General features: G+C 70.7%; 107 protein-coding genes, 1 tRNA gene and 2 pseudogenes (1 of these 110 running past the window's edge). 66 read left to right on the top strand and 44 right to left on the bottom strand.

What is annotated here, in order from left to right; all coding sequences use genetic code 11:
- The 7 genes from ABZW30_RS13195 to ABZW30_RS13165 form a co-directional block, all read left to right on the top strand.
- On the top strand, positions 1–31 hold the end of the coding sequence (locus ABZW30_RS13195) for a hypothetical protein (RefSeq protein ID WP_355671176.1). It extends 383 nt beyond the left edge of the window; 31 of the gene's 414 nt are visible here — the last part of the coding sequence; its start codon lies off the left edge, out of view; its stop codon occupies positions 29–31.
- 3 nt (positions 32–34) lie between these two features.
- On the top strand, positions 35–919 hold the full coding sequence (locus ABZW30_RS13190) for a hypothetical protein (RefSeq protein WP_355671175.1): 885 nt from the start codon (positions 35–37) through the stop codon (positions 917–919).
- Between the two features lie 2 nt (positions 920–921).
- The gene (locus ABZW30_RS13185) at positions 922–1,275 is read left to right on the top strand and encodes a hypothetical protein (protein WP_355671174.1); all 354 of its coding nucleotides are present in this window, start codon (positions 922–924) and stop codon (positions 1,273–1,275) included.
- A 32-nt stretch (positions 1,276–1,307) separates the two neighbouring features.
- Positions 1,308–1,697 carry an ATP-binding protein gene (locus tag ABZW30_RS13180; protein WP_355671173.1) on the top strand — a complete coding sequence of 130 codons (390 nt, stop codon included), beginning with the start codon at positions 1,308–1,310 and terminating at the stop codon, positions 1,695–1,697.
- A gap of 329 nt (positions 1,698–2,026) precedes the next feature.
- Positions 2,027–2,962 carry a tyrosine-type recombinase/integrase gene (locus ABZW30_RS13175; RefSeq protein WP_355671172.1) on the top strand — a complete coding sequence of 312 codons (936 nt, stop codon included), beginning with the start codon at positions 2,027–2,029 and terminating at the stop codon, positions 2,960–2,962.
- The gene (locus ABZW30_RS13170) at positions 2,959–5,445 is read left to right on the top strand and encodes a hypothetical protein (RefSeq protein ID WP_355671171.1); all 2,487 of its coding nucleotides are present in this window, start codon (positions 2,959–2,961) and stop codon (positions 5,443–5,445) included. The genes ABZW30_RS13175 and ABZW30_RS13170 overlap by 4 nt, the downstream gene beginning before the upstream one ends.
- Positions 5,442–5,963 carry a DUF6262 family protein gene (locus ABZW30_RS13165; RefSeq protein WP_355671170.1) on the top strand — a complete coding sequence of 174 codons (522 nt, stop codon included), beginning with the start codon at positions 5,442–5,444 and terminating at the stop codon, positions 5,961–5,963. Before ABZW30_RS13170 ends, ABZW30_RS13165 begins: the two co-directional genes overlap by 4 nt.
- Here ABZW30_RS13165 and ABZW30_RS13160 read toward each other — a convergent pair.
- From ABZW30_RS13160 to ABZW30_RS13150, 3 genes are all read right to left on the bottom strand, one after another.
- Positions 5,947–6,474 (bottom strand): hypothetical protein, encoded by a 528-nt coding sequence (locus ABZW30_RS13160; RefSeq protein ID WP_355671169.1) that lies wholly within the window; start codon positions 6,472–6,474, stop codon positions 5,947–5,949. The two genes, ABZW30_RS13165 and ABZW30_RS13160, sit on opposite strands and share 17 nt — an antisense overlap.
- A 5-nt stretch (positions 6,475–6,479) precedes the next feature.
- Positions 6,480–7,223 carry a hypothetical protein gene (locus ABZW30_RS13155; protein ID WP_355671168.1) on the bottom strand — a complete coding sequence of 248 codons (744 nt, stop codon included), beginning with the start codon at positions 7,221–7,223 and terminating at the stop codon, positions 6,480–6,482.
- 218 nt (positions 7,224–7,441) lie between these two features.
- Positions 7,442–8,203, bottom strand: a complete 762-nt coding sequence (locus tag ABZW30_RS13150; protein ID WP_355671167.1) for a hypothetical protein — start codon at positions 8,201–8,203, stop codon at positions 7,442–7,444.
- 566 nt (positions 8,204–8,769) lie between these two features.
- Between ABZW30_RS13150 and ABZW30_RS13145 the strand changes: the two genes are divergently transcribed.
- Together ABZW30_RS13145 and ABZW30_RS13140 are read left to right on the top strand one after the other, a co-directional pair.
- On the top strand, positions 8,770–9,519 hold the full coding sequence (locus ABZW30_RS13145; RefSeq protein ID WP_355671166.1) for a hypothetical protein: 750 nt from the start codon (positions 8,770–8,772) through the stop codon (positions 9,517–9,519).
- Positions 9,520–9,655: 136 nt separating this feature from the next.
- Complete coding sequence (locus ABZW30_RS13140; protein WP_355671165.1) at positions 9,656–9,958, top strand: hypothetical protein; 303 nt, start codon at positions 9,656–9,658, stop codon at positions 9,956–9,958.
- Positions 9,959–10,145: 187 nt separating this feature from the next.
- On the opposite strand, the gene ABZW30_RS13135 is transcribed toward ABZW30_RS13140, so the two are convergent.
- Both ABZW30_RS13135 and ABZW30_RS13130 read right to left on the bottom strand, forming a co-directional pair.
- Positions 10,146–13,151: a tetratricopeptide repeat protein gene (locus ABZW30_RS13135; RefSeq protein ID WP_355671164.1), complete on the bottom strand. Its 3,006-nt coding sequence runs from the start codon at positions 13,149–13,151 to the stop codon at positions 10,146–10,148.
- Between the two features lie 32 nt (positions 13,152–13,183).
- Positions 13,184–13,516, bottom strand: coding sequence for a trypco2 family protein (locus tag ABZW30_RS13130; RefSeq protein WP_355671163.1), 333 nt, complete (start codon positions 13,514–13,516; stop codon positions 13,184–13,186).
- Between ABZW30_RS13130 and ABZW30_RS13125 the strand changes: the two genes are divergently transcribed.
- The 6 genes from ABZW30_RS13125 (at position 13,439) to ABZW30_RS13100 (ending at position 20,622) form a co-directional block, all read left to right on the top strand.
- Entirely contained in the window at positions 13,439–14,197 is a 759-nt protein-coding gene (locus ABZW30_RS13125) for a Pycsar system effector family protein (protein WP_355671162.1), read from the top strand. The two genes, ABZW30_RS13130 and ABZW30_RS13125, sit on opposite strands and share 78 nt — an antisense overlap.
- Before the next feature lie 281 nt (positions 14,198–14,478).
- A complete protein-coding gene (locus ABZW30_RS13120; RefSeq protein WP_355671161.1) occupies positions 14,479–15,633 on the top strand; it encodes a ParA family protein in 1,155 nt (384 codons plus the stop codon).
- Positions 15,630–16,745, top strand: a complete 1,116-nt coding sequence (locus ABZW30_RS13115; RefSeq protein ID WP_355671160.1) for a ParB/RepB/Spo0J family partition protein — start codon at positions 15,630–15,632, stop codon at positions 16,743–16,745. Before ABZW30_RS13120 ends, ABZW30_RS13115 begins: the two co-directional genes overlap by 4 nt.
- A 1,223-nt stretch (positions 16,746–17,968) precedes the next feature.
- A complete protein-coding gene (locus ABZW30_RS13110) occupies positions 17,969–18,406 on the top strand; it encodes a hypothetical protein (protein WP_355671159.1) in 438 nt (145 codons plus the stop codon).
- 76 nt (positions 18,407–18,482) lie between these two features.
- On the top strand, positions 18,483–19,055 hold the full coding sequence (locus ABZW30_RS13105; protein WP_355671158.1) for a hypothetical protein: 573 nt from the start codon (positions 18,483–18,485) through the stop codon (positions 19,053–19,055).
- Between the two features lie 58 nt (positions 19,056–19,113).
- Entirely contained in the window at positions 19,114–20,622 is a 1,509-nt protein-coding gene (locus tag ABZW30_RS13100; RefSeq protein ID WP_355671157.1) for a hypothetical protein, read from the top strand.
- Between the two features lie 158 nt (positions 20,623–20,780).
- Here the strand turns inward: ABZW30_RS13100 and ABZW30_RS13095 are convergent, their stop codons facing one another.
- The gene (locus ABZW30_RS13095) at positions 20,781–20,975 is read right to left on the bottom strand and encodes a hypothetical protein (RefSeq protein WP_355671156.1); all 195 of its coding nucleotides are present in this window, start codon (positions 20,973–20,975) and stop codon (positions 20,781–20,783) included.
- Positions 20,976–21,325: 350 nt separating this feature from the next.
- Between ABZW30_RS13095 and ABZW30_RS13090 the strand changes: the two genes are divergently transcribed.
- Positions 21,326–22,018: a hypothetical protein gene (locus ABZW30_RS13090; RefSeq protein WP_355671155.1), complete on the top strand. Its 693-nt coding sequence runs from the start codon at positions 21,326–21,328 to the stop codon at positions 22,016–22,018.
- A 66-nt stretch (positions 22,019–22,084) separates the two neighbouring features.
- Here the strand turns inward: ABZW30_RS13090 and ABZW30_RS13085 are convergent, their stop codons facing one another.
- A complete protein-coding gene (locus tag ABZW30_RS13085; RefSeq protein ID WP_355671154.1) occupies positions 22,085–23,425 on the bottom strand; it encodes a hypothetical protein in 1,341 nt (446 codons plus the stop codon).
- A 710-nt stretch (positions 23,426–24,135) separates the two neighbouring features.
- Here ABZW30_RS13085 and ABZW30_RS13080 point away from each other — a divergent pair.
- The 9 genes from ABZW30_RS13080 (at position 24,136) to ABZW30_RS13040 (ending at position 34,416) form a co-directional block, all read left to right on the top strand.
- The gene (locus tag ABZW30_RS13080) at positions 24,136–24,300 is read left to right on the top strand and encodes an FxLD family lanthipeptide (protein WP_355671153.1); all 165 of its coding nucleotides are present in this window, start codon (positions 24,136–24,138) and stop codon (positions 24,298–24,300) included.
- 83 nt (positions 24,301–24,383) lie between these two features.
- A complete protein-coding gene (locus ABZW30_RS13075) occupies positions 24,384–27,395 on the top strand; it encodes a lantibiotic dehydratase (RefSeq protein WP_355671152.1) in 3,012 nt (1,003 codons plus the stop codon).
- Positions 27,392–28,573 (top strand): lanthionine synthetase C family protein, encoded by a 1,182-nt coding sequence (locus tag ABZW30_RS13070; protein ID WP_355671151.1) that lies wholly within the window; start codon positions 27,392–27,394, stop codon positions 28,571–28,573. Before ABZW30_RS13075 ends, ABZW30_RS13070 begins: the two co-directional genes overlap by 4 nt.
- Before the next feature lie 36 nt (positions 28,574–28,609).
- Positions 28,610–29,815: a methyltransferase, FxLD system gene (gene fxlM / locus ABZW30_RS13065; RefSeq protein ID WP_355671150.1), complete on the top strand. Its 1,206-nt coding sequence runs from the start codon at positions 28,610–28,612 to the stop codon at positions 29,813–29,815.
- Positions 29,816–30,148: 333 nt separating this feature from the next.
- Complete coding sequence (locus ABZW30_RS13060; RefSeq protein WP_355671149.1) at positions 30,149–31,894, top strand: protein kinase; 1,746 nt, start codon at positions 30,149–30,151, stop codon at positions 31,892–31,894.
- A 416-nt stretch (positions 31,895–32,310) separates the two neighbouring features.
- On the top strand, positions 32,311–32,487 hold the full coding sequence (locus tag ABZW30_RS13055; protein WP_355671148.1) for a hypothetical protein: 177 nt from the start codon (positions 32,311–32,313) through the stop codon (positions 32,485–32,487).
- Positions 32,484–33,113: a sigma-70 family RNA polymerase sigma factor gene (locus ABZW30_RS13050; RefSeq protein ID WP_355671147.1), complete on the top strand. Its 630-nt coding sequence runs from the start codon at positions 32,484–32,486 to the stop codon at positions 33,111–33,113. Before ABZW30_RS13055 ends, ABZW30_RS13050 begins: the two co-directional genes overlap by 4 nt.
- 5 nt (positions 33,114–33,118) lie before the next feature.
- Entirely contained in the window at positions 33,119–33,934 is an 816-nt protein-coding gene (locus tag ABZW30_RS13045) for a hypothetical protein (protein ID WP_355671146.1), read from the top strand.
- A gap of 302 nt (positions 33,935–34,236) precedes the next feature.
- Positions 34,237–34,416 (top strand): hypothetical protein, encoded by a 180-nt coding sequence (locus ABZW30_RS13040; protein WP_355671145.1) that lies wholly within the window; start codon positions 34,237–34,239, stop codon positions 34,414–34,416.
- A gap of 115 nt (positions 34,417–34,531) precedes the next feature.
- Here ABZW30_RS13040 and ABZW30_RS13035 read toward each other — a convergent pair whose 3' ends face one another.
- Positions 34,532–34,807: an HU family DNA-binding protein gene (locus ABZW30_RS13035; protein WP_355671144.1), complete on the bottom strand. Its 276-nt coding sequence runs from the start codon at positions 34,805–34,807 to the stop codon at positions 34,532–34,534.
- Between the two features lie 185 nt (positions 34,808–34,992).
- Positions 34,993–35,850, bottom strand: a complete 858-nt coding sequence (locus tag ABZW30_RS13030) for a hypothetical protein (protein WP_355671143.1) — start codon at positions 35,848–35,850, stop codon at positions 34,993–34,995.
- 679 nt (positions 35,851–36,529) lie between these two features.
- Between ABZW30_RS13030 and ABZW30_RS13025 the strand changes: the two genes are divergently transcribed.
- Positions 36,530–37,036: a hypothetical protein gene (locus ABZW30_RS13025; protein ID WP_355671142.1), complete on the top strand. Its 507-nt coding sequence runs from the start codon at positions 36,530–36,532 to the stop codon at positions 37,034–37,036.
- Here ABZW30_RS13025 and ABZW30_RS13020 read toward each other — a convergent pair.
- Positions 37,033–37,656, bottom strand: a complete 624-nt coding sequence (locus ABZW30_RS13020) for a hypothetical protein (protein WP_355671141.1) — start codon at positions 37,654–37,656, stop codon at positions 37,033–37,035. The two genes, ABZW30_RS13025 and ABZW30_RS13020, sit on opposite strands and share 4 nt — an antisense overlap.
- A 562-nt stretch (positions 37,657–38,218) precedes the next feature.
- Here ABZW30_RS13020 and ABZW30_RS13015 point away from each other — a divergent pair.
- The 6 genes from ABZW30_RS13015 to ABZW30_RS12990 all read left to right on the top strand — a co-directional run bounded on the left by ABZW30_RS13015 (position 38,219) and on the right by ABZW30_RS12990 (position 43,459).
- Positions 38,219–39,856, top strand: a complete 1,638-nt coding sequence (locus tag ABZW30_RS13015) for a hypothetical protein (RefSeq protein WP_355671140.1) — start codon at positions 38,219–38,221, stop codon at positions 39,854–39,856.
- A 127-nt stretch (positions 39,857–39,983) separates the two neighbouring features.
- Positions 39,984–40,772 (top strand): hypothetical protein, encoded by a 789-nt coding sequence (locus ABZW30_RS13010; protein WP_355671139.1) that lies wholly within the window; start codon positions 39,984–39,986, stop codon positions 40,770–40,772.
- A 159-nt stretch (positions 40,773–40,931) separates the two neighbouring features.
- A complete protein-coding gene (locus ABZW30_RS13005; protein WP_355671138.1) occupies positions 40,932–41,474 on the top strand; it encodes a hypothetical protein in 543 nt (180 codons plus the stop codon).
- A gap of 258 nt (positions 41,475–41,732) precedes the next feature.
- Positions 41,733–42,482, top strand: coding sequence for a DUF1524 domain-containing protein (locus ABZW30_RS13000; protein WP_355671137.1), 750 nt, complete (start codon positions 41,733–41,735; stop codon positions 42,480–42,482).
- On the top strand, positions 42,479–42,790 hold the full coding sequence (locus ABZW30_RS12995; protein ID WP_355671136.1) for a hypothetical protein: 312 nt from the start codon (positions 42,479–42,481) through the stop codon (positions 42,788–42,790). Before ABZW30_RS13000 ends, ABZW30_RS12995 begins: the two co-directional genes overlap by 4 nt.
- A 312-nt stretch (positions 42,791–43,102) precedes the next feature.
- On the top strand, positions 43,103–43,459 hold the full coding sequence (locus ABZW30_RS12990; RefSeq protein WP_355671252.1) for a transposase: 357 nt from the start codon (positions 43,103–43,105) through the stop codon (positions 43,457–43,459).
- A gap of 97 nt (positions 43,460–43,556) precedes the next feature.
- Here the strand turns inward: ABZW30_RS12990 and ABZW30_RS12985 are convergent, their stop codons facing one another.
- Positions 43,557–44,249, bottom strand: coding sequence for an HAD-IA family hydrolase (locus tag ABZW30_RS12985; protein WP_355671135.1), 693 nt, complete (start codon positions 44,247–44,249; stop codon positions 43,557–43,559).
- Positions 44,250–44,341: 92 nt separating this feature from the next.
- The gene (locus ABZW30_RS12980; RefSeq protein WP_355671134.1) at positions 44,342–44,893 is read right to left on the bottom strand and encodes a hypothetical protein; all 552 of its coding nucleotides are present in this window, start codon (positions 44,891–44,893) and stop codon (positions 44,342–44,344) included.
- A 925-nt stretch (positions 44,894–45,818) separates the two neighbouring features.
- On the opposite strand from ABZW30_RS12980, the gene ABZW30_RS12975 reads away from it, so the two are divergent.
- On the top strand, positions 45,819–47,258 hold the full coding sequence (locus ABZW30_RS12975; protein ID WP_355671133.1) for a hypothetical protein: 1,440 nt from the start codon (positions 45,819–45,821) through the stop codon (positions 47,256–47,258).
- A gap of 437 nt (positions 47,259–47,695) precedes the next feature.
- Positions 47,696–48,166 (top strand): hypothetical protein, encoded by a 471-nt coding sequence (locus tag ABZW30_RS12970; protein WP_355671251.1) that lies wholly within the window; start codon positions 47,696–47,698, stop codon positions 48,164–48,166.
- Between the two features lie 401 nt (positions 48,167–48,567).
- On the opposite strand, the gene ABZW30_RS12965 is transcribed toward ABZW30_RS12970, so the two are convergent.
- The 5 genes from ABZW30_RS12965 to ABZW30_RS12945 form a co-directional block, all read right to left on the bottom strand.
- Positions 48,568–49,134, bottom strand: a complete 567-nt coding sequence (locus ABZW30_RS12965) for a transposase (RefSeq protein ID WP_355671250.1) — start codon at positions 49,132–49,134, stop codon at positions 48,568–48,570.
- The gene (locus tag ABZW30_RS12960; RefSeq protein WP_355671249.1) at positions 49,050–49,622 is read right to left on the bottom strand and encodes a winged helix-turn-helix domain-containing protein; all 573 of its coding nucleotides are present in this window, start codon (positions 49,620–49,622) and stop codon (positions 49,050–49,052) included. Before ABZW30_RS12960 ends, ABZW30_RS12965 begins: the two co-directional genes overlap by 85 nt.
- 95 nt (positions 49,623–49,717) lie before the next feature.
- Complete coding sequence (locus ABZW30_RS12955; protein WP_355671132.1) at positions 49,718–50,971, bottom strand: ISL3 family transposase; 1,254 nt, start codon at positions 50,969–50,971, stop codon at positions 49,718–49,720.
- A gap of 81 nt (positions 50,972–51,052) precedes the next feature.
- Entirely contained in the window at positions 51,053–51,511 is a 459-nt protein-coding gene (locus ABZW30_RS12950) for a hypothetical protein (protein ID WP_355671131.1), read from the bottom strand.
- Positions 51,512–52,110: 599 nt separating this feature from the next.
- Complete coding sequence (locus ABZW30_RS12945; RefSeq protein WP_355671130.1) at positions 52,111–52,287, bottom strand: hypothetical protein; 177 nt, start codon at positions 52,285–52,287, stop codon at positions 52,111–52,113.
- Here ABZW30_RS12945 and ABZW30_RS12940 point away from each other — a divergent pair.
- Complete coding sequence (locus ABZW30_RS12940; protein ID WP_355671129.1) at positions 52,280–52,456, top strand: hypothetical protein; 177 nt, start codon at positions 52,280–52,282, stop codon at positions 52,454–52,456. The genes ABZW30_RS12945 and ABZW30_RS12940 overlap by 8 nt on opposite strands.
- A 511-nt stretch (positions 52,457–52,967) precedes the next feature.
- Here ABZW30_RS12940 and ABZW30_RS12935 read toward each other — a convergent pair.
- Positions 52,968–53,879: a DNA-3-methyladenine glycosylase 2 family protein gene (locus tag ABZW30_RS12935; protein ID WP_355671128.1), complete on the bottom strand. Its 912-nt coding sequence runs from the start codon at positions 53,877–53,879 to the stop codon at positions 52,968–52,970.
- A gap of 161 nt (positions 53,880–54,040) precedes the next feature.
- Here ABZW30_RS12935 and ABZW30_RS12930 point away from each other — a divergent pair, with 161 nt between their 5' ends.
- The 5 genes from ABZW30_RS12930 to ABZW30_RS12910 all read left to right on the top strand — a co-directional run bounded on the left by ABZW30_RS12930 (position 54,041) and on the right by ABZW30_RS12910 (position 61,162).
- Positions 54,041–54,727, top strand: coding sequence for a hypothetical protein (locus tag ABZW30_RS12930; protein ID WP_355671127.1), 687 nt, complete (start codon positions 54,041–54,043; stop codon positions 54,725–54,727).
- A gap of 1 nt (position 54,728) precedes the next feature.
- Complete coding sequence (locus tag ABZW30_RS12925; protein ID WP_355671126.1) at positions 54,729–56,267, top strand: DNA polymerase Y family protein; 1,539 nt, start codon at positions 54,729–54,731, stop codon at positions 56,265–56,267.
- 49 nt (positions 56,268–56,316) lie between these two features.
- Positions 56,317–59,595, top strand: a complete 3,279-nt coding sequence (locus ABZW30_RS12920) for an error-prone DNA polymerase (RefSeq protein ID WP_355671125.1) — start codon at positions 56,317–56,319, stop codon at positions 59,593–59,595.
- A 113-nt stretch (positions 59,596–59,708) separates the two neighbouring features.
- Entirely contained in the window at positions 59,709–60,395 is a 687-nt protein-coding gene (gene lexA / locus ABZW30_RS12915) for a transcriptional repressor LexA (RefSeq protein WP_355671124.1), read from the top strand.
- Between the two features lie 17 nt (positions 60,396–60,412).
- A complete protein-coding gene (locus ABZW30_RS12910; RefSeq protein ID WP_355671123.1) occupies positions 60,413–61,162 on the top strand; it encodes a hypothetical protein in 750 nt (249 codons plus the stop codon).
- A 186-nt stretch (positions 61,163–61,348) separates the two neighbouring features.
- On the opposite strand, the gene ABZW30_RS12905 is transcribed toward ABZW30_RS12910, so the two are convergent.
- On the bottom strand, positions 61,349–61,651 hold the full coding sequence (locus ABZW30_RS12905) for a hypothetical protein (protein WP_355671122.1): 303 nt from the start codon (positions 61,649–61,651) through the stop codon (positions 61,349–61,351).
- 165 nt (positions 61,652–61,816) lie between these two features.
- On the opposite strand from ABZW30_RS12905, the gene ABZW30_RS12900 reads away from it, so the two are divergent.
- Positions 61,817–62,527 (top strand): MarR family transcriptional regulator, encoded by a 711-nt coding sequence (locus tag ABZW30_RS12900; protein WP_355671121.1) that lies wholly within the window; start codon positions 61,817–61,819, stop codon positions 62,525–62,527.
- A gap of 19 nt (positions 62,528–62,546) precedes the next feature.
- On the opposite strand, the gene ABZW30_RS12895 is transcribed toward ABZW30_RS12900, so the two are convergent.
- Positions 62,547–62,987, bottom strand: coding sequence for an SMI1/KNR4 family protein (locus ABZW30_RS12895; protein ID WP_355671120.1), 441 nt, complete (start codon positions 62,985–62,987; stop codon positions 62,547–62,549).
- Positions 62,988–63,000: 13 nt separating this feature from the next.
- On the opposite strand from ABZW30_RS12895, the gene ABZW30_RS12890 reads away from it, so the two are divergent.
- Positions 63,001–63,315, top strand: a complete 315-nt coding sequence (locus ABZW30_RS12890; RefSeq protein WP_355671119.1) for a hypothetical protein — start codon at positions 63,001–63,003, stop codon at positions 63,313–63,315.
- Positions 63,316–63,333: 18 nt separating this feature from the next.
- Here the strand turns inward: ABZW30_RS12890 and ABZW30_RS12885 are convergent, their stop codons facing one another.
- The 5 genes from ABZW30_RS12885 to ABZW30_RS12865 all read right to left on the bottom strand — a co-directional run bounded on the left by ABZW30_RS12885 (position 63,334) and on the right by ABZW30_RS12865 (position 67,967).
- Positions 63,334–63,525 carry a hypothetical protein gene (locus tag ABZW30_RS12885; RefSeq protein WP_355671118.1) on the bottom strand — a complete coding sequence of 64 codons (192 nt, stop codon included), beginning with the start codon at positions 63,523–63,525 and terminating at the stop codon, positions 63,334–63,336.
- Positions 63,526–64,009: 484 nt separating this feature from the next.
- Positions 64,010–64,684 carry a hypothetical protein gene (locus tag ABZW30_RS12880; protein ID WP_355671117.1) on the bottom strand — a complete coding sequence of 225 codons (675 nt, stop codon included), beginning with the start codon at positions 64,682–64,684 and terminating at the stop codon, positions 64,010–64,012.
- A gap of 536 nt (positions 64,685–65,220) precedes the next feature.
- On the bottom strand, positions 65,221–66,168 hold the full coding sequence (locus tag ABZW30_RS12875) for a hypothetical protein (RefSeq protein ID WP_355671116.1): 948 nt from the start codon (positions 66,166–66,168) through the stop codon (positions 65,221–65,223).
- Between the two features lie 452 nt (positions 66,169–66,620).
- Positions 66,621–66,815, bottom strand: a complete 195-nt coding sequence (locus tag ABZW30_RS12870; protein ID WP_355671115.1) for a hypothetical protein — start codon at positions 66,813–66,815, stop codon at positions 66,621–66,623.
- 879 nt (positions 66,816–67,694) lie between these two features.
- The gene (locus tag ABZW30_RS12865) at positions 67,695–67,967 is read right to left on the bottom strand and encodes a hypothetical protein (RefSeq protein ID WP_355671114.1); all 273 of its coding nucleotides are present in this window, start codon (positions 67,965–67,967) and stop codon (positions 67,695–67,697) included.
- A 128-nt stretch (positions 67,968–68,095) separates the two neighbouring features.
- Here ABZW30_RS12865 and ABZW30_RS12860 point away from each other — a divergent pair, with 128 nt between their 5' ends.
- Entirely contained in the window at positions 68,096–68,326 is a 231-nt protein-coding gene (locus tag ABZW30_RS12860; protein WP_355671113.1) for a hypothetical protein, read from the top strand.
- 14 nt (positions 68,327–68,340) lie between these two features.
- Positions 68,341–68,414: transfer RNA gene (locus ABZW30_RS12855), tRNA-Met, on the top strand.
- A gap of 699 nt (positions 68,415–69,113) precedes the next feature.
- Here ABZW30_RS12855 and ABZW30_RS12850 read toward each other — a convergent pair.
- Entirely contained in the window at positions 69,114–70,274 is a 1,161-nt protein-coding gene (locus ABZW30_RS12850) for an ADP-ribosylglycohydrolase family protein (protein ID WP_355671112.1), read from the bottom strand.
- A 571-nt stretch (positions 70,275–70,845) separates the two neighbouring features.
- The gene (locus ABZW30_RS12845) at positions 70,846–71,670 is read right to left on the bottom strand and encodes a hypothetical protein (RefSeq protein ID WP_355671111.1); all 825 of its coding nucleotides are present in this window, start codon (positions 71,668–71,670) and stop codon (positions 70,846–70,848) included.
- A 357-nt stretch (positions 71,671–72,027) separates the two neighbouring features.
- On the opposite strand from ABZW30_RS12845, the gene ABZW30_RS12840 reads away from it, so the two are divergent.
- From ABZW30_RS12840 to ABZW30_RS12830, 3 genes are all read left to right on the top strand, one after another.
- A complete protein-coding gene (locus ABZW30_RS12840; protein WP_355671110.1) occupies positions 72,028–72,525 on the top strand; it encodes a hypothetical protein in 498 nt (165 codons plus the stop codon).
- 402 nt (positions 72,526–72,927) lie between these two features.
- Positions 72,928–73,266, top strand: a complete 339-nt coding sequence (locus tag ABZW30_RS12835; RefSeq protein ID WP_355671109.1) for a cyclic-phosphate processing receiver domain-containing protein — start codon at positions 72,928–72,930, stop codon at positions 73,264–73,266.
- Positions 73,267–73,861: 595 nt separating this feature from the next.
- The gene (locus ABZW30_RS12830; protein ID WP_355671108.1) at positions 73,862–74,521 is read left to right on the top strand and encodes a hypothetical protein; all 660 of its coding nucleotides are present in this window, start codon (positions 73,862–73,864) and stop codon (positions 74,519–74,521) included.
- Between the two features lie 297 nt (positions 74,522–74,818).
- On the opposite strand, the gene ABZW30_RS12825 is transcribed toward ABZW30_RS12830, so the two are convergent.
- The 5 genes from ABZW30_RS12825 to ABZW30_RS12805 all read right to left on the bottom strand — a co-directional run bounded on the left by ABZW30_RS12825 (position 74,819) and on the right by ABZW30_RS12805 (position 79,668).
- Complete coding sequence (locus tag ABZW30_RS12825) at positions 74,819–75,646, bottom strand: hypothetical protein (protein WP_355671107.1); 828 nt, start codon at positions 75,644–75,646, stop codon at positions 74,819–74,821.
- 704 nt (positions 75,647–76,350) lie between these two features.
- Positions 76,351–76,926: a hypothetical protein gene (locus ABZW30_RS12820; RefSeq protein WP_355671106.1), complete on the bottom strand. Its 576-nt coding sequence runs from the start codon at positions 76,924–76,926 to the stop codon at positions 76,351–76,353.
- 679 nt (positions 76,927–77,605) lie between these two features.
- Positions 77,606–77,962, bottom strand: a complete 357-nt coding sequence (locus tag ABZW30_RS12815) for a VOC family protein (RefSeq protein WP_355671105.1) — start codon at positions 77,960–77,962, stop codon at positions 77,606–77,608.
- 300 nt (positions 77,963–78,262) lie between these two features.
- A complete protein-coding gene (locus ABZW30_RS12810) occupies positions 78,263–78,550 on the bottom strand; it encodes a hypothetical protein (RefSeq protein WP_355671104.1) in 288 nt (95 codons plus the stop codon).
- 200 nt (positions 78,551–78,750) lie between these two features.
- Positions 78,751–79,668 (bottom strand): NADP-dependent oxidoreductase, encoded by a 918-nt coding sequence (locus tag ABZW30_RS12805; RefSeq protein ID WP_355671248.1) that lies wholly within the window; start codon positions 79,666–79,668, stop codon positions 78,751–78,753.
- Between the two features lie 75 nt (positions 79,669–79,743).
- Here ABZW30_RS12805 and ABZW30_RS12800 point away from each other — a divergent pair, with 75 nt between their 5' ends.
- A complete protein-coding gene (locus tag ABZW30_RS12800) occupies positions 79,744–80,001 on the top strand; it encodes a hypothetical protein (RefSeq protein ID WP_355671103.1) in 258 nt (85 codons plus the stop codon).
- Positions 80,002–80,332: 331 nt separating this feature from the next.
- Here the strand turns inward: ABZW30_RS12800 and ABZW30_RS12795 are convergent, their stop codons facing one another.
- Positions 80,333–80,821, bottom strand: a complete 489-nt coding sequence (locus ABZW30_RS12795; protein ID WP_355671102.1) for a hypothetical protein — start codon at positions 80,819–80,821, stop codon at positions 80,333–80,335.
- A 338-nt stretch (positions 80,822–81,159) separates the two neighbouring features.
- On the opposite strand from ABZW30_RS12795, the gene ABZW30_RS12790 reads away from it, so the two are divergent.
- The 5 genes from ABZW30_RS12790 to ABZW30_RS12770 all read left to right on the top strand — a co-directional run bounded on the left by ABZW30_RS12790 (position 81,160) and on the right by ABZW30_RS12770 (position 84,942).
- Positions 81,160–81,759: a hypothetical protein gene (locus tag ABZW30_RS12790; protein WP_355671101.1), complete on the top strand. Its 600-nt coding sequence runs from the start codon at positions 81,160–81,162 to the stop codon at positions 81,757–81,759.
- A gap of 331 nt (positions 81,760–82,090) precedes the next feature.
- Positions 82,091–82,969: an ABC transporter substrate-binding protein gene (locus tag ABZW30_RS12785; protein WP_355671100.1), complete on the top strand. Its 879-nt coding sequence runs from the start codon at positions 82,091–82,093 to the stop codon at positions 82,967–82,969.
- 11 nt (positions 82,970–82,980) lie between these two features.
- Positions 82,981–83,274: a muconolactone Delta-isomerase family protein gene (locus ABZW30_RS12780; protein ID WP_355671099.1), complete on the top strand. Its 294-nt coding sequence runs from the start codon at positions 82,981–82,983 to the stop codon at positions 83,272–83,274.
- Between the two features lie 376 nt (positions 83,275–83,650).
- Positions 83,651–84,541 carry an NAD(P)H-binding protein gene (locus tag ABZW30_RS12775; RefSeq protein ID WP_355671098.1) on the top strand — a complete coding sequence of 297 codons (891 nt, stop codon included), beginning with the start codon at positions 83,651–83,653 and terminating at the stop codon, positions 84,539–84,541.
- The gene (locus ABZW30_RS12770) at positions 84,541–84,942 is read left to right on the top strand and encodes a hypothetical protein (RefSeq protein ID WP_355671097.1); all 402 of its coding nucleotides are present in this window, start codon (positions 84,541–84,543) and stop codon (positions 84,940–84,942) included. Before ABZW30_RS12775 ends, ABZW30_RS12770 begins: the two co-directional genes overlap by 1 nt.
- Before the next feature lie 180 nt (positions 84,943–85,122).
- Here the strand turns inward: ABZW30_RS12770 and ABZW30_RS12765 are convergent, their stop codons facing one another.
- Positions 85,123–86,343, bottom strand: a complete 1,221-nt coding sequence (locus tag ABZW30_RS12765; RefSeq protein ID WP_355671096.1) for a helicase associated domain-containing protein — start codon at positions 86,341–86,343, stop codon at positions 85,123–85,125.
- Between the two features lie 67 nt (positions 86,344–86,410).
- Complete coding sequence (locus ABZW30_RS12760; RefSeq protein WP_355671095.1) at positions 86,411–87,256, bottom strand: IS5 family transposase; 846 nt, start codon at positions 87,254–87,256, stop codon at positions 86,411–86,413.
- Positions 87,257–87,444: 188 nt separating this feature from the next.
- On the opposite strand from ABZW30_RS12760, the gene ABZW30_RS12755 reads away from it, so the two are divergent.
- From ABZW30_RS12755 to ABZW30_RS12735, 5 genes are all read left to right on the top strand, one after another.
- Positions 87,445–88,194, top strand: a complete 750-nt coding sequence (locus tag ABZW30_RS12755; RefSeq protein ID WP_355671094.1) for a hypothetical protein — start codon at positions 87,445–87,447, stop codon at positions 88,192–88,194.
- Positions 88,195–88,325: 131 nt separating this feature from the next.
- Positions 88,326–89,153: a transposase gene (locus ABZW30_RS12750; RefSeq protein WP_355671093.1), complete on the top strand. Its 828-nt coding sequence runs from the start codon at positions 88,326–88,328 to the stop codon at positions 89,151–89,153.
- 6 nt (positions 89,154–89,159) lie between these two features.
- Entirely contained in the window at positions 89,160–89,645 is a 486-nt protein-coding gene (locus ABZW30_RS12745) for a hypothetical protein (protein ID WP_355671092.1), read from the top strand.
- A gap of 282 nt (positions 89,646–89,927) precedes the next feature.
- On the top strand, positions 89,928–90,782 hold the full coding sequence (locus tag ABZW30_RS12740) for an IS5 family transposase (protein ID WP_355671091.1): 855 nt from the start codon (positions 89,928–89,930) through the stop codon (positions 90,780–90,782).
- Positions 90,779–91,177 carry a hypothetical protein gene (locus ABZW30_RS12735; protein WP_355671090.1) on the top strand — a complete coding sequence of 133 codons (399 nt, stop codon included), beginning with the start codon at positions 90,779–90,781 and terminating at the stop codon, positions 91,175–91,177. The genes ABZW30_RS12740 and ABZW30_RS12735 overlap by 4 nt, the downstream gene beginning before the upstream one ends.
- Before the next feature lie 207 nt (positions 91,178–91,384).
- Here ABZW30_RS12735 and ABZW30_RS12730 read toward each other — a convergent pair whose 3' ends face one another.
- A complete protein-coding gene (locus ABZW30_RS12730; RefSeq protein WP_355671089.1) occupies positions 91,385–92,143 on the bottom strand; it encodes a DeoR/GlpR family DNA-binding transcription regulator in 759 nt (252 codons plus the stop codon).
- A gap of 78 nt (positions 92,144–92,221) precedes the next feature.
- On the opposite strand from ABZW30_RS12730, the gene ABZW30_RS12725 reads away from it, so the two are divergent.
- Positions 92,222–92,590 carry a DUF4406 domain-containing protein gene (locus ABZW30_RS12725; protein WP_355671247.1) on the top strand — a complete coding sequence of 123 codons (369 nt, stop codon included), beginning with the start codon at positions 92,222–92,224 and terminating at the stop codon, positions 92,588–92,590.
- The gene (locus ABZW30_RS12720) at positions 92,587–93,264 is read left to right on the top strand and encodes an NUDIX domain-containing protein (RefSeq protein ID WP_355671088.1); all 678 of its coding nucleotides are present in this window, start codon (positions 92,587–92,589) and stop codon (positions 93,262–93,264) included. Before ABZW30_RS12725 ends, ABZW30_RS12720 begins: the two co-directional genes overlap by 4 nt.
- 80 nt (positions 93,265–93,344) lie before the next feature.
- Here the strand turns inward: ABZW30_RS12720 and ABZW30_RS12715 are convergent.
- Positions 93,345–93,542 (bottom strand): annotated as a pseudogene (locus tag ABZW30_RS12715) (IS256 family transposase); the annotation flags it as partial.
- On the opposite strand from ABZW30_RS12715, the gene ABZW30_RS12710 reads away from it, so the two are divergent.
- Positions 93,520–94,023 carry a barstar family protein gene (locus ABZW30_RS12710; RefSeq protein WP_355671246.1) on the top strand — a complete coding sequence of 168 codons (504 nt, stop codon included), beginning with the start codon at positions 93,520–93,522 and terminating at the stop codon, positions 94,021–94,023. The pseudogene ABZW30_RS12715 and the gene ABZW30_RS12710 overlap by 23 nt on opposite strands.
- On the opposite strand, the gene ABZW30_RS12705 is transcribed toward ABZW30_RS12710, so the two are convergent.
- Positions 93,935–94,354 (bottom strand): RidA family protein, encoded by a 420-nt coding sequence (locus ABZW30_RS12705; protein ID WP_063352399.1) that lies wholly within the window; start codon positions 94,352–94,354, stop codon positions 93,935–93,937. The two genes, ABZW30_RS12710 and ABZW30_RS12705, sit on opposite strands and share 89 nt — an antisense overlap.
- Before the next feature lie 44 nt (positions 94,355–94,398).
- Positions 94,399–94,905 carry a cupin domain-containing protein gene (locus ABZW30_RS12700; protein ID WP_355671087.1) on the bottom strand — a complete coding sequence of 169 codons (507 nt, stop codon included), beginning with the start codon at positions 94,903–94,905 and terminating at the stop codon, positions 94,399–94,401.
- A gap of 85 nt (positions 94,906–94,990) precedes the next feature.
- Here ABZW30_RS12700 and ABZW30_RS12695 point away from each other — a divergent pair, with 85 nt between their 5' ends.
- Positions 94,991–95,494, top strand: a complete 504-nt coding sequence (locus ABZW30_RS12695) for a MarR family transcriptional regulator (RefSeq protein ID WP_355671086.1) — start codon at positions 94,991–94,993, stop codon at positions 95,492–95,494.
- Between the two features lie 125 nt (positions 95,495–95,619).
- On the opposite strand, the pseudogene ABZW30_RS12690 reads toward ABZW30_RS12695, so the two are convergent.
- A pseudogene (locus ABZW30_RS12690) lies at positions 95,620–96,235 on the bottom strand (amino acid adenylation protein); the annotation flags it as partial.
- 128 nt (positions 96,236–96,363) lie between these two features.
- Between ABZW30_RS12690 and ABZW30_RS12685 the strand changes: the two are divergent.
- Positions 96,364–97,431: an integrase core domain-containing protein gene (locus ABZW30_RS12685; protein WP_355671085.1), complete on the top strand. Its 1,068-nt coding sequence runs from the start codon at positions 96,364–96,366 to the stop codon at positions 97,429–97,431.
- A 138-nt stretch (positions 97,432–97,569) separates the two neighbouring features.
- Here the strand turns inward: ABZW30_RS12685 and ABZW30_RS12680 are convergent, their stop codons facing one another.
- Positions 97,570–98,109, bottom strand: coding sequence for a hypothetical protein (locus tag ABZW30_RS12680; protein WP_355671084.1), 540 nt, complete (start codon positions 98,107–98,109; stop codon positions 97,570–97,572).
- 345 nt (positions 98,110–98,454) lie between these two features.
- On the opposite strand from ABZW30_RS12680, the gene ABZW30_RS12675 reads away from it, so the two are divergent.
- The 3 genes from ABZW30_RS12675 (at position 98,455) to ABZW30_RS12665 (ending at position 112,528) form a co-directional block, all read left to right on the top strand.
- Positions 98,455–110,070, top strand: coding sequence for a LamG-like jellyroll fold domain-containing protein (locus ABZW30_RS12675; protein WP_355671083.1), 11,616 nt, complete (start codon positions 98,455–98,457; stop codon positions 110,068–110,070).
- Between the two features lie 35 nt (positions 110,071–110,105).
- Positions 110,106–110,720 carry a hypothetical protein gene (locus ABZW30_RS12670; RefSeq protein ID WP_355671082.1) on the top strand — a complete coding sequence of 205 codons (615 nt, stop codon included), beginning with the start codon at positions 110,106–110,108 and terminating at the stop codon, positions 110,718–110,720.
- A gap of 1,121 nt (positions 110,721–111,841) precedes the next feature.
- Positions 111,842–112,528 (top strand): DUF402 domain-containing protein, encoded by a 687-nt coding sequence (locus ABZW30_RS12665; RefSeq protein WP_355671081.1) that lies wholly within the window; start codon positions 111,842–111,844, stop codon positions 112,526–112,528.
- A gap of 67 nt (positions 112,529–112,595) precedes the next feature.
- Here ABZW30_RS12665 and ABZW30_RS12660 read toward each other — a convergent pair whose 3' ends face one another.
- The 3 genes from ABZW30_RS12660 to ABZW30_RS12650 all read right to left on the bottom strand — a co-directional run bounded on the left by ABZW30_RS12660 (position 112,596) and on the right by ABZW30_RS12650 (position 114,813).
- Complete coding sequence (locus tag ABZW30_RS12660) at positions 112,596–113,399, bottom strand: helix-turn-helix domain-containing protein (protein WP_355671080.1); 804 nt, start codon at positions 113,397–113,399, stop codon at positions 112,596–112,598.
- Between the two features lie 8 nt (positions 113,400–113,407).
- Positions 113,408–113,671: a hypothetical protein gene (locus tag ABZW30_RS12655; RefSeq protein WP_355671079.1), complete on the bottom strand. Its 264-nt coding sequence runs from the start codon at positions 113,669–113,671 to the stop codon at positions 113,408–113,410.
- A 290-nt stretch (positions 113,672–113,961) separates the two neighbouring features.
- Positions 113,962–114,813: a replication-relaxation family protein gene (locus tag ABZW30_RS12650; RefSeq protein WP_355671078.1), complete on the bottom strand. Its 852-nt coding sequence runs from the start codon at positions 114,811–114,813 to the stop codon at positions 113,962–113,964.
- Positions 114,814–115,343: the final 530 nt, after the last annotated feature.

Raw genomic sequence — 115,343 nt, 5'->3', positions numbered from 1 at the left:
CCTTGCCGCGCCGACCACCGCCGTCGGCTGACCGATGCCCACTGACACCGCCAACCCGGCCACCGTTCTGATCGCCGCCGAGAGCATCGATCTAGCCCCCACCGCGCCCCGGCAGGACGCCGACGCCGCCGTGCGCACCGCCCGGAGCGCCCGCGACGAGGAGGACCTGGTCCTGCTGCTCGACGCCCTCGGCCTGCCCCGCGGCGAGGACGACCTCGCCCGGCTCGCACCGCACCTCGCCACTCCGGCCGGTACCACCACCACCGGCCGTCCCGACCACCACGACGGAGGCACCACCGTGTCCGACACCTTCACCGCCACCGAGCCGGCCGAGCAGGGCGACGTCCTGGCGACCCTGGACCCGATGACCCGCGAGGTCGCCCTGTCCATGCGCTACCGGGGCGACAGCCCGCTGAAGATCCTGGCCGCCACCGGCCTGGACGAGAGCGACCTGCAGCGCCTCATCGCCCAGCACCCGGACGCCGCCGAGCAGGCCTCGCCCTACGGCAGCGCCGTGGACGACCTCCTCGCCTGGGGTGAGCAGCACGCGCAGGCGAAGGTCCAGCGCCTGGCCGAGCAGGCCCGCCAGTCCCTCGGCAAGCTCCTCGCCCAGCGCGCCAGCGACCAGGCCGTCGCCGCCCACGAGAGCAGGGTCGCCACCCTCAAGGCCCAGTTGCAGCGCGCCGAGCAGGCCCTGCGCGACGCGAAGGCCGGCAAGCCGACGGCCGCCCCAGCCCGGTCGGCCGGACCGGCGGCGGGAGCGGACCTGGCACAGCCGGCCGACAAGGCCGTCCGCAACGCGATCCGCGCCTGGGGCGCCGAGCACGGACACACCGTCGCCGACCGCGGCGTCATCCCCCAGACGGTGCTGCGTGCCTGGTACGACGCCCACCCCGACACGCTCGCCCAGGCCGGCTGACCGTGTCCGCCCGCCCGAGCACCACGCCGGGCCACATCGTCGGCGCGGGCAGGGTCACCCTGTCCCGCCCCGACGGCGGCGCCGGGCCCGACTGGGGCGCCTACGCGCTGCTCTCGGTCCTGGTCGTCATGCCCAAGCTCGACCCCACCCGCAGCAACGGCTTCTCCCGCTGGGCCCGCTGCACCGACCCGGACGCGATCCGCCAGGCCCTGGCCGACGACGTCCGCCCCGCCCGCCTCCACGCCCTCAGCGTGCTATGCGAGCGCAAGATGTGTTTCCTCCAGTGGGCGGCCCGCCTCGCACTCGTTGCCGTCCTCGCCATCTCCGCCGCAGCGCTCCTGTCCGCCGCCGTCTGACCACCCACCACCCCACCCCGGAGGCACCCGCCGTGACCACCACCCTCCCCACCACCCGGCCCTGCGCCCTCGGCCCCGTCAAACCCGGCGACGTCGTCGTCATGATCGGCGCCAGCGGCTCCGGTAAGTCCACGCTGCTGCTCACCGTGCCGCCGCACCAGATCGTCAGCCTCGACCAGCTGCGCGCCGTCGTCTCCGAACCCGGCGACCAGGCCAGCACCCCGGACGCCGTGCTCCTCCAGCACCAGATCCTGAGCATGCGGCTGCGCCGGGGCCTGACGACGTACATCGACAACGTGAGCTGCGAGAGCCACCACCGCCTCCAGCTGGTCGACCTCGCCCACGCCCACGGGCGGCGCACGGTCGCGGTCCTCGTAGACGCCCCGCTCGACTTCTCGGGGGGTCCCGGCCCTGTGGCGTGACGTTGGGTTAGAGCGCTTCGTTGGGAGTCGGGAGCCGGTTCTCGGGGGGTGTTGCTCTGTGGCTGGTCGTTGTGAGTTCACAGAGCCTGAGGTGAGAAGTGCGAGCGTTTCCGATTCGAATGCCGTCCGGGGTGCGGTACTGGACAGTTGTCGATGACCGCTTGGAGGTTGTACGTCCGGCTGACCGTTGGCTTCGCCATCTGCGTTTCGGGCAGAACCGGGCGGAGCTAACGACCAAGGGCTACGCCGGTGATGCCGCCCTGTACCTCACCTGGTGCTTGCGGACGGGGCGGCAGTGGCCGGAGGCGGCACAGGACCTGGGCTTGTTCATGGTGTGGCTGCAGTACACCCCGATCGAGCCGGACGGCAGCATCGGCACGGTGCGGATGGGGCCTGGAGCCGAGCTGGTGCGAGGTGAGCGCCGGGTCAACCGAATCCTGACCGGGGTCCGGGGGTTCCTCACTCACGCGATCCGCGACGGCGCGGCGCCGAAGTGGGTGCTGGGCGTGCTCTACGAGCTTGCCGACACGCGAGGCCTGCCGGAGGAGGCGCGGGGCGAGGGGACCGGGCTGGCCTACCGGCTGAAGGCTCGGCACCGACTCCAGGAGCCGGTGTCGGCGGTTGACCGCACCAGCGATGAGCAGGTGGTGGCGATGTTCCGGGAGTGCCGCAACGCCCGGGACCGCCTGATCGTGCTGTTGCTCTCCCGGGTCGGGCTGCGCCGGGGGCAGGTGGCGGGGCTGCGCAGGGAGGACTGCCACCTCCTGATGGATTCGCGGGCGTTGGGCTGCGCGTCGGAGGGGGCCCATCTGCACGTGGTGCGCCGGGAGAACTCGAACGGGGCGTGGTCGAAGTCGCGGCGCCGGTGGGTTCAGCCGGTGGACTTCCTGGTGGTGCAGGCCTTCGACCAGTACGTCGCCGAACGCCACGAGCGGCTCGGCGCCGACGGCAGCGACTTCCTGCTGGTGAACCTGTTCCGCGCACCGCTGGGATCACCGGTCACCCCGGACGCGATCGGCGACCTTATCGAGGCCCTGGCCGCCCGGGCCGGCCTGGAAGGGCCGGTGGCGCCGCATCGGATGCGGCACGGGTTCGCGAGCAACGTCGCGGACGCCGGCGGCACGCTCGATGAGATCCAGGCCTTGCTTGGCCAGAACCATCCGGCCTCTGCCCAGCCGTACCTGCACCCGGCACCCACCCGCTTGCGGGAAGCGGTCGAACGGGTCGCCAGCCCGCGCGAGCTGACCGCCGAGGGCACCCGGTGACCGCCGCTGTGCCGGCCCAGACCGGCGCCGGAAGCAGCGATCCGGTCGTCGCCGCGCTGTGGGCGGCGGTCGACAAGGACTTCTTGGACCTGCTGGGCTGGGATCCGCAGGTTCGCGTGCTCCACTTCCCCAGCGAGCACCCCCAGCTCGGTACCCGCGCCTGCATCCACCCCGGGTGCGACAGGGCCAGTACCTATGCGTGCGGCCTGTGTTCGGGCTGCCGGCCCCGTTGGAAGCGAAGCGGTCTTCCCGTCGAGGAGTACCTGGCGACGGCCCAGGCCAGGCGGGTCCGTTACGCCGGCGACGGGCAGTGCGTCGTGCCGGACTGCCCGCGGGCGTGGCGGTCGTCGGCGAAGCTGTTGTGCGCCGCTCACCACTACCGGCGGATCACCGTACTGAAGTTGTCGCTGGAGGACTTCCTCGCCCATCCCGAGACCGGGCCGCTGCCGTCGTTCGGGCTGTGCGAGACCGTTGCGTGTGTGCGGCAGCGGACCGGAGAAAGGTCGCTGTACTGCATGGCTCACGACTGCCGGCTGCGGGAGTTGCGGCGGCGGTACGGCACCATCGACGAGGAGCACTGGCGACGCACCGCCGCACCCATCGACGTGGGCCGGGAAGTCAACCTGCGGGGACTGTCGGAGCGGGTCGTCGCCGAGGTCGTCCTCGGCCTGCAGCAGCGCGTGCGCGACGGCGCGCGCACCTGCTACTACAAGCTCCGCCCGTTCTGCGACCTCCTGCGCGAGCGCCAGGCCACCGCGGTCGAGGACCTGCCTGTCGAAGGCCTGAGCAGCCTGAACCGCCAGCTGCGCACCACGATCGTCAGGGACTGCGAGCGGGCCCGCATGTCCCCGGAGAGCGAGCGTCACAAGGACGTCTGGGACCTGCTGGCCTTCGGGCAGACCGGCTGGCTGTACTTCACCAAGATCAGCCAGCCCTGGCTGCGCGAGGCAGCCAAGCAGTGGGCGCTGGACGACATGCCGCGCCGCCGCGGCAGTAGCGTCGGCACCGCCGTCCAGTCCCATATCCGCGCGCTCAACCGTCTGTCGGAGAGCCTGCGACTGCAACGCCCCGACCGGGGAGATCACCTTGCCGTCCTGGGCCGCGACGACATCATCGCCTACCTGAACCGCATGGCCTACCTCGAACAGCAGGGGGAGGTCACGCTCAAGACGCGACGGGAGTACTGCGTCAACCTGCGTCGAATGCTGGCGCGGATGCGGGCGATGGGCCTGACCCGCCCAGGCCGGATCCTGCACGGGCTGGCGGACGACTTCGCGCTGGGAGTGGACGACGTCCCGGCCGTTCCGGACGAGGACGAAGTCGGGCACGACCTGCCGGTCGAGGTCATGCAGGCCCTGTGCGCGCACCTGCCGTGGCTGGAGCAGGGCCACGAGCGCGAGATCCGGCTCGCTGTCGAGCTGGTCATCGACACCGGGCGCCGCCCGGTGGAGATCTGCCGACTGGCCTTCGACTGCCTGGAGCGCGACGGGGCAGGCAAGCCAGTGCTGGTCTACGACAACTTCAAGTCCCACCGCTACGGGCGGCGCCTGCCGATCGCCGAAGCGACCGCCGGGCTGATCACCGCCCAGCAGGACCGGCTGCGCGCCAAGTACCCGGACACACCGCCCGGCCGCCTCAAACTCCTGCCGACGTCCTACCGCTGCCTGGACGGCACCCGCCCCATCAGCGTCGCGCGCCTGCAGGCCCTGCACCGGGCCTGGGTCGAGAGCCTGCCGCAACTGCGGGTACCGACCAAGGTCGAAGTCGACGGGCAGCCCGTCACGCACCTGCTGGCCTTCGACAAGAGCAAGATCTTCCTCTACGCCTACCGCCACACCTACGCCCAGCGCCACGCCGACGCCGGCGTTCCCCCGGACGTCCTGCAACAGCTCATGGACCACGAGCAGGCCGTCACCACCCAGCAGTACTACCGGGTCGGTGAACAGCGGCGCCGCGAGGCCGTCGAACGGGTCACCGCCATGCAGTTCGACCGCCACGGCAACCGGGTCTGGCGCACCGTCAAGGCCCTGCTGGACACCGAGCGCCTGCGCCGGGCCGTGGGCGAGGTCGCCGTCCCCTACGGACTGTGCAGCGAACCGTCCAACGTCGCCGCGGGCGGCCACGACTGCCCGGTCCGTTTCCGCTGCGTGGGCTGCGGCCACTTCAGCACCGATGTGTCCTACCTTCCCGACCTGGAGGCGTACCTCGCCGACCTCCTCCGCAGCCGTGAACGCCTGGCGGCCGTGATCGACGCAGACGCCTGGGCGAAAACCGAGGCGACGCCCTCCGACGAGGAGATCCGCCGCGTCCGCCGCCTGATCGGCCGGGTGAAGCACTCCGTCAACGAGCTCTCCGAGCAGGAGCGCACCGAGATCGAGCAGGCCACCGCCCTGGTGCGACGCGCCCGCAACAACGTCGTCCACCTTGGTCTGCCAGCCGTCCGCCAGCCACTCGTCGACTTCCGACCAGACAGGACCCTGTGACCACCACATCCATGGCCGACGGCCGCCGGGCGGACTCCGCCCGGCGTCGCCAGCGCGTCATCAAGGCTGTCGCCGCCGCCGTCAAAGCCGGCACACCCATCACCGTCTCCGGTATCGCCCGCCAGGCCGGTGTCGACCGCGCCTTCCTCTACCGCCACAAGGACCTGCTCGCCCAGGTCCACGCCGCCGATTCCGAGCCGAGGGCCGACAGCACCGGCCCCCTCGTCACCCGCGCCTCACTCCAAGCCGACCTGGCCAACGCCCAAGAACGCGCCGGCCGTCTCGTCGCAAGGATTCGGACCCTGGAGGGCAAGCTCTCCGAGCTCCTCGGCGAGCAGGCGTGGAGAGACTCCGGACTCGGCGGACCCGACGACATCGACCAGCTCAAGCGCCGCATCACCGCCCTTGAACAGCAAGCGGTCGATCTCACCGGTCAGCTGGAAGAGCGCAACGAAGAACTCCAGGCCGCCCGAGCTGCCAACCGCCAGCTGATCAGTCGGCTCAACACGGGCCACTGACCTCGGACGCGGGGGCGGTGGGACAGTGATCACTTGCCACCGCCCCCGCAACGACGAGCTGGAACGCCTGCATGCCATCCATCGGGGTGCCATCGGGATGCAGCCCGAGTGCGGCCGCAAGAACCACGGGGAGATCCGCCTCGGGGACAGCGACGCGCAGCTCCGCGAGGACGTCGGGAAAGTCGACGTCATCGATGGCGCCCAGATACTCCTGGCGCAAGCGGTGGATGACCTCCACCAGCTCGGGCCTCAGCCGCATCCAGGCGCGGGACGTCCGGATCTCATCCGCGACCTGATCCATGAACCAGCGCATGACCTCGTACGGGATGTCCAGGTGCCGTCCTTGGGGATCGAAGCACACCGTCGGCTCGCGCGCCGGGTCCTCGTCGGGGATGACCGCGGTCACCACGGCCCGTTGCTCCCGGACGAGGTCCAGCTCCAGGTACCAGGCGTCGTCGGGCACGGAGTACATCGCGGTGATCGCGTAGTCGCGGCTGGGGTGCGTGACCATCGTTCTCAGGCCTTCGGGTCGATCGGCGGTGTGGTGTGGACCTCGGCGTCCGGGGCCAGCCGCAGACCGGCTGTGGCGAGGAAATCGGTGAGTTTGATCCAGCCGCCGTTGGTTCCGTCGTCCCAGCTGGTCCAGAGCCTCGACTCCTCGCCGTCCCAGGTGTCGACGTCCTCACTCGGATGCTGCTCGACAGTCCCCTCACCGTGCCGGTATCGCAGGTACAGGTACTGACCCGTGGTCGTCCAGGCGTCCCACTGCGACGGGCAGCCCCCGGAGGTCTGCACCACCCGAGCGAGGGTCACATCCTCGTGCAGGTGGGCCTCGACAGCGCCCAGATGCTGGTCGTGGGCGATGAGGAGGTCGTCCACGAGACCGAGCAGGCGGACGCTTCCGCCGGGGAACTGGAGCGTGAGACCGGCCGTGAAGCTGACACGGCCGTCGTTGTAGTCGATCTGCCGAACCGACCGGATCGTCTGCCCGACAAACCGGGTCACCGGAACATCCGGCGAATCGTCGATCACGGAGACGCTTCCGTACTCCTCCATCGAGTACGGACCATGCGGCTGGTCGGCCCGCAGAGACACGCCGGTCGAGGGCGTATGGAACAGAACCGGGCCCAGGCCCTCCAGGTGAAGCCACAGGTGCACCAGCGACGGATCGTCGTCAGCGTAGTGATGCCAAGCCGTGGTCACCTTCAGCAGTCGCCTCCCGATCAGGTCGGCGGCAAACAGCTCCTCATCGTCGATCACCCGCCGATGCTCGCACGGCCTCACTCAGAGGACACGCGAATTCCTGACCGGCTGCCGCCGCCAGGACCCGTCTGTCAGCGGTCACGCTCTTCCCCACGATCTACATGATCAGCTTCACGTAATTCCTCACCCGCACCGTCACGCTTCCCCATGGGGATGGCGGTTACGAGTAGATGCCCATCGGCAGGGGAAGGCCCATCCCCGCCTCTCCCTGCCATTCACATGAGCAACGGGTCGACCGGCGGCCATGGGTAGCCCAGTTGCTCGGCATCATGCGAACCTCCCCAGACCTCGGCGGTGGTACGGGGATCGTCTGCAGTCAGCCGCGCTTCAAGGCGCTCGGCCTGGTCCGATGGGGCGTCCGCGGAGATTGGGAGAGTCATCCCGAACTGCAGCCAGGGCAGATCTGTATCGGCCCGGTCAGGGGGATGCCTCAGGACGACGTGGATTCGATCGGGTTCCTTGCGGGAGGCCCAGACGCCTTCCAACTCGCACTCCCACCGAACGAGCCAGTCCCCGCGTTCTCTCAGTCCCGCCTCAAGCAGCCGCGCAACCGCTCCCGCCGGCCACTCCCAACTGCGGTCCTCTTCGGCTCGCAGGACCTCGGCCTCGTACTGACCTGCGGTGAACCGAAGCTCCGGCAGGTCGAAGTCCTGATTGGCCAGGTCGCGCCATCCCGCCCAGACAACAAGCTCCCCGTCACGCCTGACGGTCACGTACAGGGCACCACAGCACTCCTCCACGCCGCACCCGGACCAAGCGAGACGAACCTCATGAGCCGTCGCCGCGGCATGCAACGGCCCGTCCTGGCCCAACAGATACCGAGGGCCTACTCCCAGATACCGGGAGCCTCCCACGCCACCGGGGACCACCTCGGCCAGAAGATCCCGGCCATTGACGATCGGGCGGACCTCCACACCGCCCTCGTCGGGCGGTGGGCACACGATGCTCAGACTCAGAAGGTCCGGTCCCATGGTCATCGACCCATGATCGCGGAGCCGACTCGCAACTGTCATGTGAATTCGCTTGGCCTCCACTCAGGGGAGTAGTTCGGGCCACCTCCAGGCACGCTGGCCCCTGGACACGGACGGGACGACAGCTTGGGGAATTGCGTGGCCGTCCACACCTCCCGCCGACGTTGCTGGCGACCACTGACGAGTGAAGCCGGCCGATATCCCTTGCGCCACACATGTTGTGATTACTACGGTGCCGACTCATAGCCACTGAGCTGCGAAGACTCCGTCGTGAGTCCGCCTCAGGATCGGCGACCTCCTGAGAACTCGACCTCTGCCTCGCACGGAACTCGGCCAGGCCCGACCACCAGCGGGTACCGGAGGACGAGCTGCGCTACCAGCACCGCATGGCCCGCTCCGCCCGCGAACTCCTCCTCCACGAGGGCTTCGACGAGATCCGCCACCACCGCACCGGGCACTGACGCTGCCCACCACCGCGCCCGCCGCCCCCGCCACCCAGGCCGGGACGGCGGGCGCGGTGGTGCGCGGCGCGGCCGCCCGGCCGGCACCCGACCCGTCTCCCGGAGGCACTCGTGACCGACACCCTGCGCACCCGCCTGGCCCGCACCGCCCTGGACGCCGCCGACAGCGTCGCCACCGTCACTGCCGCGGCCGCCGCCGGCCTCACCGCCTACCGCGCCCTCACTCACCGCCCGGCCGAAGCCCGCGTCACCCTCGCCCTCGCCACCGGCGCCCTCGCCGCCCTGATCACCGACCAGACCGCCTACAAGGCCCTCGCCCCGCTGCGCCGCCGTCTCGGTGCCGAGCACCACGGCCCGGCCCGCGAGGCGGTCCCGGCGCCGACCCGGGAGCAGCTGGCCGCCGACGTCTGCGCCGACGCCGCAGCCCGCGCCGCGTTCAGCGCGGGGCGGATCGACTACAGCCACGGCGCGCTCACCAAGGCGGAGAACTGGACCGGCGCGGAAGACGGCAGCGCGACGTGCGAGATCACCTCCACCGCGCGCCTGCTGGCCGTTCCGCGCCCGACCGACCACGACGGCTACACCAGCCGCACCTACCTGCTCGCCCGGGACGGCGAGCAGCCGGTGCCGATCCACACCATCGCGGACCTGGCCGCGCTCCTGGACGCCCCCGCCGCCGACACGACGCAGCCCACCGACGGCGAGGCCGAGGACGGCGGCCCGTGGGCCGCGCTCGGCGAGCACCTCGCGATCGCCGAACTCTGCCCCGCCCCGGCCGCCGACGACGAGGACCAGGCCGACGAGGACGAGGGCGAGGACGTCGACCAGGAGGCGGAGGCCCACGCCGCCGGCCTGCTGTAGCCGACCACGCCCAACAGCGGGCCGTCCCTCCCTCGAGGACCGGCCCGCCGCCACCGCACCTGACCACCAGCCACCAACCCGGCCCCGGCCCGCACACCAGCAGGCCGGGGCCGACCCGTCGAAGGAGACACCACAGATGACCACCACCGCCCTGCCCCAGGCCGACGAACCCCAGCCGGTGTCCGCGGACGTGACGCCCGCGACGACGGTCTGTCCGGGGCAGGAGGCCCTGTTCATCATGCGCCGCAGCTGGGGGCCGGTGCTGGCCCGACTTCGGAGCCGGCCACTGGGCGAGCTGCCGCTGACCGGCGCCGCCACCGCTCTGGTGGAGGACTTCGCCGAGCTTCGTCGCCGCCTACCCCGAGTGCACCGCGAAGCTGCCAAGGTAGCGGGCCGGCCCCTAACGTCTGCGAGAGGAGAGCGCCAGTTCGCTAGCTGATCGGCCCGCGGTCTCGTGCAGGATCAACCGCCTGAACGCCGACGCTCGGCAGTAACGAGGAACGACAGGCATGCCGTCCGCCACTACGCGACGGCGCTGGTCGCTGCCATCAACGAGAGGTGTACGAGGCATGGCTTGGTCGACAGGAAGGTGGCCGACAGCGCATGGGCGAGTATGCGCAACACCCTCAGGGGTGCAGAGTACGCATCCAGCCCACCATGACCACGGGCGGCGGCGAACTCCACTCCTGTTGGGTTTTGAAGAGCTTGGGGTATGTCCGGCGGATGTGTAGGGCTTCCTGGAACGGGTGCAGGGCCTCCTCGCTCCGCCCCAGCGCCATCAACCGCTCCGAGAGGTTGATCAGGGCACCGGCGAGGTCGGGCAGGTAGGCGTCCGGGTTCACTTCCGCCAGCGCACGGCGGATTCGCACGGCTTCCTGGGCCGCAGCCAGGCCCTCCTCCCGCCGCCCCACACTCCCCAACCGAATAGACAGGTTATGCAGGGAGTGAGCGAGACCCGACCGAAAGGCGTCCGGGTTTGCCTCGACCAGCGAGCGGTAGAGGTCAGCGGCTTCCTGGGCCACGGCCAGGCCCTCCTCCCACCGCCCCATCTCCCCCAGCCGGATGGAGAGGTTGTTCAGGGCACCGGCGAGGTCGGGCAGGTAGGCGTCCGGGTTCAGCTTGGCCAGCGCACGGTAGTGGTTGGCGGCTTCCCGGATCGCGTCCAGGCCCTTCTGCTGCCGCCCCATCTCCCCCAGCCGGATGGAGAGGTTGTTCAGGGACGTGGCGAGGTCGGGCAGGTAGGCATCGGGGTTGACCTTGGCCAGGGCACGGCGGATGCGCACGGCTGCTTGGATCGCGGCCAAGCCCTGCTCATACCGCCCCATCTCCCCCAATCGGATGGAGAGGTTGTTCAGGGACGTGGCGAGGTCGGGCAGGTAGGCATCCGGGTCCGTCTCGGCCAGCATGTTGCGGATGCGCACGGCTTGCTGGATCACGGCCAGGCCCTCCTCCCACCGCCCCACCTCCCCCAACCGGTTCGAGAGGTTGTTCAGGGACGTGGCGAGGTCGGGCAGGTAGGCGTCTGGGTTGACCTTGGCCAGCGCGCGGTAGTGGCTGGTGATGGTCTGGGTGAGACGGACCGCCGATTCGGCGAGGCGCCGACTGGAGCGCGGGAGCCAGCCGTTCAGGGTGGTGAGGTCGTCGAGCGTGACGGTGGGGTCGGCGGTAATGGCGTCGAGGGCGGTGATGAGGGGGGCTGGGTGGTTGGTCTGGACAGCGGTGGTGATGATCTGGCCGGCGAGTTGGCGGTGGTTGCGTGTACACAGGCGGGTCAGGTGCGCATCGAGGCGCCTCTGGAAGACGGAGTGGGCGGCGGCGCGGCTGTAGATGGTCAGCAGCTGGCCCGTCTGAGCGTGGTCCGCGTCGTTGAGGAGGTGGTCGGCGAGAGCGGGATCGGCGTCGAGGATGCGCCCGGTGTGGCGTTCGGCGAGGCGGTCGGGCTGGAGGCTCTCCCAGGGCCGGCCTTCGAAGGTTGCGGGATAGAGCGCGGCGATCCAGGCGGTGACCGCGTCACGGCGGTCCCGGGTCTGGTCGGCCAGCGCTGGGAGGCTGCGCCAGGTCTGGTCGGCTTGTTCGCGGTCGGCGGCGCCGACCAGGTGGGCCGCGGCCAGCGCCGTCTTGAGGGTGTCGAAGGTCAGCCTGGGCACAAGGCCGCGGGCTGTGGCGGTCTGCTCCCAGTAGCGGTACTCGTGGCCGAGCAGCCGGTCCTCGACCCCCTCCGCTGCTTGCCGCACCGCACCACCCCCGGTCGGTGCGGCCGGCACGGCGGTGTCGAGGAGGTCGGCGAGGGCGGTCATGTGGAGGGTGAGCGCGTTGCCGTACGCGTCCAAGTCGAGCCGGGGGACGGTCAGGGTGTCGGCCATGGCCGGCCAGTCGTGCTCGGCGTATCCGTGGACGTGGGGAAGAGCCGTGGCGAGGGCACGGACGGCTTGGCGGTAGGCCTCGCGCCGGTTGGACGGGTTGGCCTCCAACGGGAGCAGCAGGTGGATGCGGGCGGCGTCGAGGTAGTCCTGGGTGAGGCTGGTGATGTTCTTCGCGTGGGTCCACCAGTCGCCGGCGGTGCGGGCGAGTAGGAGGATCTTGAGCGGCGTGGTGCCGGGGTGGTCGGCGATGGCCTCGATCAGGGCGGTGAGTTGCTCGGCGCGGATTTCTGCGTAGTCGAGGACGATCAGCATCGGCCTGGCTGTGTGCCGGATCTCCCGCAGCTCAGCCGAGGTGGCGTCCGGGTGCGGCCACAGGACAGCCCACCGGTCGGCGGCCAGCAGGTCGGCGAGGTGGTGAGCGAGGCGGGTCTTGCCTTGCCCACCGGGCCCGTGCAGCAGCCATGCCCCGAAGCCCCCCAGTGCACACCATGCCCGCATCCGCTCGATCAGGTCTTCGCGGCCGTGGAAGGGGACGGTCTGCCGTCCGGCCTGCAGCAGCGCCGCGGGCGAGCGCAGTCCGCCCCAGGGGGTGCCGGGCGCTGGGTCTGCGAGGTGCTGGAACTCCACCGCTTCCAGGCCGCTTGCGGCGCCGGCATGCTCGGCGAGGGCGGTGCGGAACGCCGGGTCATGCTGGAGGACGTAGGCAGGCACGACGTTGAGCTGCCCGTGGCCGGAGTACGCACGGTCGGAGGCGACGACGCCGGTGAGCAGGCGACCACAGAACACTGCGGCCCCTGACAGACCACCCCACGGTGAGGAGCCAGCCAGTGACCCCTGCGGGGGGTGCTGGAGCAGATCCATCACGTACTGGTTGCCAACGAACCCGCTGCCCGGGTTCACCACCCCCGTCAACTGGACGGCCTCCACCGCGGCCCCGGACCGCTGGGCCACCTCCGGCACACCCCAGCCCTCGCACACAGTGCCGGGCCGGTCCGTCACCAGGCGCCCCCAGCGCACCACCCCCGCCAGTGGTTGCCACCACGGGCCTTCGTCGACAAGAACCAGCGCGGCGTCATCCCGACCGCCCGGCGTGCCGCACCACACCACCACCCCGCCCACCGCGTGGTCGCCGCCGGGGCGGAACACCTCCACCCGCTCATCCGTCCGGGCGACGACGTGCGCCGAGGTCAGCACCAGCCGCCCGCCCACCGCATACCCCGACCCCGGGCCACCGGGCCCGGTCACTCCCATCAGACGCGCCCGCTCCACCCCAGTCTCCCTAGACGTGAGTTATGCGCAGTTCAGTCCGTGATGCGGCGCGAAGTGTCCCCGGGGCCGGACGGCCGCTCGGGCGTGCCGCTGACCAGCAGGTCACCGCCGTGGACGTTCCTCGGCGTAAGCGTGAACGACACCCGGTGTGTGCGGCCGCGCGAGACCCCGGCCTCCGTTTCCGCGCCCACCGCCCACAATTTGAACCCGGCCTTCGCCTTCGCGTCCGCCCGCAGCTCGACCTCGAACTCCATCTCCACGGGCCCCACCGCGAACACCACATCCGGATGGTCTCCGCCCAGCGCCGCCGCCGCGATCAACTCATCCCGCACCGCCGCCACCGCATCCACCAGCGGAATATCCACCGAGCCCACCCCAATCCGACGCGCCGTCATATCAACACGGACACGGTAGAACCGCCATCGCGCCGCCCGCAGCCAAACCCGCCGACACCCGGCCCCAGGCCGTACCCCGTCAACATCTGGCACCCATCCCCGGGCACTCGGCCAAGCAGCGACCCACCATGCCGCAGCGACAACCATCAGGCCTCCAACAGTGGCTCTCAAACTCATCGCCGAACTGGCACCCAAACCACGACCAACCACTTACTGACGTGCAGGTTCCGGCCTCTCAGCGCTCAGGATTCTGGGAACCCGCGCGCTTCCGCCCGAACCGACAGCAAAGCCGGCTTACTCCTCGGCCTGGACGGTGTCCTCACGGCGGCCGTCGCCATCCTCGCCCAGGCGAACGGTGCCAGCCTCCCCGTCATCACCCCGGCCGCCGCCATCCTGCTCGCCGCCACCCTGCTCGCCGTGCTCGTCGTACGCCCCCGCATCACCCCGCACGACCGCAGCTCCTACGCCCACTGGGCAGACTGCACCCCCACCAAGCTGCGCGCCGAACTCATCCCCGACCGCCGCATGGACCGGCTGCGCGTCCTATCCGCCCTCTGCCACCGCAAGATGCTGCTGCTCCGGTGGGCCTCGGACACCACGATCGCCGCCCTAGTTGCACTCTCTGCAGCCGCCCTCATCGCCGCCGCCTGACAGCCAGCCCGGCAACCACGAAGGCCCACACCCGACCGGTCGGGTGTGGGCCTTCGTCGTTCGGGCTACGCGGAGATGCGTACCAGCAGCTTCTCCGCGACCGTGTGAAGCGCGTCCGGCTCCAGGTGGTCGCGAAGGCGTTGGTGAGAAGGAGAGAAGTGTCAGCGAGGCGGATCTGGTGGAAACGCCGTTTCCACCCACCCGGCACCCAAGCGGATTCTGATGTGCCGACACGCTGCCTCAGTTCGTGTCTGATCGTCTCGCGTCAGTATGCTGACGTCATGGCATCCCCGTACTCGGGAGGTGAGCGGGAAAAGCTAACGTCGAAGCTGCCCGCGTCCCTCCGTCAAGACCTCAAGGTTCGCGCCGCTCAGCTGGGCATCGACCTCCAGGACGCCGTTACCGACGGCGTGATCGCCTGGCAGGCCCACACCACCCCTCTACCGACGATCGACACCGCCGGTGCCGATTCCTTCGGAACCTGGCTTCCCGAAGGCCTCTACGACGCCTTCAAGGGCGACTGCCTGCAACGCGGGGTGTCCTACATCCAAGGGCTCGCTCAAGCAGTCCGGCTCTGGCTTGACCAGCACGCTGCCGACGAGGCGCAGTCCGTACAGCAGCCGGTCCGGCGGATCGTCATGGCCAACCAGAAGGGGGGCGTCGGCAAGACCGCCCTCAGCGCCGGCGTCGCGCAGGCCTTCGCGGAGGACGGCCAGCGGGTCCTTCTCATCGACTACGACCCGCAAGGACATCTCAGCCACCAACTGGACATCCCCGCCATCGACGCAGGCGAAGAAAGCCTTGTCACCCACATGCTTGAGCGCGAGAAGGCCCGCAAGCTCATCCAGGACCTGGCCGTCGTCATTCCCGGCGAGCGGTTCGGGGGCAGGCTCCACGTCCTGCCGGCAGCCTTCGACGCCTTCCTCCTCGATGCAGGCCTGGCCATGTTCCGCGGACCCCGGCACGCCGTCCTCGAGCGCGCTCTCAGCGCGGCCGAGGCCGACTACGACGTCATCGTCATCGACTCCCCGCCCAGCCTTGGCCTGGCCATGGACGCCGCCCTCTACTACGGCCGACAGCGCGACGAGGAACAGGACGGACGTTCCGGCGTCGTGATCCCGGTGGAGGCGGAGGACAGTTCCGCGAAGGCCTACGGGATGCTCGTCAAGCAGATCAACGCCCTCATGGCCGACTACGACCTGAACCTTGAACAGCTCGGGCTCGTCGTCAACAAGTACGACTCCCGCCGGGGCTTCATCGCCACCTCCTCCCTTGAGAAGTGGCAAAGCCTCGGAACCCCCCGAGTCCTGGCCGTCAACAAGGACCTTCGAGAGCAGCGCGAGGCAGTCCGCGTCACCCAGCCACTGCTCGCCTACGCCCCCGACAGCGAGCAGGCTCACACCATGCGTCAGATCGTCAGGGAGCTTTCCTCGTGAGCAGTCGCAGCAAGGCCGCCATGCTCGGCGGCTCCAGCACCTTCGATGCTGTCGCACCGCAACCCGTCAGTGCCCGCGGCCGCGCGTTGGCCGCCCTCGACGGCAAGCCCGTCGTCGCTGAGCCAGCAGCGCCCGCAGCCACCCGGAACGAGGTCAGCCTCGGCCGGCTCGCGCACAACCCGTTCAATCCGCGCGAGACCCTCACCGAGATCAAGGAGATGGCCGACAGCCTCGAGGCCCGCGGCATCGTCCAGGTACTGACGGTGGTGACCCGCGCCGCCTTCGCAGCCGCCCACCCCGGCCACGAAGACAAGATCGGCGCCGCCGACTACGTCGTCCTCGACGGCAACCGCCGCCTCGCCGGCGCCCGCCTGGCCGGACTGGACAAGCTGCCCGTCCACATCGACGACACCCTGGCACACACTGCGGACGACATGCTCGAGTCGGCGCTCGTTGCCGCGGTCCAGCACGTTGAAATCGAACCGCTCGACCAAGCCAAGGCACTGGAGCGGCTCGTCGCCGTCCACGGCTCACAGCGAGAGGTCGCCAAGCGACTGGGCAAGAGCCACGTCTGGGTCTCCCAGCGGCTTTCCCTGCTCAACCTGACTCCTGAACTGCAAGAAGCCGTCGAGACCAAGCAACTGCCGGTCGAGATCGCCCGCTCGGCAGGCCGACTCCCGCAGGACCAGCAGAAGGCTGCAGTCGAAAAGGCGATCGAGGAACGCGCAACGCCCAAGCGCCCGCGCAGCGGCACGCGTGGAAACGCCGTTTCCACACCCGAAGCAGGTAACCCCGCGCTGCCAGTAGCAGCGGCCAGTGGAAACGGCGTTTCCACACCGGCCCTGCCGGACCAGCGCGAAGCCAGCGGTGACGAGAGTGCTCGAGCGGAGTTGTCTGCGGAAGACTCCTCAGCAGACCTGGTCGAGCAGTCGCGGCAGGTCGGCAGAACGGCCACCCAGAACGGCGGGACTGGTGTTCCCGACTGGCGTGACCTCGATGGAGTGGCGTCCTGGCTCTGCCGTTTTCTCCAGCCTAGCGAGTTGAGGGTCGTCGCCACCAAGGTGCTGGACCGGCTTGAGGAGTACGCGCCGGACCGAACGGCCAACGGCTGATCAGCGGGAGGGCCTTCAACCGGCGGCCCGGCACCCTCGGGTGCCGGGCCGTTCTGCTGCCCATAGGGGGAGCCATGCCACATCCGCCGCACCGTAGGCGTCGTGGTGGGTGGGCCAGTCGATCATCTGGCGATTCAGGCACGCTGCCGGACGGCCGCCGTGGGATCGGCGACTTGTCCGGTGACGGGGAGCTTCCGGCGCAGTGGGGGACAGGCGGCTGCTGATGGGATTGACGTGACATCAAGCGTGCTTGAGGGGAGGCCACTGCGTCAGCTCGGCCGCAACCGCCCTGGTGCTGACAGGGAAGCCGGTTTCGTCGGCGTGTCGGACGTCGCCAGGGGTCGGGCCGGCGCGGCAGCGGACGTGCCCAATTTGATCGCTTCCTGGACCGGCCGGCCAGAAATTGCATGTCCATGGCGGAAAATTGACCAACAGAAAGGCCCCTTGAGGCGCCTTTCAGGATGCGGCCGGTACGTCGGGCTTGTCGATCGGCCAACAGGCCGCCAGAAGGCTCTTCTAGAGATTTCGATCATGGTGGCGATCGCTCTGCTGGCGAAAACCTCCCCTCGAGACGTGCCCCAGGCGACCGGACGGCCGTCAGGTGGGTGGCTGGCTCCCGCTAAGCGGGTTCTTCGCGAGGATCTGCGGGCCGCGGAGCAGGCGGTGATCTCCCACCACGCGGCGGAGGGCAACCTCATGAACCACCCTTACGCCAGATAGAAGGCAGCGGTCCTCGGCGCGGAGTGGGATGGTCTGTTGACTGGCCCTGACGCAGCGGCTCGCGTGGAAACGCCGTTTCCACCCCTGAAGCAGGTGACCCCGTATTGCCAATAGCAGCGGCCAGTGGAAACGGCGTTTCCACACCGACCCTGCCGGACCAGCGGGAAGCCCACACCAACGAGGCGCCGATGGTCGTGGTCCGGCTGGTTCCATCCGATCCTAGAGGAACCGCGCAACTGGTCCTCGATACGACGGACCACCGACAGGCTGTCCAGGTGGCGTCTGAACTGCTCGAGCTCCTGAAGCGCAAGGCCGAACCCCAGGTTTGATGAGCGCTCTGGCGTCCAACCCCTGCTCAAAATGTGCGACGCCCGGTCCCCCGCCCAGGCGTCGCACGCGTTTCCGACGAACGACGGCGTGGTGCCCGCCAGCGGCCCGGATACCGGCACCTCCCAGAGGGCATAGGTCCCCTCGGACCCACCTGGGGCGAGGGGAGCAGTGCGGTGTCGTGGAGAGATGCGGTTCAGCCCGCCCTACGGGTCCTGCTCCAGGGCGACAGCTACACGGACCCGCACCTGGAACTGCTGCGCCTCGGGGTGGAGCATCCGGAAATCGCCGCCGAGACCATCGTCGTGACGTTGGCGGTGGACGGTGCGCTCGTCACGGGGACCATGGTGTCGGCGGCGGCATGGGAAGACCTGCACGTCCGCCAGCTTGGCGAGGCCGACTACTACGGCCTGCGGAAGGTCGTCCGGGAGGCGCTCGGGCACCTAGACCAGGCTGCCGAGGACGGCCGGCGCCGCCGCGAGGTGGACCGGCGCTTCCTCCACCTGCGGGACGTCACCTACCGCGCCGGACGCACTGTCCGCGCGTTGCCACTGTGGCGTGGCCCGATCACGGCCGTCAGCGGGTGGACGCTCGGGACGCCCGACCCGGACTGATCCGCCAGCTGGAGAAGCGGCCCAACTGTGCGCATTCCCACCCGGGTTGCTCACCGTAATCGGTAGGGTACAGAGCATGATGATCCTCACCGATGGCGGGCAGGACGCCACCACCGAGAGCCTCAAGTTCTGGCGCGACAACCGCCACCAGCTCGGCACGTTCATCGAGGCGCGTGCCTACCTCTCCGAGGACGACGTCATCGTCGACGGCCGCCGGTTCGCCAACACCGGCCACGGCTCGCAGAACGCCTGGCCACAGTCGCCGAAGCTCGTGCTGATCGACGAGGACGCCAACGAACTGTGGCTGACCGCGTGCTGCGCCGGCTATGGCGGCACCGGCCCCGGCGGGACGCAGGACATCCTCGTCGAGGAAGGCTTCGGCACGTCGGAAGAGATCGGCCGTCTGGTCACCGACCACCTGGTCCTCGTTCTCCGCAAGGGCCTTGCCCAGCCTGTCGAGGCTGTCCCCTCCGTGCTGCGCGGCAACGACCGTGACCGGCGGAACCTGGACCGCTGGCTCACGCGCCTGTGGCACGAACCGCGCATCCACACCGACAAGGCACTGCGCACCGCGAGCCGTTGGCTGCGCAAGAGCGACCCGCTGGACGGCGCACCCGACGGCGTCCACGGCACCGAGGACGCCGCCTGACCCAACCGGGCACAGCCCCGCGCCCCGCATTCGAATCCGCGCAGACAGGGAGAGTCGCATGGGAATCAGCAGCACCTACCTCAGCAAGGCGGAAGTCCAGGACCTGCTCGGGGTGAGCTCGTTCGGGATGTGGCGCCTGCCCAGGCAGCACAAGGACTTCCCCGCCCCTGAGAAGGACCACTACCGCGGCCCCTTCGCCCCGGAGCCCGACGGGCCGGTCTGGGACGGCACCAAAATGTACGAGTGGGCCGCCGCCACCCCGGAGTTCCAGCACCGCGGTGCCTTCCTGGAGCGGCCCCTGCCCGGCCAGCGCCAACCCGGACGCTGCCTCGGCTACCGGGACACCGCACACGGGCCCGCCACCGACTGGCAGACCAGCATCGGCGTCATCCGCATGCTCCACACCACCGAGCGCGGAGCCGCCTCAGCCATGGCAGTCGACCTCGTGGCCGTGCACAACCGGGAGATCGTCACCGTGTGTGCCCTGTTTGGCGACATTGGCCACACCGGGCCCGCCCTGATCGCCGCCGACACCGCGCAGCCGGGCATCGAGTACGAGGCCCGGTGGGGCCGCGTCGCGGACCTTGCTGGACAGTCCCTGCCTTGGTGGCCCGACCTGCTGCGTCGGCCCGAGGTCATCCGCCTGTGGGAGCCCGGCTCCCCGGCCGTCGTGGCGGACGTCCTCGCCGACGACCGGGAACAGGTCCTGCGCCGGGCTGCCCGTAACACGGCCTTCAGCGAGCCTGCCCGCAGCGCGCTGAACGCCATGGCCGACGCGATCCGCAATCAGCGCGTCGAGGGCGTCGCAACGGACATTCAGATCTTCGGCGGCCACAGCGACCGGATGCAGACCCGTCTGGTCATCGCGGCGCAGCATGACGAGACCATCCACCCCATCGACGTCGAAGAGGACGAGGAACTCCTTGAGGCGGGCTGGAGGGAGATCGTGGCTAGCAGTCAGCCGGACGCGGTCGCGGCAGCCGACGTCGCACTGGGCTACCACCCGGAGCTGCTGCCGTACGGGCGGTTCACCGATGTCCGGGCCAAGGAGGGAACCGTCGCCGAGCGATGGGCCCGCAGGCTCACGGTGTGCGACCCGACCGCCGGCCACGCCACCCTGGCCGAGGGCAAGGAGGTGGAGGCGTTCTTCGTCGACCCCCTCACCGACATGCCGGTCGTCCGCACCAAGGACGACGGCGACAAGGGGCCCAAGTGGCTCTTCTACGCCCCGCTCGCCCTGCCCGCCGGCCGCGGTGAACTGGCCTCCGCCGTCCTGTACGGCACCGTGTGGATCACCACCACCGACGGACAGGTTCACCCCGCCCCCTGCACCCCGGGAGACCACCTGTGGTGGGGCGACGGCTGGGGCGACCGGCCCACCGAAGCCGCCTACGTCGTCAACCAGCTCCTCGACAACCTCGCCACCCCCATCAGCCTCCGCGACCACTGGTCGAAGGCCCCGGCCGGACTCACCGCCCTGTTCAACGAGAAACACAAGCAGGGCACCGAACTCACCCGCGCCACGCTGCTGCACGCGCGGATGACCCCGCCGCCCCCGCGGCGCTGACCGCGAACGCAGTGGGCCGGGACAAGGCGCCCGGCCCGGAATCCACTCCGCCGAGGCACACAGCGAGGTAGAAACCGGAAGGCCGTCACCCGTTGGTGACGGCCTTCCAGCGCTTTCTCAGGCCCCGGCAGCCCACCGCCGGGTGAACGGCACGATGGTCAGCGGTTGGGGTGTTGGCGGACGGTGACCAGGGCCCGCCACCTGGTGCGGACCGTCTCTTCGGCGTCGAGCCATTGTGTGGTGGACGGTGCGGGCAGCGGCCGGCCGGCCTGCGGATCACCGACGGCGACGAGAACACCGCGCCCGTGGTAGAGGTCCTGCCGCCCGGCAAGGGCGACGAGGCCGCGCGGCACGACCCGCAGTGGGCCAAGGCCATGGAGGCCGCCCGGGACAAACTCGCGAAGCAGGTCGACGACCTGTCCGGGCAGGTGAAGACCCTGGACGACACCGTGACCGCAGCACTGGGGCGGCTCGACAACACCTACCAGAGCACCGGGGACTTCACCCCAGAGCGGATCGCCGACGTCCAGAAGGACATCAACTACCTGGACAGGGACACCAACCTGCTGATCGGGCCGCTGCCGGGCGGACCCCCGGCAGCACCCGGAAGTGGTGGGACTCGCTGCCCGAGTCCACGCGCCAGCAGCTCCTCCAGGACCACCCCGGCCAGGTCGGGGCCCTGGCGGGGCTGCCCGCGCAGACAGTGGACCAGGCCAACCGGCTCTACCTGCCCCAGCTGCGCGCCCAGATCGCGCAGGGCCTCGCCGACCCGGACACCTATGTTCACGCGACCCAGACCGACCTGGACGCCCTCAACGTCCTCCAGAAGCAGATCGACACCCCCTCGAACCCGCCCCAGCTCCTGCTCCGGATCGACAACCCGCTGACCCAGCCCGGCCCGCCGGCCGTCGTCATCGCCTACGGGAACCCGGACACCGCCACCAACATCGCCGCCTACGTCCCGCCCAACCCGTCAGCGGGAACCATGGCCGCCGACGCGGCCACCGCCCGGGCCCTGGCCGTGGCCGCGGGGAAGGCCGACCCCACGAAAACCACGGCGAGCCTGGTCGCCACGAGCCTGGGCCCCCCTGGTGAGCCGGTCCTGACCCCCAGCTCGGTGCCGGGGCGCCCGCTGCGCGAGTCCCCCATCGCCCTGGGCGCGTACTCCAGCCTGGCGGTCTCCCATCAGGGCAAGGGCGCCACCGTGAGCGAGGTCTCCGCCACCCCGGACGGGTCCGGCCCCGGGTACGCCGTCGCCCGCATGCCCCTGGACAACTACTGGCAGGGCGTCACGGCCCCCTGTACACCCGATGCCGTCGTGGCCAGGACACCAGGCGGCCCCGAGGATCCGTCCTCCCGCCACACCCTCGTCAACGCGATCGTCGGGCGCAGGTAACGCTTGCCCCATAGGGCACGACGGCGGCAGAGAGGCTGCTCAGCCCCGAGCCCGGCGCGGCGCCGATCAGGCCCGGAGGACCTCGCGGAGGTCGGCAACGGCACGCTCATGGCCGCGGTTGGGCGGAATCACCCGCAGGAGATCGGCCGCCCGCGATCGCACGAGCCCGGTGCGTTGGTCGGCGGGAAGCTCGATCAGCGCTTCTACAGCCCGTTTGCAGCCCTGGAGAGTGTCGCCGGCGTGGTGGTCGCAGAGCGCCGCGTCCATGTGCATCAGGGCTCGCGACTGAAAGCTGCTGGGCCCGGACAGCTGCAGGGCGCGGGCCTGCGCGGCCCGGGCCGGCTTGATGTCCCCGAGTCGGGTGTAGGCGTGCGACAGGTGGATCTGGAGTTTCTGCTCCGGCAGTCCGAGCCAGGTATCGGCGCTGTTCACGGAGTCGAGCTGCTCGGCGATCGTCTGGGCCTGGGCCAGGGCCTCCCGGGCGGCCTCCGTGTTGCCGGAGACGGCGTGGGCTCGGGCGGACACCGCCGCGGCCAGGGCTGCTGCTGCGGATGGGGAGTTGCCCGCTGCGGCCAGGGCCTTGTCGGCGAGGCGCACCGCTTCCCGGGGCACGCCGTAGGTCAGTGGCGTCATCGCCTCGCGGGCATAGAGCCATGCGAGGACTTTCCGGTCCCCGGACTCCTTTGCGGCCAGCCGAGCGGAGTGGAACCAACCCCTCGCTTCCTGTGCCTCGCCGAGGTCGTGGAGGACGATCGCCGTCATGCCGGAGAGCTGGCCGACCGTTCGGCACAGCCGGCCGCGGTTCATCGTGGTCTGCGGCTGGCCCAGGAGGGGCTGCAGCTCGACGACGTCGGAGGTGATCTCGGCGAGACGCGCGGTGGGAGGCTGGCCGCCGTAGCCGAGGGCGTACGTGTCGGCGACCTGCTCCCAGTAGTCGAGGTCGGTGGGTGTGGAGTGGCCGGCCAGGGCGGCGTCCAGGGTGTGGCGCGCGTCGGCGAGATGGCCGAGTGCGACGGTGGACAACCCGCTGGCGATGAGGGCCTTGAGGGCCATGCGCCGCTTCACGGGGTCAACTGCCGAGGGCTCATGGGGCTGCTCCGTAGAACCAGTTGGGGCGGGCTTCTCCCAGCGTCGCGGAGCCAGGCCGAGAAATCTACCCGGAATCCCGAGGCCGTCCGCGATCCTCTCGATGGCCTCGAACGAGGTGACTGTGGCATCTCCTCGGGCTACGAGTGATACCCGCTCAGCCTTCATGGAACACGCCTCGGCGATGTGGTTGTAGCTGACGCCTGCGGCCTTGGCGGCCGCGAACACAGTGGCGAAGTTCCGGGTTTGCAGTGCTGCCACCACGTTCGGGTCGTCGAGGAACCCGGCGGGCAGTACGAGCGCTCCTGGGCGGTCACTCACGTCAGATTCCCCCAACGGTTGCGTACGGCCAGTGAGTGCGCCCCCTTCGTGGGGCCCCCATGACGGGGTTACATCGCGCCTGGCTGTCCGGCTTGAATCACTTCACGCTGGTACGCGGCGTCCTGGGCATCCGAAGGCTCGGGGCGTCATTGCATACGCGGCCGTACTCGCTCAGCGTACCGACTCCATGACGGTCGGTCAGAGAGGTGTGCCGCAAGTCGTCTGCTTCTCAAGTCGACTGGGGAGCCGCCGAGTTCCGCTTCGCGCGCAGCCGGTCCCGCACGTCCCGGCTGCCCCGTTATATCCGTCGGGCATCTTCGCCTGGAGAGATGGAGGCATTCATGGCTCCACACCCGTCCGGCCTGCTGGCCGGCACCCTCACCCCCCCGTGCTGGAGGTCGCCGTCCCGGACCGCGACTTCCGCCACGTCGAGGTCTCGGCCGAGACCTCGGGGGACAGCATCGCGACCCGGTCGGAGCCGCGCTGAAGACCCTGGTGGTGTTCGGCCACCTCGCCGTGCTCGGCCTGCTTGTCAGCAACCGGCAGGACCAGCACCAGCCCCTGGCCACGGCCGCGACGTCGGACCCCTAGCCGCAGGCCTGACCCTCACCCCGCGCAGGCCGAGCCAGAGGCAGGCCGCGCCCTTGAACTCCTCCCCTACAGCGGGGAGGTGGCACCGAAACCCGTACCGACCCAGAAGGAGTACCGACATGGCGAACATCACCGTGGTCGCGCCGGAGGCCCTGGAGGCCGACCCGTTCGACCTCGACGTGACGGTCACCACCGAGTTTGGCGGCGACCGCATGCCGAAGGCGTGCGGCACCTCGGACGGATGCGCCGGGACCTGCGCGTCCTCCTGCGCCAGCGCCGTCTGATCCACAACACCGCTGGGGCCGGGGACTTCGTCTCCCCGGCTCCAGCGCCCACCCCCTTCCCGTCCCCGACAGCGGAGGCATGGATGAACGCCCGATCGCTCTACCAGCACTCCGGTACGGCCCTCCTGCGGGCTGCCGCCGCCCCGCTGACCAGCGTCCCCGGCCGGTGGCCGGACCCGGCCGATGCGGCGGCGTGCCGAGCGTGGCTGGAGGAGATCTGGTCGGACGCCGGCTTCGCCGCCGCGATCTGCGAGGCCAGCACCAGCCTGGCCGAGCGCATCGGCACCATCGCGGCTGGCCAGCCGGTGAAGCCCAAGCAGATTCGCCGGGCCGCCGTCGCCGTTGCCCGCTACCTCTTGCGGGCCACCGGACGGCCCACCCCGTTCGGCCTGTTCGCCGGAGTCGCCCACGCCGTCACCGGGCCAGCCCCGGACCTGCGGTGGGGCGCCGGGCACCGGCCCGTCGCCCGCGTCGACACCGAATGGTTGGCGTCCGTCACCAACGCCCTGGAGGCCGACCGCGACCTGCTGGACCGCCTCGACGTGGTGTTCAACAACCTCGCCGTCCAACGCGGCGGCCGTCTGCAGATCACCCAGGGCGGCCCGAACCGGGTGAGTATCCGTCGCACCAGCGTGATCCGCTTCGTGCAGGACGCCGCAGCCACCCCCGTGTACTTCGCCGCCGTCGCCGACAAGCTCGCCAGCACCGCCGGCGTAGAGCTGAGCAAGGCCGTCGGCCTGCTGGTCGAGCTCGTCCGGCAAGGCTTCCTGATCACCAATCTCCGCGCTCCGCTGACTGTCACCGACCCGCTCGCGCACCTCCTCGACCGGCTCCATCGGGCCGACGCCGCGACGCTTCCGGCCACCGCGCCGGTCCTGGTCGACCTCGCCGCGATCCACGACGACCTGCACCGGCACAACCACGCCGGCCCCGGCAGCGATCTGGCCGGTGAGCGCGAGGCGATCCGGCAGCGGATGCGCCACCTCGCGGCGGACGGACGGACGCCTCTGGCTCTCGACCTGGTCCTCGACTGCGACGCCCGGCTGCCCACCGCCGTGGCTGGGGAGTTGGAGCGGGCCGCCGACGCCCTGCTCCGGCTGACCCGGCAGCCGACCGGCGACGCGGTCTGGCGGAACTACCACTCCGCGTTCTGGGAGCGCTACAGCACCGGCACCCTGGTTTCGCTGGCCGAACTCCTCGACCCCGCCACCGGGCTCGGCTACCCGGCCGAGTACCCCGGCAGCACGATGACTCCTCCCACCCGGGGCCCGAACGAGCGCGACGAGCGGCTGCTCGCGCTCGCCTGGCAGGCTCTCGCCGACGGCAGCCGGGAGATCGTCCTCACCGACGAGATGATCGACACCGTGGCCGGTGACCTGCGCTTCGACGCCCGGTACATCGCGCCGCACGTCGAGATCTCCGCCCGCGTCCACGCCGCCGACCTCGACGCCCTCCGCTGCGGCGACTACCGGCTCACGGTGTCCCCGGCCCGCGCGGCCGGGACGCTGACCTCGCGGTTCTCCGTCACCGCCACCGGAGCCGGCCTCGCCGAGGTCTACCGGGCAGTGCCCACCCTGGTGGAGGGGGCCCTGCCCGCGCAGTTGTCCTTCCCGCCGCTGTTCCCGCACTCGGAGAACGTCACCCGCATCCCCGCCTACCTGCCGCACGTCATCGCGCTCGGCGAGCACCGGCCCATGGATGACGGGGTGGAGGTCATCGCGGTGGACGACCTCGCGGTCACCGCGACCCGCGACCGTCTGTACCTGGTCAGCGTCTCCCGGCGCCGAATCGTGGAGCCGCAGGTGTTCCACGCGCTGGCGCTGGACAAGCAGACGCCGCCGATCGCCCGGTTCCTCGCCCACCTCACCCGCGCGTTCTCTCCATCCTGGACCGGCTTCGACTGGGGCCCGCACGCCCGTGCCCTGCCCTACCTTCCCCGCGTCCGCTACGGCCGGACCGTCCTGGCCCCGGCCCGCTGGCTCCTCACCCCGGCCGACCTGACCGACCTGGCCGGGTGGCGGCGGCGCTGGCAGTGCCCGGCCGTGGTGGAACTGCGCGACGACGACCGCACCCTGCGGCTCACCCTGGACGAGCCGCTGCACGTCGCCATCCTCACCGCCCACCTGGAGCAGGCCGGGCCGGCGTTCCTCACCGAGACCGCCACCGCCGAGGACTTCGGCTGGCTCGGCGGGCACGCGCACGAGATCGCCGTCCCCCTCGCACGCTCGGGGCCCGGCACTCCGTCGCCGCTGACCGGGCCGCTGCCCAGGCTCGACACCCGCACCCACGGCACCCTGCCCGGTGTCGCGGCCAGCCGCTGGCTGAACGCGAAGATCCCCTCCCACCCCGACTACTTCACCGAGATCATCACCGCCCACCTGCCCCAGCTCCTCGCCTCCCTCGACCAGCCGACGTGCTGGTTCGTGCGCTACCGCAGCCCCAACGAGAGCGACCACCTCCGCCTGCGACTGCGCGTCCCGGGCGGCGGCCACGACCGGGTCGTGGAAGCGGTCGGCCGGTGGGGACAGCGGCTCCGCGACGGCGGCCTGGCCGGCGGCCTCGCCTTCGACACGTACGGCCCGGAGACCGGCCGCTACGGGACCGGCCGCGCGCTGGAGGCCGCCGAGACGGTGTTCGCTGCGGACTCCCGCCTGGTGACCGCCCAGCTGAGGTGCCTGCCAACGACCACCGTCCACCCGAGCGCACTGGCCGCGCTGAACATGGTGCACATCGCCGAAGCCTTCCTCCCGCCCGGCACCGGCACCGGCCACCTGGCCGCCCGGCCCGTCGCACCAGCCGTTGCGGACCGGGCCGTCGCCGATCAGGTCGTCCCACTGGTCCGGTCCGGCTCCCACACCGATCTGCCCGGCTGGACGGCCGAGGTCGCCACCGCCTGGCACGCCCGGGCGCAGTCCCTGGCCGCCTACCGGCGGAGCCTGCCCGACACCGCCGACACGGACGCCGTGCTGGAGTCCCTGCTGCACATGCACCACAACCGGGCCATCGGCCTCGACCCCGACGGCGAGAAGATCTGCCGACACCTGGCCCGGCAGGCCGCCCGCGCCCGCCACGCCGCGATCGGCGGCGAACGGTGAAGGCCGCCCAGCAACCGCCTACGGTCGAACCGGAACCAGGCTGGGGCCAGGCCCTGGCCGACGGAGCCCCCGGTACCGCGCTGGAACACATCGAGTACGCCCGCTCCGGCACCATCGCCTGGCCGGACGCCCACCGTTGGGCGGCGGCGATGACTTGCCAGCCGGTCACCGCACTGCCCGACGACGGCCTGTTCCGCGGTGCCCCGGCCGTCGCGTTCGTCCTCAACACCGCCCAGCACCCCTCCTACGGGCGGGCCCTAGCCGCCCTGGATCCGCACATCGACCAGGTCACCCGCACCCGCCTGGAGCGCGCCCACGCCCGCATCGACGCCGGGCTGCTGCCCGAACTGCGGGAGTGGGACCTGATCAGCGGCCTGACCGGCCTCGGCGCCTACCAGCTGGCCCGCCACGGCGACACCGCCCTACTGCCGGACGTCCTGACCTACTTGGTCCGCCTCACCGACCCGGTCACCGCCGACGGCACCCCACTGCCGGGCTGGTGGTGCGCGAACGGCCCGGCCGACCTGCCGTCCCGGCACTGGCCCGGCGGTCACGCCAACCTCGGCCTGGCCCACGGCATTTGTGGGCCCCTGGCACTACTGTCGACCGCGATGAGACACGGCATCAGCGTGCCCGGCCAGGCCGACACGATCGCCTGGATCTGCACCTGGCTGGACCAGCACCGACAGGGAACCCGGGAGCGATCCTGGTGGCCTGGCATGCTCTCCCTCGCCGAGTGGAAAACCGGGGAGGCCAGCCAGCGCGGCCCGCAGCGGCCGTCCTGGTGCTATGGCACCCCCGGCCAGGCCCGCGCCCAGCAACTCGCCGGCCTCGCCCTCGACGACACCGACCGGCAGCAGCTCGCCGAAGACGCCCTCGCCGGATGCGTCAGCGACCCGGCCCAGCTGTTCGACCTCACCGACGCCACACTGTGCCACGGCTGGGCCGGGCTCCTGCTGACCACCTGGCGGGCCGCAGCCGACGCCCGCGACGACCGGCTCACCCGCCAACTGCCCCGGCTGCGAGCCCTGATGGACCGCTACCTGAACAGCGGCGGCCAACCGGAGGCCGCCGGACTGCTCGAAGGCACAGCCGGGCTCCGCCTCGCCCAGCACACCACCACAGTGACCACGCCACCCGCCTCTCGTTGGGACGCCTGCCTGCTTCTGGCCGGCTGACCGCGAACCGCCCTGCTACGGAAGGACACCACCCTGATGAGCACCGCCACCCCCGCCTCGCCCAAGACACTGCGGGACCAGATGGTCGACAGCATCGCGGCCACCCACCCCCTCACCCCGGCGGTCGAGGACGCCCTACGGGCAGTTCCCCGACACGAGTTCGTGCCCGACGCCACCGCCGAGCAGGCATACGCCGACCAGAGCGTCACCATCAAGCCCAACCCAGCCGGCGGCCTGCCGCTCAGCTGCGCCTCCGTGCCGTCGCTGGTCGCCGACATGCTGGTATGGCTACGGCCCCAGCCCGGCGACACCGTCGTGGAGATCGGCGCCGGCACCGGCTACAACGCCGCCCTGCTGGCCCACCTGGTCGGCCCGGAGGGCAAGGTCGTCACCATCGACATCGACGAGGACGTGACCACGCACGCCCGCCAGATGCTGGAGGCCACCGGCAACACCGCCGTCACCGTGCTCACCCGCGACGGCGCCCTCGCCGCCCCGGAGTACGGCCACCCCGACCGGATGATCGTCACCGTCGGCGCCTGGGACATCCCCACCGCCTGGTGGGACCAGCTGGAACCCGGCGCCCGCCTCGTTGTCCCGCTCAGCTGGCGCGGCCAGGCCCGCTGCCTCGGCCTCGACCGCCAGGCCGACAGGATGGTCTCCGACGTGGTCGAGCTGTGTGGCTTCGTCCCCATGCTCGGCCAGGACGGCGAACGCACCGCCGCCATCGACGCCGACGGCCTGGTCACCCTGCACTACGACACCGACCAGCCGATCGACCCCGCCGCCCTGCACGGCGTCCTCGACCAGCAGAAGACCGCGGTGGCCTCCGGCGTGACCATCCGTGGCGACGAGTCCTTCGACGGCGTCTGGCTGCGGCTGACCGCCACCGACCCAGCCACCTGCCGCATCGCCGCCGACCGCGCCGCCATCGACAACGGCCTGTTCAAGCCCGCCATCCCCAGCCGCAGCCCCGCCCTGGCCGAGGGCAACTCCCTCGCCTACCTCACCCTGACCCGCCGCGAGATCGAAGGCTCCATCCGCTTCGAGCTCGGCGCCACCGGCCACGGCCCGGCCGGCCAGCACCTCGCCGACCGCATGTGCGACCAGATCCGCCTGTGGGACAAGGCACGGGACGCCCGGCCCACCATCACCCTCCACCCCGCCGGGACGCCCGACGACCGGACCGGCGTCGGGTACGTCATCGACAAGCCTGGGGCCCGCGTGGTCATCACCTACTGACGGGCGCTGCCGCTAGGCGTCCACTCCGCTGACGCGTCACCCAGCTCAGATGTGACAGATGACCCCCATCACCGGTTTGCTCGAAAGAGCGATTCGGTGATGGGGGTCGGTCTTGGCGATCGGCGACAAGCTGCTGGCTGTGACGGGCCCCAGCCTGGAAGTCAGTGTTGTGCGCGCACACCCCGCACCGGGAACGGCGGGAACGTCTCACCCCTGAGCTCCTCCACGCGCTGACCGTAGCTCACCGCCGGGCCCGGGCAGCGCCGCCAGGTCGGTAGCATCGTCCTTGATCATCGACGGTGATCCGACGATGCCGGGGGAGCGGGAGCAGCGGTGACCAGTCAGGACCACACGGGCATGCCGCCGTTGCGGCCGGGCGACCCGTGCGACGTCGCGGGGTACCCGCTGCTGCGCCGGATCGGCGAGGGCGGCATGGGGGCCGTGTACCTGTCCCGGACGCGCGGCGGCCAGCCCGTCGCGATCAAGGTGATCCGCGAGGAGTTCGCCCGCGACGAGGAGTTCCGCCGCCGGTTCCACCAGGAGGTCCGCGCGGCCCGGACGGTGCAGGGCTACCACGTGGTGCCCGTCGTCGACCACGACACCGGCGGCACCACGCCCTGGCTGGCCTGCCGGTACGTTCCCGGCCTTGCGCTGGACCAGGCCCTCGACCGGTTCGGGCCGCTGCCCCTGACCACCGTGTTCCAGGTGGCCGGCTGCGTCGCGGAGGCGCTGCGCGCGGTGCACGCGGCCGGGATCGTCCACCGCGACCTCAAGCCCAGCAACGTCCTGCTCGCCACCGACGGCCCGTGGGTCATCGACTTCGGCATCGCCCGGGCCGAGGACGGCACCCGGCTGACCGTCAGCGGCGCGATGATCGGCACCCCCCACTTCATGTCCCCGGAGCAGGCGCTCGGGGAGCCGGTGACCCTGGCCGCCGACGTCTTCGCCCTCGGCCTGATCGCCGCCGTCGCCGCCACCGGGCGGCACCCGTACGGGGAGGGCAGCGCGATCACCCTCGCCACGCGCATCGCCAACACCGAGCACCGGCCCCCGGACCTCTCTGGCTACCAGCCCGAGCTGCGCGCGCTGCTCGCCCGCTGCCTCCACGCCGACCCGGCGGCCAGGGCCACCCCCGAGGAGCTGGCGGACCTCTGCAACCGCGTCCTTCCCCGGCCTCTTCGGGCCTTCGAACACTGGCTGCCGGAGCCTCTGGCCGGGGAGATCCGGCGCCGCGAGACGGCCGTCCGCCGGCTCCTGGACGGGGACGCGCCGGTCGACGGGCCGCCGACGGAGGAGAGCCCGGCCGGACCCGCGGTGGCAGAAGACGTCCCGGCCGAACCCGCCGTGGCGGAGCACGCCCCGGCCGAGCGCACCCCCGCCCACGGCCCTGCGGAGGTGTACACGCCCACCTACGTGCCCACCGCCCCCGCCACTGCCCCCGCCGTACTGCCCCGGCCGCAGCCGCCCGCGCCCACCCGCGTGCTGGACCCGGGCTTCCCGGCGGCCGTCGCTCCTCAGGCCCCCGCTCCGCCCGCCTACGCCCCGCAGGCCCCCGCCCCGCCCAGCCGCGCCGCACCCCGGCGACGACGACGTCTGGTGGCCGTGTCGTTCCTGGTCGTCGGCCTCTACATCGCCTACCTCTCGTTCACGGCGCTGGACGTCCCCGACGCCCAGTCCACCGCTCCCGTCAAGTACGGACCGGTCGATGTCACCGTCGACTCCGCCCAGGCCGCCTCCATCGACCTCGACGCGGACCGGCCGGTGGTCGGTGCGGATCCTTCCGATCTGGCGGTGCGGTGGAACGCGGCCGGCGCGCCGAGCCTGGGGGTCGAGCAGGCGCGGCCGGCCCTGGCGGAGGCCGCCCACGCCTTCGACGGCGACTACAGTCCGACCTCCGGCGAGTGCAAGGTCCAGATCAAACAGAACGGCGCCGCCGACAGCGGCCCCCTGGTCACGGGCAAACAGTTCTGCTACCGGACCCGCAAGGGCCGTACGGTCCTCCTGAAGATCAGGGCCGTCCCCTCGGGTGTCGGATCCCTCCAGTTCACCGTCACCGTCTGGGACACCGCGCCGAAGTGACGCAGGTGCCGAGCGCGCCTCAGCCCGGGATCAGCGCGTCCCACTCCGCGCGGGTCGGGCCGTCGTGGGTCGGGGTGAAGTCGGGACGGTCGGCCAGCCAGGCGGTGACGTGGCGCCCCGTGGCGGGCTGTCAGCAGTCTTGTTGTCAAGAAGTAAACAATCCATAGAGCGTGCCGTCTTCACTCGGTTGACTCTTGAAGTGGGTTGTCGCGGGAGGCCCGAGAGGGCGGGAGCGCATCGTGCTCTCGGAGGACGTAGCTGCTCGCCAAAATGGAACGTTTAGATCCGTAATTCTTTACCCTTGCGCCGTGAACGTTCGCTGGGTGCGACCGAAATGCTGATCTCAACGCTCCGGGCACCCCGCACTGATCCGCCGTCACGGAGCGAGCAGCCATCGAGTAGTGAAGGACCCGTACGTGACCACCCCACTCCCTGTCAGGCCGTTGACCGGCGCCCCCGTCCGACAGCCCGAGCTGCGCCCCGCCCCGGCCCGGACTGTCCTGCACACGGTGTCCGCGCCGGCGCCGACGGCCCGCCGACGCCGCACGGCCCCGCGCGGCGCGGTCCCGGACCCGGCCTGGGGGGACCAGTGAGCGACATCCAGCCCGCGGACGCGGCCGACGCCGCCAGTACCCGCATTCCACCGCCCGAGCCGGTGGTGCTGCCCATAGCGTTCACCGCCTTCCACGCCTGCTACGCCCAGAGGTACACCGACTACGCCTTCGCCCATCTCGGCGACGAGCACACCGTTCGCGACCTGGTCGACGACGTCTTCGTCGCCCTGGCCGAGCGCTGGGACCGCGTCCTGACCCAACGCAGCCCCGCCGCTTACGCCTGGGCCCTGCTGCGCCGGGTGGTCGAGGCCGAGTGCGCGCGCCGCGACGAGCACCTCGCGCTGATCGAGGAGGCGGCCTTCGCCTACGCGCTGATCGAGAGGGCCAACCGGGTTCTGGTGGCCGTGGACGAGAGCCTGGTCGACGCGCTGGGGGACGGCATCAGCGTCGCCCGCGCGATCCAGGACCTGCCCGGCCGTCAGCACGACGTCGTGGTCCTGCGCTTCCTCGGCTGCTACGAGCCCTCCCAGATTGCCGAGGTCATGGGAATCGAGGAGGCGACCGTGCGCTCCCTGATCTCCCAGGCCAGAACGCGCCTGCAGACCCGTCTGGCGCCGCGTCGAGCGCTCGACGGGACCGCCGGTCGCCCCACCGACGAGGAGTGATTACCGTGCACCTGCTCGACACACTGCTGGCCGGCGGCGGCATCCGTGCCACCAGCCCGGTCTACGACCACGTGGCCGGCCGCCGGCGCATCGCCGAGAAGCTCGCCGCCCGCCGCAACACCCCGGCTCCGGAGGAGCACACCGGCGCTGAGGCCTCCTGCTGCCGACCGGCACCCCCCGCACCGCAGTCGCTCGCCGCGTGGGCGGACCCGGATGACCTCGCGAGCCCCGGGCCCCCGGGGACCTGCGCGCAAAGCCCGCTGCCGGTCGACGCCCAGGGGCTGACCTTCCACGACCACGCAGACCGCGACCTACGCACCCTCGCCAGCATGGTCATCGGTGAGGAGGGTGCCGCGGCCGCGCTCCACCGGCTCCACCAGGGGACCGTGGAGCCCCGGGGCGCCCTGGTGTTCGCGTGCCTGCTCCACCTCGTCTCCCGTTACCAGGAGGCCCAGTTCTGGTGGCAGCTCGCCGGCGGAGCCGAAGACGCCACGGCATGCCTGTGCCTCTACCTGCACCACCTGCGCCTGGGCGAACTCAAGCCCGCAGAGCACTGGTTCTCGGAAGCCGCCCGCCTGGAGGAACCCGTGCCGCCCGGCAGGCCCACCGTGCCTCCGGCGGTACCGCCGATCCCGGACTACTACCTCGCCTGCCTGCCCATGGTCGGCGAGTACCTGAAGACGCTCGGCGCCATCCCCCAGCCACCGGATACCGCCCTGCGCGAGGCCCTGGACGAGCTCGACACCGTGCGCGACGCCGAGTACGGGCCGATCAGCCTGCCCAGCGACGAACTCGCCGACCAGCTTGCCACCATGAGCTGACCCGGGCATCCCGGCCCGCCACCGGCTCCTGACAACCGGCGGGCCGGGAAAGCCGCGACCGGGTATTCCCCGGAGCGCAGACGAGGCCAGAACGCCGATAGGGGCGCAAACCTGACCCGGTACCGGAAACAGACACCCCCGGTACCCCGGAACTCGCCGCGACCCCGGCCGCACCACAGGGCCGATCGACGCTGAGTCCAGTTCACACCGACCGCGTCGGCGCGCCGGGATGAAACCGCCCGCCGCCAGACGACGGCGGAACCAGACGCCAGGGCCCAAGCCCCGGGGGACAGGAGGACAGCATGACTCGGAAGCACGCCAGCGGCAGGGGAACCGACACACCACCCGGCAAAGGCACGCAACAGCGGACCCGCAGGCACGCAGCCACCGACGCCAGCAGCACCCACCCGGCGCGGACCGCCGACACAGCATGCCGCTACCTCCTGCTGCTTCTGCGGGTCATCGAACTGCTCATCAGCTGACTCGGAGAAGCAGCGGGCGTCCTGGGCGGAAGTCATTTGCGATCCCCGTCTGAACGACGGGGGCGCCCACCGCTGCGGTCGGCGCCCCGTCGTGAGTCATCGATCCATAGTGGGCCTACTTCACGGCGTCCTTGAGCTTGGAGCCGGCGCTGACCTTGACGCTGAAGCCAGCCGGAATCTCGATCGGGTCCCCGGTCTGCGGGTTGCGGGCCGTACGGGCCGCACGGTGCGTGCGCTCCAGAGTCAGGAAACCCGGGATCGTCAGCTTCTCGGCACCCTTCTGGACGACCTCCCCGGCGATCTCGGAGAACACCGTGAGGACGGCGTCGGCGTCCTTCTTGGGGAGCTCGGCCCGCTCGGAGATGGCTGCGACGAGTTCGGTGCGGTTCATTTCCCTGCCTTCGATCACGGAAAACGGCTTCCACCGCATGCTGTCAGATGCGCCAGACAGGCCGGTGTACATGGCGAATCGGCACACCGGGCGTGGCGAACAGGCCGTCAGACAGCGTCAGGGGATGCAGGTCGTGCGTCCGGCGGCGATCAGCGCGTTGCCGGTGCGCCCGGGCCCGGCGCGGATCACGGCATCCGGTCTCTCGCCAGCAGAGGGTAGTTGTCCACGATGTCGAGGACCAGAGCCTCCACGGCGTCGTCGTAGTACTCCCGACCGAACACCGGCCTCTCGTCGGCCAGGCGCAGCGTCGCCAGTACGGAGCGTTCCAGCTCCAGCGCGGTGCCGTCGGGCAGGTCGGCGAGTCGGCGGACGGTGCGGGTGAATCCCGCCCGGGCGTGGGTGTTGAGGCGGTGAGCAGGGTCGCCAGAGGTGACGCCGAACTTGATCCACCCGCGGTTGTCATCGGCCACGACGTAGAAGACGTCCCAGGTCTTGCCGGCGCAGAGGCGGCACATACCGGAGCCGTTGAGTACGCTGCCGGGCCGCGGGGTGACCTGGTGACCGGCGGGGCAGAGGATGCGGTGGGGAGTGTCCCGGCCGAGCCAGACGGGTTCCAGGACGGTTCCGCCGAACTGCGCCACGCGCGCCCGGAAGGCCTGTTCGCAGGAGGCGGGATCGTTGCCCGCGCAGACCCGGCACAGGCCCTGGCCCTGTTGGACGGCGGCGGGCCGGGGCGTGCATGCGTGGCCGGAGCGGCAGACCACCCGGTGGGGGTGGTTGTTGCCGAGCCAGACGGGTTCGACGACGGTGCCGCCGAGCTCCTGCACGCGGGCCCGGAAGGCCTGTTCGGCGGTGGCCTTCATGCGGGCGATGCGCGCGGTGTTGCCGGGGTGGTCGTTTCGGCAGGCCATGCACAGGCCGCGGCCCTGTTGGACGTCGCCTGGACGCGGGCTACAGGGGTGGCCGGCCGCGCACAGGGCCCGGTGCGGCGTCAGCGCGCCGAGCCACGTGGGTTCCAGGACGGTGCCGGCGAGATCTCGCACCCGCGCCCGGAAGGCCGACCAGGCTTGTCCGGGGTCGCGTCCGCCGCAGGCGCGGCAGATGCCCGAGCCTTTGCCGGCGACGTCGTGTGGCCTCGGCGCCCCTTCATGTCCCTTGGCGCAGCGGATCCGGTGCGGTTTCATGGCGCCGAGCCACGTGGGTTCCAGGACGGTTCCGCCGAGTTCCGCAATGCGTGCCCGGAAGGCTCGTTCGGCAGCTCTGGGATCGGTGCCCGAGCAGGTCCGGCAGATGCCGCCGCCCTGCTTCACGTCGGAGGGGCGGGGTGCGGCGTCGTGTCCGGCCCGGCACCGCACCGCGTGTCGTCGGTCGGTGCCGAGCCACGTGGGTTCCAGGACGGTTCCGCCGAGTTCGGCGACCCGCGCCCGGAACGCGCTCTCGGCCCGCAGCGACGCCCGAGTCCTCGGCCGGGCCTTGACGCGGTCCCCCTCCGACGCCTTGGGTCTGGCAGGCAGGGCTTCGCGGGCGGCTTCGTCGCCGACGACCGCCCCAAAAGCGGGATCACCTCTTGTTTCAGTCATATCAGACACATAATCAGGTGGGTCCGACAGGCGGTCGGTGCCGCAGGTGGATCCTCCCGGGCACCCGCAGGCGCGTACCGGCCGTCGCTCACCCGGCTCAGTCCTCCGCGCGACGCCCGGAGCCCAGGCGGACACTCGACGTGTGCCCGCCGACCTGCTCAGCCGCCACGACCGCGCTCTCCTCGACGCCGTCGCGGCCCTGGCCGCAGCTGGCTCCCCGGCCGCCCGCGTCGTCCTCGCCCAGGGACGCCTGCTCACCCCCGCACCCTGGCCGCGCTCCGGCGCCCCGCGCCGCGGCGCTGCGGGAGGGTGCCACGGCAACGCGCTGCGTGTCGCCCGGCTCCTGCCGGGCGCCTACGCCGAGGGGTACGCCCTCGCGGCCGACGGTACGGCGCTGGCGCACGCGTGGTGTGCGGCCGCTGATGGCACCGTGCTCGACCCCACGCGGCCCGAGGACCCCGCACTTGCCTACCTCGGGGTGCCCATGGACCCGGACTTCATCCTCGCCGTTCAACGGCGCACCCTGACAAAAACGAGGTTCCGGGGGGTTCTCGACGTGGGAGTGCAGGCCCGCGACGCCGGAAGGATCTTCCAGGCCGGGGTACCGCTCCACGGGATGCTCGATGTCGGCCGGACTGGTGCCTATTAGTCCCGGTCGGAGGCGGGCGTGAACAGTAAGCCGGCCACACCAGCGGTGACCATCTCCTCGACCAGGATGCGGAGCACCTCCCGCGCCATGGCGGGCATGACGTCGCCCTTGCAGTCGAGTTGGACCCGCGGGTCGGTGCCGCCGTCGTCGATCACGCTTACGCAGTTGGGCGAGTAGAAGTCGACCGAGTCGAGAGCCGCCGCATACTCCTCCTCGCTGTACTCGCGGCCAGCGTCGGTCACGCGGGACAGGCGCGGCTTGGCCGCGATGAGTGCGGCGACGGCGCGGTGCCGGTCGTCGGCCCGAACCGCGACCTCCCAGCGCTGGTCGACGGCGACGCAGAGGCCGACGTCGAAGGAGTTGGTGCGGATGGGCAGAGTGCCGGAATCGATGTCGATTCCGCTCGTCTGCGGTGTGCCCGAGATCGCGCGCCGCTGCCACTCCGCAGCACGAGCATCAGCGTCCCCCGCCCACAGCTCGGCCACCCGCCACGCCACCTCGGGCCCGCCAGCGCGCGAGGCGCTCCTGAACAACGCCTCGGCCGCATCGCGGTCGCCCGCAGACAGCTGCTGGCGCCCCAGTTCCAGCATCTCTTCGGGGCCGTTCTGGTTATGGACCACGGCTCTGCCTACCACGCGGCTCTGTCACCGAGACATTCCCGCCTCCACCGAGCTGAGACGGTGAACCAGGCCTGGACCGAAGCTCGCCCAGCCCGCGAATTGGTCGGCACCGCAGCCCCCCGGCGTTCGGACGACAGTACCGGAGGTTCGCCGCCGCCCCGTTCGCACTGATCAGCCACCACGCAACGACTTACACCATGCTGCGCCTGCTCGACGCCGTCCTCGCCGGTCCTGCCGGTACGACGCCCTCCACGCGGCCTCGGCCGCCCTGGCCGCCCGCGCAACCTGGCGCGGCACGCCACAGGAGGCGCTCCCCCTCTGACCGCCCAGTGCCTGCGTGCGGCGGAACCGCCGAGCGCGCATGGGCAGTGTCGGCGGGCGCCGATACAGTGGCGGTATACGGCAAGCCGCGCACGCCGTCCGTTGCCGTCACCAGCGCCCACGCCGCCGGTGACACCGCCGACCAAGGTCTCCCGGGGCCCGCGCAGTTCTCCTCTGCCCGGCCACTGTGCGAGCTGCGCCGGCGGGACGCGTGGGACCGCCGGGACGGGAGCCGTGCATCATGCCGAAGAAGCAGCCCACCGCCAGCCGCAAGGCCCGGACCGACGCCCGGGCCGGCGCGAAGTTCACCACCGCGCTGCGCCGCCACGAGAACCAGCGCCCCGGACCAGCGGAGCTGTCGGCGCTCGGGGTGGCCGACGCCGAGCGGTACGCCGCCTCGTTCGCCGCCGACGACCACGGCTGGGAGGCCAACCAGGCCCGAGGCAAGCTGTGGGACGTCCAGCAGTGGGAGCAGCGCCGAGCCGGGCGCGCGGTGCGCCTGTGGAACGCGGTGATCGAGGTCCGGACGGCCGCCCTGGACGCGGACGACGCCTGGAGGCGCCTGAGCCTCTACATGCGCCGCCCGGTCCACCGCACCGAGGGGCCGCCCTGCTGGACCTGGGAGATCGGCTCGCCGAACTCGTCCGAGGAGCACCACCGCGAGGTCGCCCCGCTCGATGCGGCCGACCTCGACGCGCAGGAGATCCGCCGCCTGGAGGCGGACTACCCGCGTGTGTTCGAGCACATCGACACCCGCGAGGTCCTCTACGGGCCGTGGGAGCAGGCTCGCGTCGCCGACTACGTGGCGGCGCTCGGGAACGCCTGCGACATGATCCTGAACGGGCGGGGGATGACCGACAAGGACCTGCAACGGTGGGTCGCCGAGGTCGACGCCCAGCGCGGCCCGCTGCCCGACGGGGTGAAGCTGGGCTTCTGGCGGGGCCACTGGCGGGTCGAGTTCCTGGCCGGCCACAACGAGGCCTCCGCCCGGGAACGCGCCGAGGAACTGGCGGCCAGCGTCGTGAACTACGCAGGCCTGCCAGCCGGACGGGTCGTCGACGGATCGCTGCAGCCCGACGACGGCTTCCGCCACAACAAGGACGGCCGCTGGATCCACCCGGCCGCGTTCACCTCCGGCGGCCAGACCTGCCAGGACCTGTTCGACGACTACGACCACGTCGAACGCCGCCGCAGCATCGGCGACGACGTCGGCAGCCGCTCCATCCTGCTCGACCTCTACCTGCACGAGCGCCAGCACCTGCGCGAGCAGTACGCCAGGTCCACCAGCAACCACGCCGCCCACGAAGCCAAACTCCACACCCAGCCCGACGGCACCCGCACCTACACCAGCCCCGGCATGATGCGCATGGTCACCGCCAACGCCCGCACCAAGGCCCGTGGCAAAACACCAGCCGAGCTGCGCGCCATGGCCGAGCACGCCGACTACATGGCCACCCGCGTCTACGGCAAGGTCGCCGAGAGCGATGACGACGTCCACCGGATCGAAGCCACCGAGCACCGGGCCAAGGTCTGGGCCGCCCTCGCCGACGAGATCGAGACGGTCACCTCCCTCGCCGGGAGGGCCGCCGCCGACTGGCCGCTGCTCGGCATTGCCTGCCGCCCCGTCGACAGCGCCACCGGCCCGGTCCTGGAGATCCTCGCCGAAGCCAGGGACGGCGAGCACGACCTGGTCGGCCTCTGGCCCCTCGACGGCGCCGGCAAGCCCACCGGCCCCTACCAGGTCGTCCTGCGGCTGCGCCCGGACGGCACCGCGCACACCGTGCCCGCCCCGGACGGAACGGCACCCCGGTATCCCGCTGACACCGCTGCGACCGAGCGCGCGCGATGGCTCGGCGTCTCGCCAGACTCACTGCGGTAGGCGCTGCCCGGTCCCGCGCTGACAACCGGGGGAGTTGGGGACGGCGCGGGCCGCTGGTCCGGCTGGCCGGGCGGAGCGTACGTATCGTCGACGGCCAGCCGTGCGCCGCCTTCACTGCGCTGAGCGCGTGACTTCCACCGCGGCCGCGCGTCGGCCCATCACCGAGCTGCCCCACGACCCGTCCTACGTTCAGGTGAACTACGGGCTGGAGACGTCGTTGGGCGGCGATCCCCACGAGAGCACGATCGAGCGCTGGAGCGTCTCGGCCGGCGTCGGCGAGGACTTCGACCTGGACCACATCCCGGCCTGTGCCGCCTGCCTCGACCGCTGGGCCCGTGTGGAGAAGACCAGCGGGTTCGTCGACGAGGAGGACGACTGCCCGCACCGGCTCCACGTTGGCGAGTTCGTGTTCTACAAGGTCCGCTGGGACGGCGGCATGAACCCCTTCTGGGCGATGGAGGAGGAGACCCAGGAGCTCTACGAGATCGCCGAGGCCGTCTTCAACGACGAGCGCAACGACTTCAACGAGGAGTTCAACGAAATCGTCGAGATGCACCTGGGCGGCAGCGACCTCCTGGTCCTCGACCGCGCCCAGCTCGCCCCTTTGTGGCGCGGGTTCAACCTCGGGCCGATCCTGGCCGCCGAGGCGATCCGCCGCCTCGCCGGGGGCTGCGGCGCCGTCCTCGTCCACCCCGCTCCGGCCGAAGCCGAGGACCTGACCTCCGACCAGTGGAAGCACGCCCGCGAGCGGCTGCGCGACACCTGGGCGAAGGTCGGCTTCGTTCCCTACTCCGACACCCCCTACATGGTCCTCTCAACCTGCTGGGCCGACCCCGAGCAGCGCCACGCTGAACTGCAGAAGGAGCTCAAGCTCCTCAGCGCCCAGTGGCAGGCCGCCCGGCGCGCAGGATCCTGACAACCTCCGCAGCGCATACCGGGAACGGCAGGGCGGGAACGGCACTCGAAACCCCCGGCTCGCGCCGCTCTTTCGGGAGATCCCCCGCAGCACTCACCTGCCGCTCGCTACGGTGGCACGGAGCCGGCCGGGCGCCGGGAGACCGAGAAGGGAACAACCGTGGGGCGATCCGTGCTCATGACGGCCGCGCAGGCGCGCCGGACGATCGGCGAAGCCGTCAGCACCAGGATCACGGAGCTGTTCGAGGCGGACCTAGCCGCGATGCGCAAGGACGGCATCGTGGAGGCGTACGCGCGCAGCTACCGGGGCTCCGCCCTACCAGGGCGCAATCCGCGCGCCGTCCCGCCAGTTCCCCTCACCCAGGTCGTAATCGGGAAGGGCCGGTCCGATCCCGGCGTCGTCTTCACCTGGAAGTCCGAGTACGGCGACGCACCCTACTTCCAGATCTACACACCTGCAGGGTGGATGACCCAGGTGGTCCACACCGGGTTCGCGGTGATCGACGGCCTGCCGGTGACCGCGGTCCTGGACTGGGACGGCCAGCACCGGCCGACGCAGGTGCTGACGGTCGAACTGACCGGATACTTCGACGCAAGTTTGCACGGCTGGCGGGCCTGGTCCCGGGACGTCGTCCGCGCCGTCGACTGGTCCGACCCCCACCGACCGAAGCTGCTCACACCGGCGGCCGCCGCCAACGCGTAGACAGGCAGTCAGGCTGCGCCGTCGTCCCAGACACTGTCCGGATCGCTCCGCCTCTCCTCGTGACCGCGAGAGCCACGACAACGGCAGATCGCTTCAGGCGACGCCTGATCCCTCCCGGAGGTCAGGCCGCCGGACAACGACAGCCCCACGGACCAACCGGCGCGCCTCGCCGCTGGTTCGCCAAGATCACCCAGACAGTCCACCGCCGGGGCCTTCGCGGACGCCCCACCATCGCCTGCCAGAGCATCACCGGACGGCGTGGCGCACATGGTGACCGCAGCAAGGACGGGCAGGCTGCTGCCCATGCCCACCATGCGACCCGCCCGATCGGCCGGCGCAGCGCTCCTCACGGTCATGCTCCTCGGCGCCTGCGCGAAGCCCACGGCCGTCGACCTGTCCGCCTCAAACGCTGCGCCGCCGCCCTTCTCCTCCTCCGCCGCCGGGTGGCCGGGGCCGCAGCCCTCGGACGCCACCACGGCCCGCGCGCAGTTGGCCGCATTGACGGTCGCCCCGGTGCGCCCGATGACCGGCTACTCCCGGGACCGCTTCCCGCACTGGATTTCCCAAGGGGCGGCGTGCGATACGCGAGAGCGCGTCTTGAAGAGAGACGGACAGTCGGTGGTGACGGACGCCCAGTGCCGGGCCACCTCGGGTACCTGGACCTCCCCGTACGACGGCCTGCAGTTCACCGACGCATCCAAGATGGACATCGACCATCTGGTGCCCCTTGCAGCAAGTTGGCGGGCTGGAGCGGACACCTGGTCGGATGAGCAGCGCAAGGCGTTCGCGAACGACGTGGTGCGGCCCCAACTTTTGGCTGTGTCAGCGGCCTCCAACCGCGCGAAGGGCGACCAGACGCCCGACCAGTGGAAGCCGCCGTCCCATGCGGCCTGGTGCCGCTACGCCGAGGCCTGGACGAACGTGAAGTCCCACTACCAGCTCACCGTCACCGAGCCGGAGAAGTCGGCGCTCGGCCAGATGCTCGACACCTGCCCGGCCGGATCGTGACCACCCCCGCAACCTCGACCCCCGGCCCCGACACCGGGCCGATCGTGACCACCGGCATCCCGGCCGGGCCAGGCGGCGTGATGACCGTCGAGGTCGGGGTCGTCACCGGCGACCTCACCCTGCGCACCACCTGGGACGGCCGACAGGCGCTGCTCGCCGTCACGTACGACGGCGCTGAGGAGTGGTACACCGTCGAGGGCGCCCCGGTGCCCGCCGCGACCAGGGCCGCCGCCCAGGCCGCCCACCAGGCGATGGCCGACGCTGTTCGGCGCGGCGGCGCGGCCACCACCGACGGGCTCAGTGGTTGAAGCGCAGCTCGACCTCGACCTGGTCGCTGAGCGGGGACCGCAGGAGAAACCGGCACCGGGTCCACGGCCCCTCGTGCGGGCACCGGCAACTGCGCTCCACCCACGGGTCGGAGCGAAACCAGAGCACCTCGTTCTCCGCGAGGAACTCGCGGCTGCGTCCCGAACTTCGCGGGTCGTTCACTGCGCGCGGTACACCCACCTCATCCGGGACGGCGCGGGCCTGTGGCCTGCGCTTGAGTACGGGTACTCAGGCGCTTGTCCGGCCTCGCTCCTACGGTGGTGGGACGGAGTAGGACGGAGGGGCTGGCCGTGATGGTCACCGCGGCGAACGTGACGGACCGGGACGCCGCGATGCCGCTGCTGGAACGTGTCCGGGCCCGCTATCGCAGGATCGTCCTGGTGTGGGCCGACGGCGGCTACGCGGGTCGGCTGGTCGGCTGGGCGAAGCAGCAACTGGGGCTCGCTCTGGAGATCGTCAAGCGCAGCGACGACGCCTCGGGGTTCGTGGTGCTGCCCAGACGCTGGGTGGTGGAACGCACGCTGAGCTGGCTGATGCGCTCGCGGCGCCTGGTGCGCGACTACGAGACGCTGCCCGCCGTGCATGAGCAGATGGTGCTGTGGTCGATGACGATGCTCATGAGCCGCCGGCTGGCCCGGCGGCGAGCGTGAACCGTCCCGGGGTGGGTTCGGGCCTTCACCCGTGAAGGCCCGAACCCACGATCGAGGGCGTCATACAGCACGATCTGGTTCGCGGAACGGTTGAGGATCAACAGCACGCCATGCCCACGTGGTGTCCCGGCTCCCCCCCGGACACATACGCGCCGAATGCAGAGGTATCGAGATCCTTGAGGGACTTCAGTACCAGGGTGGCAATCGCAAAGCGGGGATCGCAGCGATCAGCGGCCTCGGGAACGGCGACGACCGTCATCTGGGCTGACACGCCAGCGAGGACGCCGTTGAGCGAGTCCTCGATCACAATGCATTCGTCGGGTGACGCGCCGAGGGCGGCGGCTGCGCGGAGATAGGCGCCCGGGTGGGGCTTGCCGTGTTCGTCATCTTCGGCCGAAAACACGGCATCGAAGGATCGGTCAAGGCCGGTGCTCGCGAGCGCATGCCGAATCACCGACTCCGGCGAAGATGACACGACGGCCATCGCCCTCGACGCACGCGCGCACGCCGCGACGGCGTGTTCGGCGCCGGGTTTCAGCGCCACTCCCTCCAGCCCACGGCACACGGCGGCCACGATCTGCTGCTCGACGTCGTCGGGGTCGGCTTGAATGGTGGCCCGATCGAACCAGTAGGCCACCATGTCCCTTTGCCGCAGCCCGCGCGTCGCCGCCTGCATCTCCGTTGTGAGGTGCAGTCCAAGCGGACCGAACACTTCACGCTTTGCCGCGTCCCAGACCGGCTCGGAGTCGATCAAAAGGCCGTCTAGGTCGAATAGGACAATCGGTTGCATCGGTTGCTCTTTCGTTGGCGATCACGCGAGGACGAGACCGAGTCGCTGCCCCGCCGTGCATGAGCGGATGGTGCTGTGGTCGATGACGATACTCATGAGCCGCCGGCTGGCCCGGCGGCGAGCGTGAACCGTCCCGGGGTGGGCTCGTCGGCCCAGCCCCGGTCGGCCAGCCGCTTCATCTTCGACCGAACTCCTTCCACACTTGCCGGAACCGGCTCCAGTCCGAGTACGGCAGTGATCTCCTGACAGGACATCACTGGCTTCCCGCCGGATGCTTGTTCGGTGAGCGTGGCGAGGATGCGCTGGTAGTGGGGAGCGAGCGCGTCCATGGAAAGCGCGGGACGCCACACCGGGACGATCGAGCCCGATCGCGCGGCCCTCGGTAGGGGAACCTCGGCGGGCGCGTTCGTCGCGGGCGCCGACCCGGAAGACTCACCGGCTCCCGGGCCAGCTTCGCCTGCCTGTCCGGGCCGCGGCCCGGACAGAACCTCGCCAACGCGCTGCCGGGCGATCAGCCACTCGTGCCAGGCCGTCTCCGCTTCGGCGAGCTCAGCGAGTACCCGGTCCGCCACCTCCCGAAGCTCCTCCACGCGCTCACGCGCGGCCAGCTCCCGCTCCTCCAGGAGACCCACCACCGACGCCATCCCAGCACCTCCACCAACGAGACAACCCAACGGCCCGAGCATGCCTCGCCATGCCGGCATCATGCCTGAACTGCGGAAACCCGCCGATCAAGTTCGGTACGACAACGGCTTCTTGGCGCAGGCGCGCGACGAGCCAGGCGCGGCTGACGGTCGGGGAGGTGGCCCGCCATTGCTCGCCGAGCGCGGCAAGGGCGCTACGCGCGGCCTGGTGCCGGTCGGCCGGGGTCCGGCGGTCCGCGGTGTGGGTGTCGTCGGTGCGCAGCGCGGTGCGGATGGCGCCGTGCAGGTGGTAGGGCCAGACCGCGTAGGGGTCTTCGCTGATCATGGGCCGGTCGATGAGCCGGCGGGCGGCTGCCTGGTGGGTCAGGTCGGCGGCCCGGGTGGCCAGGCACACTCACGGGCCCCGCCACCCGCACTGGTGGCAAGGCGGACCCGACGCTGCGGCCGGGCAAGTGGCTGGTGAAGCAGGAAGCCGCCCGGGCGGCTGGGAAGCTGACCGCCCAGCAGATCGCCTTGCTGGACGCCCTGTACGAGCACATCCCGAGCATCGTCTCGGACTGACCGGCCCCGGACGCGCGACGCCACTGTGCACCACCTCCGCCGACCCCGACCTGGAGCCGGCGGAGCCACCGACAACAAGGAGGCCTGGCACTCGCCGCATAGCACTGGTGTCCACACCTCGGGGAGCCCCCCGGGGGCGCTCCCCCCTGATGATGCGTTGTCAGCAGCGGCCGGTACGGTAATCACCGACTGCGGCAGGCGTGATCCGCGACTCGACGGGTGCCGGTGTGCTATCCCAGCTGCTCGTTACGTGTCGTTCTGCTGCGAACGACGAGTCACAGCGGGGGGACTGCATGAGCATGCGCACAGCCAGAGACCTGGGCCTACCACTGGACTGGGCGTCCTGGACGCGCCGGAAGTTCGGGTGACCGAGATGAGCTTCCCGAACCAGTCCACGCCCTCCCCGAACCAGCCGCCGGTGCCGCCCGCGGGCAAGCCGCCGCGCACGACCAGGAAGATCGTCTTCTCGGTGCTCGGCGTCCTGGTTGCACTGGTCGTGATCTTCGCGGGCTTGGTGACCTGCCGGATGGTCACGCACACGGCCGTCCCGTCGGCGACCACCGACCCCACGCCGTATACGCGGCTCACCAAAGAGATGACGGACGCGCTGGCGGCCAAGGACGAAGCGGCGTTCCTTAAGCCGTTCAAGGGCGACGAGCTGCGGGAGAAGCGGAGCAAGGTGTTCCGGAACCTCGTCAGGATCCCATGGCAGGAGGCACGCTGGGAGCAGCAGCTGGTCGTGCCGCAGAACGGCAGCCTGCAGGTCAACTTCGTGCACCAGGTGAGGGGTGTGGACGCCAAGCCGGTGGCCGAGGAGTACAACTGGCGGATCGGCCACGAGAACGGCGTGCCCGTGATCACGGAGGTCGGCAGTGCTTCGGACAGCAGTGCCTACTATCCAGCACCTTGGGACCTGTACGACGACTTGGCCGTGGAGAACCGGGACCACCTCGTGGTCGTCGCGGACAAGGGTCAGTCGGCCGAACTGGAGCGGGACGCCGATGTCCTGGCCCAGGCGGCCAAGGACGACCTGGACGCCTGGCACCGGGTCGCTCCGAGCGTCCCGTCCGGCCGGCAGCCGGGGCCCGGTTTCTTCGTGGTGCTGGAGAAGAACCGCGACGTCTACAACAAGCTCTACGCTGGCGACGGTCGGGCGAACGACCAGCTGGAGGCGGGTGTCAACATAGGCATGCCCGCCGACGGTTCCACGAGCGCGCTTGAGTTCGGCGGCTCCCGCATCGTGATCGACACCTCGCTGAGCGCCTTCACCTCGGCGAACTGGCAAGAGGACGTCAGCGAGATCGGGCGGCATGAGATGGCGCACGCCATCCTCGCGCCGCTGGAGACCGAGCAGGTCCTGGTCGCGGGCATGCAGAAGACCCAGACCTGGGTCGTCGAGGGCTTCGCCGAGTACATAGCCTTCCGCGGCAAGGACAACCTCGCCCAGGCTGTGACACCCAGGCAAACCTCAAGGCAGCACTGCACGGTTACCAGTATCAGATCCGGATCCCCGGATCCCACGATTTCTACAGCAGTCGCGCGCAGAATCGGAGTGTCAACTACGCCCTGGCCGGCTCGGCCATCGGGTACCTGGCGCGGAAGAACGGCGAGGACAAGCTGTTCGCATTCGTCGTGGCGCACTACAGCGACCCCGGGCAGTACGACCAGGAGATCATGTCCGCGACCGGCCGAACGAAGGAGCAGTTCCAGGCCGACTGGGTCTCCTATGTCGGCTCCATCGTCCCCGAGGTCCGCTGATACGACTTCCCCGGGCGGCCGGGCGGCCGGACGGCGGCCGGTCTGAATCAGCAGGCGGTAGAAGGTGAACCCCGCCGCTCCCGGGGCGAGCGGCGCCATGGTGTCGGAAGGCCGAGGACCTGCCCGGCCGCCTCCAGCCCGGCTGTGCCCTCCAGCCGCCTGATCACAATCTCAGGCGACGCGCGGAGGGCACTCGGGCAGCGGCTGCAAAGTCCTGGCGGTCAGGGGCCGGACTGGAACCTGCCGGTCAGAGCTGACAGACAGCGCGATGGCCCGGCCGAGTGGCGGTGGCCTGGCGGCGCGGCCGCATAAGGGACAGGCGGTGGCCCGGTGGGTGGTGCGAGCAAGCGGTGTCCGGCCGTGCATCTTCAGCTCGGCCAGGGTCTGTCGACTGCTTTCATCGCGCGCCCATGGCGACCATCGACCGACAGCTGCCACACCACAAGGTCAGCTCTTGGAGGCGGAAGCGATGATGATCGCGTGATGATGCATCTGACGCTGTTCGCGGACTACCACCAGATCCACGTTTTGGATGAGGCGTCCGAGGAAGATCTGGGCGAGGCGTGGACTGAGGAGGCCTGGGTCGACGGGATCGCCGTCGCTGGTGACGCTCTGGCGATCGGTACTGAGGAGAACCTCGACGTTTGCGTCGATGTGGAGATCCTCGGCGCCGAGCCGACCGATGACGGCCTCGCCTTCGACCACGTTGTGGAGGCGAGCCTGTCGGTACCGTCAGGGTGCGTCGTCGTGATGGGGTGTACCGACTACTTCCCCGATGCCGCGCGATTCGAAGTTCCTGCCGGGGCGGTCCGTGTCAGGGCGTCTCGTTCATACCTGGACGCGCCCGACTGCACCGATGGCGCGGATGCCACCGAGCTCGTTCGGCTGCAAGTTTGGCCCGGCCCGTTGGCCGGGCTCCGCGTGGTCAAGCGGCGGGCTACTCCGCAGCCGTAGCAATGGCTGGCTGGTCCAGGCGTTCCCACATGCCCGCTGCACGCAGTCAGAGGTCTTTCAGCGTTGCCGCTCCAGGAGCCGGGTGGAGGTGGGGTAGGGGGCAAGTCCCCAGTGCTCCCGGCAGTCGGGACACTGCTCGCCGGGGCCGCCGCCGGGGCCGTGATGCAGGCACATCCACCAGCCATCGGGCAGGCCGTCGTCGGCGTAGTCGTCGTGGGTGTCGGTCTCCTTTCACGAGATCGGACAGGTCCACGGGTGCTCAGGTGGCGGCCCCGGCCGGAGGCTCAGGGCGACGGGAGTTCACCGGCGCAGGTCGGCCGGCTGACTCAGGAGCAGAAGGGAGGGGGGCTCTCCTGCTTGATGTGTGGGTCAGGCTGGGGCGGGTTACTGACTTCGGCTCGTCAGGGTGACGTCGGGGTGTCGAGGGTCAGGCCGGTGCCGGCTATGAAGCCGTCGAGAGTATCGGGCCGGTACTGCAGGCGTTTGAGCCGGTTGCGGACGAGGACCTCGAGTCGGTCGAGGGCGACCACAGCGAGGTTGGCCAGGCTGCGCTTGACGTGTGCCCAGACCCACTCCACGGGGTTGAGGTCGGGCGAGTAGGCGGGAAGCAGGAACACCGTCAGCCAGGCACGCTCGGCGATCAAGTCGCGCATGGCGTGGGAGACGTGGGTGTTCAGACGGTCCCAGACCAGCACGATCGGCGCCTTGACCAGCTGGTGGACGCCGTCGATCAGCGCGATGAAGTCGCGCTCGCCCATGCTGCGGCGTTTGCCTCTGCCCGCGGGGTGGGAGCGCAAGCGGTGACACAGCCGGGTGCGGGAGCCGGGCCGCATGGCGATCAGCCCGGCCACCGACAGACGTCCCGAGCGCCGGCCGCTGACCGTCACGACCGGGGTGCGGCCCCGCCGGCCCCAGGTACGCCCTTTGGGCGGACGGCGGGTGAATCCTGCTTCGTCCTCGAAGCAGATGTAGCCCCCGCAGGCCGCCCGCGCTCTTTTACCTCCTCCCAGGTCGCCTCCTTCCACGCGGTCACGGCCTGACCGTCGCGCTCAGCGACCCGCCGCGCGGGAACCTGCGGGCTGAAGCCGAGCCGGTGCATCAGCCTCGTGGCGCCCGAGACGCTGTAGGAGACGTGGAACTCCCGGCCGATCAGCGTGGCCACCCTCGCCGCGGTCCACACCTGGTCCTCCACCCAGCCGTGTTCGGCCGGGCCTTGCTCCAGGTACACGGCCAGTTTCTCCAGGCAGCGCGGGGACAGGCGGCATCGAGATCCGCTCGGGCCTCGGGAGGTCAGTGCCTCGACCCCGCCCTCCCGCCACAGCTGGTGCCACTGGTAAGCCGACTTGGGGCTCACCCGCAGTCGTCGCGCGACCTCCGGCGGCTTGACTCCCTGCTCGAACAGCTCGGCCGCCTGGATCCGTACCGCTTCCCGGCGCTCACGTCCCGCGGCGGTCAGCCCGCCCCCATCCGCATATCTCACACACCATCAGATACAGCCACCGCTCCAGACCCATCAGGGCCTTCGCGAAGGTTCACCCTGACGAGCCGAAGTCAGTAACGTCCGGGGAGGGTGGGGCGGGGGCCTGCGAGGGTGAGCATGACGAGGGCGATGACGGCGTCGGCGGAGTGGAAGCCGAAGCCGCGGCGGATGATCAGGCGGGTCTTGGTGTTGGTGGACTCGATCAGTCCGTTGGACAGGCCGGTGATGAGCGCGGATCGGATGGCGTCGTAGTGGCGGACGATCGCGCGTTGGAGTTCGATGAAGGCGGGGATCCGGCAACGGCGGGCCCAGCTGATCCAGGCGTCCAGGGCTTTGAGGGCCGCAGTCGGGCGGTGCTTGGCCAGGGCGAAGACGGCTCGCAGGGCTTCCTTCAGCCGCCAGGCGCGGTGGAGCCGGGGGTCGGTGGCCGCGATCCAGGCAAGCTTGGCCGCTTGGCGGTCAGTCAGGTCCTCGGCGTTCTTCCAGAGCGCGAAGCGGGAGTCCTTCAGCGCCCGGGCCGTCTCCCGGTCGCCGAGTTCGCGCCGGGCCCGGTTCCACGAAGCCCGGCGCTCGGTATTCAGCGCCTCGGTGGCCCAGGCCACCACGTGAAAGGCGTCCATCACCCGCAGCGCACCGGGTGCCCGCCGTGCGATGACCTCGGCGATCCAGGCGGCGCCATCGGCACTGATGTGAGTCAGCCGCGCGGCCCGGACCTCGCCGAGTTCGTCGAAGAACCTGGAGAGCACCTCGGTGCCGTGGCCGTCGGCCATCCACACCACGCGGGCGGTGTCGTGGTCGACCACCACGGTCATGTAGCGCTGGCCCTTGCGGTAGGAGATCTCGTCGATGCCGATCCGGCGCAACCCTGAGAGGCGGTCGGTGTGCCGGTCGCGCTCGGCGGTGTAGCGCTCGACGATCCGGCCGACCGTGCGCCAGGTGCAGCGCAGCAGCTCGGCCGCGGCGCTCTTGGAGCATTCGGCGGCCATCCACGCGGCCTGGGCGTCGAAGCCCAGGGTGTGCCCGGCATCGTGCCGGGCCCAGGGCCCGAAGGCGACGGTCGGGCCGTGCCCGCGGCAGGCGACCCGTGGGGCGTCGGCCTCCAGGAACACCCGCACCGTCCCGTGGTCCAGGTCCCGCCACCGGCGTCGGCCACGTCCCCGGTCGTACCACGGTGCCGGGCGCCGGCACCGCCCGCACCGCCCACGCCGCCGCGCGTTAGGCCGTACCGACACGACCACGCACTGTTCCGATTCATCCCAGCAGACACCCTCAACCACGGTGTTTTCGACCATCAGGGTGCGCTTCCATATGCTGAAGGCAGGCACGCCGTCTCTCTGCTTGATCCAATTTGAGTCTCGACACCTCAAGGGTCACAGAGGACGGCGTGTTTCACGTCCAGCCGCAGATCAGCACACCCACACATGCGGCAGGAGAGCCGGAGGGGCGAGCTCCTCGAAGTAGCGGCACTCGCCGGCCTGGGCGGGCAGCAGCGTCCAGCCCGGCCCGGCGGCGCGCCAGCGGGTGTAGTCCTCGGTCAGGTAGTAGCGGCCAGCCTGCGTTTGGTGGGCGTGGAGGGCCTTGATCTTGTCGGCGATGTACGGGGTGATGTCAACGAGCACGGAGGTGGTGAACTCGTGGCGCGGGGCGTGCGGCTTACCGTGCAGGATCGTTGTGCAGGTGGGCACCCGCGCGGCCGAGTTCAGCGCGGCGCGGGCGACAGCCAGGTGATCCTGGTGGTCGACCCCGGCGTGAAGAGCGTGGGTCAGCAGCACGGTGCAGCCCAGGCGGAGCAGTGCGGCCTCGATGACGGTGACCAGCTCGCGGTCGGCGCTCAGGGCCCCGTCCTCGAAGCCGAGGCACTCCACCGTGATGCCGGTGTCCTGGTAGGAGGCCTGGATCCCCGGGCAGACGCCGAAGCGCTACGCGAACAGATCGCAGAGGTCCTCTCCACGATGGGCCTGCGCCTGTCGCAGGAGAAGACCCTGATCACCCACATCGAGCGGGGTCTGGACTTCCTCGGCTGGCGCATCCAGCGCCACCGAAAGCCAGGCTCCTCCGGGGCTTGTGGAGAGCCGGGTGCGGTGCCAAGTCGCATGCCCGGTTCGGGAAGCGGCTCCGGGGAAACGGGCCAGTCGAAAGGCCGGAACCGCGCCCCGGGCCGACTTCACCACTGCCGCCCTCCACCACGTCCTACGTCGCAAATGTGCCTGCCTCCACCATGGGCCCGATGACCTGCACCAAGACTTGACAGCCCGAGATAACGTCGGCACCGAGTTGAAGGGCGCCACCCTTGAGCCGGTGCGGGCTGGGGATCACGGTGTACCTCCTCGCGGTCGGCGGCGGTGAGCGCGGCGCTGGGAGACGATTGTCCTGCCACCGGCATGATCACTTCTGGGTGCTGCCCCGGTGGCGATCACCGCCGCGGGGGCGCGGCCACGGCATGAGTGCGTGGCGCCAGCGGTGTTCACTTCATGCCGCGTTCGACGAAGGCGGCCAAGCGGATCAGCACCGCGTTGTCGGTCCAGACCTCGCCACCGCCGGGCACCCGTTCGTTCCTGGTCCGCCACGGCTCAACGGCCTTGAGCACAGCCGCTTCGAGGGCCAGCGCCTCCTGATAGTCGTTCGTGGTGTAGGTGTCCACGATCTGTGCCCCGGCGGAGCGGTGGGTCTTCAACCTGCGGTCGCTGCTGAGCGTGGTGACGCCCACCTTGATCCACGGCTGGCGGGCCTGGTCCCGTGACACCGTTCGCGACGTCGACTGGGCCAACCCGACGCAGCCCAGGCTCATCACGGCAGCCGCCAACGACTAGGCCGCCGTCAGGCCGCTCGTTGTAGATGTCGGCCAGCTCGCTGCGCCGCTCCTCGTGGCCCTTGCCGTCACCGGCGGGTCGTCAGGATCCCGGGTTCGTAGGAGCAGGCGAAGCAGTTGTCGACACCGGCGGGTCATCGGCCTGGTCGTCGAGGCGCCCGACTGGCACCACGCTGCTCACCCCCGCGCACTGGGAAGGCACGGTCTTGACGCTGATCACTTCGGGAGCTCCTGCCGGGCCCGGACGGTGACCCGACCCCACGCGCAGGGTGGGGACCGCCTGGCGCTTCCCGGGCGTGGCCGCGTTCGAGGAGCCCGGAGACCAGGTGCGGGGGGGGAATACAGCCGGACTGCGTCCGGGTCCGGTAGTCAAGATCAGCAGCGTCCACGGGGGACGAACCGTAGCGCTTGCCGCCGACACACCCGCCGGGCCTGAGGGGAGAGGCTCAGGGCGCCCGGTTCGGCGATCGACCGCGTCGTCGCAGGGCCTGGGGCCGGGACGCGGTCGGCGCTCATCTGCTCCGGTGGTCGCTGGGGGCGAGTCTGGGGCCGAACCGGGGCGCTCGGGCGCCGGCGAGGAAGGCGAGTTTGCAGACGCGGTGGCGCTGGCCTGCGTAGGGGGCGAGGTGTTCGAGCATCTGCTCGTCGGTGCTGCGGGCTCGCCCGCTGAAGAAGTGTCCGATGTGGTTGGCGAGGTGGAAGTCGCCGACGGAGACGGCGTCGGGGTCGCCGTTGGCGCGCTGGAGGGTTTCGGCGGCGGTCCAGATCCCGATGCCGGGCACCGTCATCAGCCGGGCGTGGGCCTGCGCGCTGGTCATGGCGGAGGCCTCCTCCAGCCGCGGGGCGAGCCGTACGGCGCGCTGGATGGTGTCGGCGCGCTTGCTGTCGACACCTGCTCGGTGCCAGTCCCAGGAGGGGATGAGGGCCCACTGCCGGGCGGAGGGGGCGACCGACAGGTCCGGCCGAGGGCCGGGGGCGGGTTCGCCGTGGCGGCGGACGAGGAATCGCCAGGCGCGCCTCGCCTCGATGAGCGTGACCTTCTGTTCCAGCACCGCCGGGACCAGGGAGTCGAGGACCAATCCGGTGGCCGACAGGCGCAACCCGGGGTTGCGGCGCTGGGCCTCGCGCAGCGGTCCGGGCGCGAGGACGAGCTGCTGGGGGGTGTCGTTCGCGCCGAGCAGCTCGGGCAGCCGTTCCAGGAGCCAGTCGGCGCCTTCGCCCCATGCGGTGGCGGCGACCTCGCCGTCGGAGGGACGGGCGGTGACGTGCAGGGTGCCGGTCCCGCACGGGGTGCGGAAGGCGCGCCACATCCCGTCCGGACCCCATGCGGAGACGGGGTCCCCGGTACCCCGGTGCAGCGGGGCCAGGGTCCCGGAAAGGTCGAGGGGGAAATCCGGCCGCCAGATGCGGTGGAGCAGCTCCATGGCGTTCGGCTCCTCTCCTGAGGCACGGGTCGGTGCGGGATCTGGCGCGCCGAGCGTAGCCCATCCCACCGGGCGTGACCTGCAGTGATGCAATTGGTTCGAACGAGTGACCGATTCTTCTTGGACTTCCCATTTTCGAACGAATGCTCGATTCTGGGGATGTGGAAGCAACCCTCGCCGCGCTCGCCCCCCAGCTCCAGCTGTCCCGCCCCGGGCCGCTGGTGCCGGTGCTGCCCGCGCTGGAGGAGCTGCTGCCGGAACGGGGGCTGCGCCCGGGCGCGGTGGTGTCGGTGACCGGCGGCGGCACCGCGCTGCTGCTGGCTCTCGCGGCCGCGGCCACGTCCGCCGGTACCTGGTGCGCGGCGGTGGGGTTCGAGGGGCTGGGGCTGCTGGCGGCGGCCGAGCTCGGCGTCGACCTGCGTCGCCTGGTGGTGGTCGAGGCACCGCGCGAGAGGCGGTCGGATGTGGCCCTGGCGCTGGCGGATGGCGTTGGCGTCCTGCTGCTGCGCGGCGCGGTGCCGTCCGGTCCGCTGCGTGAGCGGCTGGCCACGGTGGCGCGGCGTAGCGGGTGTGCGGTGGTGGTGGGGGGTGAGTGGCCGGGTGCGCGGGTGCGGTTGCGGGTGGAGTCGCGGGTGTGGAGCGGGCTGGGGGCGGGGCGGGGTCGGCTGCGGGCGCGGCGGATGGTCGTGGTGGCTGGTGGGCGTGGTGCGGCGGCGCGTGAGCGTCGTGTCGGGTTGTGGCTGCCGGACGATCAGGGCGCTGTCCGTACGGCCGAGGCGCCGGTCCTGGTGTCCGGGGCGCCGGTGCGGCCGGTGGCCGCTGGGCGCGGTTCGCTGGTGGTGGTCTGAGATGCCGAGCAGGAATGAACAGTCGCCGCGGGTGCTGGTCGGGTGGGTGCCCGACTGGCCGGTGGTCGCGGTGCTCGGCGGTGAGCCGCAGCGGCTGGCGGCGGTCGTCGAGCGCGGCCGGATCGTGGCGGCGACCGAGGGTGCGCGGGCGGCGGGGGTGCGGCGCGGGCAGAAGGTGCGCTCCGCGCAGGCCCTGGTGGAGGGGCTGGAGGTGTTCGAGCGCGACACCGACGCCGAGGCGGCGGCGTTCGAGCCGGTCGCCGACGCGGTCGGCGCGCTGGCCGCGCACCTGGAGGTCGTGCGTCCGGGGCTGCTGGCGGTCGCGGCCGCAGGCGCGGCGCGCTTCCACGGCGGTGAGGACGTCCTGGCCGAGCGGATCGTGGATGCGGTCGAGGCGACCGGTCACCCGTGCCGGGTCGGCGTCGCGGACGGGCTGTTCGCCGCCCAGCTGGCCGCACGGGCCGAGCGGATCGTCCCCGCGGGGGAGAGCGCCCGGTTCCTGGCCGCACACGCGGTGGCCGAGCTCGGCGACGGCCGCCTGGCGGGCCTGCTGCTGCGGCTGGGGATCGTGACGCTCGGACAGTTCGCCGCGCTGCCGCCCGCCAGCGTCGCGGACCGCTTCGGCACCGGCGGGACGCTCGCGCACCGGCTGGCACGCGGCCTTGAAGCACGGCCGGTCGTGGCACGCCCGCCCGGCACCGACCTGGCGGTCGAGGAGCGGTTCGACCAGCCCTCCACGCTGGCGGAGCCGCTGGTATTCGCCGCCAGAGGCATGGCGGAGCGGCTGCACACGCGCCTCGCGGGGGCGGGGCTGGCGTGCGAGCGGGTGGAGATCGAGGTGGAGTGCGCCGACGGCACCACCGCCTCCAGGGCGTGGCGGCACGAGGGCGTGCTGTCGGTGGGAGCGGTGGCCGAGCGGGTCCGCTGGCAGCTGCAGGCCTGGCAGAGGCGCCCGGTGTTCGACGAGTGCGCGGGCGGGGTGGTGGCGCTGCGCCTGCTGCCCGACGGCCTGGTACGCGACCCGGGCCGCCAGCTCTCCTTGGAGGACGGCGACCAGGAGGCCACCGCGCGGGCGGAGCGGGCGGTGGCCCGGGTGCAGGCGATCCTCGGCCACACGGCCCCGGCCACCGCCGAGCTCGCCGGCGGCCGCGCCCCCGGCGACCGCGTGGTGCGCACCCCCTGGGGCGACGCCCACCAGGAGCGCCGGGCGGACGGCCCCTGGCCCGGACAGCTGCCCGCGCCGTCCCCCACCCACGTGCCCGAAAGACCCCGTCCGGCGCGACTGCTGGACGCCGACGGCCACGACGTCCAGGTCACCGCCCGAGCGGAGGTCAGCGGCGCCCCGGTGCGCCTCGTGCTGCCCGCAGGCAGCGCCGAGGTGGCCGCCTGGGCCGGGCCGTGGCCGGAGCAGGAACGCTGGTGGGACCCCGAGCAGGCGCGGCGCACCGCGCGGATGCAGGTCGTCACCTACGACGGGCGGGCTTTACTGCTGGCCGTCACCGCCGGGCGATGGAGCGTCGAGGGCGACTACGACACGTGACCAGCACCCGGGCAACCACCAGCCCACCCACAACCACGGACTACTCGTCATGGGCTTCACCAGCCACCCCCACACCCCTTGGAGCGAGCTGCACCGCCGCCTCGCCGGCACCCCCACGGCCGACGGCGATCGCACGGTCGTGCCGTTCCCCACCAAGGCACCCCTCAAGAAGCCCGCCGTCCCTCCCAAGCGGCCTGACGGCGTTGCCGGGCATGCCTGGGCGGAGCTGCATGTCCACTCCTCGTACAGCTTCCTCGACGGCGCCAGCGACCCGGTGGACCTGGTCGCCGAGGCGGCCCGCCTCGGCGTCGAGACCATCGCCGTCACCGACCACGACGGCCTCTACGCCGCCCCCGCCCTCGCCACCGCCGCCCGCGCCGCCGGCCTGCGCACCGTGTTCGGCGCCGAGCTGACCCTGGACTCCACCACCGCCCCCACCGGCGTCCCCGACCAGGACGGCGAGCACCTGCTCGTCCTCGCCCGCAGCCCCGACGGCTACCGCCGCCTCGCCAAGACGATCGGCGACGCCCACCTCGCCGGCCAGGGCAAACGCCGCCCCCGCTACGACACCGACCGCCTCGCCGACACCCACAACGGCCAGTGGGCCATCCTGACCGGCTGCCGCAAAGGCGCCGTACGCCGCGCCCTGGAGACCGAAGGACCGGAGGGGGCCGAGCGCGAGCTACGCGCCCTGGCCAAGCGCTTCGGACCCGACAACGTCCACGTCGAGCTGACCGACCACCACCTGCCCGGCGACGACGACCGCAACACCGCCCTCGCCGACCTCGCCCGCCGTACCGGCCTCACCCTGGTGGCCACCACCGCCGCCCACCACGCCTCCCCGGCCCAGGCCCGCCTGGCCCAGACCCTCGCCGCGCTGCGCCAGTCCCGCGCCCTGGCCGAAGCCGAGCCCTACCTCGCCGCAGCCGGCACCGCGCACCTGCGCTCCCCGGCCGAGATGGCCCACCGCCTCGCCCCATGGCCGGGCGTCCAGCAGAACACCGTCGACCTCGGCCGCGCCTGCGCCATCGACTTCCGCGACATCACACCCCGCCTGCCCGGCTACCCGGTCCCGAACGGCCACACCGAGGCCACCTGGCTGCGCCACCTCACCCTGCACGCCGCCGCAACCCGCTTCGACCCCGCCAACACCAAAGCCCACCGCCAGATCGCCTACGAGCTCGACGTCATCGAACAGCTCGACCTCGCCGGCTACTTCCTGATCGTCCACGACATCGTCGACTTCTGCCGCCGCGCCGACATCTGGTGCCAGGGCCGCGGCTCCGCCGCCAACTCCGCCGTCTGCTACGCCCTCGGCATCACCTCCGTCGACCCGATCCACTACGGCCTCCTCTTCGAACGCTTCCTGTCACCCGAGCGGGACGGGCCACCGGACATCGACCTCGACATCGAGCACCGACGCCGCGAGGAGGCCATCCAGTACGTCCACCAGCGCTACGGCCGCGACCACGCCGCCCAGGTCGCCAACGTCATCACCTACCAACCCCGCATGGCCATCCGCGACGCCGCCCGCGCCCTCGGCTACGCCCCCGGCGACCTCGACCGCTTCAGCAAGGAGACCGGCTGGCGCGACATGCCGCCCCCCGACGCCCCCGTGCCCGCAGACGTGCGCGACCTCGCCGCCCAACTGCGCGGCCTCCCCCGCCACCTCGGCATCCACTCCGGCGGCATGGTCCTCACCCGCGAACCCATCAGCGAGACCTGCCCCACCGAATGGGCCACCATGCCCGGCCGCAGCGTCCTGCAGTGGGACAAGGAAGGCTGCGCCGAAGCCGGGCTCGTCAAGATCGACCTGCTCGGCCTCGGCATGCTCTCCGCCCTCCACGACGCCTGCGACCTGATCACCCAACACCACGACCGACACCTCGACCTCGCCACCATTCCACCCGACGACCCCGACGTGTACGCGATGCTCTGCCGAGCCGACAGCATCGGCCTGTTCCAGGTCGAGTCCCGCGCGCAGGCCTCCGCGCTGCCCCGCCTGCGGCCCCGGCACTTCTACGACCTCGTGGTCCAGGTCGCCCTCATCCGCCCCGGCCCGATCCAAGGCGGATCCGTCCACCCCTACATCAACCGCCGCAACGGCCGCGAGAAACCCGCCATCCCGCACCCCCTGATGGAACGCGCCCTCGCCAAGACCCTCGGCGTCCCGCTGTTCCAGGAACAGATGATGCAACTCGCCATCGACTGCGCCGGATTCACCCCCACCGAAGCCGACAAGCTACGCCAGGCCATGGGCGCCAAACGCTCCCACGAACGAGTCGCCGAGCTGCGCGAGCGCCTCCTCGCCGGGATGGCCGAGCGCGGCATCCCCCAGGACGTCGCCGAGGACGTCTACGCCAAGATCGACGCCTTCTCCGGATACGGCTTCCCCGAGAGCCACGCCGCCTCGTTCGCCCTGCTCGTGTACGCGAGCGCCTGGCTCAAGCACCACTACCCGGCCGCCTTCACCTGCGCGCTGCTCGCCAACCAGCCGATGGGCTTCTACTCCCCGCTCACCCTCATCCAGGACGTGCGCCGCCACGGCGTCACCGTGCTGCCCGCCGACATCAACCATTCCAAGGCCCAGCCCACCCTTGAACCCGCACCGTCCGGCAGCGGAGGAGAAGCCGGGCCCGCGATTCGCCTCGGGCTGGCGGCCGTCCGCGGCCTCGGCGACGAGCAGGCCGAGACGATCGCCGCCGGCCAGCCGTACACCGACCTGGAGGACTTCGCCCGCCGCACCGACCTGCCCGAACCCGCCCTCGAAGCGCTCGCCACCGCCGGCGCCTTCGCCAGTCTCGGACTGAACCGCCGCCAGGCCCTGTGGTCCGCCGCACCGCTCGCCCGCACCAGCGCCGGCATGCTTCCGGGCACCGCCCCCGCCCTCGCCGCCCCCGATCTCGCGCCGATGACCGCCGTCGAGGAGACCATCGCCGACCTGTGGGCCACCGGTAGCTCGGCGAGCGCTCACCCCGTCCAGCACGCCCGCTCCCACCTGGAGCGCTGCGGCGCCCTGACAGCCGACGCGTTCAAGAACGGCGCCACCGCCGGCACGCTCGTCGCGGTCGGTGGACTCGTCACCCACCGCCAGCGCCCGCCAACGGCCGGCGGCGTGCTCTTCCTCAGCCTCGAAGACGAAACGGGCCTGGTCAACGTGATCTGCCAGCCGCACATATGGGAACGCCAGCGCCGTGCCGCGCTGCAGTCAGCCGGCCTCCTGGTCCACGGCACGGCCGAGCGCCGCGACGGCGCCGTCAACCTGGTCGCCACCCGCCTCGTCCCGCTCACCCTCGCGCCCGGCGCCCGCAGCAGGGACTTCCGATGACCCGGCGGTGCGCCCCCGATCCGGCATCCGGGCAGGTCAGCGAACCCGAACGCCCGGTGACGGACCCGCAGAACGACCGATACAGTCAACACCCGCACGATCGAGAGGGCACCATGGCCGACACCACGACAACCCGCGCCCGCAGCGGTCGGCCCAAGGGCGTGCGCACCGACGCCGAAGGCCTCACCGCGCGCCAGCGCCGCGTGATCGAGGTCATCCGCGACTCCGTCCAGCGCCGCGGCTACCCGCCGTCCATGCGCGAGATCGGCCAGGCCGTCGGCCTGACCAGCACCTCCTCGGTCTCCCACCAAGTGAAGGCACTGGAGCGCAAGGGCCTGCTGTACCGCGACCCGAACCGGCCCCGCGCCTACCGCGTCTGGGCTGACCGCCAGACCGCACCCACCGACAGCACCAGGAGCACCGGCCTCCCCATTCCCGTGCCGCTGGTCGGCCGGATCGCCGCCGGCGGTCCGATCCTGGCCGAGCAGACGGTCGAGGACGTCTTCCCACTGCCCCGCCAACTGGTCGGCGAGGGCGAGCTGTTCGCGCTCACCGTCCGCGGCGACAGCATGATCGAGACGGCCATCACCGACGGGGACACCGTCGTCGTGCGCCGCCAGCCGGTCGCCGAGAACGGCGACATCGTGGCCGCGATGATCGACGGCGAAGCCACCGTGAAGCGGCTCAAGCGCGAGGACCGCCGGATCTGGCTGATGCCGCACAACCCCGCCTACGAACCCATCAACGGCGACGACGCCACCATCCTCGGCAAGGTCGTCGCCGTGCTACGCCGTCTCTGAGGGCCCGGACGGTGGCCGTGGACGAGGACAGGACCATGCTGGAGGACATGACCGTGCGGGAGTTGTGGGACAGGACCTATCTGGCGCTGCTGCCCTGGACCCGCGTACCCGTGGGTGATCTGCACGCACGCTGCGCGGAGGCGGTGACCGCGGCGCTCGCCGTGCTGTGGGACGGCTGCGACGACGCGCTTCTCGACGCGTCGGCCACGGACGGGCAGGTCCACGCGATCGTCGCCGCTCAGAGGGCGTACGGGCTCGGATGGCGGGACGCGGTGCTCGGCGATGTCACGGCACAGGCCCGGGCCGCACGGCTGGGAGATGGCCCGGGCGGCCTGTGGACACCGGCCGAGCGCTGGAACCGTGGCCGGGGACGGGCGTTCCGCCCCACCCTTCGCCGCAACCTGGAATTCTTCGCGACGCATCCCTGGGCCGCGGAGTTGGAGCACCTGCGGACCGTGCGGTGCGCCGTCGAGGCTTCCGCAGCCGATCCGCGCTCCGCGCTCACCTTGCTCTTCCGTACCGCCTGGACGAACAAGGCCACCGAACGCCGGGGGTGGTACGACGCCGAATGGTGGCAGTACCTGGAGGTCGAGGCTCTGGCGTCCTGGGCGGTGGTCGCCCTGGGCCTGCCCGCAGAAGACCCCGCGAGCGCCGGACTGGCTGTTGAGGAAGCCGCCGAGGCGGTGAGTCCGTCCGACTGGACCCGGACGGGAACGGGCCTGCCGGACGGCTTCCTCGACGCGGCCTTCGCCGCACTGGCCCTGTGACGCCGACAGGTGTCGAGTTCCCAGTCGAATCAACGCCCGCCATCAAGCAGGGTCTACGCCAGCCGCCTCGGATCGGCACCGCCCCGGCCCGTGGACGGTGCGGTGCAGACCGTTCTGGGGTCGTCGAGTCTTTGTCTGCTTCGACCCCTGCCGCGGGGTGAAGCAGGTCGCGGAGTTCTCGGTGGGTCAGAGAAAGATCGCCGAGTAGAGACTGTGGCGGTTCGACCGGGCCCGCCGGGCCAGGGCGGCGAGTTGCTCGAGAAAGGCCGTCAGGTGGGCCGGATCGCCGTAGCCGTGGAACTCCTTGGCCCCTGACCAGGGCACAGCCAACCCCGCCAGCTGCCAGCTCGGCGCATCGGCCAGGGCATCGCGCAGTTCATCGGGCAGGGTGACGACCCACGCGCTCTCCTCCTGCGGATCGCTCACCAGAGCGCCGAACCGGGGATGCGCGATGACCTGCGAGAACGGCTCGGCGAGCAGCAGTGCCATGCCCTGGGCCAGCAGGACGTGCGGCTCGATCCCCTTGACCCAGAACGTATCGATACCGGCCTCGCCGGGCCCATCGGGGAGGGCGCCGGCCGCCGCGCGATCATCGGGTGGCTGAAATAGTCATAGAAGCTGCCCACGGCAGGAATCGTGCCACCGAGGTCCGACATGCTCGGCCGTCTGGGAGCACGACTGGCAGAAGGTCCACTGTCGGACGCCGCAGACGATCCCGTAGACGACCGGACCGCCACCGCAGACCTGGAGGCCGTACTGGCCTCGCTGGCCTACCTGCTGACCCGCTCCCAGGAGCACGAGCGCCGCACGGCCAGGGCCGGCATCACCGCCACCCGCTCGGACGTCTACCTGCTGCGCGCCCTCGCCGAGGCCGAGGGGCCCAGCCGGGTCGGCGACCTGGCCGCCCGGCTGATGGTCAAGCCCTCGCACGTCACCCGGCAGATCGACCGCCTGGAGAGCCAGCACCTGGTGGCCCGCACCCCCGACGCCCTGGACCGCCGGGCCCGCCGGGTCGCCCTCACCCCCGACGGGCGCACCCTGCTCGACCGGCTGAAACAGGCCAACATCACCGGCTTGACCGACGCCCTGGACAGCGTCCCGGACTCGGACGTCGCCGCGACGGTCAGCGTGCTGTGCCACCTGATCGAGCGCTACGTGCGGCGGGTGCGGGGCTCGATGCTCTCGGAGGACGACGCCGGCTTCGCGCCCCCGGCGCCGGGGGCGCGAGGGCGCGATGACGCCGGGGGCGAGGTCGATGCCGGCCGGTCGCGAGCCTGTGCCTGCGAACGGATGATCCGGCTGTTCCCTCCGCCCCCGGACGGAGACCCCGCTCGTCGCAGCAGTCGGCGGGGCCGTGCTCAGTGATTCGGTACGCGTGCGGCGACTACCCTGCCGCCGGCGCGAAGAACGGAGGATCGACCAGGTCTCCGATCGAGAATTCCTCGAGCTGGACGTCCGCAACGACCTTCCAGAGGAACTCCGACATCGAGAAGTCGAACTCGGACCATCCGCCGTACTCCGGCTGAGCGAGCACGCGCCACCGATCCGGGTCTTCGCTGCTGGCATCCCAGAAGAAGGAAGAACCACGAACGGAGACACCCCACTGGATCAGCCCTCCCTGCCCGGGCGAGAAGATCCGGTACGGGGCGTACGGGTCGAAATCGGAAGGCCTCGGGACGGACCGCAGTTCCGAGTTGTACCCCACCAGCGAATCCCCGCCGTCCGGGTGGAGGACGTCGAGATAGCCACTGAACTGCCCCGGCCCGAAAGTCTCGCAGAGCAGCTTGTAGTCGCCGGGAAGCGCCGTGCCGAAATCGTCTTCCACAGCAACCCAATCAATGACCAGCCTGAGGGGTTGCCACTCGACGGCTTGGACGATCCGATCCACCCACAACATCCGAAAGACCTCCTACTGCCAGCGCCTACGCGGCCGCACCCTGCTCGACCGGCTGAAACAGGCCAACATCACCGGCTTGACCGACGCCCTGGACGGCGTCCCGGACTCGGACGTCGCCGCGACGGTCAGCGTGCTGTGCCACCTGATCGAGCGCTACGTGCGGCGGGTGCGGGGCTCGATGCTCTCGGAGGACGACGCCGGCTTCGCGCCCCCGGCGTCGGGGCGCGACTCGGTGCGCGACGCCGTCGAGTCCTGAGCTTCCTGACCCACGAGCTCAGTCGAACTGCATCCATGCCTCCGGGCCGGACCAGTGGCGACGCCACAGAATAGTTGTCCAGTCGTTGGGGTCGTCACCATCGGCATACCAGCACAGCAGGTCGGAGTCCGCCGTCAAACCCCATCCGATCAGAAGGTCAGGGTCGGAGAACCCTTCTTCCTCTCCGGTGAACCGGGCGTCATCGGTCACCCCCTTCACCGTCGCACTGAGGTCATTCGGGTAGGCATCCGGAATCGGGGGACCACGGACAGGAAGTTGTCGAATACACCCTCCCCGTAGATCCCCATGAACTCCTTGTAGTCGTCGGGAAGTCCATGATCGTATTCGATCGCAACCCGACCCCAGTCGACGGAGCTCCCGCCCCCCGGGGGAGCGGCGACCAGGGCCGTCAACCCGTCGACAGCCCTACGCCCGTCACTGCCTCTAGAGCTCCCAGCTGCTTCCATCCGACGTCCTCCAGGGCAACGGAATCGACACGCCTGTGACGCTGGTGCCGGCCACCAACGCGTCCAACCAGTTCTGGGACTTGTACGACAAGTAACCCACCCGCGCCATCCCACCCCGGGCGGCGACAGCGCCGCCCGGGGTCCTCACACGAGCCTGTCCGCAGCCGGACGAGGCGGACGGCTTCGCGGTGGCCCGGCGGCCCCGCTTCGCGTCTTCGGCGCCCCGTCTACGTCTGACCCTGCGCCTGTCGGCGCTCGGCAAGCGGTGCCCCGTGCCAGCGCCAGTCCTTTCGGCGGGGGCGATCGGGCGTCTCGATGCGCCCGGTGGCCCACAGAAGTGTTGACCAGGCGCTGCCGATGACGGGGACGTCGGGGAACAGTCGTGCGAGGACCCGTTCGCACAGGTCCTGCGGTGGCTCCCAGGGGCGGTCCGGGCGTTGGACGACGTCGTGGGTGTGGACCAGGGCCTCCACGACACCCATCGCGGCGAAGCCTTCGGGGTCGGAGGCCCCGAATACGTGCGGGGCCAGGGCGGTCGCGTCGGCGATGTCCACGGCGGCCGCGAGCAGCCCACCGCACGCCTGCACGACGGTCAGCAGCCCCAGGGGTCCTGCCTCTTGGTCAGCGAAGATCACGTTGGCCGGGCCACCCGGTCGGTCACCGGAGACGCGCAGCGGGACGCGTGGTACGGCGATGGGCCGGGCGAGCCCGAACCGCAGGGCGTAGGTGAGCAGATCGTCCGCGATGTGCTCGACGGTCTCCCAGCGCGTCCACTCCAGGCTGTCGGCCCGTTCGTGCCACAGCGCGGTCGGAACGCTTTTGAGGACGTCCACGCAGCAGGCGACGGCCTGACGTATGTGATCCCCGCTCACCAGCGGGTTCTGCTCTGCGGACTGTGCCATGCCGGGAGCCTACAAGGCCGCGGCGAGCGGCCCGTCGTGGCCACCACCATGCCGCTGCTGCGCTGGTCCGGCTACGACGGCATCCGCACCCTTCACCAGGGCGCCGGCCTGGCCCGCGGCTGGACCGAGAAGGACGTGGACGGCCTGGACGGCTGGGTGGCCCTGGTGGACGGCCGGGTTGTCCTCGGCGCCCGCCCCGGCTTGGCCGTGCCGGAGCCCGTCGTGCACGCCGAGGCGTGGCAGGCCGGCGCGACGCTGCACACCACCCTCGCCCAGCACCCCGCCCGCACCCCCTTCACCCAGGACGAGGACGACGACCAGGAGCACGGGCTCCTCGGCGACGTCCGCCACCGGGTCCGCCGCCGGGCGGCGGGGATGACCCTGGAGAACATCCAGCAGGCCCTGGACCGGGCCCGGGAGGACGAGCGCGCCGCCGACCGGTACGCCGAGGTGGTTGCGGCTGACAGCGATGATCCCGGATGGGAGTCGCCCGGGCAGGGACGGCGTCCGTCACCTTGCCCGATGGGGACAGCCGGTCAGTCGTCCTGCTGCCAGGGGGCGCGGCCGTTGGGCTGGGGTTGGGTCCAGATCCGGATCCGGGTGCTCTCCAGGGTGGGGCAGTCGGCGGCGCTCAGGACCCATTCGGCGACGAATGCCGTGTAGTACAGGCCGACGTCCCACAGCATGAGGCCTGCGTCGTTGGGCACCGGTCGGTCCGCGATACGTATGTAGTGCCCGGGCTCGAAGAGCTCGTCCAGCAGATGCGTTGAGGCGTGGGTGCCGGACATCGACAGCCGCCGGTAGTCCAGATAGACCGAGCGCAGGCTTTCCTGCGCGAGACCGCGCGTCGGCGCCCACTCGGACAGCTGGTCGATCATGACGGAGACTGGTAGTGCCTGTGCCTGGAGCGGCCCGAATCTGGCGATGAAGTCGGACAGGTCCACGCGGCTTGGCTCCAGCTGCGGGACGTGCGGCGGCGGGATCATTGCCATCGGCGGAAGATCGGGGCGGCTGCTGTTGCGGCGTGCGATGTTGGCGTTGTGCGCCCGGACCTTCCTGAGACGGCGCAGTGCGTCCTTCCTGCTGGCGGCGAGCTTCCGGTTGATCCTGTCGCGTTCCGCTTGGACGCCTTCGGCGCTGTGCCGGACCGCTTGGCCCGCCGCGACGACGGCCTCGTGCCCGCCGAAATGGATGTAGAGCGAGAACACCGTCGCCTCGATCAGGCTGCGCGCCAGCGAGCGGGTCGCATACTCAAGCCCGCCGTCGACCGCTGCCCCCAGCTCTCGCAGGAGTTCCGCGCAGTAGCGCAAGGCCGCGCCGTCGTACAGGCGCCACGTCACCTGCGGTGTCCGCGTGTCCAGGAGAGCCCAGCGATCGCTGGCGAACGCCGCGTCGATCTCGGCAAGCAGTCGGTTGGTCGCCTCGGACAGTTCCTCCCGAGTGGGCCGTGACTGCTGCCGCTGCGCGTCTCCTGCTTCGGTCATGTCGATCACCGTAAGCGTCCGAGGCGGCGGGTCACACCAGGTATCCGCATCTGCCGACGAACACCACGTGCCACCAGGAAGGTGGCGTCGTAGGTCACCGCACCGTTTCCGCCCGCTGAGGTTCCCCCGAGCTGCGGAAGGTTGCCGGAGATGGCCTGATGGGTCATGAGAAGGGAGCCTTTGTGATGGCTGCTCAGATGAAGTACCCGCCCGAGTTGCGCCGGCGTGCGGTGGAGATGTACCGCGCCGCCGACCCACCCGAGGCGCCAACACGGGGAGACCGCCACCCCGCAGGGTGACGGCCTCCAGCGCCTTCTCCGAGCTGCCGAGCGCAGCGCGAGCCTCGGACAACGACACCGCCCGGCCCGGGGCCTACGCCCACTCGACGCCGTGCTCGGCGAGCTGCGCGAGCTGCCCCGCGGTGAGCTTGGCCCGGCGGGCCTTCGTGTTGTTCAGCCAGGCCCCAGCGACAGTCCCTCGGCGAGGCGCTGCGCGAACACGACGAGCACTTCCTCCTCCAGCTGGAGCGCGCGGAGCGTGAGGGCGACGGCGTCCTTGCCCGCCAGGCCCTGGCCGACCTCCTGCGCGCCGCCGACGCCCTGGCCGAGCGCCACCGCGAGCTCGCCGAGCGGCTGCTCGACGCCCACCCCACCCAGACCGCCAGCCCCGACCAGGCCGCCCCGGAGCCCCGCGTTTCACCCCGGGGTGAAACAGTGGCCCCGCTCGATGGCTCCCCGGCCACGGCCGGGCCGTGGTCAGCGGCTGCTCCCGTACCGGCTCCGGCGACCGCCGGCCCCGCCTCCGAGGATCGGCCCGCGCCCGTTGCTCCCCGGGGCGAAACTCCCCGCTCGGCGGGCCCTGCCCCGGACCGCCCGCAGGGCCAGTCGGCGCCTGTTCCTCCCCGGGGGGAAACGCGGTCCGCTGCGCGGCCCGCCGCCACGGCGCCCGTTGCGCCCCGGGGAGAAACATCCCCGGATGCTTCGGCAGGCGGGGGCGGACTGCGTGAGCTGGTCGACCGCAGCCTGGCCCAGCAGACCGCTCCCGCCCCTCCCCTGCGATGCCCACCACGCCGAAGCCCACAGAGGTCACGGTCCCGGCCGACCCGATGCTGCGCCGACTGCCGACGACCGATGTCTCCGTCGACTTGGACCCGCGTGTGTTCGGCGACTGGTGGTCTCTGGCTGGATGGACTGTCAACCTCGACGTCTTCCTCGTCCTCGGCGAGGGCCACCAGGTCGGATGGGTCGAGCGCGGCCTGCCTGGCCTTGGAGACGGGACTCATAGCCAGCCGGGTCGTCGTTCTCACCCGGCTCACCGCAGTGGGTGCAGGGGAAGGGCCCCCAAGCGGCGCCGACCCTCACGAGCTGCTCCCAGCCGAGGCCTTCTTCGGCTTCGCGAGCAGCGATGGCCTCAGCGATCCGCTGCTGCGCGTACTCCTGGTCGACGCCCACGGCTCTCATCTCCCAGACGACGGCGCCTACCCCCAGAATCGCTCGCCCAGCCCCGCCACGCCAGGCGCATACCCGCTACGCCGCAGCCCCGGCCGGGTCGTCCACGTGCATGAGCCGGCTGCGGGCGGCGACACGGTCCTCACCGGACAACGTCGCCCAGTACTCGTCCGCCCACACAACATGGGAGGCCTGACGCTCGGCTTCCTCCAGCTGACCGCACTCGGCCAGCTGCTCCTCGCTCAGGCCCCGCCGGGCGGCTTCCAGATCGCCGTTCCAGGCCGGCAGCGCTGCCAGGTAGGCGCGGCGCTCGGCCTGCACGGCCGCCAGCGCCCGCTGCGCCTCGATCAAGTGGTCTGGGTACTCGAAGGTCTTCTGCTTTCCCAGCGCGCAATCGGACGCGTGACCCAATCCCGCGCCGGGCTACGCCTCGCTCGACAAGCTGGCGGAGCACGGGCCGCTCGGGCTGGGGAGTACGGGTGCACCGCTTCGAGGTCGTCGGCGTCATGCTCGGCGCGCCGGGCGACCAAGCGCTCGTGCAGCGCGCCGCGGTCGTAGCTGTCGGGGGTGACGGCGGCCGCCGGCTACGGGGAGTCGGCGGCCGTGGTGTGGGGCCGTTCGGGTTCGGGTGTGGTGTCGATGGCGGCGCGGGCGTGGAAGGCAACGGAGCGGCGGGAAACCGATTTCGTGTTGGCACGGTCATCGCCTAGGCTGATCTCACCGACGCGGGGTGGAGCAGCTCGGTAGCTCGCTGGGCTCATAACCCAGAGGTCGCAGGTTCAAATCCTGTCCCCGCTACTACGAAGGCCGGGTCGGCGCACGGTGTGCGTCGGCCCGGCCTTGTTTGTTGGGCAGTTGGCGGTTGGTCAGGCCGCCGAGGGTGCGGAGCCAGTTCACTCGTTCGCCTGAGGGCGAACCTGCCGAGGCCTGGTGCTTGCGGTCAGGCCTCGGTTGACGGCCTTGGTACGAGCCTCCGCGTTACGCGGAGATCCGGTGGCGAGTCGTCATGTGTGGCGCGGCCGTGAAGGCCGGGGCCGACAGCGAGATCGAGGCCTCGTCGTTCCGACGATCTGGCGCGTGCTGCGCGCTCTGGCGGCGCACGACGCCCGGGTGGTTGGCCGGATCACGGAGCTGCGCGCCCACCGCGCCCAGCCCCAGCACATCACCACGGTGGAGGCCTCCAACGAGGGCAGCGGAACGGATGACAGCGACGCCTTCACCCTCTCCTCATCCTGCCCTGGCCTCGCACCGAGACGACCTCGTTCACCGATCCCGCCTGCTCCCGCTCACCAACGACACGCCCTGGCGCCGCTGGCAGGCCCTCGACGCCCTGCGCGCCTGGGGAACCGCGTGCAGTGCTGCTGCCAGGCCGGCAGGATGCGGCGGTGAACTGATCCTCGACCAGCGGCCGGTGGCCGGCTTCTGGTGGGAGGTCGCTGCCTGCGCGTGTACGCTCGGGCTGCTCGCGACTGTGGGGTCGCGATGCCTCGTGTGGCGTCAGTGATTCCAGGGCCGTCTCTCGCCCGGGTACACCTGGGAGGCGCAGTCGTCGGCGAGCACGGCGATCGTAGCGCGCCCTTCGACCCATTCCAGCCAGTGCTGCGGCAGGCGTACGTCGCCGTGGTGAGCGCCGAGGAGGTTGCCGCAGATCGACCCGGTGGAGTCGCTGTCGCCCGAGTGGTTGACGGAGAGCAGGAAGGCGGCCTCGATAGAGGTGCGGGCCGGCCTGGGGTCGCAGACGGTGCCCTGACTTCCGATGTAGTAGGTCTGGATGCGGGTACGACCCAGCAACGCGTACACACCGATTGCCAGGGCCTCCTCCGCAACCCAGCCCGCGCCCAGGGTCTGGAGCTTCTCCGCTGTCGCCACGCCGTCGGCGGCGAGGTCGACGGCCTTGCGCAGCACGGTGGTTGTCTCCTCGTGGCCGGGGTAGCGGGCGAGCAGCTCCATGGCTCGCAGTACCGCACCCTGCGGTGACTCGCCGTGGACCAGATGGTTGATCATGGCAGCGAACGCACCGGCGGCGTAGTAGCCGGTGGGGTGGCCGTGCGTGATCTGGGCACACTGGGCGGCGAACTCGAAGGCGCGCTCGGCCCCGTGGTCGGTGAATCCGAACGGCGCGGAGCGCATCACGGTGCCACACCCCTTCGAACCGGGGTTCACCGGGCCGGGGGTGCCGGCGGGCTTGCCGTACGGGTCGGGCGTGTGGTCCTCCAGGAGGCCGGCCAGGCACGCGTTGCCGGGTGCCCGCCGTGCGTACAGCCAGGGCTCCTCGCGCAGCCGGCCGCAACGGTGCCGGAGGTTGTCGGCGGGCGGCGGCGCGGGGTGGTTTTGGGTGTCCAGCCAGCGCAGATACGCGTCACGTATGAACATCGCTTCGGCACCGCCGAGACCGCGCGACGTGGTCCGCGAGTAGCCGCGCAGCCAGCCTTCTGCGGTGAAAAGCGTCATCTGGGTGTCGTCGGTGACCCTTCCGGTCACACCCTCGTGGTCCGGGACGAGACCGGTGACGCCCGCCTCGCCGTACTTCTCCCGGATCGCATCCAAGGACAGCAACTCCACAGGGTTACCCAACGCGTCCCCGATCGCCCCGCCGAGCAGGCACCCGCGCACCCGGGCGCGATAGGCGGCCAGTTCACTCCAGGACAGCTGCTCCACCTTGCGACTCCCCCGCGTCGGCAGTTTGATCAAGACGCACGCGGTCACCATCGTAGAGCCGACGCCTCCGCCTCAGTCGGCCAGGAACCAGGCCCGCTACCGCCCGGCCTGTGGGAGGACGACGTCCCAGGCCAGGCCCTCGCCCTTCAGCCGGCGAAGGCGCCAGCGCATCAGCGCCGACTGGCTGTCGGGAGTGTGCAGAACGCGCAGCTGCTCGGCCGCGGGCTTTCCTAAGGTGCCCGCCGCGGCGCAGGCCGCCAGCTGCTCGGCGGTCTGCTCGTCGCCGACGCCGGGGCGGTGCCGCTGGCCGCCAGTGCCGGCGGTATACCCGAGCGGCGCGGCGGTCCAGTAGCAGGCCGGGGCCTTTGATGAGGATGCCGATCGAGTCGGGTTCGGTCACCGAAGACCGGTCCGTTTCAAGGCGTTGGGGCCAGGGCGCGGCCTCGTCCCGCCAGGTCACGTGTCCGACTGTCAGTCCCCGGTGTTCCCAGGCCGGTCTGCGCTCGGCGCTTTCGACAGCCGTGTGCCGGCCGGGCCGACTTCCCGCGCGGGCGTGCGGTGGTCGTTCGGATCATGCGGTGGTTCCGGGCTCGTCGCCTTCGCGGGAGCGGCGGAGTGCCTCGGCTGCGGCCTTGCGACCGGCGGCCGTGAAGATCATCTCGTTGGAATCCACCTCGTGCCACTTCGCGTCGTGCAGGCGGACACGGAACGCCCGGACGGGCAGTCGGCCGTCATCCGTGGAGTAGAGCTCCTCCCGCAGGCCGCGCTCGAAGGCCTCGGCGAGATACAGCGGAAGGCGGTCCTCGGGAACCTCCAGGACGAACTCGAAGTGCTGCTCCCCGTCGGCGGGCAAGGGCGTGAAGTCCGCGGTGGCAATGGCGTAGTGGCCGCACATCGTGAAATTGACCAGGCGAACGTGCACGTCCCGGATGACGGACGCCTCGCCGGTCGCCTCCTCCTGCGGCTGCTGCGCGCGGGGCCGCAGGGTGACGAGCCGACGCGGACCGACGCCGTCATGGAAGGACTCGGAGAACTCGTGGGCCGCCTGCTGCCCGGCTGCCGCGAAGCCGGCCGCCGTCGACTGCCCCTCACGCCACCGCGCATGGCGCAGCCGCACCCGCACCGCGTACGGCAGGACCTCGCGGAAGGACCAGGCCCGGAGTTGGGCGAGCAGCCCCTCGCCGAAGGCGGCGCCGAACTCGGCGGGCAGTACGGCGGAGGGCACCTCGTTGACGAACTCGAACGGAAGGCCCGGGTCCCCGCCACCGGTCGGGAGGGGTTCGAAGTCGGCCGAGGCGACGGCGAAGGGGAGCACTCCGCCCCGGCTGGACAGGTACGCCTGAACGTCCCTGATCGGCCGGTCGAGTTGCTGAGGATAGTCACGGACTCCTGCCATGATCCGATCGTAGGTGCCACCGCGGTGCGGGCCTCGCCGGGGGCACCGACGAGGGTCAGTCCTCGCCGGTGGCCACGATCACCACGGCGTGACCGTTGCCGGTACCGATGATGGCCGCGTCGAACGTGGCCTCGGTGACCGCCCGTTACAGGACCTCGCCGCGAGGCCCCTCCCCTTATGCGGTGGAGCCGTTTGCCCGCCGGGCTCAACGCGGGTACGAGCCGAGGAACCGGCGAAGGCTGGCTGACCACTGCGGGCGCCTGCTCGGCGGCCCTCCATCCGGAGGGCCGTCACTGCCTTCCGATATGTTCCTCCGGACTCGCACTGGCGGGTCACACGCGCATTTGAGGGGGAAACGTGCCAGGTGAGCGGCTTGACGCAGAGTGGGTCCGATCCTGGTGGAAGCAGGCCGATGCGGCGCTCACGAAGCTGATGCAATCGTTCCTCCCGACACACGGCTTCCCGCCCGGCCACAACGCCGTGATGCTCGCAACCGACGACAGCCATCAGGCGACGAGCACACTCGTGGACCTGACGCCGATCCCCTCCGACCTGACCACGCTCTACTGGGTGATCAGCGAGGCATCCCTGCCCGATGTCGACAGCGGGTACTTCATCCACCCACCCGCGACGGTGGCGAGGCACTTTCGCGAGTACGGCCCCGCCCCGATCGACGGTGAGTGGATCGCACTGGTATTCGCCAGTGACGGCGGCGGCCATCTGTTCGCGATCGGAGACAGCGGACAGATCTGGAAGTCCACTACAGCTTCCTGGTTCGACGACTTCGACGTCGCCGCGGCCAGCTTGCAGGAGTTCCTCGAACAGCTCGGCCAACGGATCGCGAACCAGCTCTGATCACCGGCCGAGGCGCAAACCCAGCATCCCGTCCCCGGAGACGACCTCAGTCGTCGGGTGACTTCATTTCTGGCGAACCTCCGCAGCGCTCAAGATCCGCCGACTGTTGCCCAAACCGCTGACCAATCGCTGCTACTTCACGTGAACGAAGCTCGTGGCTCCCAGACGGAACCGGCGGCGTCAAGCCCGTGACGGAGTCCACCGCCAGCACGGCGACCTTCGACGGCGGTTTGGCCGCCGCAGCAGGGATGACCACAGTGCGGTTGGACCCGGCCGACCGGGAGGCCCCGGCATCCGACCGGGCCGACGAAGAGGCCGACCTCGTTGGGGGCACCGGCGGCCCGCCCAGCAGAGTCTCAATACCCCGTGGTTGTCCCGCCCGCTTACTGTGACAATAATCCAGTGAAGGAAGCCCCCACTGCGCCGATGCCCGTCGTCCTCGGCGTAGACGACCTCCGGCCGCTCCCCAGGGCCACGCGGATTGCCCGCACCAGCCGCGAAGGCATCCAGCTCCTGGAAGAGCACCGCGACAGCTTCATTGACGAGCTGTGGCTCGACCACGATCTCGGCGGTGACGACACCATCATGCCGGTGGTGACCCTCATGGAAGAAGCCGCATTCAACGGACGGCCCTTTCGGATCGGAGCGGTCTTCGTTCACAGCGCCAACCCCATCGGTGCCGAAACCGTCGTCCGGTCACTCGCCCGCTGGAGCTACCGCGTCCAACGGGCAACGGCCTAGGGAGTCCGGACTGGACCGACTCCGCCTACGCGGGCGGACCGCGATGCACGACCACATTCCGCCGCTGGCCGGGGAGGTCGTCGCTGGTCGCGGTCTGCTGGCTGTGGATCCGGTAGGTGTCTTGTCGAGGTCGGCGGGTGTAGACCGGGCCCGCACGCCGACGTTGGGTGACAGACTGTCAGGATGCTGGATCACTCCGGCCGCCCGGTACGGGCCAGCTTGCCCAGCCGTTCTCGCACGTCGATGCCGCGGTCGACGTGCCGCTCGTCGAGCGGCACGGGCCCGTGGGGCGTTCCCCGTTCTCCACGCCGGCCCCGGATCAGGCGGCACCCGCGAACGGGTCGGGCCGGGCAGATGCGCACGGCGCGCGGCGACGCCTCGGGCCCGGCGGAATTGCCGCCCTCTCCAGCGGGGCCGAGGGCTGACAGCGATGGCGACGTGGAGGAGCAGGAGCGCCGGGGCCGCGGCGGGGGGCTGCGCTGTTGTGCTGGCCGCGGTGCTGGGGCTGACCGCGTGCGCGGCGCCGGCGGGCGGCCACGACGGTCCCGTGGCGGGCCAGGGAAGCAGCACGTCGGCGCCGATGGCGGCACCGGCGATGAGCCAGCAGACACCGTCCGGACCGAAGGAGGAGACCTACGGCATCCCGTCCACGTGGACGGATCCGGTGCGCTGGGCGGCGCTGCCGCGCGGCTCCAGGACCGCTGCCACAACCGGCGACCAAACCGGATTCCCCAACACCGTGGAGGGGGCGGTGGCGGTGCTGGTGGCCGGGACCGCGACGAATCTGCAGCCCGGCACCAGCCTGGCGGACCAGCAGGTGGCCATCTACCACACATACCTGTCCGGCGCCGACCAGAGCCCGGACGGCGAGGCGAAGGTCAGGGCGAAGGCGCAGCAGACCGAGGCCGAGAACCGCAGCGACCTCGGGCTGCCAGCGGCCGGTCCCTTGCCGAGCGGGGCCTTCGTCCGCGGCAACGTGGTGGGGTTCAAGGTGATCCAGGCGTCCTCGGACGAGGTGACGGTCTATCTGCTGACCAAGGTCAGCCGGAAAGCGGGGGAGTCCTCTCCGGTCAAGGACGCCTACGTGATCTCCGTGCTGGGCGCCGTGTGGCAGGACACCGACTGGAAGATGAGCGTGAAGGCGTCCTCCGACGCAGTGGCCCAGACCCGCGGACAGCAGTCGCCCGCCCTCGCTGCACCGGGCGACGCCAAGTTCAACGACGCCGGGTGGACCGCGCTTCGGCAGGCGGCCTGAGAGGGTGTAGGGCGTCAGGGGGGAAGGGTTTGCGCGCGGCCTGCGTCGGAGCGCTGACCGTCGTGTACTGGATCAACCAGAGCCGCTCCCGGATGCACGTGATCGACACCGTCCGGCTGGGCTGAGGGTGGTCCCGGCGCGAGACCCGGGCAAAGCCGCCCGCAACCGGAACAGCGGGCCGACCAGCCACAAGGAGCGGGAGGAGCGTCCGCGCGAATCCCCTCAACGGGCCGGGGTGGTGCCGAGGTACCCGTCGGCACCGCCCGAATCGGCCAGGTCCGCCAGGGGTGACGGCCGTCAGCCGGCCACGGTGTCGTACAAGCCGCGGCCCGTTCGCTGCGCCCGTCCAGTCTTGGCGAGGCGTTCGAGCATCGTGCGCACCGCGTTGAGCGCTCCGTTCTGGTCGTCAAGTCCGAGCAGGACGGTCACCTCCCTGGCCCGCAGCGGGCCCTTGGCCTGTCCGAGGACGGCCAGCACGCTCTCGGCGTCGGTCAGGCGCCGACGGCCCGCCGCCGTGCGTGCGGGCGTCGTCCGGCTGCCCGCACCCTCCGTGGCTTTCGCGGTCGCCGCCTTTCCCGGGGCGGCCGTCGTGTCCGCGCTCCTGGAGGTGCCGCGGGCGGCCTTCCTCACGGCCGGGGCCGGCGCGGGTGCCGCGTCCTGTTCCCGCGTGCCTGTCGCCGGCACCTTCCCCGCGACGGCCTTTGCGGTCGCTCGCTTCGTGGGGGCGGCCGCCTTCCGCGTGGTCGCCGTCTTCTTCGCTGCCGTCTTCTTGGAGACGGGCTTGCGCGGGCCCGCGCTCCGGCCCGCAGCCGGTGCCCCAGCGGAGCCGGACTCGGCAACGGGCAACTCGGAAGGCTCCTGCGCTGACTGCGCCCGGGCGGCAGGCGGCTCGTGCGCGACGCCTACCCGCGCGGTACCCGGCACCTGGTCCCGCTCCCCGAGTGGAGCCTGGGCCAGAACATCCAACCCCTCCAGCACGGCCACCATCGCGTCCTCCTGGGCGATGAGGGCCGCCAGCTGCTCCTCAAGCCGGCGCCGCTGCTCCCGTACGGCTGGCAGTCGTGCCTCCACGAGGGCCCGCGTCGATCCGACACTGCTGTCCGAGCCGAATGTGCGTCCGTCCACAAGTGCTCCTTCAACTTCCGTTCGTGTCAGCGAATGTACGGCGATCACGAGGATCGGCTCAGCGGGATGGCGAAATCCGACCCGTAAGGGTTCCATCGGATTGTGTCGCAGCCTGCGCGCCTTGGCCGCCGTCAACGTGCTCGGCCAACACGTCGCCGTCGTCGATCGCTTGTCAGCGGACGCGGCAGGCAGACCCCCAACTGCGCCAGTTGGCCGGTTCTGACCAACAGCTAATGATCACTACCACCGCTGGGAAGCCGCGCCCCGTGCCGTCGCTGGTGCTGGTCCTGCCGAACCAAGATGGTGTAGCCGTGCCGCCGACCGGCACAGGATTCGAATCAGGCGTGATGCCTCCACCGAGCTGTTGATGCTCAGCCGGCACCCGTTGAACGGCGGCAGAGCCAACTTTCGTGACCGGTAACGGCGAGTTATCCGGTTAGAGATCGAACAGTGGGTCTTCCTGAGGCTCGGTGAGCTGCCCCGACTTTGGTGGAGTCCGCGATCGTGTGATCAAGCGGCTTGCGGGGCTCGCTCCAGTTGCGCCCAGTAATCCTGCTCGTATTCGTCGGGCGGGAGGTAGCTGAGGGCGGAGTGGAGTCGTTCTCCGTTGCAGGGCTTCGGCGTAGTCGGATGGCGTCCGGTTTGTGATCACAGAGGGCCGAGGAGTGCAGCTCTGACAGCTGAACGCGGGGCGGAGAGTCCGGTCAGCCCGAGAGCGGTTGGGCGACTGAGACAGTGACCCGGCCACCGAAGCGGCCGCGCAGGTCTGCCTGGGCGCTGGCCAGATTTCCGCTGACGCCGACCTCCACCACGCCGCGGCTGAAGCTCACCTCCGACCCGTCGCCCACCATGACGATGCTGTAGTCGCTCGTGTGCCCTATCAGTGCCACGACCCGGTTGCGGGTGGCGGCCAGCTCGCTGATCGAACGCGGCGCGTCGCGCAGGTCCACGGGCACGCCCAGACTCAGGTGGGCGAGGGCGGCGTCGAAGCCGCCACCGCCCGGCTTCCGGTAGACGATGACGCGACCGTCCGGAACGTCCACCATCAGGCCCGTGAAGACATCCTGGTAGGAGCCGCCGAGGCGTGAGACCGCGTCCGCGGCCGTGTCCAGCTGCTGCTGGTCCGGTCGGCCTGAGCTCGGCGGAGGGCTTGCGGCGACGGCGGACGCGGCGGCACTCGTCGGTCCCAGCTGCTGCTGGTCCGGTCGGCCCGAGCTCGGCGGAGGGCTTGCGGCGACAGCGGACGCGGCGGCACTCGTCGGCACGGGAGCGGACGGCACGACATTGGTCTGTCCAGCGCAGGCTGCGCAAGCCAGCAGAGCGGTCAAGGCCAGGGTGACAGCGGTCAGGTGTATCGGCGTTGGGGTACGGGGCATCGATCCAGCCTCACTTCATCGGCGACGGCTGGTGATCGTACGCGGGCGCGAAGCGGCGTGCGTAAAGAAGGCAGGCACGGCTTCCGAGATCATGGAGTTACGCCGAAGCCCTGGAGCTCCACCGGCCAGCTTTCGCCACCCTCGTAGATCATCAGCGGGCGCGACGGGACACGGCCTGGCTGCAGGACCCCCCAACGTCAGAACGGAACCGCCACTCCAGCTTCACGCAGCCTGATCAAGGCCCGCGCCATGCACTCCCCAGCCGATGAGCCGTCAGCTCTCAGCCCGTCCGACAGCGGTCCACCGCTCGCAGCGAACGTCCACGGCGGACGACCGTCCCGAACCCGTTCGGCATCTACTCGGATCATGGCGTTCACGCCCTGCTCGCCGAGCCATTCCAAGATCAGCAGCGTGACCTCTTCCACCCCGCTGTCCGGTTCCGGCTTCGCCCAGCGATACTTCGGCCCACGGCCCCTCGACACTGCCATGAGATGAACCTATCCGCAGGCAGCGCGGCAGAAGAGGGCAGGGCATACGAATGCCTGGACGTTAAACGACACGGTGGGCCTTGGCAATGCACCGCCTATGGGCCGTCAAGTCCGATGACGCAGCCGAAGGGATCGATCACTTGGCAGATCCGCCGACCCCGGCTCACCTGCAGCGGACCACGGTGGTGAGTGCAGCCGGCGGCCAGCAGTCGTTCGCGGACACGGTCCAGATCTTCGACCGACCAGTACGGGACCGTGCTTGCGCCATGCGGGTTCCGCGACTCGTCCGCTTGGTGGAAGCCGAACTCGACAGCTCCGACGTTCAGCCAGGCGAATACCGACTCGCCGTCGACATCGAGGTGAACGTCCAAGCCGAGAAGATCGCCCCACCAGCGAGCTGCCCGCTCGGGACTTGGGCAGAAGATCATGACCGCTCGGACGGCATCGAACACTGTTCCTCCTCCGATGTCGGGACGACGGCGCCAGCGAGGCACCCCCAAAGAAGCCGCTGTCGGCCCCCGAGAGGCGCTGACAGCGGTCAGGCGCCGCAGCTCTGGGCGGTCTGCGGACTGAGACGCGACGGGTCGACCGAGCACGCCGCCGAGGACCGCAGGCTCGTTCTGTCGATGCCGAAATTCTAGGCGTTTCATGCAGATGGCTGTGGCCATCAACCGGGACTGCCCCACGATCGAGCGATCGCGGGAGATGACGTCGCGCACATGCGTGTGAAGTAAAACCCCAGTTCAGAGCACTCAAGCCGTCCATTGACGCTCGGTAAAGAGCGCGAAGGTCATCACCGTGCGCACGGCGTTGAGCATGGAAGCCTCCGGGACGTCAGCAGCAGAGCTTCTGGGGCGCGGGCAGGATTCAGGATACGAGTGGGAGCCACCCGTGAGCGTCAGCCCGCGCTGCGCAGTGGACTTGCGGGCAGTGGTCTTCTTACCAGCCTTGGGAGCACTGCCGGTGCTCTTCGCGGCGTCGCTGGTCTTGGGGTGCTGTTCTTGGGCGTCGGCGAGGGCGCGCTCGAGGAAGGCCACCATGCCCATCGCCTCGCCACCGGGAACTTCCGTAACCCTAGGGCAAGTTGAAGATCACCTGTCGCAGAATCCCCGGTCGCCACACGGACCCGGCCCGGTTCGCTACGCAGTGACCCGCTGCGGCCGGTGAAAGGTCTGATCGTCACAGTGGTCGGGGCCCGCTGCTGCCCGGTTGGCGTTCAGGGCTGTTCCTCCCCGAGTCCTCACGGACGAACGCGGATGATCGTCTTCCCCTGGCGTCGCTCGGTCGGGTTGAGGGCGGTGACGGCGTCGTCGAGGGTCGCGATGTTGCCGATGTTCGTGCGCAGTCGTCCGTCCCGCACCCGCTGGACGATCTCACCCAGTTGGGTGCGATCGGACTCGACGACGAAGTCGATCGCCAGGCCGTGGGCGGGCCGCGTCTCAGGCGGCCCAACGGCGGTTACCAGTGTTCCTCCGGCCCGGATCAGGCCTGCGGATCGCTTCTGGATGTCTCGGCCGATGACGTCGAAGACCAGGTCGACTTCGCCGACGTCTTCCAGGGTGTCGTTGTCGAGGTCGACGAATTCCATTGCGCCGAAGTCGAGTGCCTTGTGACGGTCGGCGGCGCGTCCGGTGCCGATGACGTAGGCGCCGGCCTCTCGTGCGAGCTGCGTCACCATCGTCCCGACTGCGCCGGCCGCGCCGTGCGCGAGGACGCTCTGCCCCGCCTGGAGGCGGCCGTGCTGGAACAGTCCCTGCCACGCGGTGAGGCCTGAGATCGGCAGGCTCGCGCCTGCGGTGAAGTCGACGTCGCCCGGCAACGGCGCGAGGTTGCGTGCCTCGACGGCCGCGTACTCGGCGAGGGTGCCGTCGCGATACCAGTCGGTGAGGCCGAACACGCGCTGTCCCACCGAGAGACCCGTCGTGCCGTAGCCGAGGGCGGTGACCACTCCGGCCAGCTCATGTCCGGGGATCGACGGTGTTCGGTCGCGGTCGAGGCGATCGGTCCAGGTCGAGGGCCACGCCATCTCGGTCGGGACGAATCCCGACGCATGAATCTGAACGACGACATCGTTGATCGCCGGTTCCGGCTCGGGCCGCTCCGTCAGCGTCATCCCGGCCGTTCCTGCGGCCTGGTCCGTCACCACGATCGCCTTCATCGGAATTGCCTCCTCGGCCATGTGTCTCTTTGGTGGTTGCGGGGATGGCCACGTGTCGTTCACGGATGAACGTGGATGATCGTCTGCCCGCTGATCCGCTCGGTAGGGGATCGCCTTCGGCATCGCCACCTCCAGGTCCGCTGCACCCCTCTACTCCAGGCCCGCGGCTGGACGGAGCGCGACGTCGACGGCCTGGACGGCTGGGTGGCCCTGGTCGAGGGCCGGGTCGTCCTCGGCGCCCGCCTGGGCCTCGCCGTGCCGGAGCCCGTCGTGCACGCCGAGGCGTGGGCGGGCCGGCGCGACGCTGCGCCCGCGGCCTGGATGTCGACCTGAACGACGTCGCCTGGATGGACGTCGAGCCGTAGAACCACCCTCCAGCCGCCCCGTGTCGGCGAAACTGTGACCGAGCGCTTCAGCTGGCCGATGAGCAGCCGATTTGGCCAGCTGAACGTCGACGTTGTCCCTGGTCAGTGGGGGTATGAAGCTCCAGGGTTCGAGGCATTCAGGGTGGATTGGACATTCCTGCTGGTCAGGGGCCTGCTCAACTGGCCGGCTCGACTGCTCAGTCACAGAAACTGTGGTCGGGTGCTTCAGTCGGCCGGTGAGCGGATGAGTTGGCCACCGGGGGGCGGCTTTCCCGGGGCTTGGTCCGTGTGTGGCGGCTCTACTTGCAGAAGGTCTTGGCTGCGAGCGCGGCTCCCGCGTCGAAGCCCTTCTGGTAGTTCGGGTCGACAGCGGTGAGACCTTGCGGAGGCTTGCTCTTGCAGTCCTGTCTGATCGCTTTGAAGCCGTCCCTGAAGCCCCGCTTGTACTGGTCGTTGGCGTTCTTCTGTCCGCCGGTCGTGCCGGTTGCGGGGGCCGTGCCACAGTCCACCTTGCCCTCAGGGCTTTGGACGGTCCAGTGACTGTCGGTCCCGACAGGGATGGTGAAGGTGCCGCCCTTCGCCACACTGGCCGATCCAGCCTGTATCCCAGCATCCGAGAAGGCCGCGACCACCGAGCCCTCGGTGAAGCCCGTGCCGCCGACCTGGTGCATGCCGGGCCGGTCCGGGTCGTTGGCCACAGAGCACGCTGCAACCGCGGGGGCGGCGGGTGCGCTCATTGCCAGCCCGTGTGCGGCGACGGCCGGGCCGAGGGCGAGTGAGGAGATCATCAGGGGGGCGATTGCCAGGAGGCGACGCCGCCGTTTCATTGTCTCGTCCTTCCGTTGAGGCGGGAGAGCCGATCCGGCCGGTCATCACGGCTTGGAAGGGACGGCACCCGTCGGTCAGCGGGCACCAGGGCCGGTACCGACGTGCGGGAGATCCTCAATACCATCTTTTACCAGGCCCGCACCGGCTGCCAGGAGCAGAGTGCTGCGACGCCGGCTGAGGTTTTGGTGGACCGTCCCCCTTCCACCACGACGGGGACGGCTGGCGGGTCTACGACGACGCCGTCCCGGTCGTCGCGACCACGCTGGAGCTGCTGGCCGAGCACGGCCCGCTCGGGTCGGTGTGGTGGCGCTTCGGCCGCGCCGGACGGCATTCCCTGATCGAGGCGCTGGACAACCCGGACAACCGGGCCGCGTACGACCTGCGCCAGCAGGCTCGCGAGCAGAAGGCCGACCAGGCCCACCGCGAGCTGATGCGGACCCTGGCCTGCGCCGACTGCGGCGGCCAGGTCCCCGAGCAGGAGAGCACCTGGGAGTACGGGCTCCACGGACAGTGGACCCGCCGCCCCGGCGGCCGCTGCTACCCGTGCCACCAGGAGCACGAGGAGCGCCAGGAGAAGGCCGCTGCCAAGGCGCGAAAGCGCCTGGAGCAGGCCCGGGAGACCAACGCCGCGCTGCGTCCGTGCTGGACGTGCCGGGGTTCTATCGGGGGGAAGGCGGGCTCACCGCTGGAACTCGATGAGAATGCGGGCCCGGGCCGGCTGGAGTGCCCGCAGTGCGCGGGTGACCGGGAGGTGGAGGAGCTGGGCCTGCTGGTGCTGCCCGCTCCGACCAAGCGGGAGCTGGTGGCAGAGCTGGCGTTTCCTTTCTGGGTGGTGATGGCGAGCTGCCGCATCCTCGCCTCTTCAACGGGGCGGGCCGCGGGCTGTGAGGGAGCCTGACGCCATCGTTTGCGTGCACTGCGGTGCCGGGTCTGTTTCAACGGGCGCCCGGCGTCGAGGGCGCATACGGTGGGCGTGGCGGGCCGGCGGGCTCGCCGAGAGCGTTGCCTCCGGAGTGGTCCCGCCGTGAAGGCGGGCCGGGCAGGCACGACGCTCGCGCGCCGGGGCCGAAGATTCGCCTGGCGAGTTCCGGCAAGGAGCTGTGAGAACCATGCGCGCCAGCCCGGGCCCGGAGAACGAGAACCGCGCCTACAGGCCATGTCGCGGCGAAGCGGCACTTCGGGGACGGACAGCGGGCGCATGGCGGTGACACGATCATGGGAAAACGTTCATGTGCACGATCGATCTCGCCTACGTCGGGCGGGGCCCGCACGAGGAACTGGTCACCTACATCGCTGACCAGCAGGACTTCTACGCCGACGAGGGCGTCCACGTCGCAGTGCGCGACGGCTGCACCTGGGAGGCGGAGCGGCTGCGCCGCGGCGCAGTCATCGGACTCGGCCGGACACTGCTGTCCCGATTGAACGATGGCATCCCCTGGGTCGCGCTGAATGTCAACACCGCTCGCCCGCTGTTCTGGTTCCTCGCCCGTTCCGGCCTGGCCTCCCTGGCCGACCTGGCCGGCCAACGGCTGGCGGTAACCCCTCCCCACACCGGCCCCGGGGTTTTCACCCGGATCATTCTGCGTCAGGCCGGTCTCGACCCGGACCGCGACGTGCAGAGCATCGTCCGCTGGCCCGGCGACTACGGCATGGACCTGCGCCGGCTGCGCAACGGGAGTATCGACGCCGCCGTGGTCGGTGACACCATGGCACCGGAGGCGATCGCCGCCGAGCTCGGCTGGCAGGTGCTGGCCTTTGTCGGCGACCACTTCCAGATTCCCACCGTAGGCGTGGCTGTCGACCCCACCTACACCGACCCGGAGGACCCCGCGGTCCAGGCGGTCGTACGAGCCCACCGGCGCGCCCTGCAGGTGATCCACAACGACCCCGACACCACGGTGCGGCACCTGCAGACCTTCCTCGGCCGACACACCGCAGACGAAGTCCGAGCGCACTACGAGAAGTTCATCGCACCGTATTTCACCACCGACGGCCAAACCGACCTCGCCGCCGCAGACACCGCGATCACCACGGTCGCCGCCGAACTCGGCGTCCCCGCCACTTTCACCGCAGCCGAGTTCTACCGCATCGCAACGACCACACCCTAGAGGAAAGGACCATGAAGGAGTTCCTGGTCGAGCTGACCATCAGCGTGCCCGAGGGGACCGACCAAGTAGAAGTCGACCGGCGCCGCGCCGCCGAAGCTGTGCGGGCCAAGGAACTCGCCGCCGAGGGTCACCTGCTCCGGCTGTGGCGCCCGGCCGGGGAGCCTCGCGTGATCGGCGTGTGGTGCGCCGACGACAAGGCGGAGTTGCGTCAGAAGGTCCTCGGGAGCCTGCCCATGTGGCCTTGGGCGACCGCGGTGATCACTGCCCTACAGTCGCACCCCAACGATCCGGGCCGCACCGGCTGAGTCTTCCGGCGCGGCGCCTCACCGTCACTGCTTGCTGCGCCGATCAGGACCGCCGTACTGAGGCGGGAGTCCATGCCCTGAGAAGCCATCCGCTTGCCGACCAACGGGCCTGTCTGGTCGAACGGGGCCCTGATCGGGTCGTACCTGTGCGGTCGGTGTATGAAGGCAGACATCGCCCGCGTGGGTCGCTGGTGGAAGGCTGCGGCATGGGGGCGGCCACCTCGCGGCTCCCGGCGGCCCGGGGCATGCGCGTGGCGGTGAACTACCACGCCGTCGCACAGCCGGAGGATGCGGCCGATGTCATAGCTCTCTTCGCTAGAGGTAGTCGGAAGCAGGGGTTTCGCGATCGACGGCGGCCCCGGACGGAGGGAAACCCATGTCTGAGAAGAACCACGCCACGGTGGCGGTCACCGGGGTGACCGGGGCGCTGGGCAGCCGGATCGCGGCCCGGCTCGCCGACCATGGCGTCCCCCAGCTCCTCGTCGGACGCAGCCCCGACCGCATGCCCGAACTGCCAGGCGCCCAGCGGCGCGGTCCGGCCGCCTACGCCGATGCCTCCGCCATGCGCAAGGCGCTCGAGGGCGCGTCGACCCTCATCCTGGTCTCCGGACACCGCACGGGGCGCCGGCTGGAGGAACACGCCACCGCGGTCGAGGCCGCGATCGCGGTCGGCGTGAATCGGGTCCTGTACGTGTCCCTCGTCGGCGCAGCGCCCGCCGCTACCTACACCAACGCCCGCGACCAGTGGCTGACCGAACAGTTCCTGGCGGGGGCCGGGATCCGCCACACGGTGCTCCGGGCGGGCTTCTACACCTCGACGCCGGCCGCCCTCGCCAACGAGGAGTTCGTCGTGAGCGGCCCTGCGAGCACCGGTAGGGCCGCCTTCGTCACCCACGAGGACATCGCCGACGTGATCACGGTCGTCGCCCTCGACGAGGGTCCCCGCTCCGAGCACGACGGCGCGACCCTTGAGATCACCGGGCCCGAGGCCCTGACTCTCGACGAAGCGGTCACCAGGATCGCCGCGGCCACCGGCCGGCCCTACCGCTTCGAACCCGAGACCCTCGAGGAAGCCTTCGCGCGGCGATGGGGACTGGGCATGAGCGGGGAACAGATCGAGACCTGGATCTCGTGGTACCAGGCGATCGAGAGGGGCGAGATTTCCGTGGTCACCGACGTCGTCCCCCGGCTCACCGGCTCACCGGCAACCCCGATCTCAGACGCAGCCTGGTGGCCCGCGCCGAAGACGGCGCGTGGTACCCGCTGATGCGTCTCGGCTCCGTCTGGTCGGCCGGGGCGGTGCGATGGAGGGTGTGGCTGGATGTCCAGTGGCGTCCACAGGACCGGGCCCCGAGCCGGTCACCGGGTGGGGTCGCCGCCGAGACCCGGGCCGAGCGCTACGACCCCGACCACGACACCGCCCTCCAACACGCACTGCGCCGTGAGCGCCACCGCCAGGCCGTCGCCGACCGCGCCGCCGAGGCCGCCCACCAGGCCCACCAGACCACCGACGCCGCCCACCGCCGTCTCGCCGGCACCGCCACCCAGCCCCTCTACACCGCCCTCGACCGCGCCGGCCTCCACGCGCTCACCGACCACGACCACCAGGCCGTCCGCGACCTCACCCAAGGCCTCGACCCCGCCACGCTGCGCCAGGTCATGAGCTAGCTGGAGCGCACCCGCACCGCCGCCCTCGCACCACGCGGCACCGAGCAGGCCGCTCCGCCTGCCTGTCCCAGGGAGCGCAGCAGCCAGTTCTGACCGACGCGCGGGCCCCCGGGGCCCGCTGCCCCTTCCACTGCGCGCGGCCCAGCCGGTGACCTCAGGCTGGGCCGTGCTGCTCCGTCGTCAGCGCAGCTGTCCACAGCCAACCCCGGCCAGGGTGGCGCCATGACGACGACCACGAAGAAGACCACAGCGCCCTGCCAGGCCCACCCCGCCAGTAGCCGGGGCAACTGCCCGGTGGCAGAGCTGCGCACCGTCCAGACACGGCTCCTGGCACTGCTGGAGCAGCACGCCGACGGCCCGCTGAGCATGGACTACCGGTTCAGCCCGGACAAGACCACCCAGCTGGCGATCCGCCTGCTCGTGGCCCTCCTGAACGTGCCTCCCAGAGCCGTACGCCGCCACGCCCGCGGCTCCCGCCGGCCCGCCGACCGCAAGCTGCGCCAGGCGGTGAACCACCAGACGGAGGAGGAGTTCTGTCCCGCGCGCCTGGCCGAGCGGGCAGCAAAGCAGGCCCGTGCGGAAGCACCGCATGGGACAGCGTGCGCGCCCACGCCGAGCAGGCCTTCGCCGCTCTGCAGGAGGCGATCCAGGCCGCCCGGCCCGACCAGGCAGAGGACGGGAACACAGCGACCACCGTCTGAAGGAAGACGGCCTCCGGCGCGCTCGGCGCCAGCAACGGCTGGAGGCCGCCACCACGGGGTGACGGCCTCCAACGCCTTCTCGGGGCCGCAGCAGCGTAGCGCCGCCCAAGGACACCGCCCCCGGCAGGGGGGCGGCCCGCTGCGCCCACTCCACGCCGTGCTCGGCCAGCTGCGCCAGCTGCCCCGTCGTCAGCTTCGCCCGGCGGGCCTTCGTGTTGTTCAAGAACGCACCCAGCCCCACGAAGACGACCTCGACGCTATCCTCCCCGCCGGTGCCGGCCACGACGACCTCCAGCGCCTCGCGATGCGGGCGCGGAACACGGGCATGGCCCTCCCGCTCGACGAACGCCGCGAGGGCCGCCAAGCCCTGCTGGAACCGGTCGGCGCGCGACACCTTGGGCTTGGCCGCGGCCGCAGCCCGTGCGGCGGCGAGCTCCTGGTCCTCCTCGATGCCGAGCGCGGCGAGCAGGTCCTGCTGGTCCTCCTCCAAACCAGGCCAGCCGGCGCGCTGCGCCTGCACCCACCGTCCGAGTTGCTCGCCCTCGAACACGACGTCGGTGGGCAGCTGCGCCCAGTCGACCCGGCCGTCGGCCTCCAACCACCACTGCCGCGCGGTCGCGTACACGCGCTGCCAGGTGATCGGCCAGGCCGGGCACCACCACGGGTCGATCTCCTCCAACGCGGCCCGCCGCTCCGGCACGAGCGCTCCTGTCGCTGCTCGGTTTTTCTGAGTAGTGAGAGGACGTCCTGCTTGAATGCGCGGTAGTTCATGGATTGTGCCAGGTTATGGTGGTTTCGTCCGTTGCTCGCTTGGCAAGGTTCGAGATCATCGCGAGGCGGATCATGCTCTCGGAGTGCTTGGGCTTGGTCTCATAGTCGCGCGCCAACCGACGGTGCATCATGATCCAGCCGAAACTGCGCTCGACCACCCACCTTCGCGGAACAACCGAGAAGCCCTTGACCTGGGCGTTTCGCGGGACGACGTCCACGTCGATGCCGAGCTTCGCTCCGTGTTCGATGGCCTGGGTCTTGTAGTCGGTGTCGACCCAGGCTTTGGTGATCGTGGGGTGGGTGGCGGCGAGCCGGGTGAGGAGCTGCTTGCCAGCGTCGTTGTCGGAGACGCTGGCGGCGGTGACCATGACGAGCAGGAGCAGGCCGAGCGTGTCGACGACGATGCTGCGCTTGCGGCCGACGATCTTCTTGCCGGCGTCGATGCCCTGGGTCTCGGCCGGCACGCTGGGAGCGGTCTTGACGCTCTGAGCGTCGATCACGCAGGCGGTCGGCTCGGGTGCCCGACCTTCCTTCTCGCGCACCAGGCGGTGCAGGCGGACGCCGAGCTTCTCGATCGTCCCGTCTGCGGTCCAGGCACTGAAGTGGGAGAACACCGTGGTGTGCGGCGGGAAGTCGTGCGGCAGGTAACGCCATGGGATGCCGGTGCGGCTGACGAAGAGGATCGCGTTCATCACCTCCCGCAGGTCGGTGACTTTTCCACCAAGATTGAGCGAGGTCTTCTGCCGCTCGGCGCGCCACGCGGTCAAGGTGGGCTCCATCAGCGCCCAGCGCGCGTCGGACAGGTCGCTCGGATAGGCCTTGCGCGGCAGTGGCGTCGTCATAACACCACTGGTACGGGCAGGAGTTGAGTGTGGTCTATCGCTCGATCGAGTGACGATGCGTTGCGATCCCGGCATTTTCGAACCGGACAGGAGCTCTCGACTTTCGCAGTTTTCGCAGGGTCGCTCGGATGGGTGGGACCGGTGGCGTTCGGCTCCTGGGCCCTTGGTGTCGGCCGTAGGGTGCGGCTGTGGATGAGTTGCTTGTTGCGCGGGTGCGGCTGCTGGATCAGCAGGGTCGGTCGGTGAAGGCGATCGCCAGGACGCTGGGGGTGGGTACCGGGGACGTTGTCGGGGTGCTGAACGGCGCGGTCGCGGCCTCGGGGCCGGGTGGTGGCGAGCCGCGTTGCTGGGTGAGCGCCGGCTGGAGCCGCAGTGTGGATCTTGAGGGTGCGCCGCAGTGGGCGGGCCTTGATCCTGGGGCTGCCGATGCGGAGGAGGTGCGCGGCCTGGTCGCGGTGCTCGTCGCTGCGGACAACACGCGCTCCACGAAGGCGCAGGTCGCGGGGTTCCTGCTGGACGTGTGGTGTCTGGGGGTGAAGAACGCGCTCGCCCCGGAGCCGATGAGCGAGAGTCGGCTGGCCGGGCACCGGGGGCTCTACTTCAGCGCCTACGAGGGGCATGTGCAGGTTCCGGCCGACCTCGCCCGCGCTCTGGTGTTCGGGGCCGCCGCCTACGCGCGCGGCTTCGGGTTCGAACCCGAGGGGGAGCTCGCTGAGGAGTTCACGCAGGCCGCCGTGCTGCTTGGTGAACCTGCGAGCCCCAGCCCGATCGGCTTCGGTCGGGACGGCAAGCCCTTCTTCGTCAACGGCCCCTACGACGATCCCGAGGCGGTGTTGCGGACGCTGCGGCGCGCGGTCGGCGACGACGGTTTCCACTTCGAGGTCGCCTTCCCCGAGCAGCCGTCGCGGCGGCGGCGCTTGTTCGGGCCGCGCCGGTAGCGGTTGGGGCGCGGGAGCCGAACGGCGGTTCCCACCCGGGCGGGTGACGGGCCGGGTGTTCGTGCCCGCGGCGGGCCGGTGCGTCGGCAGCATCGGCGTTGTGGCGACCGCGCCCAGGGGAGGGGAAGCCGATGCCCGCGAGTCCGATGGTGCCGGCGTCGCTGCTGGCGGTGCTGGGGAAGCTGCGCGTGTTCACCGCGCCGGGGTTCACGATGTTCACCGCGATGGTGACCGGGCTGGTCGCGCAGATCGGGGCCGGCACGGTGACCGGGATGCTGACCGGGGCGGGCCTGTCCCGCGCCTGGCCGCACGACCGGGCCCATGCCTTCTTCTCCCGGACGCGCTGGAACGTCGAGATCCTGGGGATCGTGCTGGCTCATCTGATCGTCAGAACGCTGCTGCCGCAGGGCGCGGCGATCACGGTCGCGGTCGACGACACCTTGTTCAAGCGGAGCGGGAAGAAGGTGTTCGGTGCCGCGTGGCAGCACGACGGCGCCGCCAGGGGCCCGAAGCCGGTCGGGCGCGGAACCTGCTTCGTGGTGGTCGGGATCGTCGTGGAACTGCCGTTCCTCACCCGGCCGGTGTGCCTGCCGGTGATGGCCCGGCTGTGGCGGCCGAAGACCGGACCGACCAAGGTCGACCTCGCCGCGTCGATGATCCGGCTGCTGGCCGTGTGCCTGAACCGGCCCCTGCACGTGGTGGCGGACGCCGCCTACCACGGCAGGGCCCTGCGCCACCTGCCCGAGGCGATCACCCTCACCACCCGGCTGCCGGCCGGCGCCGTGCTGTTCGACCTCGCGCCGCCGCCGACCAGGAAGCGCGGCCGCCCCCGCCTTAAGGGCACCAGGCCGGGCACGCCCGCCGAACTCGCGGAGACCGCCACGTTCACGACCACGCGCGTCGCCCGGTACGGCCGCACCGACCAGGTTCGGATCGCCGAGGTCCCCTGTCTGTGGTAAGGCTCCTTGCACACCCAGACCGTCCGCGTCATCCTGATCCGCGACGAGGACACCACCACCGACTACGACCTGGCCCTGGTCACCACCGACCTCGCCACCCCGGTCGCGGCGCTGGTCACCCGATACGCCTGGCGGTGGTCCATCGAGACCACCTTCGCCGAGGCCCGCACCCTGCTCGGCGTCGGACAGGCCCGCAACCGCTCCGAGAACGCGGTCCGCCGCACCGTCCCGTTCGGCCTGTACTGCTACTCGATCACCATCGTCTGGTACGCGTTGCACGGCCACCATCCCAACGACGCCGCCGACCACCGCGCACGGGCCCCCTGGTACACCACCAAGACCGACCCGTCCTTCGCCGACATGCTCGCCAAGCTCCGCCGCGTGATCACCGCCGCCCGATTTCTCCCCGTCACCCCAGGCCAGCCGACAGACGCCGAAATCCAGGCCGTCCACCAAGCCTGGGCCCAAGCAGGCCTCCAACACACGGCTTGATCACACCGACCCCGCGAGAACAGCGAAAGTCGAGGGAGCTATCGCCATCAAACTGGATGAATCATCGTTGCCGGCGCCAGTACATGGCACACAGGAATGGGGCATCTCGCTGCTATCGGGGCATCTCCGGCAGGCAACAAAAGCCCCAAAACGCTGCATCAACGACAAGAACGTCCTCTCAGAGGGCGTTAAGTCCGTTTCTGGATGATCTGGTGTCGCCCGTTCGTGTGTACGGAGTCGTTCAGGCTGACTCGCGTGTCGTGTGCATGATGCTGTTGGGGCATGGAACGGATGCCGTACTCAACGGACTTGTCCGACGGGCAGTGGGCCTTGATCGAGCCGCTGGTCACCGCCTGGAAGCAGGAGCGGGTGTCGCGCTCGGCGACCGGGGACCCGGGCTCCTGCGACCTGCGCGAGGTCGTGAACGCGCTGCTGTACCAGAACCGGACGGGCTGCCAGTGGCGGCTCCTGCCGCACGACTTTCCGGCCTGGTCGGCGGTGTTCTACTACTTCAGCCTGTGGCGCCAGGACGGCCTTGACCAGCGAATCCAGGAGATCCTGCGCTGCCAGGTGCGGGAGCGGGCCAGACGATTAGAGGACCCGTCCCTGGTGATCATCGACACCCAGTCCGTGCGCGTGGCGGCCGGGGTGCCGAAGGAGACCACGGGACTGGACGCGAACAAGAAGACGCCCGGCAGGAAGCGGGGACTCGCCGTCGACGTGCTGGGCCTGATCATCGGTGTGGTGATCCTCGCCGCGAGCGCGCACGACAACGAGGCCGGCATCGCCCTGCTGGACCAGGCAGCCGAACGATGCGGGATGCGCCTGGAAAAGGTCCTGGTCGACCAGGGCTTCAAGGACGCCGTAATCATCCACGGGGCGGTGAAGGACATCACCGTAGAGGTGGTCCGCCGCAACCCCGACACCCAGAGCAAGGGCTTCGTTCCGCAACCGAAGCGGTGGGTGGTCGAGCAGGTCAACGGCACCCTCATGCTCCACCGGCGCCTCGCCCGTGACTATGACCACCGGCTGGACAACGCCGCCTCCCGCGTCTACTGGGCCTCCACCGCCGGCATGCTCCGCCGCCTCACCACCCCCAGCCCCGCCTGGCGCGACGAGGTGGGGCTGGCCGCGTGAACGTCACCGAACTCCTGCGGCTGTTGCAAGCCGAACACGACGAGACCACCGCACGCGCCGACGGCCTGCGAGAACAGATCGAGCAACTCACCCGTGCCCTGGCCGAAGTCGAGGCCCGCCTCGCCGAGATCGTCACCACCCGCAAGGTCATCGACAGCCTCGCCCTGCCCGACCACGCACAGGCCTCCGAGGAGCCCGCCACCGTCTACCAGCGCATCGTGACCGCCTTCAACGAGCACCCCGGGCGGGTCTTCCAGGTTCGCGACCTCCACGAACTCCTCGGACTGCCCACCGACGAGCCCTCGATCAACGTCACCCGCTCCCGCCTGGGACGACTCGTTCGTCAGGGACTCCTCGACCAACCCGGACGAGGCCGCTACCAGAAACGGACTTAACGTCCTCTCAGGTCGTGTCCTTCCTACAGATCGCGCTGATCACCGCCCTGTGGCGTTGCCCGGCCTGCCACCGAAACCCGAACGACCTCACCGGCCTTGGTCAAGGACCATGACCGAGCCCTGGTGGATCGCCGAGCCATGGTGAAGGTGGGTTGGTGCTCTGGACGGGTGCCAGCCGGTCCGCGATCCCGTGTTGGCTCACAGCTGTCAGTTGGCTGGCAGGACTTCCAGGCCGAGCGCTTTGAGTTGCTCGACGACCGCGTCGTGGGGGTCGGCGTCGGTGATCAGGCCGCTGGTCTTCTCCCAGGGCAGCACGCGGAACCGCGAGGCCGTGCCGATCTTCTCGGAGGAGGCGAGGATGTAGGTGTCCGCGGCCCGCGCGGACAGGGCGCGCTTCATCGCCGCCTCCTCGGCGTCGCCGGTGGTCAGCCCCGCCTCCGGGTGCACGCCGGTGACGCCGAGCAGGCAGAGGTCGGCGGAGACGTTCTGCGCGGCCTCGACCGCGGCCGCGCCGCACGCGACCGCCGAGTGCTTGAAGATCCGGCCGCCGAGCAGGAAGAGTTCCGCCTGCGGATGGTCGAGCAGGGCCGCGGCGATCGTCGGGCTGTGGGTGATCACGGTGCAGGCCAGGTCCCGCGGGAGCGCGTGGGCGACGGCGAGGGCGGTGGTGCCGCCGTCGAGGATCAGCGTGCCGCCCGGCCGCACCAGGGCGGCGGCCGCCGAGGCGACCTTCCGCTTGCCGTCCTGGGCCACGCTCTGCCGGGCGGCGTAGTCCACCACCGCCGGTGAGACGGGAAGCGCGCCGCCGTAGACCCGCTGGCACAGTCCCTCGGCGGCGAGATCGCGCAGGTCGCGCCGCACGCTGTCCTCGGAGATCTCCAGGTCCGCGGCGACGTCCTTGGCGACGACCTTGCCATCGCGGGCCAGCAGACCGAGCAGGTGGTCGCGCCGTTCAGCAGCCAGCATCCGCAATCTCTCCTGTTCTTGCACGTTTCTGCATGTATGGTAGCGCCCATGACCGACAAGCCCGTAGCCGACGAGCCCATGCTCATCCTGATCGCCGGCCCCTACCGCTCCGGTACCGACGGCGACCCGCAGGCCATTGCCGCCAACCTCGCCCGCCTCGAAGCCGCCGCGTGGCCCGTCTTCGCCACCGGGCACCTCCCCGTGATCGGAGAGTGGATCGCGCTGCCCGTCCTGCGCTCTGCCGGCGCGGGCCCCACCGACGCCCTCGCCGAGCAGGTGCTCTACCCGACCGCCGACCGCCTGCTCGCGCACTGCGACGCCGTGCTGCGCCTGCCCGGCGCCTCCACCGGAGCCGACCAGGACGTCGCCATCGCCCGCCGCCGCGGCCTGCCCGTCTACCACGACGTGGCCGAGATCCCCCGCCGCACCCAGCGGGAGAGCGTGTGACGAGCCGCCCCGGGATCGACACCCCCGACCACCGCGGCCGCACCGGCCTCGACCAGGCCGGGCGCGGCCTGGACCGCAACCCTGACGTCCGGGTCCGCGACGTCGAACTCACCTCCCAGGGCTGGCACGTCCTGCGCCGCACCACCTTCGACTACCGCCGCCGCGACGGCCGCTGGGAAGCCCAGCAGCGCGAGACCTACGACCGCGGCAACGGCGCCGCCGTCCTGCCCTACGACACCGGACGCGGTCGTGTCCTGCTCACCCGCCAGTTCCGCTACCCGGCCTACGTCAACGACCACCCCGACGGCATGCTCATCGAAGCCGCCGCAGGGCTGCTCGACACGGACGGCCCGGCTACTGCCATCCGCCGCGAAAGCGCCGAGGAGCTCGGCGTCACCCTCGGCCCGCTCATCCACATCCTCGACGCCTACATGAGCCCCGGCTCCGTCACCGAACGCCTCCACTTCTTCGCCGCCCCCTACACCCCGGCCGACCGGACCGGGACCGGCGGCGGACTGGAGGAGGACGGCGAGGACATCGAGGTCCTCGAACTGCCCTTCGCCGAGGCCCTTGCCATGACCCGCGACGGCCGCATCATCGACGGCAAGACCATCCTGCTCCTGCAATGGGCGGCCCTGGACGGACCCTTCGCCCCCGCAGCGGGCGGCCGCTGACAACGCCTCCCCACCCGCGGCGTTGCCCTGGCCGATCTGCGGTGCCGCGTTGACCGACCGAGTGCCGGGGCAGGGGCCCGTCATGCCGCCGCACTGGCCTCCTCGCGCTCGACCAGGACGCCGTTCTCGAACCTGGCACCGGAGCGGACCAGAGCGACGAGGGAGGCTCCGGTGATCGCACGCCAGCGTTCCTGGGCGGACTCGACCAGCTTGAACACCATCGCCAGGGCCGCGGTCGGGCTGCCGGCCCCGCGGGTGACCTTGGTCCGCAGCTTGACCAGAAACGAGTTGTTCCACGAGTGGGCCAGAGCCCTGTCGTTCCCGGCCTACTTCGGTCACACCTGGGACGCCTTCGAGGAATGCCTCACCGACACCCGCTACCCGCCCCGGCAGCCGGACCCGTCCGGGCTGCTGATCCTGGTGAGCGGGGCCGAGGCCGTCCTCGTCGACGAGCCGGTCCGCGAGCTGACGACCCTGCTCCAGATCCTCGACACGCCGCCACCGGTGAGGGCCCGTGCCTGCGGGTGCTGTTCCTCGGCGACGGCCCCGACACCGTGGAACGACGGCTGTGCACGGCGACCCGGGCCATGTGAGCGGTCCGCGCCGGCTCGAACGGCGGCGGTACGGCGAGGGGTCCCACCGACCGGTGGGACCCCTGCGCGTGGGTGGGTCAGCCCGCTGCCCCCGCCGTCGGCCGGACGGCGACCGCGTCGATCTCGAAGAGCATCCCCGGCAGGGCGAGCGAGGCGACCCCGCTGAGCGTCTGCGCGGGCAGCCGGTCGCCCCAGGCCCCGGCCAGGGCCTTGCCGAGGACGGCCAGCTTCTCCGGGTCGTGGTCGACGATGTACGAGCCGAGCCGGACCACGTGCTCGAAGCCGAGGCCGACCCCGGCGAGCGCGGTGCGCAGGTTGGCGAGGGCGAGCTCCGCCTGGGCGGCGAAGTCGCCGGGCACGACCTGACCGCTGGCGTCGGAGGCGTACTGGCCGCCGATGAACACCGGTTCGCCGGGCGCGGAGGCGGCGTGGCTGTAGCCGAACGGCGTCGGGTCGTGCAGGCCGGGCGGGTTGGTGATGGTGCGGGTGTCGGTCACGGGGTTCCTTCCCTGGTGTCGGGCCGAGCTCGGTGCCGGGCGGTCTACAGCTCGGACCGGGCGGCTTCCTCCCGGGCGTCGCGCCAACTCGGCGACTCCAGGAAGTGGTTGTCGAAGAGGTCCTGCTTGGCGAGCAGTTCCTCGACCGTCGCCTCGCCCGCGCGGATCCGCTCCAGCAGGCGGAAGTAGTCGAAGCGCTCCACCCCGGGGGTGATCACGATCAGCAGGTCCGCCCCGGAGTCCGGCGCCGCCGCGAAGGCATGCGGCAGATGGGGCGGCACCACCACGAGGTCGCCGCTCCGGGCGGTGACCACCTCGTTCCCGACCAGCACCTGGGCCGAGCCGTCGACGACGAAGAACAGCTCCGAGGAGCCCCCGTGGTAGTGCGGAGTGGCGCCGTCCTTGCCGCGCCCCAGCGTGACGCGCAGGGTGCTCAGGGCGCCGCCGGTGGCGCTGGAGTCCGCCAGCAGCCGCCCCTTGCCGCCGAGCATTCCGACGGTCTCGGCTTCGTCGCCCCGCACCACCACGGCTTCCGGTCCGATCAACGTCATTGGCCTCTCCCCACAGTGAGCGCTCCGATAGTTCCCTGACTGATAGTACTACGTCTAACTATCTCCCATCGAATAATATGCCCCTATGGATCACGTGGACGTCATGCTCGACCAGTGGAGCCGGGAGCGCCCGGACCTCGACCTGGCGGCGGTCGGCACCGTCGGCCGCCTCGGCCGCTTTGCGCTGCTCGCGGGCCGGGTCGTCGAAGAGGTGTTCAAGCAACACGGCCTCCAGCGCGGCGAGTTCGACGTTCTCGCCACCCTGCGCCGCTCCGGCGCGCCGTACGAACTGATGCCCTCCGAACTCGCCGCGCTGCTGCTGATGTCGCGGGCCGGCATGACCAGCCGGATCGACCGGCTGGAATCGGCGGGCCTGGTGGAACGCCGCACCGACACAGCGGACCGGCGCAGCGTCCGCATCGCCCTCACCGCGGCCGGACGCGCCCTCGTGGACGCCGCCTTCACCGACCACGCGGCCAACGAGACCGCGCTGCTCTCCGCCCTCTCGGGCGAGGAACGGGCCACCCTGGACGGGCTCCTGCGCAAACTGCTCGCCGACGTCGAGGGCGCGCAGAGCCCGGCGCCCTGACGGCCCCGCCCGACGCCCCCGCCCGAGGTCCAGCCACCCGCAACCGCTCCGGAACGCCGTCGGCCGCCGTACGCGGGGAACGCCTACGGCGGCCGACACCCGGTGCAGCGTGCCGTCCGTGACGACTACCGCACCTTGACGTACTCCGCTTCCGCCGCGGCCCGGCGCGGCGCCTCCGCCGGTTCCGCCACGGCCGTGGCGGTGGCCGCGGCCGTCGGCCAGGCGGCGATCGGGTTGCCCAGCCAGCCCCCCGTCCGGGACCCTCTCACCGCGCATCACCAGCGAGGCGGGCCCGATCGTGGTGCCGGCGCCCAGCGTCGAGCCCGGCAGCACGATGCTGTGCGGGCTGGCGGTGGCGCCCGCCCGCAGCCGCACGGCGTCCAGCCGCATCACCCGGTCGTGGAACAGATGGGCCTGCAGCACCGTGCCCCAGTTGACGCTCGCGCCCGCCTCGACCGTGACCAGGTGGCTCTCCGGCAGCCAGTGCGTCTCGCACCAGATCCCGCGGCTGATCTCAGCCCCCAGGCTCCGCAGCCAGAATTTGAGGTACGGCGTGCCGGTCAGCGTCTGACCGCCCCACGGCATGGCGAGATCCTCCACGAAGGTGTCGTACAGCTCGTTGCGCCAGACGAAGCTGGACCAGAGCGGGTGCTCGGCGGCCTTGAAGCGCCCGACCAGCAGCCACTTCGCCACCGTGGTGACCAGACAGGCGGCGATCGCGGCGGTGATCAGCACCACGCCGCCGCCGGCCAGCGCGACGGCCAGACCGTAGCAGTCCCGCAGTTCCTGGAGCCGTAGTGCTCCAAAATCGCTTCACTGCGGCTGACCTCGGACGATGCGCCAGCCGCTGACTGGGCATGATCAGTCTCGTGCTCGTACGGATGACCTACCTGCTCGCTACCCGAGTCTTCGCATGGCTGGCCCTGCTCTGCAGGTCCACCGCGGCCAAGAACGCGGAGATACTCATCCTGCGGCACGAGGTCACGGTGCTGCGCCGACAGGTCGCCGTTCCAAGGCCCGGCTGGTCGGACCGGGCGTTGCTGGCCGCGCTCGCCCGACTTCTGCCCCAAGCACTGCGAGGCCGCCGGATCGTCTCACCGCGCACGCTCCTCGCCTGGCACCGGCGTCTGATCAAGAAGAAGTGGACCCAGCCGCCCGCTCCGGGCCGCCCGCACATCCCTGACGAGCTGCGCGATCTGATCGTCCGGCTCGGCACCGAGAACCCTCGGTGGGGATTCCGGCGCGTGCACGGGGAGCTACGGCGGCTCGGCCACAAGGTCAGTGCGGCCACCGTCCGCCGCGTTCTGCGCGCCGCCGGCCTCGGCCCCGCACCGCGTCGGCACACGGCGCGCCGGGAGTGGGCCGCCTTCCTCAAGACCCAGGCCAGCGGTCTACTCGCTACCGACTTCTTCCACCTCGACACCATCACGCTGCAGCGGCTGTATGTCCTGTTCGTCATGGAGGTCCGCACCCGCACCGTTCACATCCTCGGCGTCACCGCCCATCCGACCGCTGCCTGGGCCACTCAGCAAGTCCGCCATCTGCTGTGGCAGCTCGGCGAGCGCGCGGCCGACTTCAGCCACCTGATCCGGGACCGGGACGCGAAGTTCACCGCCGCCTTCGACGCCGTCTTGGCCAGCGAGAGCATCACCGTCGCCAAGACCCCTCCACGCAGCCCCAACTGCAACCCGCACGCGGAGCGGTTCATCCGCTCAGTACGCCAGGAGTGCACCGACCGCCTGCTGATCCTCGACCGCGGACACGCGGAGAAGATCTTCCACGACTACGCCCGTCACTTCAACGGTCATCGGCCCCACCAGGGACGAAACCAGCTCGCACCGCTCGATGACCCGAACGTCATCCCCATCCCGACAGCCCGGATCGAACACCGACAAGCCGTCACCGGCCTCATCAACGAGTACCACCGAGCAAGCTGACCATTCGGCGAAGCCCCAGATCACAACCGGTGAAGCCATTTCGAAGCACTACGGGCGTCGACGAGTTGTGGGTCGAAGCTCCAGCGCAGGCAGACCATGTACTTGGCGGCATCCATGGCTCAGATGCTTCGTTGCCGGTCAGTTCCTTGAGGTGGGCAGGTCGAGTGCGCGGCGTCGGATCTCGGCGGCTTTCTCGTTGTCGCTGCCCGTGACCGTGGCAACTCCGCCTGGTGTGGGCTGCCCGTCGGTCGTCACGGCAACGAATCGGGTATGCGGGTTGGCTTTGGCTGCCGTTTCCAGGGCCTGACCGAAAGTCGTTCCGATGGAGACGACGAGGTCGCAGTGCTGTGCTGAGAGTCCCGAGAGGTAGGGAAGGGCCTGGTCGGCGGTGGCTGCGGGGACGAAGAGTTGTTGCACGTTCAGCTGGCCTTGCTGGGAGGCGTCCTGAAGACCTGACCAGATCGCGTTGGTGTCCGTGCGCCTCGCCGCTTCCGTGGCATCGCCGGTGAGGCAGGCCGTTCGGCGCCCAGCGATGTTGGAGGGGCTTACGGCGGCTGGACGGGCGGACTCGCCGTCATTCCCGCTCGCGAGCAGCATCCCGACGCCGGTACCCGCGACGACCAGTGCCGCGGTCAGCCCGAGCACCCACCGGAAGCGGGGGGTGAGGTGGAACGTCATGTCGGGCTTCTCCTGGCGGGTGATGTGCGGCGGCGCGGTCAAGTCTCGCCCGGCGGTTTCCATTGTTCAGTAAAGAAGATGAAAAATTTCTTAAGATCATTTCGGCACATCATGTCCCTATTTTGCACAAAGCCGCCACGGTTTCGTCAATTCCTCGCTGTACGTGTCGCACTGATGACCGATAGGAAGGGTGCGGACCGATCGCCGTAGGGGGAGAGTCGGTCGTTTCGCCTGCCCTTTGAAGGACTTGCCGTGCGTCGCTTGCTTGCACTCATCACCTCTTTGGCGCTTCTGCTTGCCCTTGGCACGCAAGAAGCGAGCGCGTTCACGGCGACCAAAGCCCCGGTGCCGACGGCCACGCCGAAGACCCCGCAGCAGGTCAGCGGCGACCCGAGCCAGGGCAGTCACACGGTTCCGTCCGCCCAGACCAGGAAGGACGGCGGCGCTCCCGGGGAGTCCGCGCACCAGCCGGGCCCGGGTGAACTGCCTGAGACCAAGGCGGTGCCGGGAGACACCACCACGCACCCCTCCGGCGACGGGCAGCCCAGGACGCCGGTGAAGGGCGAGGCCGTCACCCCACCGCCGTCATTGGAACACCGCCCCGGCGATGCCAAGCCCGGTCCCCAGTCCGGCGATGCGGCGAAGCCGAAGACCGCCGCGCCGCAGAACGACACCAAGGACGACAAGGGCGCGAAGAACCGCAGCGCCAAGGCCGCGGCGCCCTCGGCCCAGGACCTCCAGGCCCGTAACGACGCGGCCACCGGTGCCGGCTCCCCGGGCCTTCCCGCCGAGGGGACCGAGGTCACCGGCGCCCGGACCGACAGCACCTCGGTCTACCAGAACCCGGACGGCACCAAGACCCTGCGCGTCTACCCCCGGCCCGTGCACTTCAAGAAGGCCGACGGCAGCTGGGACGACATCAACACCAACTTCTCGCAAGACCGGTCCGGCCGCTGGGCCGAGGCGGCCAACAGCCAGCAGACCAGCTTCGCGGTCAAGTCCGACGACCCCTCGCTGGTGAGCTGGTCCCTGGACGCGGGGCACACGGTGTCCTACGGCCTGGAGGGTGCGGTCCCGGTGCGCGGCGTCGTCCAGGGCGACACCCTGACGTATCCGCTCGCGCGCCCCGCGAGTGATGTCGTCTACAACGGCCTTGCTCAGGGCGTCAAGGAATCCCTGGTCCTGCACGATGCGACCGCCCCGACCAGCTGGGTCTTCCCGCTGCACGCCACTGGGTTGACCCCGGCGATCGGGCCGGGCGGCGAGGTGCAGTTCAAGGACGCCTCCGGCACGGTGCGGCTGACGATTCCGCGCGGCTTCATGATGGACTCGAAGATCGACCCGGCCTCCGGCGACGGAGTGGTCAGCGGCGGTGTCACCTACCGTCTGGTCGACCAGAATGGCGTTCCCGCCCTTCAGATGGACCTGGACCAGGCCTGGCTGCACGATCCCAAGCGCGTCTTCCCGGTCACCGTTGACCCGTCGACCACGTCTATCGGCGTCGGCCAGTCGACCTTCGTCCGCTCCGACCAGACGGCGAACTTCTCGACCGACCCGCTGCTGCGGATCGGCACCTCCGACGGTGTCTCGAAGGTGAACAGTTACCTCTACTTTCCCGGCGTGTTCGACGCGCTGAAGAACGACTACCTGCACGCCGTCACCCTCAACCTGAACAACACGCACTCCTACGAGTGCTCGCCGCACCCGGTGTACGTCAACCAGATCACCAGCGCCTGGGATCCGGCGACGATCAACACCTACCCCGGTGTGTCGATCGGCCAGCAACTGGGCACCGCCAGCTTCTCCGCCGGCGACACTTGCGGCGGAGCGAAGTGGGAGCCCATTGAACTGGGCCACACTCACACCGATGCGGGCGTACAGCTGGTTGAGAGCTGGGCCCGGGGCGGCGCCAACTATGGCCTCGCGCTGACGGCCAGCACCACGAGCTCGTACGACTGGAAGAAGTTCTCCAGCGCCAGCAGCGCCTACCCGCCCTACCTTTCGATCGTCTACAGCGACTGGGCCGCGACCTACGCGCCGGCCGACAGCTACATGCCGCCGACCTACAACACGCCCGGCTACCAGCAGGTCACCCTGACGAACATGGCGGCCAACTGGTGGAACTCCAACAGCATGCAGGTCAAGGCCCGCTTCTTCGACGCGAACTGGAACGAGCAGTGGTTCAACGCGCCGCTCACCGGAGTCTCCGGGCTGGTCAAGACCTATGACTCCGTGACCGTCAACGGCGTGATCCCTCCGCTGCCGCTCGGACGGTCCTACTACCTCTGCTGGGACGGGTACGTCGGCGGGACCACATCCCTGCACGACTCCTACTCGATACCGTTCGGCCACTGCAGCACCGTCACCGGGGCCAACACCGCGCCCCAGCTGGACGCACTGGCCCCGCCCAACAACACCGTGGTCGGCAACCTCACCCCGCAGCTCTACGCCACCGGCCACGACCCGGACAACTACCCCGGCACGGGCCTGTCCTACGACTTCCGCGTCTACACCAACCCGGCGTCGGGCGACCCGCAGCTCATCGCGGAGTCGGGCTGGCAGCCCAGCACCTCGTGGGCCGTGCCGACGGGCAAACTCGCCTGGAACACCAGCTACCTGTGGAACGCCAAGGTCGGAGACGGCATCGGCGAGAGCCCGCTGTCCGGCACCGTCTCCTTCACCACCCAGGTCCAGCAGCCGGTGATCACCTCCCACCTCGGTGGCGCCGTCGGCGACGGCGCCGGCCGCCCCTTCGACGCCAAGGTCGGCAACTACACCACCGCGGCCACCGACGCCGACGTCAAGAGCATCGGACCGGCGCTGACGGTCAACCGCTCCTACAACTCCCTGGACCCGCGCACCTCGACGCTGTTCGGCAGCGGCTGGACCTCCAACTTCGACATGCGGGTGCAGCCCGACAACGACGGCACCGACTCCGTCGTCCTCACCACCGCGAGCGGCCGGGCCGCCCGCTTCGGCGCCGACCCGAACAAGGGCACCCTGTACACGCCACCGCCGGGCGAGTTCCAGTCCCTCAGCAAGGTCGCCACCGGTTTCGACCTGATGGCCAAGGACGGCACCCGCTACGAGTTCCACGCCGCCTCGGGCAACGGCTACGCCCTGTCCCTGGTGCGCGACGCGCTCGGCCGCACCCAGGAACTGAACTACGGCAACGGCGTCCTGACGACGGTGAAGGACACCTCCTCAGGCCGAATGCTGCACTTCGAGTGGACCGCCGGCAACCGGCACGTCGCGAAGGTCAACACCGACCCCGTCACCGGGACGGACTGGAACACCGCCCAGACCTGGACCTACACCTACAACACCAACAACCCCGACCAACTGGACCAGGTCTGCGCCCCGGCGACCGGCGGGAACACCGCCCGGTCCTGCAGCAGCTACTCGTACAACCCCGGCTCACACATGCGCTCGGCCGTCCTGGACTCCGCCCCCGTTTCGTACTGGCGCCTCGGCGAGGCCTCCGGCAGCACCGCGGCCAGCGAGGTCGCCGAGAACCAGGGCAACGACAACGCGACCTACTCCTCGACCGGCGTGACCCTGGGCACCCCCGGGCCGGCGGCCTCCGCGACGGCGGCGACCTTCGACGGAAGCACCGGCTATGTGACGCTGCCCCAGACCGAGTTGTCCACCTCGTCCTACGCCTCGGTCGGGCTCTGGTTTAAGACCACGGGCTCGGGCGTGCTGTTCAGCTACCAGGCGGAGACCTTCCCCGGCAGTGGCACGACGGCGGGCGACTACACCCCCGCGCTCTACGTCGGGACCTCCGGAAAGCTCCACGGCAAGTTCTGGTCCGGCTCCTCCAACCCCATGCAGTCGGACAAGGCGGTCAACGACGGCCAGTGGCACTTCGCGCTGCTGTCGGCTGCCGGGAACACCCAGACCCTCTACCTCGACGGTCAGGCCCAGGGCACTCCTCTGGCCGGCCCGGTCATCGCACCGGGGCAGCGCGCCGGTGCCATCGGCGGCGGCTTCACCAGCGCCTGGTGGCAGGACAGCCCGTTCAGTGACTTCACCGGCCGGGCCAGCTACTTCTCCGGCAGCATCAGCGACGTCGCCTTCTACAACCGGACCCTGGGCGCTCCGGCCGTCCAGGCCCTGTGGCAGGCCGGCAGCCAGCCCTCGGCCGAGCTGTCTGGGCTGAAGCTGCCCTCTGGCAAGCCCCGGCTCGCCGTCTCCTACGACACCGTCAAGGACCGCGCCTTCCAGGTCACTGACGACAACGGCGGCATCTGGAAGCTCAACAACCCGACCGTGTCCGGCTCCTCCCAGGAGTACCGTGGCACCGTCATGGGCTCCCGGCCGACCGACTACTGGCGGCTGTCCGACGGCGCCGGTGTGCAGGCCGCCAACCAGGTCTACACACCGCGGCCGACACCCAACAACGGCAACTACGCCAACGTCGACCTCGGCGCGTCCGGCCCGATGACCGGCTCGACCGGCTCCGCGTCCTTCGACGGAAGCACGTCCTGGGCGGAACTGCCCGCCGCCTACGCCCCGCAGACCGGTCCCGGCGCTCTCGCCCTGTGGTTCCGTACGGACCGCGCAGGCGTGCTGCTCTCGTACCAGTCGTTCCCGGTCAACGGCACCCCCAACGGCTCCACCGACCGCTGGAACCCGGCCCTGTACGTCGACAGCGACGGCAAGCTGCGCGCCCAGCTGTGGATGGGCGATGCCGCGCCGACCCTGGCCAGCGGTGCCACCGTCACGGACAACAAGTGGCACTTCGCGGTGATCTCCGCGGACACCCAGACCAGCCAGACCCTCTACCTCGACGGCGCGCCCGTCGCCGGACCGCTCAACGGCACGATCACCCCCAACGGCACCAACCACGTCTTCCTCGGCGCAGGCAACGTCACCGGCGGCTGGCCGCAACCGCCGGCCGACCGGGCAGGCCACTTCAAGGGCCAGCTCGCCGACGTGGCCGCCTACCCGCACGGCCTGAGCGCCGCCACCATCTCCTCGCTCTACCAGCTCGCCACCACCGCCGACGCCACCCAGTACGACGCCGCCGTGGTGGACAGCAAGCCCACCGGCTACTGGCGCCTCGGCGACACCACCGGCAACCAGGCCACCGAGCTGATCTCCTCGGCCGCGCTCGCCCAGAACCGCGGCAGCTACCACAACACCACCTGCTGCCAGAGCGGCCCCTGGGCCTCCGGCACCTCGGCGGCCACCGGCTTCAACGGCACCAACGCCTACGTCCAACTGCCCCCCAACACCGCGCCCAAGCACTGGGGAGCGGCCACCGTCGAGCTCTGGTTCAAGACCACCGCCCCCGGCGTGCTGTACAGCTACCAGTCCTTCCCGATCGACGGGAAGCCGAACGGCTCGACCGACCGCTGGAACCCGGCGCTCTACATCGGCTCCGACAAGAAGCTCTACGGCGCCCTGTGGACCGGCTCGGCGAACAACGCCCTGGTCTCGTCCACCACCGTCACCGACGGCGCCTGGCACCACGTCGCCCTGACCGGCGACGGCTCCGGCCAGACCCTCTACCTGGACGGCACCCCCACCGCGACCAGCACCACGGCCCTGCCCATCACCTACAACGGTTCGGCGTACGCCTACCTCGGCGCCGGCTGGACCGGCGGCGGCTGGCCCAACCCGCCATCCGACCAGGTCGGCTACTTCAACGGCGCCATCGCCGACTTCTCGATCTTCCGCTACCGGCTCACCAGTGACACGGTCTCCGGCCACTACAACCGCGCGACCTCCGCCGCCGTGGTCGGCGGCATGGACGCCGCGAGCGCCTACCGCGCCAAGGAGATCCAGGACAGCGCCGTCGGCTACTGGCGCCTCAACGACCCGTCCGGCTCCTGGTACGCCGCCAGCCAGCTCGGTGAAGCCCGCCCCGACGTCAACACCGGCAACCTGACCGACGTCCTGCTGAACGGCAACGGCCCCTCCAACGACCCCAACCAGAGATCGGCCGTGTTCAACGGCACCACCTCGCAGATCCAGCTCCCGTCCGACTCCGCCCCCATCCGCGGTGCGGCCAGCATCGAGCTGTGGTTCAAGACCACGGATGGCGGCCCGCTGTACAGCTACCAGGACTTCCCCGTCGGATCCCCGCTGGGCAATACCTGGAACCCGGCGCTGTACGTCGGTTCCGACGGCCGCATCCACGGCGAGTTCTGGATGGGCTCAGGCGCCGTCATGACCTCCGACCGGACCGTCAACGACGGCAAGTGGCACCAGGTCGTCCTCGCCGCCGACGACAGCGGCCAGACCATCTACCTCGACGGACAGGCCAGCGCCTCCGACACCAGCGGACGCAAGATCACCTTCAACGGCACCCCATACGTCTACCTCGGAGCCGGCACCACCACCGGATGGGGCTGGCCCGGCGGCGGCGCCGACCACTTCAAGGGCAACATCGCTGAGGCCTCGTACTACAGCGCCCGACTCGACGCCACCACCGTCACCGCCCACTACAAGGCCATGGGCGACGGCGGCACCGCCACACCGGTCACCACCGCCACCGTCACCGACCCCACCGGCTACAACCTGACCTACCAGTACGACACCCGCTCCTCCCGGCTGCTCTCCCGCAGCGACGGCTACGGCAACACCACCCGCTACAGCTACGACACCGCCGGCTACCTCTACGCCGTCAGCGACCCCAACGGACACACCATCACCACCGGGCACGACGCCCGCGGCAACACCGTCTCCCGGACCACCTGCCGCGGCGCCGGAAGCTGCCAGACCAGCTACGCCACGTACTTCCTGGACACCGGCAACCCGTTCAACCCCGCCAACGACAAGATCCTGACCTCCAGCGACGCCCGGTCCTCGGGCCCCGGCGACACCACCTACACCACCCGCTACACCTACGACGCCAACGGCCAGCTGACCTCCACCACCGCCCCGGCCACGCCCGACTTCCCCAAGGGCCGCGTCAGCTACACCCTGCGCACCGATGCCACCACCCAGGCCCAGGACGGCGGAACTGTCCCGGCCGGACTGGTGCGGGCCCAGACCGGCCTGCTCGACGCGGCGGCCTACCCGGACCCGGGCAAGATCCCCGCCGACCAACAGACCACGTACACCTACCGGAGCAACGGTGACGTCGCCGCCGTCACCTCCCCGCTGCGGCCCAAGGTCACCTACGGCTACGACAACCTCGGCCGCACCATCAGCCAGGCGTACAACTGCGACGACTGCCCCGGCGGCAGCCCCACCGCACCCCGGACGTTGGAGACCGACTACACCTGGGACGGCCAGGGCAACCAGGTCACCCGCACCGACCCCTACACCACCGACGCCGTCACCGGCACCAAGCACACCCGGCAGACCACCACCGCCTACGACCTCGACGGCAACCAGGTCAGCCAGACCGTCGCCGACACCACCGGGGGCGACCCGGCGCACACCACCACCTGGACATACGAGCCCGACACCAGCCGGGTCAAGCAGGTCAAGGACCCCGCCGGCCACACCACCTCGTACACCTACGACCACTACGGCAACATCGCCACCCGCACCGACGCGGCCGGCACAACCTACAGCTACAGCCACTCGCCGATGGGGCAGCTGCAGCAGACCGCTGTGACCAACTACACCGGCAGCAGCGCCACCCCGACCGCACCACGCTGGCAGGTCATCGACTCCCGCGGCTACGACCCCGCCGGCCGCCCCGCCACCGACACCGACGCCATGGGACGCACCACCCACACCTACTACAACGACGACAACACCGTCGCCGAGATCGACCTCGACGGATACCACAACACCGACGGCACCCTGCGCAACGTGGTGCTCCAGCAGAACACCTACGACGACGCGGGCCACCTCACCCAGCAGGTGACCGGTGGCGGCAAGACCACCACCGCCACCGCGTACGACGCCGCCGGCCGGGTCGCCAGCACGAGCGTCGACCCCGGCGGCCTCAACCGCACCACCGCGTACACCTACGACGTGGCCAACCGCCCGACCACCGTGGTCAGCACCGGCAGCGCGGACGCCAACTCGGCCTCCACCGAGACGGACTACGCCTACGACGTCACCGGGAACGTGCTCAAGCAGACCGCCCGGAACCAGCCCGCCGACTCGGTGATGACGTACGGCTACAACAGCCGCGGCCTGCGCACCAGCACCATCAGCCCGAACGGCAACGCGGCCGGCGCCGACCCTGTCCCGTACACCAGCACCACCGTCTACGACGAAGCCGGCCGGCCCACCCTCACCACCGGCCCGCTGTTCAGCGCGGAGACCTACGACCCGACCAGCCGCAGCAGCAAGCCGCAGCAGATCCGGCCGATCAGCCGGACCGGCTACGACACCTACGGCCAGGTGACCTCCCAGGTCGACGCGCTGGGCAACACCGTCACCAACACCTACGACTTGGACGGCCACCAGGTCGCCGTGGCCGGCGCCGCCTACACCGACCCGCAGTCCGGCACCACGATCACCCCGACCTCCACGATCGAGTACGACGCACTCGGCCGGCCCGTCACCAGCGTCGTCGACCCGACCGGCCTCAAGCTGACCACCACCATGCGGTACGACCAGTTCGGCAACGTGGTGCAGACCACCCTCCCGCCGAGCGGAGGTGTCTCCGCCCCGACCGTCACCAAGTCCTTCGACCTCGACGGTGAACTGCTCGCTACGACCGGCCCGACGGGCGCGGTCGGCCAGTCCACCTACGACGACCTCGGACGGCGCATAACCAGCACCCAGCTGGAACGCTACCCGGCGGCGGCCGCCTACACCTCCACCTTCACGTTCGACGACGCGGGCAACCAGCTGACCTCCACGACGCCCGGCGGCGCCGTCAGCAAGGCGAGCTACAACGCCGTCGGCCAGGTGCTCAGCGCCACCGACCCGGCAGGCGTCACCGTCCGCTCCGCCTACGACGGACTCGGCCGGACCAGCCGGGTGACCAAGGCCGACGGCACCGCGACCGTCACCGGCTACGACCGACTCGGGCGGACGCTGAGCACGACCGACCTGGACACCACGGGGGCCTCCGTGGCCACCCAGTACGCCACCTACGACCTGGAAGGGAACGTTCTCACCGCCACCGACAAGGTGGCCAACAGCGCCGACATCACCGCGCACGCACGGCAGTTCAGCTACAACCCGGTCGGCCTGCCGGTTCAGCAGGTCGAACCGGTCGCCGCAGGGCAGACGATCACCACCTCGGTCGGATACGACGCGGGTGGGCGCAAGACCCGCTGGACCAACGGGAAGAACGTCCCGGTCTACTACACCTACAACTCCCTCGGGCTCCCCGAGTCCACCGTCGAGCCGCCGACCACAGCTCACCCGACGGCCGCGGAGGGCCTGTTCACCACCAGCTACGACGCCGCCGGACGGGCCGTCACTCTGACCGAACCGGGCGGCGTGGTCCGCCGTCGCAGCTACGACGGCGCGGGTAACCTCACCCAGGAGACCGCCACCGGCGCCGAGGTCGCGACACCGAACCGCACCCTCGGCTACGACGCGGCCGGCCACCTCATATCCGTCGGAACCCCCGGCACCACCCCCGACATCTACACCTACAACGACCGCAGCCAACTGCTCACCTCCGTCGGCCCCGGCGGCGCCAGCAACTACAGCTACAACGGCGACAGCCGGATGACCGCCCGCACCGACGCGGCGGGCACCACCTCCTTCGGCTACAACACGGCCGGTCAAGTCACCAGCGCGACCGACCCGCTGACCAGCGCCACGGTCGGCTACGACTACGACACGGCCGGCCGCCTCACCACCGAGCGCTACGGCACAGGCGGCGGAACCCGCAGCTACGGCTACGACAACCTCGGCCGCCTGCGCGACGACACCGTAAAGAACCCGAACGGGACGACCGTCGCCTCGATCGGCTACGGCTACGACCCCAACAATCGCATCACCAGCAAGACCACCACCGGCACCGCCGGGGCCGCCACCAACCAGTACGCCTACGACCTGACCGGGCGGCTCACCTCCTGGAACAACGGCACCACCGCCACCGCGTACACCTGGGACGCGGCCGGCAACCGGACCTCGGCCGGGGGCGTCACCTCGACGTTCGACGAGCGCAACGAGCTGCTGAACGACGGCTCCACGACGTACAGCTACTCGGCTCGTGGCACCCTGACCGGCAGTACAGCCCAGGGCTCCCAGCCCAAGGACGTTCAGTTCGACGGCTTTGACCGGATGGTCAAGGAGGGACCGTCGACCTACACCTACGACTCGACCGACCGCGTCGCTCAGGCGGGGAACACCACCTTCACCTACGACGGCGGCTCCAACAACCTGGTCACGGACGGCACCGCCAGCTACACCCGTACCCCTGGCGGCAGGCTCCTCGGCACGGCGGCCACAGGCGCAACGCCCAATCCTCGCCTGGTGATCAGCGACCAACACACCGACGTGGTCGCCACCATCGACCCGACCGGGAAGAGCGTCGCCGGCTCCACCGCCTACGACCCCTTCGGCAAGCCCACGGCGAGCACCGGAGCCACCAACTCGCTGGGCTACCAGGGTGGGTGGACCGACCCCGCCTCAGGCGACGTCAATATGGCCGCCCGCTGGTACCGCCCCGGCAGCGGCACCTTCGCCTCCCGCGACTCCTGGCAGCTGGGCACCAACCCGTCGATCCAGGGGAACCGGTTCACCTACGGCAACGGCGACCCGGTCGACTCGATGGACCCGTCGGGGCACAGTCCCTGCGAGATCCTTCGACACTTCGTGCCCTGGCGCATCCCGCTGGTGTGTATCCCCGATGAGACTCCCGAGGACCGGGACCGGACAATCAAGAAGTGGGGGCCGCATCCGGAGGACTTCGCGGGCTCGGATTGGGCCGGGGGCGATGATGATCCACAGCCTTGGACCTACCAGGGTTACAGCACGACGATGACGTTCGCCCCACCGCCGTTGCGCCCGATCGAAAGCCTTGGCCTGCTCCCCGGCCGCGGCGGCTCCGGAAGCGGAGGCGGCGGCCGGAGCAATCCGGGCCCGCATCACAAGCGCCCTGGCCCGCGCACGCCTGGCCCCACGCTGCCCAGGCCCAAGCCCCCGACCGACACCCGTCCGATCAACGACAACGACCGCCCGCACGCCGAACCCAGCCTGATCGACTTCTTCACTGACACCGTCGTCACTGTAGGCACCGCCTTCGTCACCACCGTGACCGTCGTGGGCACCCCGGTGGTCGTCGGCACCGCCACCCTCGTCGGCTCCGGCATTGGCGCCGGCACCGACGCCCTGATCGACCTCGGCGAGGACGTCTACAACCTCATCAACGGCGGCAGCGGCAACCCCGCGCCCGCCCCCACGCCCAACCCGGCTCCGCCGACCCGTCCGTGGCCGATCCCGCTTCCGCTGCCCGACCCTGGGCCGACCAACCCGGGCCCCGGGGGGAGCGGCAACCGGCGCGTCCTTACCTGCGAGGACCTGAAGCCGTCGGGGGCTGTGCCCTTGAATGGTGGCGGATGGGTTGACTACCTGCCGTCGGACAGCCAGGGCCGTAACACGGGAGTCAACGCCTGTCTCGAAGGGAAGCCCAGCTCCAGCAGGGGGCAGTCGGCGACCGGGGCCGGCGACATCCGGGGCTGGATCGACGCCCAGGCGCGGGCGACCGCCCTCAAGTTCACTCCGAGGTCTGATCTCGCCCGCTGCCACTCCGTGCCGCGCATGGCCGGCGGAACGGCGGACGAGCGGAACCTGACGCCGTGCTTCCAGCAGGGGGCCAACACCAACCAGCGGACCGGCGGCAGTATCACCAACAGCATGCGGACGTTCGAGACCAAAGCCGAAAAGGTCATGCCCCAGGGCCCTGTGCTGTACGACGTGCTTCCGCAGTACAACAACGACAGGAGCACCATCCCAAACGGGTGGGGGATGGGGTTCTACGGTTGGGACGCCAACACCGGGCTGCGCACGGACTCCGATCGGACGGTCGTGGACAACGGGAAGTATGGCTCCAACGGATATGCGAACCTCGGAAACTAGCCTCCGGCGGGAACGGGAGGCTGATAGGAGTAGACATGAACATCGAGGAGATGCTGGACCGGCTCGGCGCGGTGATCGGGCCGCCGCCCCCGGACGGAGTGGTCCCGGTCCCGTGGGAGCTCGGGCCCGAGGAGATTGGCTTCCAGCTGCCCGCGGACTATCGGGCGTTCGTCGACCGGTACGGGATGGTCAGCATCAGAGACGAATTGCACATCTACGCACCATCGGCGGCGCCCAGTTCCAAGACCGAGCAGCCGCTCGGCTTCGCGGGATTCCTGTACTACACGACGGATCCCTACGGGTACTGTGCCATGCTGGCCCAGGCCTACCGGGACGGGGACTACGACGAGTGCCCGTATCCGCTGTTCCCGGCCGAGGGCGGGCTTCTGAAGTGGGGCAACAACTGGAGCTCCGACCAGTTCTTTTGGCTGATGCGGGGCCCGGACCCGGACCGGTGGCCGGTCGCTGCCAAGTTCGACTCGATGCGGGAGTGGGACCTGTTCGAGGGCGGCTTCCTGGAGTTCCTGCTGGCGGCGGTGACGGAGCAGTATCCGTACCATGGGGACGTTGTGCCCGGTGGGATGAAGCCGGTCGGTGATGGCCGTGCTTATCGCTTTTGGGGTGACTGGTCGAAGCAGATTTGGCAGTGAGCCCACGAACATTGGTTAACGGCTGGGCTGCTGGGGTCCTCGGATGGTTGGAGAACGCGGCAGGGTGACTCCCTGCTCCGCTCATTAATGTGGTCGTCCACGTGGGTCCACCCGCCCCGAAGGCCGAACGGGAGGTCACCTGCCCGCGCTCGCTGGTGCGGTGCGGACAGGGGCCGATCGTGGCCCCGCCGAGGGCGGCTTCGGCCGCCAGAGAAGGCAGATGAGCGATGAAAGGGGTGGACCGGGCGGGACAACGTGCTGGTCAAGGGGCGGGACAAGGGGCGGCGTCAGACCGCGGACAAGGGGTCGGTGTGCAGTGTCGGCCGCGTCCGGAGAAGGCCGCGGCCGCTGCCCGCCGCGCCCGCGAGCAAGCGAGCGGGAGGCGAGCCGCCCGGCCTGCACCCGCTGCGAGGCGAAGCTGGGGCGAGCTGGTGTGCACGGCCTGCCAGAAGGAGGAGTCCGACCGGAAGCGGGCCGAGCGGTCCGCCGCCGCGGCCGAAGCCGCGGCCGCCGAAGTGGCCAGGGCGAAGAACGCCAGCTCCTGGTGGCGCCGCTCCTGAGCGGCGGCCGTAGCCGCAACGGGGTGCAACGCGACCGCGTTGCACTCTTGACCTGCGAAAATCCTCGGCGACCCGGGCCGGGAGGAGCGTGTTGCACTCCGTGTTGCCCCTGGCCCGGCGGCTGTGACCTGCACCGGGGAGTTTCGTTGGCGGCTGGTGAGTTTCGCCCCGGAGCGGTGGTGAGTTTGTCCGCCTGGGCAGCCACCCGCCGGTGAGTTCCGGGGCTCCGGCCGGTGAGTTTCGGGTGTCGGTGCAGGTCGGTGGCCGGTGAGAACGGACGGGGCTGGGCTGTCCGGGTGGTGGCCAGGTTCGGCGGGACGGCGCGGTGGGCAGAGCCTCCGGCATGACGACACCCTCGACCAGGCGCCACCGGCGCCGTCCGGCAGCGCTCGCCGTCCCCGCACCCGCTGCTCCGGTCCGCACCGCGAGGCCGCTGGCCCCGGCCCGACCGCATGGCGCGGGCGGGTGCTGCCGGACCTGGTCCAGCGAACACCTCACCCCGGGCGGGATGGTCGTGAGGACCACCTGGCACGAGCCTGCCTGCCGGACCTGGGGCCGGCCGTGACCAACCCCGCCGGGCCGGGCGCCCGGTTCGAGTCCGGCGCCACGGTCGTGCGCCGCGACATCCACGCGGGCAAGGTGTGGTCCGCCCAGCCCTACCGGACCCTCGCCGACACCGACACCGACACCGGCACCGTCCTCGAACTCGCCTACTGGCCGGGCATCCGCTCCCTCGCACCCACCACCTGGACCACGGCGCTGCGCACCGGCGACGACACCTCCCGCAAGGACGGCCTGGCCAACCTCGCGGCCGGCACCTGGGAGCTGGAGCCGTGGGCCTGGCAGCACACCGTCCTACGCTCCCGCTTCGAGGAGGGCCAGTGGTTCTTCCTGCACCACTTCCAGACCCCGGCGGGCGAGCCGCTGCGCCTGTACGTGAACTTCGAGCGCCCGGCGGTCCGGACCCGGATCGGGATCGACACCTTGGACCTGCTCGTCGACCTGGTGGTCGAGCCCGACCTGTCCGCGGCGACGTGGAAGGACGAGGACGAGTACGCGCACGGCCGCCGCCTCGGCTTCATCACCGACGCGGATCACCGAGCGGTCGAGCAGGCCCGCGAGCGCGCCCTCGGCCTCCTCCAGGACCGCGCCGGCCCGTTCGCCGAGCCGTGGCCCGCGTGGACGCCGGACCCGGTTTGGCCGGTGCCCGTATTGCCTGGCGGAGCTGGCCAGGCCGATCCGGGCTGACTCGGATCCGGGGTCGGACGAGGCCGTGCTCCTGTGGCCAGTCGGCGGTTGTGCGCGGTGGTGAGGCCTAGGGGATGTACTCGTCCTCGCCGGTGCCGTAGTCGTTGGCCCAGTCAAGGTCGTCGGGGGCCTTCCAGGTCTTCCGAAGCGCCTTGAACTGCTGGTTCCTCTCCTTGCGCAGGGCTTCCTCCTCGCCCCTGTCGTGGAGCTGCGACAGCTGCCAGGACGGACGGTAGGGGGTGCCGTCGCCGTGAGTGCGAGCGATGCGCGCGAGGGCCCGGGCGCCGAGACTGGGGTGGTCAGCCAGTCGTTGGTACGCGGCCATCCACTCCTTCCTACGCGGCGGGGGTACGGCGCAGGCGGCGAGGAACGCTTCGAGGAGCTGACGGCTGGGCAGACGAGGCCTCTTACGAGGGTCGAGGAGGCGGTCGAGGGTGGTGTGCGGGAGGTGGCCTGGTGGGGCGTCGGCCTCAAGGCGTCGGCTGGAGGGGCGGCCGGCCTGCAGGCGGACGTAGCGCATTGCGGTGCGCAAGTCGGTGAGGCTGAAGATCGCGCCAGGGGTGATGCGCCGGGGAAGGTTGCGCTCGGCGGCCCGGGCAGTGGCGCGGGCGGCATCGCGGCGCAGCCGCAGAGCTGTGTTGGCGTCGTGGCCGCAAGCCTTGGCGAACGCGATGGTGACCTCCTTCGTGGGGACGGTCACCCCGGCGGCCGCTCGTTGGAATGTGGCCACGGAGTAGCCGTTGCTATCCGGGTGCTCGGCGATCTGGCGGTAGCTCAGGTGGGCGTCGGCGCGCAGCTTCCGAAGGTGGTGGGCCAGCCGGCGCAGCTCGACGAAGGCGTCGGCCGCGATGGGCTTCTCGGGTCGTCCCATGGCCGTGCTCAGCCCACCGTCGGTGCCGCCGTACGAGGGCGCCGACGGCCCGACAGCAGGCTGACGGCGAGGTCCAGCAGCTTCACGGCACCAGGCGGCACGGCCAGAACCGCCACCACGCGCTCGACCGGGACGCCGAGGGCCACGGTGATGGCGGCGGCGAGCAGGACGACTACCACCAGCACCAGGCGGCGCGGCGCACCGGCCAGGATCCCGCGAGCGCGGTCCCAGAGGTTGACGCAGGACAGGCGGACAGAACTGGGCTTGGACATGCGGAAGGAACTCCTGTCGAAGAGGGAGGACAAATCTGAAGAGCCGCCAGGGACGTCGTCCCACCTTCGGATCGGCGGGCGCCGAGTGCCTCCTTGCGGCCAGACCACCCTCTCGCGCAGACGCCTGGCCGCGCCAATATGTTGGCGGGATTGATTCAGATCCGCCTACGTACGTTCCACCCGATGTCCGCGCTCACGGCTGCTCTTTGTGCACTCTGAACTGGCACGATGGTGTGCGTAGTCGCCAGATCTGCCCCAGCTGACCGTGGGCTCTGAAGGGCTCCACCCGGCTACAGCTCCGTCCACCCGCAGGCCCGCCCGCCCCGGCCGCCGAGCGGGTGCCAGATCGGGGCGGCCGGTCCGCGCTGGACCAGGTCCTCGATGCGGGCGGCGCCGGCCGGGACGGCGGCGAGCATCTCGGCGACGGCCGGGTTCTCCTCGGCGGCGAGGCGCAGGTCCGCCACCGCCGGGCGAACCCCGGCGGCCGCCGTGCCGACCAGGACCACCAGCAGCCGTGGGAAGGACCGCCAGCGCCGCTCCCACGCCCGACCCGCCCCGCCCTCGCCCGCCTGCTCCCACACCCCGGCGCATGCCGCCAGCTGCGCCGCGGTCTGCTCGTCGCCGACACCGGGGCGGTGGCGCTCGACGAACGCCCGGAGCCGGTGCCGCTCCTCGCCGGAGCCGGCGGTGTAGGCGAGGTGCGCGGCGGGCCGGTACACCTCGTCGCCGGCGGGCAGCTCCGGGGCGGGGACGAGGTCGAGCGGGCCGCAGGCCTCGCCGCGGGTGCGGGCGTCGGCGACGAAGGCGGCGTGGATCCGGCCGACGTCGAGCAGGTGCTCGCGCCCGTGCCGTACCGCCGGCTTCTCCGAGCCGGGCACCGGGACGCTCGGACGCAGAACCTCGGGGAAGGTGGCCGTCACGGCAGAGCCGGCCGCGGTGAGGTGCCAGGCCTTCGCACGGCCGGCCTGCGGCAGGGTCACGAACTCCGCCAGCCCCTCGGCCTGGAGCCGGGCCATGCGCTTCTGGGTCTGCTTGATCCCGGCTGCGCCGCCGTGGAGCTGGTGGAGCTGCTCGGCGGTCGCCAGGGTGAAGCGGGCGAGCGTCACCAGGACGTCGTGGTCGGTCTCCAGATCCCCGTGCACGTAGGTGCTCCCTCATTCCGAGGCGCGGGCATCTCCCGCGCTCGGAGAATGGAACCCCATGAAACTCACCGGATTTCTGTCCACCAACGTTGGTCTTTCATAACGATTTGATAACTCCCGCTATCAAGGTATCCCACGTTCTCGCCGGTCCGAAATGCGGTCCGTAATCCCGTCCGCCAACCAGTCCCTATCCCGAGGCCTCTGTCGGCCGGATCGGCACGCCTCTGACCTGCTGGGATGGCCATCAAGGTGGCCTGGTGAGTTTCCTTGGTGGCCCATCAAGGAAACTCACCAATACCTTGGTGGCCCTGGTGAGTTTGCCGGACCACTTCCGTTCCCCCTGCCGTTTCCCCCTCCGCTGCCCCTACCGGCCCTCTCACGCCGGATGCGGGAAAACGGGCAGGTCAGTGCCGGAATCCGGGCCGCCACCGCATCGCGAGTGAACGCGCACACCCAAGTACAGCTGAACGTGCACAGCGTCGTGCAGATCGACGATGAGACGAGCAGAGGCAGGTCCGACGCTTCAATCG

Origin of the sequence: Kitasatospora sp. NPDC004669 (assembly GCF_040609455.1) — a bacterium.
Classification (GTDB): Bacteria; Actinomycetota; Actinomycetes; order Streptomycetales; family Streptomycetaceae; genus Kitasatospora.
The sequence above is the reverse complement of the archived record's forward strand: the minus strand, read 5'-3'. Positions and strand labels throughout refer to the sequence as shown.

Excerpts from the sequence above, each read along its gene's own strand:
- ABZW30_RS12740 (WP_355671091.1), top strand. The coding sequence starts at position 89,928 with ATGGAACGGATGCCGTACTCAACGGACTTGTCCGACGGGCAGTGGGCC.
- ABZW30_RS12750 (WP_355671093.1), top strand. The coding sequence starts at position 88,326 with ATGCCCGCGAGTCCGATGGTGCCGGCGTCGCTGCTGGCGGTGCTGGGG.
- ABZW30_RS13190 (WP_355671175.1), top strand. The coding sequence starts at position 35 with ATGCCCACTGACACCGCCAACCCGGCCACCGTTCTGATCGCCGCCGAG.
- ABZW30_RS13040 (WP_355671145.1), top strand. The coding sequence starts at position 34,237 with ATGACTCGGAAGCACGCCAGCGGCAGGGGAACCGACACACCACCCGGC.
- ABZW30_RS12875 (WP_355671116.1), bottom strand. The coding sequence starts at position 66,168 with ATGACCGAAGCAGGAGACGCGCAGCGGCAGCAGTCACGGCCCACTCGG.
- ABZW30_RS12795 (WP_355671102.1), bottom strand. The coding sequence starts at position 80,821 with ATGATCTCCTCACTCGCCCTCGGCCCGGCCGTCGCCGCACACGGGCTG.
- ABZW30_RS13105 (WP_355671158.1), top strand. The coding sequence starts at position 18,483 with ATGATGATCCTCACCGATGGCGGGCAGGACGCCACCACCGAGAGCCTC.
- ABZW30_RS12890 (WP_355671119.1), top strand. The coding sequence starts at position 63,001 with ATGACCAGCCTGAGGGGTTGCCACTCGACGGCTTGGACGATCCGATCC.
- ABZW30_RS12925 (WP_355671126.1), top strand. The coding sequence starts at position 54,729 with ATGCCGAGCAGGAATGAACAGTCGCCGCGGGTGCTGGTCGGGTGGGTG.
- ABZW30_RS12900 (WP_355671121.1), top strand. The coding sequence starts at position 61,817 with ATGCTCGGCCGTCTGGGAGCACGACTGGCAGAAGGTCCACTGTCGGAC.
- ABZW30_RS13080 (WP_355671153.1), top strand. The coding sequence starts at position 24,136 with ATGGCGAACATCACCGTGGTCGCGCCGGAGGCCCTGGAGGCCGACCCG.
- ABZW30_RS13175 (WP_355671172.1), top strand. The coding sequence starts at position 2,027 with ATGGTGTGGCTGCAGTACACCCCGATCGAGCCGGACGGCAGCATCGGC.
- ABZW30_RS12670 (WP_355671082.1), top strand. The coding sequence starts at position 110,106 with ATGAACATCGAGGAGATGCTGGACCGGCTCGGCGCGGTGATCGGGCCG.
- ABZW30_RS12920 (WP_355671125.1), top strand. The coding sequence starts at position 56,317 with ATGGGCTTCACCAGCCACCCCCACACCCCTTGGAGCGAGCTGCACCGC.
- ABZW30_RS12775 (WP_355671098.1), top strand. The coding sequence starts at position 83,651 with ATGTCTGAGAAGAACCACGCCACGGTGGCGGTCACCGGGGTGACCGGG.
- ABZW30_RS12760 (WP_355671095.1), bottom strand. The coding sequence starts at position 87,256 with ATGACGACGCCACTGCCGCGCAAGGCCTATCCGAGCGACCTGTCCGAC.
- ABZW30_RS12680 (WP_355671084.1), bottom strand. The coding sequence starts at position 98,109 with ATGACGTTCCACCTCACCCCCCGCTTCCGGTGGGTGCTCGGGCTGACC.
- ABZW30_RS13100 (WP_355671157.1), top strand. The coding sequence starts at position 19,114 with ATGGGAATCAGCAGCACCTACCTCAGCAAGGCGGAAGTCCAGGACCTG.
- ABZW30_RS12935 (WP_355671128.1), bottom strand. The coding sequence starts at position 53,879 with ATGGAGCTGCTCCACCGCATCTGGCGGCCGGATTTCCCCCTCGACCTT.
- ABZW30_RS12695 (WP_355671086.1), top strand. The coding sequence starts at position 94,991 with ATGGATCACGTGGACGTCATGCTCGACCAGTGGAGCCGGGAGCGCCCG.
- ABZW30_RS12800 (WP_355671103.1), top strand. The coding sequence starts at position 79,744 with ATGATCGTCTGCCCGCTGATCCGCTCGGTAGGGGATCGCCTTCGGCAT.
- ABZW30_RS12980 (WP_355671134.1), bottom strand. The coding sequence starts at position 44,893 with ATGGCGTCGGTGGTGGGTCTCCTGGAGGAGCGGGAGCTGGCCGCGCGT.
- ABZW30_RS13035 (WP_355671144.1), bottom strand. The coding sequence starts at position 34,807 with ATGAACCGCACCGAACTCGTCGCAGCCATCTCCGAGCGGGCCGAGCTC.
- ABZW30_RS12725 (WP_355671247.1), top strand. The coding sequence starts at position 92,222 with ATGCTCATCCTGATCGCCGGCCCCTACCGCTCCGGTACCGACGGCGAC.
- ABZW30_RS12830 (WP_355671108.1), top strand. The coding sequence starts at position 73,862 with ATGAGCCAGCAGACACCGTCCGGACCGAAGGAGGAGACCTACGGCATC.
- ABZW30_RS12990 (WP_355671252.1), top strand. The coding sequence starts at position 43,103 with ATGGTCACCGCGGCGAACGTGACGGACCGGGACGCCGCGATGCCGCTG.
- ABZW30_RS12845 (WP_355671111.1), bottom strand. The coding sequence starts at position 71,670 with ATGGCAGGAGTCCGTGACTATCCTCAGCAACTCGACCGGCCGATCAGG.
- ABZW30_RS12700 (WP_355671087.1), bottom strand. The coding sequence starts at position 94,905 with ATGACGTTGATCGGACCGGAAGCCGTGGTGGTGCGGGGCGACGAAGCC.
- ABZW30_RS12970 (WP_355671251.1), top strand. The coding sequence starts at position 47,696 with ATGATGCATCTGACGCTGTTCGCGGACTACCACCAGATCCACGTTTTG.
- ABZW30_RS12780 (WP_355671099.1), top strand. The coding sequence starts at position 82,981 with ATGAAGGAGTTCCTGGTCGAGCTGACCATCAGCGTGCCCGAGGGGACC.
- ABZW30_RS12785 (WP_355671100.1), top strand. The coding sequence starts at position 82,091 with ATGTGCACGATCGATCTCGCCTACGTCGGGCGGGGCCCGCACGAGGAA.
- ABZW30_RS12805 (WP_355671248.1), bottom strand. The coding sequence starts at position 79,668 with ATGAAGGCGATCGTGGTGACGGACCAGGCCGCAGGAACGGCCGGGATG.
- ABZW30_RS13120 (WP_355671161.1), top strand. The coding sequence starts at position 14,479 with ATGGCATCCCCGTACTCGGGAGGTGAGCGGGAAAAGCTAACGTCGAAG.
- ABZW30_RS13015 (WP_355671140.1), top strand. The coding sequence starts at position 38,219 with ATGCCGAAGAAGCAGCCCACCGCCAGCCGCAAGGCCCGGACCGACGCC.
- ABZW30_RS13075 (WP_355671152.1), top strand. The coding sequence starts at position 24,384 with ATGAACGCCCGATCGCTCTACCAGCACTCCGGTACGGCCCTCCTGCGG.
- ABZW30_RS12905 (WP_355671122.1), bottom strand. The coding sequence starts at position 61,651 with ATGGCACTGCTGCTCGCCGAGCCGTTCTCGCAGGTCATCGCGCATCCC.
- ABZW30_RS13160 (WP_355671169.1), bottom strand. The coding sequence starts at position 6,474 with ATGGTCACGCACCCCAGCCGCGACTACGCGATCACCGCGATGTACTCC.
- ABZW30_RS13125 (WP_355671162.1), top strand. The coding sequence starts at position 13,439 with ATGGTCTCCGCCCAGCGCCGCCGCCGCGATCAACTCATCCCGCACCGC.
- ABZW30_RS12770 (WP_355671097.1), top strand. The coding sequence starts at position 84,541 with ATGCGTCTCGGCTCCGTCTGGTCGGCCGGGGCGGTGCGATGGAGGGTG.
- ABZW30_RS12655 (WP_355671079.1), bottom strand. The coding sequence starts at position 113,671 with ATGTCCAAGCCCAGTTCTGTCCGCCTGTCCTGCGTCAACCTCTGGGAC.
- ABZW30_RS13150 (WP_355671167.1), bottom strand. The coding sequence starts at position 8,203 with ATGACCATGGGACCGGACCTTCTGAGTCTGAGCATCGTGTGCCCACCG.
- fxlM (WP_355671150.1), top strand. The coding sequence starts at position 28,610 with ATGAGCACCGCCACCCCCGCCTCGCCCAAGACACTGCGGGACCAGATG.
- ABZW30_RS12880 (WP_355671117.1), bottom strand. The coding sequence starts at position 64,684 with ATGGCACAGTCCGCAGAGCAGAACCCGCTGGTGAGCGGGGATCACATA.
- ABZW30_RS12810 (WP_355671104.1), bottom strand. The coding sequence starts at position 78,550 with ATGGTGGCCTTCCTCGAGCGCGCCCTCGCCGACGCCCAAGAACAGCAC.
- ABZW30_RS12985 (WP_355671135.1), bottom strand. The coding sequence starts at position 44,249 with ATGCAACCGATTGTCCTATTCGACCTAGACGGCCTTTTGATCGACTCC.
- ABZW30_RS13140 (WP_355671165.1), top strand. The coding sequence starts at position 9,656 with ATGACCACCACCGCCCTGCCCCAGGCCGACGAACCCCAGCCGGTGTCC.
- ABZW30_RS12660 (WP_355671080.1), bottom strand. The coding sequence starts at position 113,399 with ATGGGACGACCCGAGAAGCCCATCGCGGCCGACGCCTTCGTCGAGCTG.
- ABZW30_RS12730 (WP_355671089.1), bottom strand. The coding sequence starts at position 92,143 with ATGCTGGCTGCTGAACGGCGCGACCACCTGCTCGGTCTGCTGGCCCGC.
- lexA (WP_355671124.1), top strand. The coding sequence starts at position 59,709 with ATGGCCGACACCACGACAACCCGCGCCCGCAGCGGTCGGCCCAAGGGC.